General features: G+C 70.8%; 107 protein-coding genes and 2 pseudogenes (2 of these 109 running past the window's edge). 55 read left to right on the top strand and 54 right to left on the bottom strand.

What is annotated here, in order from left to right; translation table 11 throughout:
• From ACH4SP_RS01010 to ACH4SP_RS00990, 5 genes are all read right to left on the bottom strand, one after another.
• Window positions 1–1,155, bottom strand: partial view of an Hsp70 family protein gene (locus tag ACH4SP_RS01010; protein WP_398408055.1) — the 5' portion only. Its footprint begins 1,362 nt before the window's first position; 1,155 of the gene's 2,517 nt are visible here — the first part of the coding sequence; its start codon is at window positions 1,153–1,155; its stop codon lies beyond the left edge, outside the window.
• Window positions 1,156–1,232: 77 nt separating this feature from the next.
• Entirely contained in the window at window positions 1,233–1,847 is a 615-nt protein-coding gene (grpE, locus tag ACH4SP_RS01005) for a nucleotide exchange factor GrpE (protein WP_398408054.1), read from the bottom strand.
• Window positions 1,844–2,245: a hypothetical protein gene (locus ACH4SP_RS01000; RefSeq protein WP_398408053.1), complete on the bottom strand. Its 402-nt coding sequence runs from the start codon at window positions 2,243–2,245 to the stop codon at window positions 1,844–1,846. The genes grpE and ACH4SP_RS01000 overlap by 4 nt, the downstream gene beginning before the upstream one ends.
• Window positions 2,245–4,776, bottom strand: coding sequence for a hypothetical protein (locus ACH4SP_RS00995; RefSeq protein ID WP_398408052.1), 2,532 nt, complete (start codon window positions 4,774–4,776; stop codon window positions 2,245–2,247). Before ACH4SP_RS00995 ends, ACH4SP_RS01000 begins: the two co-directional genes overlap by 1 nt.
• A gap of 215 nt (window positions 4,777–4,991) precedes the next feature.
• Window positions 4,992–5,477 (bottom strand): hypothetical protein, encoded by a 486-nt coding sequence (locus tag ACH4SP_RS00990; protein WP_398408051.1) that lies wholly within the window; start codon window positions 5,475–5,477, stop codon window positions 4,992–4,994.
• Between the two features lie 247 nt (window positions 5,478–5,724).
• Between ACH4SP_RS00990 and ACH4SP_RS00985 the strand changes: the two genes are divergently transcribed.
• Window positions 5,725–6,930 carry a sensor histidine kinase gene (locus ACH4SP_RS00985; protein ID WP_398408050.1) on the top strand — a complete coding sequence of 402 codons (1,206 nt, stop codon included), beginning with the start codon at window positions 5,725–5,727 and terminating at the stop codon, window positions 6,928–6,930.
• Complete coding sequence (locus ACH4SP_RS00980) at window positions 6,915–7,574, top strand: LuxR C-terminal-related transcriptional regulator (protein WP_398408049.1); 660 nt, start codon at window positions 6,915–6,917, stop codon at window positions 7,572–7,574. The genes ACH4SP_RS00985 and ACH4SP_RS00980 overlap by 16 nt, the downstream gene beginning before the upstream one ends.
• A 48-nt stretch (window positions 7,575–7,622) precedes the next feature.
• Here the strand turns inward: ACH4SP_RS00980 and ACH4SP_RS00975 are convergent, their stop codons facing one another.
• Window positions 7,623–8,642: an Ig-like domain-containing protein gene (locus tag ACH4SP_RS00975; RefSeq protein ID WP_398408048.1), complete on the bottom strand. Its 1,020-nt coding sequence runs from the start codon at window positions 8,640–8,642 to the stop codon at window positions 7,623–7,625.
• Between the two features lie 300 nt (window positions 8,643–8,942).
• Between ACH4SP_RS00975 and ACH4SP_RS00970 the strand changes: the two genes are divergently transcribed.
• The 8 genes from ACH4SP_RS00970 to ACH4SP_RS00935 all read left to right on the top strand — a co-directional run bounded on the left by ACH4SP_RS00970 (window position 8,943) and on the right by ACH4SP_RS00935 (window position 16,867).
• Complete coding sequence (locus ACH4SP_RS00970) at window positions 8,943–10,136, top strand: hypothetical protein (RefSeq protein ID WP_398408047.1); 1,194 nt, start codon at window positions 8,943–8,945, stop codon at window positions 10,134–10,136.
• A gap of 26 nt (window positions 10,137–10,162) precedes the next feature.
• Window positions 10,163–10,516, top strand: a complete 354-nt coding sequence (locus ACH4SP_RS00965; RefSeq protein ID WP_398408046.1) for a cupin domain-containing protein — start codon at window positions 10,163–10,165, stop codon at window positions 10,514–10,516.
• A gap of 102 nt (window positions 10,517–10,618) precedes the next feature.
• Complete coding sequence (locus ACH4SP_RS00960; RefSeq protein ID WP_398408045.1) at window positions 10,619–12,307, top strand: methionine--tRNA ligase; 1,689 nt, start codon at window positions 10,619–10,621, stop codon at window positions 12,305–12,307.
• Window positions 12,304–13,371, top strand: a complete 1,068-nt coding sequence (locus ACH4SP_RS00955) for an FAD-dependent oxidoreductase (RefSeq protein WP_398408044.1) — start codon at window positions 12,304–12,306, stop codon at window positions 13,369–13,371. Before ACH4SP_RS00960 ends, ACH4SP_RS00955 begins: the two co-directional genes overlap by 4 nt.
• 46 nt (window positions 13,372–13,417) lie before the next feature.
• On the top strand, window positions 13,418–13,975 hold the full coding sequence (locus ACH4SP_RS00950; RefSeq protein WP_398408043.1) for a DUF4178 domain-containing protein: 558 nt from the start codon (window positions 13,418–13,420) through the stop codon (window positions 13,973–13,975).
• The gene (locus ACH4SP_RS00945) at window positions 13,972–14,817 is read left to right on the top strand and encodes a class I SAM-dependent methyltransferase (RefSeq protein WP_398408042.1); all 846 of its coding nucleotides are present in this window, start codon (window positions 13,972–13,974) and stop codon (window positions 14,815–14,817) included. Before ACH4SP_RS00950 ends, ACH4SP_RS00945 begins: the two co-directional genes overlap by 4 nt.
• A 38-nt stretch (window positions 14,818–14,855) precedes the next feature.
• Window positions 14,856–15,932, top strand: a complete 1,077-nt coding sequence (locus tag ACH4SP_RS00940; protein WP_398408041.1) for an SIS domain-containing protein — start codon at window positions 14,856–14,858, stop codon at window positions 15,930–15,932.
• On the top strand, window positions 15,929–16,867 hold the full coding sequence (locus ACH4SP_RS00935; RefSeq protein ID WP_398408040.1) for a DMT family transporter: 939 nt from the start codon (window positions 15,929–15,931) through the stop codon (window positions 16,865–16,867). The genes ACH4SP_RS00940 and ACH4SP_RS00935 overlap by 4 nt, the downstream gene beginning before the upstream one ends.
• A 3-nt stretch (window positions 16,868–16,870) precedes the next feature.
• Here ACH4SP_RS00935 and mmsB read toward each other — a convergent pair whose 3' ends face one another.
• The 6 genes from mmsB to ACH4SP_RS00905 all read right to left on the bottom strand — a co-directional run bounded on the left by mmsB (window position 16,871) and on the right by ACH4SP_RS00905 (window position 24,244).
• Window positions 16,871–18,103, bottom strand: a complete 1,233-nt coding sequence (gene mmsB, locus ACH4SP_RS00930) for a multiple monosaccharide ABC transporter permease (RefSeq protein WP_398408039.1) — start codon at window positions 18,101–18,103, stop codon at window positions 16,871–16,873.
• A 93-nt stretch (window positions 18,104–18,196) separates the two neighbouring features.
• Window positions 18,197–19,738: a multiple monosaccharide ABC transporter ATP-binding protein gene (mmsA, locus tag ACH4SP_RS00925; RefSeq protein ID WP_398409462.1), complete on the bottom strand. Its 1,542-nt coding sequence runs from the start codon at window positions 19,736–19,738 to the stop codon at window positions 18,197–18,199.
• A 32-nt stretch (window positions 19,739–19,770) separates the two neighbouring features.
• Complete coding sequence (gene chvE / locus ACH4SP_RS00920) at window positions 19,771–20,889, bottom strand: multiple monosaccharide ABC transporter substrate-binding protein (protein ID WP_398408038.1); 1,119 nt, start codon at window positions 20,887–20,889, stop codon at window positions 19,771–19,773.
• A gap of 4 nt (window positions 20,890–20,893) precedes the next feature.
• Window positions 20,894–21,922, bottom strand: a complete 1,029-nt coding sequence (locus ACH4SP_RS00915) for a hypothetical protein (protein WP_398408037.1) — start codon at window positions 21,920–21,922, stop codon at window positions 20,894–20,896.
• Window positions 21,923–22,022: 100 nt separating this feature from the next.
• Complete coding sequence (locus ACH4SP_RS00910) at window positions 22,023–23,081, bottom strand: zinc-binding dehydrogenase (protein ID WP_398408035.1); 1,059 nt, start codon at window positions 23,079–23,081, stop codon at window positions 22,023–22,025.
• Between the two features lie 8 nt (window positions 23,082–23,089).
• Entirely contained in the window at window positions 23,090–24,244 is a 1,155-nt protein-coding gene (locus ACH4SP_RS00905) for a mandelate racemase/muconate lactonizing enzyme family protein (RefSeq protein ID WP_398408034.1), read from the bottom strand.
• Between the two features lie 294 nt (window positions 24,245–24,538).
• On the opposite strand from ACH4SP_RS00905, the gene ACH4SP_RS00900 reads away from it, so the two are divergent.
• A complete protein-coding gene (locus ACH4SP_RS00900) occupies window positions 24,539–25,318 on the top strand; it encodes an IclR family transcriptional regulator (protein ID WP_398408033.1) in 780 nt (259 codons plus the stop codon).
• Window positions 25,315–26,187, top strand: coding sequence for an SMP-30/gluconolactonase/LRE family protein (locus tag ACH4SP_RS00895; RefSeq protein ID WP_398408032.1), 873 nt, complete (start codon window positions 25,315–25,317; stop codon window positions 26,185–26,187). Before ACH4SP_RS00900 ends, ACH4SP_RS00895 begins: the two co-directional genes overlap by 4 nt.
• A 35-nt stretch (window positions 26,188–26,222) precedes the next feature.
• On the opposite strand, the gene ACH4SP_RS00890 is transcribed toward ACH4SP_RS00895, so the two are convergent.
• The 3 genes from ACH4SP_RS00890 to ACH4SP_RS00880 form a co-directional block, all read right to left on the bottom strand.
• Window positions 26,223–27,800: an aldehyde dehydrogenase (NADP(+)) gene (locus ACH4SP_RS00890; protein ID WP_398408031.1), complete on the bottom strand. Its 1,578-nt coding sequence runs from the start codon at window positions 27,798–27,800 to the stop codon at window positions 26,223–26,225.
• A gap of 123 nt (window positions 27,801–27,923) precedes the next feature.
• Window positions 27,924–28,562 (bottom strand): response regulator, encoded by a 639-nt coding sequence (locus ACH4SP_RS00885; RefSeq protein ID WP_398408030.1) that lies wholly within the window; start codon window positions 28,560–28,562, stop codon window positions 27,924–27,926.
• On the bottom strand, window positions 28,555–29,853 hold the full coding sequence (locus ACH4SP_RS00880; RefSeq protein WP_398408029.1) for a sensor histidine kinase: 1,299 nt from the start codon (window positions 29,851–29,853) through the stop codon (window positions 28,555–28,557). The genes ACH4SP_RS00885 and ACH4SP_RS00880 overlap by 8 nt, the downstream gene beginning before the upstream one ends.
• Before the next feature lie 131 nt (window positions 29,854–29,984).
• Here ACH4SP_RS00880 and ACH4SP_RS00875 point away from each other — a divergent pair, with 131 nt between their 5' ends.
• The 5 genes from ACH4SP_RS00875 (at window position 29,985) to ACH4SP_RS00855 (ending at window position 34,776) form a co-directional block, all read left to right on the top strand.
• The gene (locus ACH4SP_RS00875; protein ID WP_398408028.1) at window positions 29,985–30,509 is read left to right on the top strand and encodes a PH domain-containing protein; all 525 of its coding nucleotides are present in this window, start codon (window positions 29,985–29,987) and stop codon (window positions 30,507–30,509) included.
• Window positions 30,506–32,071, top strand: a complete 1,566-nt coding sequence (locus tag ACH4SP_RS00870) for a PH domain-containing protein (RefSeq protein WP_398408027.1) — start codon at window positions 30,506–30,508, stop codon at window positions 32,069–32,071. Before ACH4SP_RS00875 ends, ACH4SP_RS00870 begins: the two co-directional genes overlap by 4 nt.
• A 43-nt stretch (window positions 32,072–32,114) precedes the next feature.
• Window positions 32,115–32,732: a TetR/AcrR family transcriptional regulator gene (locus ACH4SP_RS00865; RefSeq protein WP_398409459.1), complete on the top strand. Its 618-nt coding sequence runs from the start codon at window positions 32,115–32,117 to the stop codon at window positions 32,730–32,732.
• 104 nt (window positions 32,733–32,836) lie between these two features.
• Entirely contained in the window at window positions 32,837–34,225 is a 1,389-nt protein-coding gene (locus ACH4SP_RS00860; protein ID WP_398409457.1) for an MFS transporter, read from the top strand.
• 2 nt (window positions 34,226–34,227) lie between these two features.
• Window positions 34,228–34,776 carry a DinB family protein gene (locus tag ACH4SP_RS00855; RefSeq protein WP_398408026.1) on the top strand — a complete coding sequence of 183 codons (549 nt, stop codon included), beginning with the start codon at window positions 34,228–34,230 and terminating at the stop codon, window positions 34,774–34,776.
• Window positions 34,777–34,796: 20 nt separating this feature from the next.
• On the opposite strand, the gene ACH4SP_RS00850 is transcribed toward ACH4SP_RS00855, so the two are convergent.
• The 3 genes from ACH4SP_RS00850 to ACH4SP_RS00840 are packed head-to-tail and all read right to left on the bottom strand — an operon-like array spanning window position 34,797 to window position 36,727.
• Window positions 34,797–35,534 carry an NUDIX domain-containing protein gene (locus tag ACH4SP_RS00850; RefSeq protein WP_398408025.1) on the bottom strand — a complete coding sequence of 246 codons (738 nt, stop codon included), beginning with the start codon at window positions 35,532–35,534 and terminating at the stop codon, window positions 34,797–34,799.
• The gene (locus tag ACH4SP_RS00845; protein ID WP_398408024.1) at window positions 35,531–35,911 is read right to left on the bottom strand and encodes a DUF4406 domain-containing protein; all 381 of its coding nucleotides are present in this window, start codon (window positions 35,909–35,911) and stop codon (window positions 35,531–35,533) included. Before ACH4SP_RS00845 ends, ACH4SP_RS00850 begins: the two co-directional genes overlap by 4 nt.
• A gap of 30 nt (window positions 35,912–35,941) precedes the next feature.
• On the bottom strand, window positions 35,942–36,727 hold the full coding sequence (locus tag ACH4SP_RS00840; RefSeq protein ID WP_398408023.1) for a DeoR/GlpR family DNA-binding transcription regulator: 786 nt from the start codon (window positions 36,725–36,727) through the stop codon (window positions 35,942–35,944).
• A gap of 209 nt (window positions 36,728–36,936) precedes the next feature.
• On the opposite strand from ACH4SP_RS00840, the gene ACH4SP_RS00835 reads away from it, so the two are divergent.
• Both ACH4SP_RS00835 and ACH4SP_RS00830 read left to right on the top strand, forming a co-directional pair.
• Complete coding sequence (locus ACH4SP_RS00835; RefSeq protein ID WP_398408022.1) at window positions 36,937–40,194, top strand: RHS repeat-associated core domain-containing protein; 3,258 nt, start codon at window positions 36,937–36,939, stop codon at window positions 40,192–40,194.
• 199 nt (window positions 40,195–40,393) lie between these two features.
• A complete protein-coding gene (locus ACH4SP_RS00830; RefSeq protein ID WP_398408021.1) occupies window positions 40,394–41,017 on the top strand; it encodes a DinB family protein in 624 nt (207 codons plus the stop codon).
• A gap of 17 nt (window positions 41,018–41,034) precedes the next feature.
• On the opposite strand, the gene ACH4SP_RS00825 is transcribed toward ACH4SP_RS00830, so the two are convergent.
• Window positions 41,035–41,928, bottom strand: a complete 894-nt coding sequence (locus ACH4SP_RS00825) for a LysR family transcriptional regulator (RefSeq protein WP_398408020.1) — start codon at window positions 41,926–41,928, stop codon at window positions 41,035–41,037.
• Window positions 41,929–42,130: 202 nt separating this feature from the next.
• On the opposite strand from ACH4SP_RS00825, the gene ACH4SP_RS00820 reads away from it, so the two are divergent.
• Window positions 42,131–43,687 (top strand): MFS transporter, encoded by a 1,557-nt coding sequence (locus tag ACH4SP_RS00820; RefSeq protein WP_398409455.1) that lies wholly within the window; start codon window positions 42,131–42,133, stop codon window positions 43,685–43,687.
• A gap of 156 nt (window positions 43,688–43,843) precedes the next feature.
• On the opposite strand, the gene ACH4SP_RS00815 is transcribed toward ACH4SP_RS00820, so the two are convergent.
• Complete coding sequence (locus ACH4SP_RS00815; protein ID WP_398408019.1) at window positions 43,844–44,980, bottom strand: TIGR03086 family metal-binding protein; 1,137 nt, start codon at window positions 44,978–44,980, stop codon at window positions 43,844–43,846.
• 192 nt (window positions 44,981–45,172) lie between these two features.
• Here ACH4SP_RS00815 and ACH4SP_RS00810 point away from each other — a divergent pair, with 192 nt between their 5' ends.
• The 4 genes from ACH4SP_RS00810 to ACH4SP_RS00795 all read left to right on the top strand — a co-directional run bounded on the left by ACH4SP_RS00810 (window position 45,173) and on the right by ACH4SP_RS00795 (window position 47,937).
• Entirely contained in the window at window positions 45,173–46,039 is an 867-nt protein-coding gene (locus ACH4SP_RS00810; protein WP_398408018.1) for a SigB/SigF/SigG family RNA polymerase sigma factor, read from the top strand.
• 239 nt (window positions 46,040–46,278) lie between these two features.
• Window positions 46,279–46,614: a DUF5133 domain-containing protein gene (locus ACH4SP_RS00805; RefSeq protein ID WP_398408017.1), complete on the top strand. Its 336-nt coding sequence runs from the start codon at window positions 46,279–46,281 to the stop codon at window positions 46,612–46,614.
• Window positions 46,615–46,771: 157 nt separating this feature from the next.
• Complete coding sequence (locus tag ACH4SP_RS00800) at window positions 46,772–47,377, top strand: hypothetical protein (RefSeq protein WP_398408016.1); 606 nt, start codon at window positions 46,772–46,774, stop codon at window positions 47,375–47,377.
• Window positions 47,378–47,460: 83 nt separating this feature from the next.
• On the top strand, window positions 47,461–47,937 hold the full coding sequence (locus ACH4SP_RS00795) for an Appr-1-p processing protein (RefSeq protein WP_398408015.1): 477 nt from the start codon (window positions 47,461–47,463) through the stop codon (window positions 47,935–47,937).
• 115 nt (window positions 47,938–48,052) lie between these two features.
• On the opposite strand, the gene ACH4SP_RS00790 is transcribed toward ACH4SP_RS00795, so the two are convergent.
• Window positions 48,053–49,630: a bifunctional 3-(3-hydroxy-phenyl)propionate/3-hydroxycinnamic acid hydroxylase gene (locus ACH4SP_RS00790; RefSeq protein ID WP_398408014.1), complete on the bottom strand. Its 1,578-nt coding sequence runs from the start codon at window positions 49,628–49,630 to the stop codon at window positions 48,053–48,055.
• Window positions 49,631–49,760: 130 nt separating this feature from the next.
• Between ACH4SP_RS00790 and ACH4SP_RS00785 the strand changes: the two genes are divergently transcribed.
• Together ACH4SP_RS00785 and ACH4SP_RS00780 are read left to right on the top strand one after the other, a co-directional pair.
• Window positions 49,761–50,687, top strand: a complete 927-nt coding sequence (locus ACH4SP_RS00785) for a LysR family transcriptional regulator (protein ID WP_398408013.1) — start codon at window positions 49,761–49,763, stop codon at window positions 50,685–50,687.
• 195 nt (window positions 50,688–50,882) lie between these two features.
• On the top strand, window positions 50,883–51,590 hold the full coding sequence (locus ACH4SP_RS00780) for a hypothetical protein (protein ID WP_398408012.1): 708 nt from the start codon (window positions 50,883–50,885) through the stop codon (window positions 51,588–51,590).
• A 45-nt stretch (window positions 51,591–51,635) separates the two neighbouring features.
• Here the strand turns inward: ACH4SP_RS00780 and ACH4SP_RS00775 are convergent, their stop codons facing one another.
• Window positions 51,636–52,580: an alpha/beta fold hydrolase gene (locus ACH4SP_RS00775; protein WP_398408011.1), complete on the bottom strand. Its 945-nt coding sequence runs from the start codon at window positions 52,578–52,580 to the stop codon at window positions 51,636–51,638.
• A gap of 115 nt (window positions 52,581–52,695) precedes the next feature.
• Window positions 52,696–53,460 (bottom strand): hypothetical protein, encoded by a 765-nt coding sequence (locus tag ACH4SP_RS00770; protein ID WP_398408010.1) that lies wholly within the window; start codon window positions 53,458–53,460, stop codon window positions 52,696–52,698.
• Between the two features lie 151 nt (window positions 53,461–53,611).
• Here ACH4SP_RS00770 and ACH4SP_RS00765 point away from each other — a divergent pair, with 151 nt between their 5' ends.
• Entirely contained in the window at window positions 53,612–54,571 is a 960-nt protein-coding gene (locus tag ACH4SP_RS00765) for a DUF389 domain-containing protein (RefSeq protein ID WP_398408009.1), read from the top strand.
• Between the two features lie 75 nt (window positions 54,572–54,646).
• Here ACH4SP_RS00765 and ACH4SP_RS00760 read toward each other — a convergent pair whose 3' ends face one another.
• Both ACH4SP_RS00760 and ACH4SP_RS00755 read right to left on the bottom strand, forming a co-directional pair.
• A complete protein-coding gene (locus tag ACH4SP_RS00760; RefSeq protein WP_398408008.1) occupies window positions 54,647–54,955 on the bottom strand; it encodes a hypothetical protein in 309 nt (102 codons plus the stop codon).
• Window positions 54,956–55,026: 71 nt separating this feature from the next.
• A complete protein-coding gene (locus tag ACH4SP_RS00755) occupies window positions 55,027–56,535 on the bottom strand; it encodes an MFS transporter (RefSeq protein ID WP_398408007.1) in 1,509 nt (502 codons plus the stop codon).
• Between the two features lie 131 nt (window positions 56,536–56,666).
• Here ACH4SP_RS00755 and ACH4SP_RS00750 point away from each other — a divergent pair, with 131 nt between their 5' ends.
• From ACH4SP_RS00750 to ACH4SP_RS00740, 3 genes are all read left to right on the top strand, one after another.
• Window positions 56,667–57,299: a TetR/AcrR family transcriptional regulator gene (locus ACH4SP_RS00750; protein WP_398408006.1), complete on the top strand. Its 633-nt coding sequence runs from the start codon at window positions 56,667–56,669 to the stop codon at window positions 57,297–57,299.
• Window positions 57,300–57,409: 110 nt separating this feature from the next.
• Window positions 57,410–57,898: a hypothetical protein gene (locus ACH4SP_RS00745; protein WP_398408005.1), complete on the top strand. Its 489-nt coding sequence runs from the start codon at window positions 57,410–57,412 to the stop codon at window positions 57,896–57,898.
• A gap of 183 nt (window positions 57,899–58,081) precedes the next feature.
• A complete protein-coding gene (locus ACH4SP_RS00740) occupies window positions 58,082–58,555 on the top strand; it encodes a carboxymuconolactone decarboxylase family protein (RefSeq protein WP_398408004.1) in 474 nt (157 codons plus the stop codon).
• 115 nt (window positions 58,556–58,670) lie between these two features.
• Here ACH4SP_RS00740 and ACH4SP_RS00735 read toward each other — a convergent pair whose 3' ends face one another.
• Window positions 58,671–59,141: an SRPBCC family protein gene (locus tag ACH4SP_RS00735; RefSeq protein ID WP_398408003.1), complete on the bottom strand. Its 471-nt coding sequence runs from the start codon at window positions 59,139–59,141 to the stop codon at window positions 58,671–58,673.
• 154 nt (window positions 59,142–59,295) lie between these two features.
• On the opposite strand from ACH4SP_RS00735, the gene ACH4SP_RS00730 reads away from it, so the two are divergent.
• Both ACH4SP_RS00730 and ACH4SP_RS00725 read left to right on the top strand, forming a co-directional pair.
• Window positions 59,296–59,838 (top strand): HIT family protein, encoded by a 543-nt coding sequence (locus tag ACH4SP_RS00730; RefSeq protein ID WP_398408002.1) that lies wholly within the window; start codon window positions 59,296–59,298, stop codon window positions 59,836–59,838.
• 114 nt (window positions 59,839–59,952) lie between these two features.
• Entirely contained in the window at window positions 59,953–60,732 is a 780-nt protein-coding gene (locus ACH4SP_RS00725) for a VOC family protein (RefSeq protein ID WP_398409453.1), read from the top strand.
• 23 nt (window positions 60,733–60,755) lie between these two features.
• Here the strand turns inward: ACH4SP_RS00725 and ACH4SP_RS00720 are convergent, their stop codons facing one another.
• Window positions 60,756–61,340: a MarR family winged helix-turn-helix transcriptional regulator gene (locus ACH4SP_RS00720; RefSeq protein WP_398408001.1), complete on the bottom strand. Its 585-nt coding sequence runs from the start codon at window positions 61,338–61,340 to the stop codon at window positions 60,756–60,758.
• A 70-nt stretch (window positions 61,341–61,410) separates the two neighbouring features.
• On the opposite strand from ACH4SP_RS00720, the gene ACH4SP_RS00715 reads away from it, so the two are divergent.
• Together ACH4SP_RS00715 and ACH4SP_RS00710 are read left to right on the top strand one after the other, a co-directional pair.
• Complete coding sequence (locus ACH4SP_RS00715) at window positions 61,411–62,316, top strand: EamA family transporter (protein ID WP_398408000.1); 906 nt, start codon at window positions 61,411–61,413, stop codon at window positions 62,314–62,316.
• Between the two features lie 117 nt (window positions 62,317–62,433).
• The gene (locus ACH4SP_RS00710; RefSeq protein ID WP_398407999.1) at window positions 62,434–63,072 is read left to right on the top strand and encodes an NAD(P)-dependent oxidoreductase; all 639 of its coding nucleotides are present in this window, start codon (window positions 62,434–62,436) and stop codon (window positions 63,070–63,072) included.
• Between the two features lie 53 nt (window positions 63,073–63,125).
• On the opposite strand, the gene ACH4SP_RS00705 is transcribed toward ACH4SP_RS00710, so the two are convergent.
• The 6 genes from ACH4SP_RS00705 to ACH4SP_RS00680 all read right to left on the bottom strand — a co-directional run bounded on the left by ACH4SP_RS00705 (window position 63,126) and on the right by ACH4SP_RS00680 (window position 67,172).
• Entirely contained in the window at window positions 63,126–63,356 is a 231-nt protein-coding gene (locus tag ACH4SP_RS00705) for a hypothetical protein (RefSeq protein ID WP_398407998.1), read from the bottom strand.
• Between the two features lie 69 nt (window positions 63,357–63,425).
• Window positions 63,426–64,007, bottom strand: a complete 582-nt coding sequence (locus tag ACH4SP_RS00700) for a group III truncated hemoglobin (protein WP_398407997.1) — start codon at window positions 64,005–64,007, stop codon at window positions 63,426–63,428.
• 15 nt (window positions 64,008–64,022) lie between these two features.
• Entirely contained in the window at window positions 64,023–64,724 is a 702-nt protein-coding gene (locus ACH4SP_RS00695) for a formylglycine-generating enzyme family protein (RefSeq protein ID WP_398407996.1), read from the bottom strand.
• On the bottom strand, window positions 64,717–65,241 hold the full coding sequence (locus tag ACH4SP_RS00690) for a helix-turn-helix domain-containing protein (protein WP_398407995.1): 525 nt from the start codon (window positions 65,239–65,241) through the stop codon (window positions 64,717–64,719). The genes ACH4SP_RS00695 and ACH4SP_RS00690 overlap by 8 nt, the downstream gene beginning before the upstream one ends.
• Before the next feature lie 131 nt (window positions 65,242–65,372).
• Entirely contained in the window at window positions 65,373–65,846 is a 474-nt protein-coding gene (locus tag ACH4SP_RS00685) for a hypothetical protein (RefSeq protein ID WP_398407994.1), read from the bottom strand.
• 156 nt (window positions 65,847–66,002) lie between these two features.
• Window positions 66,003–67,172: an MFS transporter gene (locus ACH4SP_RS00680; RefSeq protein WP_398407993.1), complete on the bottom strand. Its 1,170-nt coding sequence runs from the start codon at window positions 67,170–67,172 to the stop codon at window positions 66,003–66,005.
• Between the two features lie 216 nt (window positions 67,173–67,388).
• On the opposite strand from ACH4SP_RS00680, the gene ACH4SP_RS00675 reads away from it, so the two are divergent.
• A complete protein-coding gene (locus tag ACH4SP_RS00675) occupies window positions 67,389–68,132 on the top strand; it encodes an AraC family transcriptional regulator (protein WP_398409452.1) in 744 nt (247 codons plus the stop codon).
• On the opposite strand, the gene ACH4SP_RS00670 is transcribed toward ACH4SP_RS00675, so the two are convergent.
• Window positions 68,133–68,879 (bottom strand): DUF1838 family protein, encoded by a 747-nt coding sequence (locus ACH4SP_RS00670; protein WP_398407992.1) that lies wholly within the window; start codon window positions 68,877–68,879, stop codon window positions 68,133–68,135.
• A gap of 143 nt (window positions 68,880–69,022) precedes the next feature.
• Here ACH4SP_RS00670 and ACH4SP_RS00665 point away from each other — a divergent pair, with 143 nt between their 5' ends.
• The 5 genes and pseudogenes from ACH4SP_RS00665 (at window position 69,023) to ACH4SP_RS00645 (ending at window position 72,857) form a co-directional block, all read left to right on the top strand.
• Complete coding sequence (locus ACH4SP_RS00665) at window positions 69,023–69,286, top strand: hypothetical protein (RefSeq protein ID WP_398407991.1); 264 nt, start codon at window positions 69,023–69,025, stop codon at window positions 69,284–69,286.
• 114 nt (window positions 69,287–69,400) lie between these two features.
• A complete protein-coding gene (locus ACH4SP_RS00660) occupies window positions 69,401–69,838 on the top strand; it encodes an NfeD family protein (RefSeq protein ID WP_398407990.1) in 438 nt (145 codons plus the stop codon).
• Between the two features lie 37 nt (window positions 69,839–69,875).
• Entirely contained in the window at window positions 69,876–70,907 is a 1,032-nt protein-coding gene (locus ACH4SP_RS00655) for an SPFH domain-containing protein (RefSeq protein ID WP_398407989.1), read from the top strand.
• Between the two features lie 306 nt (window positions 70,908–71,213).
• Window positions 71,214–71,882, top strand: a pseudogene (locus ACH4SP_RS00650) (SPFH domain-containing protein); the annotation flags it as partial.
• Between the two features lie 207 nt (window positions 71,883–72,089).
• The gene (locus ACH4SP_RS00645) at window positions 72,090–72,857 is read left to right on the top strand and encodes a serine/threonine-protein kinase (RefSeq protein WP_398409450.1); all 768 of its coding nucleotides are present in this window, start codon (window positions 72,090–72,092) and stop codon (window positions 72,855–72,857) included.
• 74 nt (window positions 72,858–72,931) lie between these two features.
• On the opposite strand, the gene ACH4SP_RS00640 is transcribed toward ACH4SP_RS00645, so the two are convergent.
• The 3 genes from ACH4SP_RS00640 to ACH4SP_RS00630 form a co-directional block, all read right to left on the bottom strand.
• Window positions 72,932–73,366, bottom strand: a complete 435-nt coding sequence (locus tag ACH4SP_RS00640; RefSeq protein ID WP_398407988.1) for a hypothetical protein — start codon at window positions 73,364–73,366, stop codon at window positions 72,932–72,934.
• Between the two features lie 679 nt (window positions 73,367–74,045).
• Window positions 74,046–74,705, bottom strand: coding sequence for an RNA polymerase sigma factor (locus ACH4SP_RS00635; protein WP_398407987.1), 660 nt, complete (start codon window positions 74,703–74,705; stop codon window positions 74,046–74,048).
• Window positions 74,706–74,820: 115 nt separating this feature from the next.
• On the bottom strand, window positions 74,821–75,927 hold the full coding sequence (locus ACH4SP_RS00630) for an ArsR/SmtB family transcription factor (protein ID WP_398407986.1): 1,107 nt from the start codon (window positions 75,925–75,927) through the stop codon (window positions 74,821–74,823).
• Window positions 75,928–76,145: 218 nt separating this feature from the next.
• On the opposite strand from ACH4SP_RS00630, the gene ACH4SP_RS00625 reads away from it, so the two are divergent.
• Entirely contained in the window at window positions 76,146–78,053 is a 1,908-nt protein-coding gene (locus tag ACH4SP_RS00625) for a helix-turn-helix domain-containing protein (RefSeq protein WP_398407985.1), read from the top strand.
• Between the two features lie 109 nt (window positions 78,054–78,162).
• Here ACH4SP_RS00625 and ACH4SP_RS00620 read toward each other — a convergent pair whose 3' ends face one another.
• Complete coding sequence (locus ACH4SP_RS00620; protein ID WP_398407984.1) at window positions 78,163–79,077, bottom strand: hypothetical protein; 915 nt, start codon at window positions 79,075–79,077, stop codon at window positions 78,163–78,165.
• Window positions 79,078–79,224: 147 nt separating this feature from the next.
• Between ACH4SP_RS00620 and ACH4SP_RS00615 the strand changes: the two genes are divergently transcribed.
• The 4 genes from ACH4SP_RS00615 (at window position 79,225) to ACH4SP_RS00600 (ending at window position 85,092) form a co-directional block, all read left to right on the top strand.
• Complete coding sequence (locus tag ACH4SP_RS00615; RefSeq protein ID WP_398407983.1) at window positions 79,225–80,037, top strand: MerR family transcriptional regulator; 813 nt, start codon at window positions 79,225–79,227, stop codon at window positions 80,035–80,037.
• A 629-nt stretch (window positions 80,038–80,666) separates the two neighbouring features.
• Complete coding sequence (locus tag ACH4SP_RS00610; RefSeq protein ID WP_398407982.1) at window positions 80,667–80,855, top strand: hypothetical protein; 189 nt, start codon at window positions 80,667–80,669, stop codon at window positions 80,853–80,855.
• 354 nt (window positions 80,856–81,209) lie between these two features.
• Complete coding sequence (locus tag ACH4SP_RS00605) at window positions 81,210–81,620, top strand: hypothetical protein (RefSeq protein ID WP_398407981.1); 411 nt, start codon at window positions 81,210–81,212, stop codon at window positions 81,618–81,620.
• Window positions 81,621–82,122: 502 nt separating this feature from the next.
• Window positions 82,123–85,092, top strand: a complete 2,970-nt coding sequence (locus ACH4SP_RS00600) for an AAA family ATPase (RefSeq protein ID WP_398407980.1) — start codon at window positions 82,123–82,125, stop codon at window positions 85,090–85,092.
• Window positions 85,093–85,581: 489 nt separating this feature from the next.
• Here the strand turns inward: ACH4SP_RS00600 and ACH4SP_RS00595 are convergent, their stop codons facing one another.
• The 5 genes from ACH4SP_RS00595 to ACH4SP_RS00575 all read right to left on the bottom strand — a co-directional run bounded on the left by ACH4SP_RS00595 (window position 85,582) and on the right by ACH4SP_RS00575 (window position 88,427).
• Window positions 85,582–85,920: a VOC family protein gene (locus tag ACH4SP_RS00595; protein WP_398407979.1), complete on the bottom strand. Its 339-nt coding sequence runs from the start codon at window positions 85,918–85,920 to the stop codon at window positions 85,582–85,584.
• 72 nt (window positions 85,921–85,992) lie between these two features.
• Window positions 85,993–86,466, bottom strand: coding sequence for a hypothetical protein (locus tag ACH4SP_RS00590; protein WP_398407978.1), 474 nt, complete (start codon window positions 86,464–86,466; stop codon window positions 85,993–85,995).
• Between the two features lie 208 nt (window positions 86,467–86,674).
• A complete protein-coding gene (locus ACH4SP_RS00585; protein WP_398407977.1) occupies window positions 86,675–87,211 on the bottom strand; it encodes a hypothetical protein in 537 nt (178 codons plus the stop codon).
• Window positions 87,212–87,691: 480 nt separating this feature from the next.
• Complete coding sequence (locus ACH4SP_RS00580) at window positions 87,692–88,012, bottom strand: hypothetical protein (RefSeq protein WP_398407976.1); 321 nt, start codon at window positions 88,010–88,012, stop codon at window positions 87,692–87,694.
• Between the two features lie 193 nt (window positions 88,013–88,205).
• On the bottom strand, window positions 88,206–88,427 hold the full coding sequence (locus ACH4SP_RS00575) for a hypothetical protein (RefSeq protein WP_398407975.1): 222 nt from the start codon (window positions 88,425–88,427) through the stop codon (window positions 88,206–88,208).
• Between the two features lie 124 nt (window positions 88,428–88,551).
• On the opposite strand from ACH4SP_RS00575, the gene ACH4SP_RS00570 reads away from it, so the two are divergent.
• Window positions 88,552–90,102, top strand: coding sequence for a hypothetical protein (locus ACH4SP_RS00570; RefSeq protein ID WP_398407974.1), 1,551 nt, complete (start codon window positions 88,552–88,554; stop codon window positions 90,100–90,102).
• Between the two features lie 951 nt (window positions 90,103–91,053).
• A complete protein-coding gene (locus ACH4SP_RS00565) occupies window positions 91,054–91,590 on the top strand; it encodes a hypothetical protein (RefSeq protein ID WP_398407973.1) in 537 nt (178 codons plus the stop codon).
• A gap of 618 nt (window positions 91,591–92,208) precedes the next feature.
• On the opposite strand, the gene ACH4SP_RS00560 is transcribed toward ACH4SP_RS00565, so the two are convergent.
• Window positions 92,209–93,387: a hypothetical protein gene (locus tag ACH4SP_RS00560; RefSeq protein WP_398407972.1), complete on the bottom strand. Its 1,179-nt coding sequence runs from the start codon at window positions 93,385–93,387 to the stop codon at window positions 92,209–92,211.
• 238 nt (window positions 93,388–93,625) lie between these two features.
• Between ACH4SP_RS00560 and ACH4SP_RS00555 the strand changes: the two genes are divergently transcribed.
• Window positions 93,626–93,952 (top strand): hypothetical protein, encoded by a 327-nt coding sequence (locus ACH4SP_RS00555; RefSeq protein ID WP_398407971.1) that lies wholly within the window; start codon window positions 93,626–93,628, stop codon window positions 93,950–93,952.
• 339 nt (window positions 93,953–94,291) lie between these two features.
• Complete coding sequence (locus tag ACH4SP_RS00550) at window positions 94,292–94,498, top strand: hypothetical protein (RefSeq protein WP_398407970.1); 207 nt, start codon at window positions 94,292–94,294, stop codon at window positions 94,496–94,498.
• 658 nt (window positions 94,499–95,156) lie between these two features.
• On the opposite strand, the gene ACH4SP_RS00545 is transcribed toward ACH4SP_RS00550, so the two are convergent.
• The 4 genes and pseudogenes from ACH4SP_RS00545 to ACH4SP_RS00530 form a co-directional block, all read right to left on the bottom strand.
• The gene (locus ACH4SP_RS00545; RefSeq protein ID WP_398407969.1) at window positions 95,157–96,254 is read right to left on the bottom strand and encodes a chitinase; all 1,098 of its coding nucleotides are present in this window, start codon (window positions 96,252–96,254) and stop codon (window positions 95,157–95,159) included.
• A gap of 239 nt (window positions 96,255–96,493) precedes the next feature.
• Window positions 96,494–97,390, bottom strand: coding sequence for a hypothetical protein (locus ACH4SP_RS00540; RefSeq protein ID WP_398407968.1), 897 nt, complete (start codon window positions 97,388–97,390; stop codon window positions 96,494–96,496).
• 67 nt (window positions 97,391–97,457) lie between these two features.
• On the bottom strand, window positions 97,458–100,004 hold the full coding sequence (locus ACH4SP_RS00535) for an ATP-binding protein (protein WP_398409448.1): 2,547 nt from the start codon (window positions 100,002–100,004) through the stop codon (window positions 97,458–97,460).
• A 1,269-nt stretch (window positions 100,005–101,273) separates the two neighbouring features.
• A pseudogene (locus tag ACH4SP_RS00530) lies at window positions 101,274–101,939 on the bottom strand (BTAD domain-containing putative transcriptional regulator); the annotation flags it as partial.
• Window positions 101,940–102,137: 198 nt separating this feature from the next.
• On the opposite strand from ACH4SP_RS00530, the gene ACH4SP_RS00525 reads away from it, so the two are divergent.
• Window positions 102,138–102,656 carry an RICIN domain-containing protein gene (locus ACH4SP_RS00525; protein WP_398407967.1) on the top strand — a complete coding sequence of 173 codons (519 nt, stop codon included), beginning with the start codon at window positions 102,138–102,140 and terminating at the stop codon, window positions 102,654–102,656.
• Here the strand turns inward: ACH4SP_RS00525 and ACH4SP_RS00520 are convergent.
• On the bottom strand, window positions 102,641–103,375 hold the full coding sequence (locus ACH4SP_RS00520) for a MerR family transcriptional regulator (protein WP_398407966.1): 735 nt from the start codon (window positions 103,373–103,375) through the stop codon (window positions 102,641–102,643). The two genes, ACH4SP_RS00525 and ACH4SP_RS00520, sit on opposite strands and share 16 nt — an antisense overlap.
• Window positions 103,376–103,522: 147 nt before the next feature.
• Between ACH4SP_RS00520 and ACH4SP_RS00515 the strand changes: the two genes are divergently transcribed.
• A complete protein-coding gene (locus tag ACH4SP_RS00515; RefSeq protein ID WP_398407965.1) occupies window positions 103,523–104,761 on the top strand; it encodes an erythromycin esterase family protein in 1,239 nt (412 codons plus the stop codon).
• 7 nt (window positions 104,762–104,768) lie between these two features.
• Complete coding sequence (locus ACH4SP_RS00510) at window positions 104,769–105,140, top strand: DUF427 domain-containing protein (RefSeq protein ID WP_398407964.1); 372 nt, start codon at window positions 104,769–104,771, stop codon at window positions 105,138–105,140.
• A 91-nt stretch (window positions 105,141–105,231) separates the two neighbouring features.
• Here ACH4SP_RS00510 and ACH4SP_RS00505 read toward each other — a convergent pair whose 3' ends face one another.
• Together ACH4SP_RS00505 and ACH4SP_RS00500 are read right to left on the bottom strand one after the other, a co-directional pair.
• Window positions 105,232–105,477, bottom strand: a complete 246-nt coding sequence (locus ACH4SP_RS00505; protein ID WP_398407963.1) for a chaplin — start codon at window positions 105,475–105,477, stop codon at window positions 105,232–105,234.
• 84 nt (window positions 105,478–105,561) lie between these two features.
• Entirely contained in the window at window positions 105,562–106,173 is a 612-nt protein-coding gene (locus ACH4SP_RS00500; RefSeq protein ID WP_398407962.1) for a TetR/AcrR family transcriptional regulator, read from the bottom strand.
• Between the two features lie 73 nt (window positions 106,174–106,246).
• Between ACH4SP_RS00500 and ACH4SP_RS00495 the strand changes: the two genes are divergently transcribed.
• Both ACH4SP_RS00495 and ACH4SP_RS00490 read left to right on the top strand, forming a co-directional pair.
• On the top strand, window positions 106,247–107,137 hold the full coding sequence (locus tag ACH4SP_RS00495; RefSeq protein ID WP_398407961.1) for a class I SAM-dependent methyltransferase: 891 nt from the start codon (window positions 106,247–106,249) through the stop codon (window positions 107,135–107,137).
• A gap of 82 nt (window positions 107,138–107,219) precedes the next feature.
• On the top strand, window positions 107,220–108,245 hold the full coding sequence (locus ACH4SP_RS00490; RefSeq protein WP_398407960.1) for a D-alanyl-D-alanine carboxypeptidase family protein: 1,026 nt from the start codon (window positions 107,220–107,222) through the stop codon (window positions 108,243–108,245).
• Window positions 108,246–108,270: 25 nt separating this feature from the next.
• Here the strand turns inward: ACH4SP_RS00490 and ACH4SP_RS00485 are convergent, their stop codons facing one another.
• The 3 genes from ACH4SP_RS00485 to ACH4SP_RS00475 form a co-directional block, all read right to left on the bottom strand.
• Entirely contained in the window at window positions 108,271–109,239 is a 969-nt protein-coding gene (locus tag ACH4SP_RS00485) for an SDR family oxidoreductase (RefSeq protein ID WP_398407959.1), read from the bottom strand.
• Complete coding sequence (locus ACH4SP_RS00480; RefSeq protein ID WP_398407958.1) at window positions 109,236–110,504, bottom strand: MFS transporter; 1,269 nt, start codon at window positions 110,502–110,504, stop codon at window positions 109,236–109,238. The genes ACH4SP_RS00485 and ACH4SP_RS00480 overlap by 4 nt, the downstream gene beginning before the upstream one ends.
• A 157-nt stretch (window positions 110,505–110,661) precedes the next feature.
• Window positions 110,662–111,123, bottom strand: coding sequence for a hypothetical protein (locus ACH4SP_RS00475; protein ID WP_398407957.1), 462 nt, complete (start codon window positions 111,121–111,123; stop codon window positions 110,662–110,664).
• Window positions 111,124–111,232: 109 nt separating this feature from the next.
• Here ACH4SP_RS00475 and ACH4SP_RS00470 point away from each other — a divergent pair, with 109 nt between their 5' ends.
• Window positions 111,233–111,399 carry the 5' portion of an HAD family hydrolase gene (locus ACH4SP_RS00470; protein WP_398407956.1) on the top strand. It continues 625 nt past the right edge of the window, so only the first 167 of its 792 coding nucleotides appear in the window; it begins with the start codon at window positions 111,233–111,235; the stop codon falls past the right edge of the window.

The following is a 111,399-nucleotide window of genomic DNA, read 5'->3' as shown; positions in this document are numbered from 1 at the left end:
GGCCGACTGCACCGCGGCGCCGAGTGCCACGCAGAACATCGGGTCGATGTCGGTGCGCAGCCGGTCCTCCCCGAAGAGTTCCGAGAGTTTCCCCCGCACCAGGGGAATGGAGCTCGAACCACCGACGAGCAGCACCTGGGACACGTCCTCCGGCAGGTGGTCGATGCGCGAGAGCGCGTCACTGGTGTGCCCCACGGTCTTCGCGATGTGGTCCGCGATCAGCTCCTCGAAGGACTTGCGGTCCACCTGCTGTTCCAGGGTCGCGCCGTCCATGCCCAGGGGGGAGACGGTGACGTCCGTGGTCGCCTCGCCCGAGAGCCGGATCTTCGCCTGCTCGGCGGCCCGGCGCAGCCTGATGTCGTCGCTGGGGGCGGGCACGTAGTCCTGGGGCGCTTGCGGGTGCCGGCCGCCGCCGGTGCGCCAGCGCTCCTTGAGGCTGCCGGCCAGCAGGTCGTCGAAGTCCGTGCCGCCCAGCAGGTTGTCGCCGCCGAGGGCCATGACGTCCAGATAGCCGGGTGCGGTGTTCAGTACGGACACGTCGAAGGTGCCGCCGCCGAGGTCGTAGACGACGAAGGTCGCGGGAGCGGCGTCCTGGGGGCGGGTCAGACCGTGCGCGAGTGCGGCGGAGGTCGGCTCGACGAGGACCCGTACGACATGCAGGCCTGCCAGCTCACCGGCCGCCCGGGTGGCGGCCAGCTGGCGCTCGCCGAAGTACGCGGGCGCGGTGATGACCGCGCGGTCGAAGACGACGCCCAGGCGGGCCTCGACGTCCGTCTTCAGACGCCGGAGGATGATCGCGGAGATCTGGACGGGCGTGTAGTGGTGCGGGCCGAGCCGGACGAGGATCCCGCCGTCCCCGCCCTCGCTGAGATGGGCGGCGGCATCGCCCATGCGCCCGAGCGCCTCCTGGACCGCGGCCTCGCCGAACTTCCTGCCCATGAAGCGCTTCACCGACGTGACGACCCGGGCGGAGTCCCGGTCCAGCCAGCGGAGCGCCTCCTGCCCCACCAGGAGACCGCCGTCCTCGGTGACCCCGACAGCGGACGGCATGCTGAACCGGTCGTTCGCGACGGGGAGCACCTCCGGGGCGCCGTCCTTCATCCAGGCGACCACGGAGTTCGTGGTGCCGAGGTCGATTCCGAGGGTTCGGTGCACGGTGCGTGACTCCAGTTCTGCGGGTGGGGGTTGGCGGGGCGCAGGCGGGTGCGGTCAGGTGCGGCGGCCGGTGCCGGTCAGGAACGGCGGCGGGTGCGGCGGGTGCGGCGCTTGTGCCGGGGGAGACGGCGGGGCTGATTCCGCTCCGGTGCGGCGGCCGAAGGCGCGGGGGGTGCGGGAGCCGGGTCCGGGACCGGGTCGGGGTCGGGGTCGGGGTCGGGTCCTGGAACGGCGACCACCACGACGGCTTCGCGCAGCACTTCACGGTCCGCGTAGAAGCCGGTCACCCGCTCTTCGAGGACGGTGTCGGCCGGAACCGACGCCCGGGGCTCCTTGGCCACCACGCGGGAGATGCTCGGCACCGCCTTGCTGCCCACCAGATCCATCGGCTCCACCCCCGCCGCGAGGAGCTGCTGGCGCAGCACCCGGTGCGCGGCACCGATCTGCTCCTCGAAGAGGGCGGGTACGGCCCGGGGCGGCTCCGTGCCGTTGCCGGCGGCGCGCTGCACCGCGTCGGTCAGGATGTCGTCCACCGTCAGGAGCCCTTCCAGGAGGCTCCGGAGAGTGCGCTCCGTCGCGGCCTTCCGGTTTTCGAGCGCCTGGGCACGGAAGGTCAACTGCTTGATGCGGCGGGCCTGTTCGGAGGTCGGCTCCGAGGACGGGTGCTCGGAAGGGGAAACGGGTGTGGTCACGCATCGCTCCTGGGGAACGGGCCGAAACGGTCGGCTTCGGGCAGCAACGGGGGCAGGCCGGCCAGGAGTTCACGAGCCGCGTCGGACACCCGGCACTTCAGCTCCTCCTCCGAGAGCGAGCCCAGCAACGGGGTGAGCAGTGCGGCACCCAGCCTGCCGCTCGGCCGGGTGAGGGAGTTCGCCGCCCGGGAGACACCGCTGCGCGTCTTCGGGTCGGCCATCCCCTTCAGCCGCGCCGCTCTGACGGCCTTGGCGTCGGCGCCGATCTCCAGGCCGAGTACGTCGTAGGCCGTGGGGCCGAAAGCAGGGGACCGGTTCTCGCCGGACGGGTTCCTGCCGGAGGGGTTCTCGCCAGGTCGAGGGGGCCGGTTCTCGTCGGGTCGATTCGTCTGCGCCATCACGAGCCTTCGGGAAAGTCGAGGTCGAAGAGTTTCTCCTGGACGGAGATCCGCAGCCTTCGGGCCGTCCGCGAATCCTGGTGGGCCCCCGCCCTGTCCCCCGCTCTCCTGCGCTGCTCCGCCCGCCGGTCGTGGGCGTCCGCCAGCACCGTACGGAAGCGCTCCAGGCTTCCCTCCGCGCCCGTGCAGCGTTCCGCGAGCGCGATGACGTCCTCGTACGCGTCCCGCCGCAGCAGATGCCCGGCGAGGACGGCCAGCGCCTCGGCCAGACCGGAGCTCCCCGGGGCCCGGGAGATCTCCTCGATGGGCTGGTACGAGATCGACAGCCACAGCGCCTCCACGTACGCACGCACGCCGGCCTCGTCCGATGCGTCGTACGGCGCCAGGGCACGCCACAGTCCACGGGCCACGTCGGTGGCCGCGTACCCCCCGGAGAACCGCTCGTCCGGGAGTCCCTTCATGCATGCGGCGGCATCCCTCATGAGGGAGAGCGCCTTGGCGCGTGAGCCTTCGCGGGCGTTGCGGAGGGAGTCCGCGTACAGGATGTCGGCGAGGAGCCGCCCGGACCTCCGCTGAACCCTGGCGAGCCCGTCGGCCGCCTGTCGGTCCTTCGGGGACAGCTCGCAGGCGCGCCGGTAGCGCCGTTCGGCCTCTTCCCGACGGCCGGCCTTCTCGGCCTGGTCGGCGAGGCGGAGCGAGACCGCGGTCAGATTGCGGATCAGGTCGGGGTGGCCCGGGGCCAGTTGGAGTGCGCGCTCCAGCAGGCCTGCCTGGGTGTTCGCCACCTTGACCTGCCCCCGTACGGTCGCCCCGGCCCCCACGGCTGCGCGGCAGATGACGTCGGCGTACGGGGAGACGTCCTGTCCGGCCTCCTGTGCCTGCTCGAAGTCCCGGAGCGCCTCGGTCCACCGCTTGCCCTTCGCGTACTCCTGGGCCCGGCGGACGAGGGCGGTGGAAAGTATCTCCAGGGCGGCGGGCCGTCCTTCGCCGGGCCCCGTGGCCCGACCCGTGGCCCGACCTGTGACCTGACCCGTGGCCGCCCCCGCGTCCGGCCCCGCGTGGGTGCGGGTGCGCCAGTCGGGACGAGACTCCTCGACGGTGTTGATCACCTCCTGCCACCTGCCCTCCCTCAGGAGGGTCGCCAACGCCGCCTCGGGGGCGAAGAGTTCAGCCAGCGAAGGTGTCTCCGGAGGCGTCTCCAGTGCGGCGAACGGGCCGTCGAGCGGGATGTTCTCCCGTACCTCCCTCATGCGTCGGGCCCAGTCCGCACTGATCGACGCGACCTCGTCGAGATACAGCGGCCCGCAGAAGAACTCCGGCGCGGGAGTGGCGGGGGCGCTCGCGGGCCGGAGCCCCGCCCAGCGGCTCGCGGCCTCGCACTCCACCCGCCACTTCAACTCCAGGGACAGGGCGGGGGAATGTCCCGCCGTACGGTCCTCGTCCTGGAGCAGCTGGGTGACGTGCGTACGGAGGGACTCGACGGCCGTCGCCCACACCCCGTCGTCGAACTCCTCCCGGCCGGCCTCCTGGAGGGACTTCCGGTGGCCGGGCGAGTGCAGTACGGCCGACCAGCAGGCCGTGGCCTGACGGGTGGTTGCCGCGCGCACGCCCGTCGTGAGGGATTCCCCGCAGGCCAGCAGGCGGAGGGCGGCCACCCCGAGCCCGTGTGCCACGTCGAGGTCGAACGGCCGGGACTGCCACAGACGGAGCCAGGCACCCCAGGCGAGCAGATGCTCCCCACGGGCCGTGAGCCGGCGTGCCGCGCGCGCGGCGGCCTGGCGGTACAGCTCGGACACGCGTCCCGTGCCGTCCCTGGCGGTGAGGCGGCCGATCCGCTCCCACTCCGCGAGCCCGCCCCGCCCGAGCGCCTGGCGGAGGGCGAAGGCGAGCGCGTGCTGCCGGGAGAGGAACTGCGGGACGGTCCGCCGCACATCTTTCGTATCTGCTCCTGTGCCTGCTCTTGTGCCTGCTCTTGTGCCTGCGGTTCCTTCGGCGTCCTCGGTGGCTCGGGTGTCGTCGGGTCCGTCGGCGTCGTCCTCCGGCGCGAGGCTCCTCAGCAGGTCGCTCGCTGCCGAAGGGTCACCGTCGCGCGACCAGGAGCGCAGCACGCGTACGGCTTCTTCGGTCCGCCCGGCGAGCACGGCGGCGTGCGCGAGGTTGGTCAGCGCCCCGTTCAGGCAGGGGACGCAGCGGTGCACCCGGTGGCTGTCGCGCACGCCGTGGGCGGGACAGGCCCCCCGGCCGCACTGGCCGCAGAGCGCTTCGGCGGAGCTGCCGCAGCCGTCCGTGGCACACGACTCCCCGGCGGAAACGGCTGTGTGCACGTCTCTCGGGGCGAGCGAGCCGAGGTACCAGTCGCAGCAGCGGTCCCAGTTCCTCGCCCGCGCGGCGAGCGTCGCGTGGAGGGCGGCGTGCGCGGCGGCGAGGTGCTCGGGTACCGGAACGCCCCGATCCAGCAGGCGCAAGTAGCCGACAGCCGCGGCGAAGTCCCCCTGCGTGTAAGCGGCGACGGCTCTCCCGAAGGCGTGCACGGCCGGACCGTGGTCCGGGCCGCCGCCCTGTCCAGCAGGATCACCGGAGTGCTGTGACGTCACTGTGCCCCCCAACACAGGCAACAAAAAGTGCAGTTGAAGCACGCGAAGCATACGGCCTGACGTGGCGCGGAGTAAGGCCGATCTTTCATTCGTCCGGCATCTCGAACGCCGGTCGGTATCTCGGCGGTGCCGACGGACCGGTCGGCGCCCGGTCAGCGCGACTTGGGGAAGACGGCGCGCAGCGCGGCGCCACGGGTGAGGAACGCGACCCGGACGACGGGCGCCATGCAGACGGCCTGCAGTACGGCGTACCACGGCGGGCAGACGCCCGGGACCAGATCGACGCCGACGATGGCGATCGGCATGACGACGGCGAGGGTGCTCACGCGCTCGAAGGCCCGCCGGGATCCCCGGGAGGCGGAGACGGTCAGTCGGTGGAGCAGCACGGCGACCACCGGCAGCAGGGCCGCCCTGACCCACATGAACGTGTTCACCGTATGACCGTTGCCGGTACGACCGCTGCCCGTGTGACCACTGCCCGTGTGACCACTGACCGCCACCGCTGCGACCGTCAGGAGGGCGGCGGCGCTGAGCGCGCCGTAGATCTTGACGCTGTTCTTCGCCGCGCCGAAGGCCTGCTGGCTGCGGGGGCTGTCGAGGAGTGCGGGACCGGTCGTGGTGTGCTGGTTGGTTTCCATGCTCACCGACGCTACGAAGCGCCCGGTCGACGCGGTATCCGTCTGGACCCACGGAGGGGTGGGTCCAGCCCCACTCTCCGGCTGACCAGGGCGGTTTCGGGCTCCGGCCGGTGCACAGTGGGGACACCGGACGGAGAAGCGGACGGAGAAGGCGGAGAGCGGAGGAGGAGCTTTGAAACGGCTGGGTTCGTGGGCGGCGGGCGTCTGTACGGGATTTGTGCGGTCGTGCGCCGTGGCGGGGGTCAGCATGCTGGTGCCGGCCGTGTGGGCCGCCGCCGTGCTGCTGGCGATCCGGTGGGGGGCGGGCAACCCGTGGACCTGGGTGCCGGTGCTCCTGCTGGCGGGTGGGGGCGCGCTCGGTCTTTCGCGGCCGGTCTGCCGGATGTTCCGCCACCTGGTGGCGCGGTGGACGGGCACGAAGGTCCCCGCCGGGTACCGGCAGGCCGCACCGGTGGTGCGCCTGTCCACCGGCCACTGGTGGAACGGCTTCTCCTACGAGCGCACCCGCCGGGACGCCCTCCTCGACCAACGGTGGCGGCTCCGCCTCCGTGACCCGGCCAACTGGCGCGACCTGCGCTTCACGGCGATCGCCCCGGTCACCGCCGGACCGGTCGCGGCCGTCCCGCCGGCCGGGCTCGCGGTCGCGGTCCTCGGGTTCGGACTCGGGTTCGCCCGGCCCTCGCCCGCGCTGCTCGCCATCGGAGCGCTCGGCCTGGTCGTGGCCGTGGCCGGCGCCCCGTACGCCTGGCGCGTCGCCGAACCGGTGGCCGTCCGCTTCCTGCGCCCCTCGCCCGCGATGGCGCTGGCCGACCGGGTGGACGAGCTGACGGCCCAGCGCGCGGACACCACGGTCGCGCAGGCCGCCGAGATCCGACGGATCGAACGGGACCTGCACGACGGGGCGCAGGCCCGGCTGGTCGGCCTCGGGCTCTCCCTGGCAACCGCCGAGAAACTGATGGAAACCGACCCCGAGCGGGCCAGGGCGCTGATGCGGGAGGCACGGGCGGCCGCCGCCGGCTCACTGTCCGAACTCCGCGAACTCGTCCAGGGGATCAACCCGCCGGTACTGAACGACCGGGGCCTCGTCGACGCCGTACGCGCGCTGGCCCTGGACAGCGCGCTCGAAGCGGAGGTGAGCGCGGCAGGCGTACCGCCGCACCTGGACCCGCCGATCGAGTCCGCCCTGTACTTCTCGATCGCCGAGCTGGTGACCAACGCGGTCAAGCACGCCCGTGCGACCCGGGCGCGCATCTTCATCGGTCGGGCCATTGAGGGCTCCGACCTGGTGGTCGACGTCGAGGACGACGGTCGCGGCGGAGCCGGAGTACGCCCCGGCGGCGGACTCGACGGCCTGCGCCGCCGCCTCGCGGTCTTCGACGGCACCCTGGAGATCACCAGCCCGGCAGGCGGCCCGACCCGTGTGAGGATGGTGGTCCCATGCGAATTGTCGTAGCAGAAGACCTGTACCTCCTGCGGGACGGAATGGTCCGTCTCATCGAGGCGTACGGCCATGAGGTGGTGGCGACTGCGGCCACCGGCCCCGAGACGCTCGACGCGCTGCTGACCTGGCGGCCCGACGTGGCCGTCATCGACGTCCGCATGCCACCGTCCCAGTCGGACGAGGGCCTGCGCGCCGCCCTCGCCGCGCGTGCGGAACTGCCAGGACTGCCGGTCCTGATCCTCTCCCAGTACGTCGAACAGCTCTACGCCCGCGAGCTCCTGGCCGACGGCGCTGGCGGCACCGGCTACTTCCTCAAGGAGAGCGTGTTCGACGCCGACCAGTTCATCGGCGCCCTGGAACGCGTGGCCGAAGGCGGAACCGCCATGGATCCCGCCGTCATCGCCAAACTCCTGTCCAGCGGCGCCTCGAACCGACGCCTCGACCAACTCGCCGACCGGCTCACCGCACGCGAACACTCCGTGCTCGGCCTCATGGCCGAAGGCCTGTCCAACCAGGCCATCGCCCGGCGCCTCTTCCTCAGCGACAGCGCCATCAGCAAATACACCACGTCGCTGTTCGGCAAACTCGGCATCACCGACGACGACAACAGCAACCGCCGAGTCCTGGCCGTCCTCACGTACTTGAACAGCCCCTGAGCAGCCCCTGACGGGAGCCGACGTGGGAACCGCTTCCGGGACGGGCCGCTAGTTGAGAACCGTGACGTTCACCTGAGGTGACCAGGCGGACCCGGCCGAACCGATGGCCAGGGCCCACACCGTGTGCTTTCCGTTGAGGGACTGGGTCGTGTCCCAGTTCGCCTTCCAGTTGGGCCCGGTGTTGTCGGTGCCGATGAGCGTATTCCCGTCGACGTAGAACGACACCGTGAGGGCGTCCTCGGCCGAAGCGGTCACGCGGGTCGACCCGCCGACCGTGACCCCTGCCGACGGGCTGGTGATCTTTGCCGTGATCCCGGTCGAGCAGGCGTCCAGCCAGGAGCAGATGTTGTCCACGACGATGAACGCCGTGGCACCCGCCCCCGCCATCAGGGACTGCAGGATGACCACGGCCGTCGCGGCTTTGACGACGATACCGATCGAGGCCAGCAACCCGACCAGGGCCGCGACAGGAGCGCACGTCGCCGTCAGCATCCCGGCAGCGAACACGAGCAGCATGGTGACGACGACGGCGAGGGACCAGCAGCCGATCTGACAGACCCAGCAGGCCGCCGAGCCCTTCGCGGCCCCCGACGCTCCGGGGTCGATGTGAGGGGCCAGCGTGTCGATGATGGTGGTGTACTGCGCCTCCGTCGGCATGGTGGCGAAGAACACGTAGGAGGCGCTGTCGGCGTTCGTCACCGTGACCGTCCATTGGCCCACCGCGGGGTTCTGGATCATGCACGACTGCATCTTCGTGGGGTCGTTGTCGACGCACTCGATCAAGCGGGTTTCGGTCTGGCTGGGCCCGACCTGATTGCCGTCGGGGTCCGTCATGGAGACGGTGACCCCGGCGGGGTAGGCGCCCCCTTCCGTTGTCGCACTGCCGATGAGGAAGGGCACGCCCTCGGCGACATCGACCTGGAAGACTTGAACGGACTCCTCGGTCGGAGTTCCTCCCAGGGCTTGCAGCGGGTGGACCCGTCCGGACTCCGGTGACTGCGCCGGAACCACGTATCCCGCGCAGTAGGAATACGGACCGTCGATTTCATTCCGCACCAGCATGGCCATCTGGCCGCTCCTTTCGTGGTGATTTCTGACCCTTGGCAGCATTCACCCGATAATCTGTTAAGCCCAGACTTGTACGGCAATGTCAGCCATTCGGAGGAATGCGCCACTCGCTCGGCAGCTGACGGTGCGGGAGGTGTGGTGTGGCGAAGCGATTGTCGCCCGTAGGGTAATTCGCGGGGATATTCGGCTACAACTGTCCATCAGGACAACGAAATCCGAAGATCCAAAAAGCCTTGACAGTGGAATCCGTAACTTCGCAGAATCATCGGGCAGTTGATGCGGTGTGCCGCGACGTGCTGCGTGCCGCATGCCAACCGTGCGACGGGGGAGTGGAGTTCACTGAACGGCAAGGCGAACGACAGAGCGAGTGACGAGACGAGTGAAAGGGCGAGCGGCAGGGCGAGCGGCAGGGCGAAAGGCGACGCGTTCGACCGGCTCACCGAGCTGCTCAAGGAGCTGCCGCAGGACCGGCAGGCCGCCGACCGGGGCTTCGGCGCCGACATCGACGAGGCGCACGGCGTGCTGCTCGACCCGACGGCCGGACCCGAAGCACGGGTCCGGGCCCTCACCGACTGGCTGCGCCGGCACCAGCCCTGCCTCTTCGGCCGGCTCGCCGCCCGCCAGGACCAGGGAGTCGCCGCGGCCAAGGGCCTCGGCATGGACTTCTGCTGGATCGGCGATGCGGACCTCGCCTACGGAACCGAGCACATCACCGCGCTCGTACAACAGGAGCGGCGCCGCTGGAAGGAACGTGCGGCGCGCGGCGAATCCAGTGCGTTCCTCGTCGTGTTCAACAGCAGGGCCCTCGCCCACGCCGCCCCCAGCCCCCAACTCGCCGAGATCTGCGGACTGCTGGCCGACACCTACCTCGTCGAACAGGCCCCCGTCGTCGCCGACACCGTCTACACGGAAGCCGTTCCGCTGCGCTACCCCGACGGCCGGACACGGCTCTTCAAGGCCAGCACCCAGCTCTTCTACACCGGCGCGCACGAACGCCGGAACCACGACCGGCGGGTACCCGGCGGTGTCGTCATATCCGTCAACGCACCGGGCCACTACGGCAATTCGCTGGTCACCCGGGGCCTGGCGGCCGACCTCGAAGAGGCCATGGCGTTCGTACGCACCAACGCGCAGCTCACCGTCGGCAACGGCGGCATCGGCCACCCCCGCTCCCTGAGCAGCAGTTGGCACAACGGGAACTGCCCGGTCCGGGGCAAGGGGGACGCGGTCGGCGACACCTTCTCCGCCACGTACCAGATCGACGTACTCATCCAGCAGGACGTCGTCACCGATCCGGAGCGCCGCCTCGGCGAGACGCACAGGGCCGAGGACATCTGGCCGTCGCTGCGGCTGGACTACCTGACCGCCGAAGCCTTCCCCGAGAGCGACCCGGATCACGGCTGGGCCACCGGGCAGGCCGTCACCGAGGACGGCCTGCACGACAACCCGTGGGAACCGGTACGCGCCGAGAACACCGCCGACTTCAACTACTAGTACTCGTACGGGAGAGGCAACACACCGTGCTCATACGCGACTTGGGTGACGACCGGCTCACCGACGCCTACGGCATCCGCTACCAGCAGATCTACCCGCACGGCGGCGAGGACCTCGCCGACTGGGGACTCGGCCGCGCGGTCATCGCCCCCGGCGGCGCCACCGAACCGCACGGACACCACGAAGAACACGAGGTCTTCGTCATCCTCGCCGGGCGCGGCGTCATGGTCATCGGCGACGAGGAGCGGGAAGTGGCCGCCCGCCAGGCGGTGCTCATTCCCAACGGGGCCGACCACTTCCTGCGCAACTCCAGCGACACCGAGCCTCTGGAGTTCCTCTCCCTCTACTGGCCGCCGGCCATGGGCGCACTCGACCTGTAGTCGCCACGTCGAGACATCGGGGCGGGGCCGTGCCTGTGCCCGTGACCGTGCCCGCATCCGTATCCGTACGACCTCCACCGGAATCCCCGAGGACCCCCTCCCATGACGCAGCAGCCCACCCTCGTCACCGCGGCCCCGCCCACCCCCAACGGTGACCTGCACCTCGGCCACCTCGCGGGGCCCTACTCCGGCGCCGACATGTACACCCGCGCCCGCCGCCTGGACGCCACCCCGACCCGCTTCCTCACCGGCTCCGACGTCCACCAGAGCTACGTCCCGCTCAAAGCCCGCGCGCTCGGCCGCGACCCCCTGGAGATGGCCGACGAGTACGCCGACGTCGTCGCCGCCATCTTCTCGGGCGCCGCCTTCGCCAGCGACGTGTATGTACGCCCGCAGCACTCGGTCCTGCATCAGGAAGCCGTCCGCGACTTCTTCCAACTGCTGCACAGGACAGGGCAGTTGGTCATCGCAACCGACGAGTGCCTGTACTGCGAAGGCTGTGACCGCTACCTCTTCGAGGGGCACGTCACCGGCAAGTGCCCCGAGTGCGGCGCCGAGAGCGACGGCAACTCCTGCGAGGAGTGCGCCTGGCCCAACGCATGCACCGACCTCGGCGACCCCGTCTGCAACGGCTGCTCCCGCACCCCCGGCCGCCGCACGTACCAGCGCCTCGTGCTGCCGCTGAGCCGGTACGCCGACCGGCTGCGCGCCCTGTACGCCACCGTCACCGCCGGCCCCCACCTCGAACAGCTCTGCACCGCGATGCTCGAACGCGGCCTGCCCGACATCCCGGTCAGCCACCCCACCGACTGGGGTCTGCCCTTCCCCGTGCCGGGCTTCGAGGACCAGAAGGTGTACGTCTGGGCCGAGATGGTGCCCGGCTACTTCGCCGAGCTGATGGAGGCGCTGCGCGCCGAGGGCGCGGACCCCGGCAGCTGGCGCGAGGTGTGGAACGCGTCCCGCGTCGTGCAGTTCTTCGGCTTCGACAACGGCTACTTCCACACCGTCCTGCACCCGGCGCTGATGATGGCGTACGAGGACGCACTGCGCGCCGAGGGCGACGAGGACGCTCAACTGCACCTCCCCGACGTCTGGTTGACGAACGAGTTCTTCCAGCTCGACGACTCCAAGTTCTCCAAGAGCCGGGGCCACGCCATCTGGGCCGACGCCCTCCTCGCCCACGTCCCCGGCGACCTCGTCCGCTACGCCCTCGCCCACGACAGGCCCGAGACCGCCCCCACCTCCTTCACCTGGGACCGGTTCCGCCGCCTCGTCGACGAGGAACTGGCGGGACAGTGGCAGGGCTGGCTCCAGGAGCTGCTGCACCGCGTCGACACGGTGGGCAACGGCAGGACCCCCGCCCCCGGCGTCCCGACCGCGACGCAGCAGCGGTACGCCGAAACCCTCGACGCCCGCGCCGACGACGTCGTACGGGCGCTGACCGCCGAGCACTTCTCGCCGCAGCGGGTCGTCCGCTGCCTGGGTGAACTCGTGCGTGAGGCAAGGGCGTTCGCGGCCGGGCAGTCCCGGCTGCTCGCCACCCGGCCCACCTCCGCCGAGGCACGGTCCGCCCTCGCCCTGGAGGCCCGCGCCGCGCGCACCCTCGCCGTATTGGCCGGCCCCCTGATGCCCGGCTTCGCCCAGCGGCTGTGGACCGCGCTCGGACTTCCCGGTGCGCCGGTCTGGACGGGCCGCCCCGAGCCGATTCCCGCGGGGCTGTCCGTCGCCGCCCGCCCGCCGGTCTTCTTCGCGCCCCTCGCCCACGACGTGGACGCCAGGGTCATGGCATGAGCCGCGCCCCCGGGGGTCGGGCACTCGTCGTCGGCGCGGGCGTCTTCGGCCTGAGCGTCGCCCGCGAGCTGGCTGCCCGGGGCAAGTCCGTCGACGTCGTCGACCGCAATGCTCCTGGTACGGCGGGGCCCTCCAGCGCGGAGACCCGGATCCTGCGCTGCGCCCACGGCGACGACGAGTGGTACACCCGCTCGGCGGCCCGTGCCCGCACCCTGTGGCGCGAGCTGGAGGCCGAGACGGGTGAACAACTCCTCCTCGACATCGGGGTGTTGTGCCTCGCGAGCGCGGGCGCCGACCAGAGCTGGGAGCGTGCGAGCCTGCGCGTTCTCGCCCGCCTCGGCATTCGCGCCCAGCTCCTCTCCGGCAGGGCCGTCGCCGCCCGCTTCCCCGGCCTGAGCGGCGAGGGCCTCGACTTCGCCGTCCACGAACCGGAGGCCGGAGTGCTGCTCGCCCGCCGCGCGGTGCGGGCCCTCGCCCGCTCGGCCGAGGACCGGGGCGTACGCATCCACCGGGGCGAGGCGAAACCCGACGGTGACTCCGTACTCGTCGACGGCGCACACCACGGTGCGGACCTGGTGGTCTGGGCGCCGGGACCGGAACTCCCGGCCCTGTTCCCCGGCCTCTCCAGCACCGTCACCGAGCGTCAACGGGCGTACTACGTAAACCCCGTGGGCCCCTGGGCCACCGGCGGCCGGCCCGCCTGGATCGACCGTGCGCACGACTGGTACGGCATCCCGGCGGTGGGGGAGCGCGGCGTCAAACTGGTCCCGGACGAGGAGCCGGGCGACAGCGCGGCAACCGAACTGCCCTCCCGGCTGCGCGACCTGGTCCGGCAGCGCCTTCCGGACCTCGCCGACGCACCCGTCACCGCCCACGAGGAGTGCGCCTACGCCTGGTCGCCCGACGGCCACTTCCTCCTCGACCGCCTCCCTGGCACCCGCCGCACCTGGCTGGTCGGCGGGGACTCGGGCCACGGGTTCAAACACGGCCCGGCCTGGGGTGCGTACGTCTGCGACGTCATGGAAGGCGTGGCCGAACCGCCGCCGCGCTTCCGCCTCCGCTGACCCCAACACCCCTGCAATGCAAGCGACTTCGGAACGAGAGCCCGCCATGCCCGCACCGCCCCACCGCCCCTGGACCCCTGCCTGCGAGGCCGCCGCCGCACGTCTCACCGTGGGCTCGACCGTCGACGTACAGGGCGAGGCGTGGACCGTCACCGGTCGGATCCTGGCGACCGACCACGAGGAGACCTGGGTGGAGTGCCTCCTCACCCGGCAACGACCGCCGCACCCTACGGCCGATCCCGAGCCGTACACCCACTGGCTGGCACTGGAAACCCTCACGGGCCACCCCCTCCTCTCCCGCTGGCACCGCAGCGAGGCCTCGGCGGACTTCTTCGACCTCCCCGAAGCCGACTTCCCCGAAGCCGACCTCCCCGAAGCCGACCTCCCCGAAGTCCAGCGCGGCGAGGCCCACTTCACCGCCGAGGGCGACTTCGGTCCGTACGCCAAGGACATCCCGGCGTCCGGCCTGCTCGTGCACCGCGAGTACGCCACCGCCGAAGGCCGCCGCATCGCCGCCACCCGCTTCGCCCCCGATCCCGCTGCCTGGCTCATCGGCCGGAACGCACCCCTCACCACGTCCCGTACGGAGGAACTCTCCCAGTGACCACCCAGGAAGCCACGCAGGCAGCGACCCAGGAAGCCACCCAGCCCACCCCCTGGTACGCGGAGTTCTTCGGCGCGAACGACCTCTACACCGACTCCGACATCGAGTACCAGGACCCCGGTCTCACCCGCGAGATGGTCGACTGCGTCACCGCCCTCGTGCCGCCGGACAGCCACCCCCGGCTGCTCGACCTGGCCTGCGGCACCGGGCGGCACTCCGTTCCGCTGGCCGCCGCCGGGTACCGGGTCACCGGCGTCGACCAGTCCCCGCACTACCTGGCCCAGGCCGCCCGCCGCGCCGACCACGCGCACAGCACGGGGGCCGTCTTCACCCGCGCCGACATGCGCGACCTCTCCGCCTTCGCCGACGGCGGCTTCGACACGGTCGTCAACCTGCACACCAGCTTCGGCTTCTTCGCCACCGAGGAGGAAGAGCTCCAGGTGCTGCGCGAGGTACGGCGGGTACTCGCCCCCGGCGGCCGCTTCGTCATCGACGTCATCAACCGGGACGCCTTCCTCCGGCAGACCAGCGAAGTCTTCGGCGCGCACCCGCGGGACCGGTTCGTGATCCGTACGTACGACGACTCGACCGGCCGCACCTTCCTCCACGAGGAGATCTTCGACCCGCTGACCAGCCGCATCAGCTGGACGGTGACCGAACCCGCGGCGCCCGGCGCCCCGGTCCGCACCTCCACCGCCGACTACCGCGTCTTCAGCGCCCACGAACTCACCGGACTGCTCCGCAGGGCCGGTTTCACCTGCGAAGCGGTGTACGGCGACTACGCGCGCACGCCCTTCACGATCCACGCGCCGAGCATCGTCGTCGTCGCCACCACGGCCTGATCCCGAACACCCCTCAAGAGCTGACGAAGGAGCCCACCATGACCACACCTCCCACCGCCCTGCTGCGTATGATCCACGCCCAGGCCGACGCCCTCGACCTCGTCGCCGACCAGGACGTGTCGGCCGCCGCCGAACGCCTCGGCGCCGCCCGCCGCGTCATCGTCGTCGGTACGGGAACCAGCCAGCACGCCGCCGAGCTCGGTGCGCTCCTCCTCGAACAGGCCGGGCTCGACGCCCGCTGGCACTCCGGCGCGCACGCCGCCCGCTGGGCCGCCGCACCCCGCGAGGGCGACGTCCTCCTGGTCATCACGCACACCGCCGAGACCGCCTACGCCGTACGCGCCAGGGCCGCGGCCCTCGCCCTGGGCGTCCCGGTGGTGTCCATCACGGGCCAGGACAAGGGCTGGCCGGAGGCGGTGGAGACCGTCACCGCGGAGGAGTCCGAGACGTACACCGTCAGCTACACCTCGGCGCTGGGTGTGCTCGCCCGCATGGCCCACCACCTGGGCGCCCCCGAAGGCTCGCCCGACCAGCTGCGGCAGACCGCCGAAGCGGTACGCGCCGTGTGCGCGGCCCCGGGCCTCGAAGAGGTCCCCGTACCCACCCGCATCCTCACCCTGATCGGCTGCGGCCCCTGGGGCGTCACCGCCCGCGAGGGCGCCCTGAAGATCCGCGAGGCCGCCCGGATGCTCGCCGAGGGCTTCGAGTCCGACCGCTTCCTGCACGGTGCGGCCGTTCCCCTCACGGCGGCCGACGGCCTCCTCGTACTCGAACCCGCCGCCGACGTGGACGGTCTGACCGCCGCTCTCGGCGAGGCCGCCGCCCAGGAATCCATCCCGGTCACCACGCTCGCCACAGACCCCGGCGCGCCCGCCCTCCCCCCGGTCCTCGCCCAGATCCCGCTGACCGTACGGCTCCAGCTCCTGGCCGAACGCTTCGCGGTGCTGCGCCACCAGGACCCGGACGTCGCGATCGTCGGCGCCTGGGCCGAGTCGGACCTGTGGGCCACGGGCCTGCCGGACGAGGCGGAGCGCGCGGCGGCCGCGAAGGCCGCGGAAGCAGCCGTGGCCGCGGAGGCAGCAGTGGCCGGGGAAGCCGCGGTGGCGGCCCGGTGAAGAGCCTCGGCTGGCGTGGCGCCCTCGTCCTGGCCGCACTGTGCTGGGGCGGCTCGGCGACCTTCACCAAGACGGCGCTCGGCTCCATGCAGCCGATGACCCTGCTGGCGGTCCAACTGGCCGCATCGGCAGTGGTGTTGTGGGCGGTTCTCCTCATCAGGGGAGGGCCGCTGCCCCGGCCCACCGTTCCACTGGTCCTGCTCGGCGTCCTCGAACCCGCCCTCTCCTACGCCTTCTTCACCTTCGGCCTGCTCCGTACGACGGCTTCCAACGCCTCCCTCCTCACCGCGCTGGAGTCCTTCTTCGCCATCGGCCTGGCCTGCCTCTTCCTGCGCGAACGCCTCACCGGCGGCCGGGTGGCCGCGCTGGTCCTGGCCCTCGCGGGGGTTCTCGCCCTGGAAGGGGGCGGGGGAGGATCCTTCGCACCCCGGCTGGGCGACGCGCTCGTCCTCATCGGGGTGCTCTGCGCGGCCACGTACGTCCTGCTGGCGTCCCGGGTGGCGGAAGAGGTCGACGCGCTCACCCTCACGGCGTACCAGTTCGGCTTCGCCCTGCTGTGTGTCCTCCCGATCGCGGTGACCCTCTGGATCACCGGCGTCGAAACCCCGCCGACCAGTGCGTCCCCGTCCGACTGGGGAGCAGCGGCACTCTCCGGCGTCGGCGGCTACGCGCTGAGCTTCCTGCTCTACCACTACGCGATCGCCTCGGTCACCCCCACCACGGCGGCCATGGTCCTCAACCTCATCCCGGTCTTCGGCCTGGCCTGCGCCGTGCTCTTCCTGGGCGAGGAGCTGACGGCCCCCCGTCTGATCGGCGCCGCGCTGATCCTGGCCGCGGTCGTCGCCTTCTCCCGCGAACCGGAACCGAAACAGGAGGAACACGAAGTGCCTCAGCACCCCGACCGGAACCGTCCGGTCGGGGCGGAGCGAGGCTGAGCGTCAGCGACCGGCCTTGCGCTTGTTCCAGATGTCGAAGCCGACGGCGGCCAGCAGGACCAGGCCCTTGATGACCTGCTGGTAGTCGGTGCCGATGCCGACCAGGGACATGCCGTTGTTGAGGACGCCGAGGACGAGGCCGCCGATCACGGCGCCCATGACCGTGCCGACGCCGCCGCTCATCGACGCACCGCCGATGAACGAGGCGGCGATCGCTTCGAGTTCGAAGTTGAGGCCGGCCTGCGGGGTGCCCGCGTTGAGGCGGGCCGCGTAGACGCAGCCCGCGAGGGCGGCCAGGACGCCCATGTTCACGAAGACCAGGAAGATGACCCGCTTGTCCTTGACGCCGGACAGCTTCGCCGCCGCCTTGTTGCCGCCGAGCGCGTACACATGGCGGCCGACGACCGCGTTGCGCATCACGTAACCCAGCCCGATCAGCAGCGCGCACATGATCAGCATCACCACGGGGACGCCGTGGAAGCTGGCGAGGGTGAGGGTGAACGCGATGACGGCCGCGGAGATCGCCACGCACTTGGTGACCCAGAGGCCGGTCGGCACGACTTCGAGCTCGTACGCCAACTGGCGCTTGCGGTCCCGGACTTCGCGCAGGATCAGCACGACCAGGGCGAGCAGCCCGAGCAGCAGGGTCGGGTTGTGGTACTGGGTGTACGGGCCCATCTCCGGGATGAAGCCCTTGGCGATGTTCTGGAAGCCCTCGGGGAAGGGGGCGAGGGACTGGCCTTCGAGGACGATCTGGGTCAGGCCGCGGAAGAGCAGCATTCCGGCGAGCGTGACGATGAAGGACGGGATGCCCACGTACGCGATGAAGAAGCCCTGCCAGGCGCCCGCGACCGCACCGATGAGGAGGGAGAGGACCAGGGCGAGCACCCAGGGCATGTCGTGCTTGACCATCATCACGGCGGACATCGCGCCGACGAAGGCGACCAGCGAACCGACCGAGAGGTCGATGTGGCCGGCGATGATGACGATCATCATGCCGATGGCCAGTATGAGGATGTAGCCGTTCTGCTGGATCAGGTTGGAGACGTTGTTGGGGAGCAGCAGCGTGCCGTCGGTCCAGATCTGGAAGAGGACGACGATGAAGAGCAGGGCGACGAGCATGCCGTACTGGCGCATGTTCGACCGCATGCTGTCGAGGAGCGCGGTGAGGGCCGCGGGGCGCGCGGGTGGCGGCTCGGCGGGCGAGTCCTTGTGGAGTGTGGTGGAGGTGGTCATGGGGGCCTCAGCTTCGGGTCATGGTCGTCGTCATCGGCTTGCGCGCGGCTGCTGCCGTCATGGGGCGGGGCGTTGTCATGGGGCGGGTCGCCGTCATGAGCGGGTCGCCGTCATGTGGCGCATCAGGGATTCCTGGGTGGCGTCCGCGCGGGCGACCTCACCGGTCAGCCGGCCTTCGGCCATCGTGTAGATCCGGTCGCACATGCCGAGGAGTTCGGGCAGCTCGGAGGAGATGAAGAGCACCGCCTTGCCCGCGGCGGCGAGCTTGTCGATCACCGTGTAGATCTCGAACTTCGCGCCGACGTCGATCCCGCGCGTCGGCTCGTCGAGGATCAGGACGTCGGGGTCGGCGTGGATCCACCGGCTCAGTACGACCTTCTGCTGGTTGCCGCCGGAGAGCCGCCCGACCTGCTCGAAGACCGTGGGGGTCTTGATGTTCATCGAGGTGCGGTAGCGCTCGGCGACCTGGCGTTCGTGGTGCTCGTCGACCACGCCGCGGCGCCGCATCCCGGGCAGGGAGGCGAGGGAGATGTTGCGGTTGATGTTGTCGATGAGGTTGAGGCCGTACTGCTTGCGGTCCTCGGTGACGTACGCCAGGCCCGCCGCGATCGCCGCCGGAACGGTGGCGACGTCCGCCTCCCGGCCGCCGACCTCGACCGTACCGGCGACGTACCGGCCGTAACTGCGCCCGAAGACGGACATCGCGAGCTCCGTGCGGCCGGCGCCCATCAGCCCCGCGATGCCGACGATCTCGCCCCGCCGGACGGTGAGGGAAACGTTGTCGACGACCTTGCGCTGCTGGTCCACCGGGTGGCGGACGGTCCAGCCGGAGACGGTGAGCGCGGTCGTGCCCGCGTCCTCGCCCGCGTACGGACTGCGCTCCGGGAAGCGGTGGTCCAGGTCGCGGCCGACCATGGAGCGGATGATCTGCTCCTCGGACAACTCGGGTGCCGCCTCCGGGGACTGACGTACCGTCAGGGACTCGATGGTGCGGCCGTCGCGGAGCACCGTCACCGTGTCCGCGACGGCCCGGATCTCGCCGAGCTTGTGCGAGATGATGATGCAGGCGATGCCCTGCTCGCGCAGTTCCAGGATCAGGTCGAGGAGCTTCGCGCTGTCGTCGTCGTTGAGGGCCGCCGTCGGCTCGTCGAGGATGAGGAGCTTCACCTCCTTGGCGAGGGCCTTGGCGATCTCCACGAGCTGCTGCTTGCCCACGCCGATGTCGGCGACCGGGGTCTGCGGCTTCTCGCGCAGGCCGACCCGCTTGAGGAGGCCGCTCGCCCGGCGCAGGGTGTCGTTCCAGTCGATGAACCCCCGCCTGCCGCCGGTCTGTTCATTGCCGAGGAAGATGTTCTCGGCGATGGAGAGATAGGGGACGAGCGCCAGTTCCTGGTGGATGATCACGATGCCGTGCTGCTCGCTGGCCCGGATGTCCCTGAACGCCACCGGCTCGTCCTCGAAGCGGATCTCGCCTTCGTACGAGCCGTGCGGGTGGACCCCGCTCAGTACCTTCATCAGCGTCGACTTCCCGGCGCCGTTCTCACCGCAGATCGCGTGGATCTCGGCGGCACGGACGGTCAGATTGACGTCGGAGAGTGCTTTGACGCCCGGGAAGGTCTTGGTGATGCCGCGCATCTCCAGTACGGCGCTCGCTGCCGCCGGGGCCGTCACTTGAGCTGTCCTGCTGTGAAGTACCCCTCGTCGACGAGGAGTTGGGTGTTCGACTTGTCGATGTTCACCGGCTTCAGCAGGTACGAAGGCACGGTCTTCCTGCCGTTGTTGTAGTCGGTGACGTTGTTGACCTGCGGCTTCTTGCCGTTCAGTGCGGCGTCCCCCATCGCCACCGCCTGCGCGGCCAGCTTCCGGGTGTCCTTGAAGACGGTCTGCGTCTGCTCGCCGCCGATGATGGACTTCACCGACGCCAGTTCCGCGTCCTGCCCGGTGATGACCGGCAGCGGTTGTGCCTTGGAGCCGTAACCAGCGCTCTTCAGCGCGGAGATGATGCCGATCGAGATGCCGTCGTACGGGGAGAGCACCGCGTCCACCCGCTGCTCGCCGTAGTTCTTGCTGATCAGGTCGTCCATCCGCTTCTGCGCGGTGCCGCCGTCCCATCCCAGGGTGGTTGCCTGGTTCATCTTGTTCTGCCCGCTGCGCACGACGAGTTGACCACTCGTCAGATACGGCTGGAGGACCTTGAGGGCGCCGCCCCAGAAGTACTTTGTGTTGTTGTCGTCGGGGGAGCCCGCGAACAGCTCGATCGAGTGCTTCTCGCGCTTCGCCGCCTCCTTCGACGGCTCGCCCAGCTTCAGTTTGTCGACGATGTACTGGCCTTGGAGCTCGCCGACCCGCGCGTTGTCGAAGGACGCGTAGTAGTCGACGTACGGGGAGCCCAGGATCAGCCGGTCGTAGCTGATCACCGGGATGCCCGCGTCGTGCGCGCGCTGGAGGACATCGGTGAGCGCCGAGCCGTCGACCGCGGCGACGACCAGGAGCCTGCGTCCCTTGGTGATCATGTTCTCGATCTGGGCGATCTGGCTCTCGGCCTTGTTGTCGCCGTACTGCAGATCGGTCTGGTACCCGGCATTCTCGAACTGTTTGGCCATGTTCTGACCGTCGGCGATCCAGCGCTCGGACGCCTTGGTCGGCATGGAGAGCCCGATCGTGCCGCCCTTGCCGGTGTCGGGCTTGTAGCGGCTGCCGCCCCTGGCCTCCTGGCCGCAGGCGGTGAGCGAGACGACGAGCAGGGCTGCCAGGGCGGCGCTGCTCAGGATGCGGGTGTGGCGCATGGGGTCAGTTCCCTTCCGGTACGTCGACTGCGTCTGTGGGGGCCTTGAGGGGTGCCTCTACGGGTACGGCGGCCGGTACGGCGAACCGCCGCAGCGCGCCCGGCAGCCGCGAGCCCAGCGGCGACATCCCGCCGCAGGCCCCGTGCCGGGCCAGCAGATCAAGCACCAGCCGCCCACGCCGTACCCGCTCACGGGCCGAGGCAAGCGCGGTGTCGCGCAATTGGGCGCCGTACGGGTAGATGCCGGGGGAGCGGCTCAGCCCGAACTTCAGGTACAGGGGCGCGCCGCGCCGGATCAGTTCGGCAGCCTCGTACATCCGGACGTAGCCGCCGAGGTCGTCCGGCGCCTCCACGTACATGTCCATCGGGGCGCGGCTGACCCGGCGGATCTCGGTGAGGTGGGCGAGGGTCAGGTCGGACGGTACGTTGAGGGAGTCAGCGCCGAGCTGCTCGTACACGGCGTACGAGGCCGGGTTGACCGGTCCGGTGAGCGCGGACAGCTTGAAGGTCACGTCGGCGGGGAGCACCCCGGCGGCGCGCATCCGGTGCAGGGTCCACAGCACGCCCTCGTCGGCGACGAGCAGACAGCGCACCCCCAACTCCGTTGCCCGCAGGGCGTCCTCGACGCACCCGGCGAGCGCGTCGTGGCCCCGGGCGCGCAGTCCGCCGCCGCCGGAATCCGTCCGGGTGGAGCCGCCGGTGTCCCAGGTGCCGCGCGGCCCGGTGAACAGGCACAGCTCGATGTCGCGCGCCGCGCACGCCCCGGCCATCTCGGTGATTTCGGCGTCCCTGAGCATCCAGACTCCGGAGCCCTGGCTGATCCGGTGCACGGGCACGTCGAGCCGCGCGCTCTCCTCCAGTACGACGGCGAGCGCCTCCGGGCCCTCGACCGACGGGACCTCGGTGCGCCAGGTGCCGCCGTCGGGGAAGGCGTGCGGAGAGGTGTCGGAGGGGTCGACGGCGGGGGAGGAGTGGCCGACCCGGGCGAGGGCTTCGGCGCCGGGGCGGCGGGGGGCGCTTGCGGTGAGGGGCATGGTGCTCCGTAGGTCATGTTCGATATTTCGGACGTTGTACGGGGGTGTTGGCGCGGAAGGAGCCGCGGTGCCCGACGCGTACGACCGGCCTACGACCGGCTTACGGCCGCAGCAGCACCTTCCCCGTCTGCGGATCTCCCGCGCCCACCAGCGCGATCGCCTCGGCGAACCGCTCCAGCGGGAACTCGTGCGTGATCAGCGGCGCCGGGTCGAGCAGTCCGGTGCCGAACGCCCGGACCGCGTCCGACCAGGCGGCGGACGGCGCCCCGAACACGCTGCGGATCTCCAGCTGACTGAGCGAGAGGTGCACCGGATCGATGCCGACCGCGCCCGGCGCGAACATCCCGGTGAGCACCACCCGCCCGCCCCGCCGGGCCAGCAGGCACGACGAGGCGGCGGTGGTCGGTGCGCCGGCCGTCTCCACCACCAGGTCGAAGTGCCCGTACGCCGACTCGGCCTCGTCCGGCGTCAGCGTCCGCACCGCACCGAACGCGCGCGCCTGCGCGCCGCGCGCCGTCCGGGGATCGATCACCGTCAGCCCGTCCGGCGACGACGCGGCGAGGAGCTGTACGGCGAGCAGTCCGAGGGTGCCCGCGCCGACCACCGCGACCCGCTCGCCGGGGCTCGGGCGCCCGGCCCGTACCGCGGCGGCGATCACGGCCGCGGGCTCCAGGAGGGCCGCCGCGCGCAGGTCCGCGCCGTCGTCCAGCAGGTGCAACAGCCGTACGGGAAGGGTGAGATGGTTCGCGAAGGCGCCGGGCTCGGTGAACCCGGTCTCCGCGTAGCCGCCCGTGCACAGGCTCGTCTCCCCGCACCGGCAGCGCGTGCAGGTGCCGCACGCCCTGAACCCCTCGGCGACGGTCTTCCGGCCGACCAGCGCCGGGTCCACGCCCGTACCGACCGCCTCGACGGTGCCGGACCACTCGTGGCCGGGGACCAGGGGGTAGCGGACGAAGCCCGGGTCGCGGTGGCCGTCGTACACCTCGCGGTCGCTCCTGCAGATCCCGGCGGCGGCCACCCTGACCAGGACCTCGCCGGGGCCGGGGTCGCTCGGCTCGACCTCTGCCAGCCGGTGCTGCCCCGGTGCGTCGACGACGAGCGTGCGGCTCGCTCGGGCACTCGCTCGGGCACTCGCTCGGGCACTCAGTCGGGCATTCACTCGGGCGCTCACTTGGGTGCCCTCTTCTCCCAGCCTTCGGCCCACAGGTCGAACCTGGCCCGCTGCTGCGGGAATTCGGCCGCCGCGTCCACGTCCAGCTCCACGCCGAGCCCCGGCGCGTGCGAGATCTCGAAGCAGCCGGTCTCCGGATCGACCTGCGGGGCGCCCTTGACGACCTTCTTGATGTCGGCGTCGGCGAAGTCGTTGAAGTGTTCCAGGATCTTGAAGTTCGGTGTGCAGGCGGCGAGTTGGAGGGAAGCGGCGGTGAGGACCGAGCCGCCGACGTTGTGCGGGGCGACCATGACGTAGTGCGTCTCGGCGGTCGCGGCGAGCTTGCGGGTCTCCAGGATGCCGCCGATGTGGCCGAGGTCGGGCTGGATGACGTCGGCGGCCTGCGACTCGAAGAGTTCCCGGAACTCGACGCGGTCGTGGATCCGCTCGCCCGTCGCGATCGGTACGTCCACCTTGCCCGCGACCTTCGCCAGGGCCTTCAGGTTCTCCGGCGGCACCGGCTCCTCCAGCCAGGCGGGGCGGAAGGGGGCCAGGTCCCTGGCGAGCCGCACCGCAGTGGACGGGCTGAACCGGCCGTGCATCTCCAGCATCAGTTCGGCGTCCGGGCCGATCGCGTCCCGCACCGCCTCGATCAGCGACACCGCGTACCGGCTCTGCCCGGCGTCCAGCTCGAAGTGCCCGGTCCCGAACGGGTCGATCTTCAGAGCCCGGTAGCCGCGCTGCAGCACCGCCCGCGCGGCCTCGTGGTAGGCCTCGGGGGTGCGCTCGGTGGTGTACCAGCCGTTGGCGTACGCCTTGACGCGGTCGGTGACCTTTCCGCCGAGCAGCTGCCAGACCGGGACGCCGAGCGCCTTGCCCTTGATGTCCCAGCAGGCCATTTCGACGACCGCGATGCCGGACATGACGATCTCGCCGGCCCGCCCGTAGTCGCCGTACTTCATCCGCCGGACGAGGTCCTCGACGTGGAACGGGTCGGAGCCGACGATGTGGTTCGCGGCGGCCTCGCCGAGGTAACCGGTCAGCGCGTCGGTGCGGCCGAGCATGCGGGTCTCGCCGACGCCGGTCAGGCCCTCGTCGGTGTGCACGAGGACGTATGTGAGGTTCCGCCAGGGGGTCCCGACGACATGGGTGGTGATTCCCGTGATGCGCACGGCAGTTGCTCCTCCTGAGCTGCTTGTCGCTCTTCGCGCTCGTTCGGTATTTCGGCACACGTTCGAAATCGTGGCGCGACGTTAGCCAGCGGGTCTGTGGGGTGTCAATGGTTATTGCGCGAACCTGTTGGATTCACGGCGTTGCCCGGTGAACGGGCCGACGGATAGCCTGCGTTCGCGATACCGGTCACTGACCGGAATCTCGAACAAGCAGCTCGCGGGTCTCTCGCGCGCATCCCGCACAGCGCATCCCGCACAGCGCACAGCGCATCCGGAGAAAGAGGGTGGAGGGCCATGGGGCGCCACGTTCCCGCAGTGACCAGGGCACTGGACATACTCGAACTGTTCCTGGAGGGCGACTCCACGCTGACCGCCCCCGACATCACCCGCAGGCTCGGGCTGCCCCGCACCACCGTGCACGAACTCGTCACCACGCTCGCCGCCCGCAACTACCTGGTGGCCGTGGCCGAACAGCCAGGGCGCTACCGACTGGGCGTCCGCAACCACCAGTTGGGCAGCCGGTACGCCGAACAGCTCGACCTCGCGGCCGAGGGACAGCGGGTCGCCCGCGAGGTCGCCGAGACCTGCGACGAGACCGTCCACGTCGCCGTCCTCGAAGACGCCGACGTCATCTACATCGCCAAGGTCGACTCCACGCACGCCGTCCGCATGGTCTCCGCGGCCGGCCGCAGACTCCCCGCGCACTGCACCTCCGTGGGCAAGATGCTGCTCGCCTCCCTGCCGGAGGGCGAACTCCGCGCCCGTATCGACGGCCGCGAACTCGCCGCCATGACCCCGCACAGCATCACCGACCCCAAGGCCCTGCACCGGGCCCTGACAGGCATCAGGGCGCGCGGTCTCGCCGCCGAGCACCGTGAGTCCAACCCCGACGTCAGCTGTGTCGCCGCCCCCGTGCGCGACCACACCGGCCGGGTCGTCGCCGCGCTGTCAGTGTCGGTCCCGATGATCCGCTGGACCGAGGAACGGGAAGCGGAACTGGGCGAGTTGGCCACCAAGGGCGCGGCGGACCTGTCGCTGCGGCTGGGGCACCGGGGCGGCGGGCGGCACGCATGAGGGCCGAGAGCGCCGGGCGGGCGGAAATAGCGGTACGGGAGCGGGCCGCGCTCGGCGAGGGCCCCACCTGGGACCCGGCGGCGGGGCGCCTGATCTGGGTGGACATCCGCGGCTCCCGCGTCCACACGTACGCACCCGGAACCGGCCGCCGCACCGTCATGGCCACCGAACAGCACGTCGGCGCCGCGAAGCCGCGGCACGGCGGCGGCCTGGTGGTCAACCTCCGGGACGGCGTGGGCAGTTACGACCCGGACGGCACGTTCCGCTGGCTGCACCACGACCCGGTGCCCGGCCGTCGCGGCAACGACGCGGCGGTGGCCCCCGACGGCTCGCTCTGGGCGGGCACCATGCGTGACGACGAGGCGCCCGGCGGCGGCCACCTCGTCCGGATCGGCCCCGGCGCGGCCGAACCCACCGTGCTCTTCGACGCCGTGACCGTCAGCAACGGCATCGGCTGGAGCCCGGAAGGACACCGCGTGTACTACGTCGACAGCCCCACCCGCCGCATCGACGTCTGCGACCTTGTCGACCAACTACCGGTGCACAGACGTCCGTTCGCGGAGATCGAAAACGGCGCGGGCTTCCCCGACGGCCTCACCGTCGACGCCGAAGGCTGCGTCTGGGTCGCCCTCTGGGACGGCGGCCGGATCCGCCGCTACACCCCGGACGGCCGCCTCGACCGTACGATCCGCCTCCCCGTCCCGCGTCCCACCGCCTGCGCGTTCGGCGGCCGGGACCTGCGCGACCTCTACGTCACCACGGCCCGTACCCGCCGACCAGGCCAGCACCCGTACGAGGGCTCCCTGCTGGTGGTGCCGGACGCGGGACAGGGACTGCCGGCCCCGGCCTTCGGACGGCCGGCCGCCTGACCCTGCTGGCCAGTCCTCCCGCCTAGCCCTCCCGCCTAGCCCTCCCGGCGGCCGTCGACCGTGCGCGGGAGGCCCAGCGGGTTGTTCTCGCGGAGTTCGGGCGGGAGGAGGGCTTCGGGGGTGTTCTGGTACGCGACCGGGCGCAGCCAGCGCTCGGCGGCGGTGGAGCCGACCGAGGTGGAGGTGGAGGTGGTGGCCGGGTAGGGGCCGCCGTGGTGCTGGGCCGGGGCGACCGCGACGCCGGTGGGCCAGGCGTTGACCAGGATGCGGCCGGCCAGGGGGGTGAGGCGGGCGACGAGGTCCGTACCGCCGTCCGCACCCGACGTCTCTCCGGACGCTTCAGCGGTGGAGACGTGCAGGGTGGCGGTGAGGTTGCCGGGGAGACGGGCCAGCAGGGCCTCCGCCTCGGACGCGTCCGCGTACCGGGCGACGACGGTGACCGGGCCGAAGCACTCCTCCAGGAGGAGTGCGTACGGGCCGTCCTCCTGGAGGAGCGGGGCGACGGGGACGGTCAGGAACCCGGGCGCGACAGTGTGCTCGCTGCCGGGTCCCGGCGCCAACGGGGCCTCCACATAGGGGAGTTGGGTGCGGGCGGCGACGCCTGCGAGGAAGCTGTCACGCATGCGGTGGTCGAGCATGACGCCCGCGTCGACGTCCGCGAGGGACTGGCCGAGCGCCTTGACGAGCTGGTCGCCCGCCGCGCCCGCCGGGGCCAGTACGAGTCCCGGCTTCACGCAGAACTGGCCCACGCCCATCGTCATCGACGCGGCAAGACCGGAACCGATCTCCTCCGGCCGCTCGGCCGCGGCCGCCTCCGTCACCCACACCGGGTTGAGGGAGCCGAGTTCACCGTGGAAGGGGATGGGCACGGGGCGGGCCGCCGCAGCGTCGAAGAGCGCGCGCCCGCCCCGTACCGAACCCGTGAAACCGGCGGCGGCGACCAGCGGGTGCTCGACCAGTGCGACACCGGCGTCGAAGCCGTGGACGAGACCGACGACGCCCTCCGGGATGCCGTGCTCGGCCGCTGCCCTGCGCAGGGCGGCCGCGGCCAGTTCCGAGGTGGCCGGGTGGTCGGGGTGGGCCTTGACCACGACCGGGCAGCCCGCGGCGAGCGCGCTCGCGGTGTCGCCGCCGGCCACCGAGAAGGCGAAGGGGAAGTTGGAGGCGGAGTAGACGGCGACGACGCCGAGGGGGATCTTGTAGCGGCGTAGGTCCGGGACGGGCGGGGTGGCGGAGGCGTCCGGGTGGCTGATGATGACGTCGAGGAAGGCGCCGTCGTCGACGGTGTCGGCGAAGGACCTCAACTGGTAGCAGGTACGGGCGAGTTCGCCGGTCAGCCGGGTTGCGCCGAGGGCGGTCTCGGCGTCGGCGGTCGCGATGAACTCGTCCCGCCCCCGCTCCAGTTGGTCGGCCGCGGAGCGGAGGAAGGCGGCGCGCAGGGTCCGGTCCGCGAGCGCACCGCGTGCGGCGTGCGCGGCCCGGACGGCCGCGTCGACGACCTCGGGAGCGGCCTCCACCCCGACCTGCTCGCGCTGTTCGCCGGTCCGGGGATCGATGCTCCACACGGGGCTCGACGCGGGGCTCGACGCGGGCACTGCGGGTATGGCTGACACCGTGGCCTCTCCTGCTTCCTCTGCGATGCGTGTCCGAAATATCGAACTACGTTCACCATTTCGGATCTTGAGATGGTGGCGGCAGATTAGGCACGCGTGAGAAGGCCGGTCAAGGGCGTGGCACTACAGCAGGCCCCGCTCCATCGCCCGCAGGACCGCCGCCGTGCGGTCCGAGACCGACAGCTTCTTGAACGTGCGCAGCAGGTGCGTCTTCACCGTCGCCTCCCCGATGAACAGCCGTCGCCCGACGTCCGCATTGGTCAGTCCCTCGCCGACCAGGCGCAGCACCTCGCGTTCGCGCTCCGAGAGGAGAGGGGCCTCCACCGCCCGTGCGCGGAAGAGCTTCGGGGCGAGGGAGGGGGTCAGAACCGTTTCGCCGCGGGCCGCCGCGAGGACCGCCCGCACCAGGTCGGCCCTGGAGGTTCCCTTGAGGAGGTAGCCCGCCGCACCCGCCTCCACCGCGCGCAGGATGTCCGCGTCGTCCTCGTACGTGGTGACGATGACGACCTTGGTGCGGGGCGACTCCCGCAGGATCAGGCCGGTCGCGGCGACCCCGTCCATGCCGCCCATCCGCAGGTCGAGCAGGACGACGTCCGGCACGAGGCGGGCGGCCAGCAGCACCGCCTCCTCGCCGGAGCCCGCCTGGCCGACGACGCGGATGCCGTCGGCCGATTCGAGGATGGCGGACAGGCCCTCCCGTACGACGGGGTGATCGTCGGCGAGCAGGACCTCGACCGTGGAATCCGTACGGTCCTCAGGCACTGGCGGTCTCCGTGTTCGGTACTGCCGCCGGTTCCAGCGGCAGCGTCACTGTGATGGTGGTGCCCCGACCGGGGCGGCTGTCGACCGTCGCCGTGCCGCCGACCTGCTCGGCGCGGGCCCGCATTCCGGGCAGGCCGTGGCCGTCCTGCGGGTGGTGGGCGGCGAATCCCCTGCCGTCGTCGCGGACGGTGAGGCGGACGGAGTCCTCGGCGTACGACACGAGCACGTCCACCCGGTGGGCCGGATCCGCGTGCTTGCGTACGTTCGCGAGTGCCTCCTGCGCCGTGCGCAGCAGCACCACACTGGTGGCGGTGGGAAGCGGCCGGTCCGCCCCTTCGGACGTGCACCGCACGTCCAACCCGGTCTCGGCGGCGAGGAGTTGGGCCTGTCGGCGTACCGCCTGGAGCAGCGAGCTCTCCCGCAGGGACGGGGGAGCGAGGGCGGTGACGAAGTGCCGGGCCTCGGCCAGGCTCTCGCGGGCCACCCGGGCGGTCAGGTCGAGGTGCTCGCGGGCGAGTTCGGGGTGCTCCACGACCTCCGCGTCGGCTGCCTGGACGAGGCTGACGATGCTCGTCAGGCTCTGCGCCACGGTGTCGTGGATCTCCCTGGCCAGCCGTTCGCGCTCGGCGGCGACCCCGGCTTCGTGCGAGAGCCGGGAGACCTGCTCGCGGCTGCGCCGCAGTTCGCCGATCAACTCGGCCCGTTCGGCGCTCTGCTGGACGACCCGGGTGATCCACAGGGTGAGCAGTACGGAGAGGGTGAGGCCGAGCAGGGAGATCGGCAGCATCGCCAGTACGTCCGGGTCGAACGCGCCCCCGTGCAGCCGGACCACGGCGCACGGCCACAGGTTGGCGAGCGTGCTGAGCGCGACGGCCGGGCGCAGCGGCAGGCTCATCATCAGCATGGGGACCACCGCGAACAGGGCGAAGGAACTCGTCAGGTCGAAGAGGCCGGCCACGGCGAAGAGGAGGGTGAGGACGAGGGAGAAGGCGGCGGGGCGCCACCCCTGGGTCCGAGGGGGCCGATGGGTCCGGTAGGTCATCAGTGGTCGGCCGAGGAACGCGTACCAGGGGACGATCGCCGTCAGCGCCCCGAGTGCGGCGAAGCGGTGTGCGGCCGGTCCGCCGGACGCGAGGAGGAGCAGGGCCGCGGTGACGAGGTAGGAGACGGCGAAGAGCCCGTCCCAGAGGGTGAGCCAGCCGGTCCCGGTCTCCTCGGGGCGCGGGGTGTGGGCGTCGCGAGCTGCTGTTCGGCCTGGTGGCGGCTGGTCCGCCGGAACGTGAGAGTGCACGGTTCATTCTCACTGTCCGTCCACCGGTCGGTGGACAGCCCGTTCCACCGGCCGGTGGGACCGCGTGCCCGCCCCCGTACCTACGTTGGTGGGAGAAGGCTGATGGTTCGAGCGGCGGGGGAACAGAAGTGGTGAGCCGGGACGTGCGGGACGGGCATGCGGGGCAGGGTGAGTGGAGACTGCGGGCGCCCCGGCACCGTGTCGAAAGCCGGGCGGTCGGCTGGTGGACGCTCCAGGCGGCGGTCATCGCGCTGCCGACCCCGCTCGTCCTCGGCCTGCTCCATCTCCTCATTCCGCCCGCGCGGTTCGTCCTCGGCTGGGTCTTCCTCGGCACGCTCGTCCCCGCCCTCGCCTACGTGGTGGTGATGCCCAACTGGCGCTACCGCGTGCACCGTTGGGAGACCACGGATGCTGCCGTCTACGCGGCGTCGGGGTGGTTCTGGCAGCGCTGGCGGGTGGTGCCGCTGTCCCGGATCCAGACCGTCGACACCGTACGGGGACCGCTCCAGCAGCTGTTCCGGCTGTCCGGGGTCACCGTGACCAGTGCCTCCGCCTCCGGCGCCGTGAAGATCAACGGTCTTGACCGCAGGACCGCAGTCGACCTGGTCGAGCAGCTGACCCGCGCCACCCAGGCCGTACCGGGGGACGCCACGTGAGTACGGCACAGGGGCGACTGCGCTCCGACACGGGCTGGCAACGGCTCAACCCCCGGCTGCTGCTGGTGAACCTGAGCGTGCTGGCCGCCCCGGCGGCCACCTGCGCCGCGACCTTCCTGCTCACCGGCGGCGACCCCGGCCTGCAGGTCCTCATCGCCCTCGGCTCGTTCCTCCTCACCGGGCTGGTCGTCGCCACCCTCAGCGTGCTGCGGCTGCTCACCACCCGCTACCGGCTCACCGGCGACGACCGGCTGGAGGTCCGCACCGGTCTGCTCCTGCGCGGTCGCCGTTCCGTGCCTGTCGACCGCATCCGCTCCATCGACCTGACCGCGAACCCGTTGCACCGTCTCTTCGGCCTCACCTCCCTGGTGATCGGCACCGGCGGCGCGACGGGCGCGGGCAGCCTCTCCCTCGACGGCCTCAGCACGGCGGACGCCGCGTACGTACGCACCGAACTCGTCGAACGGCGCCGCCGGGCGGCGAACGGACCGCACCGCGCAGGGCACCCCGACGACGGCCCCCTCGCCGCACTCGACTGGGCCTGGCTGCGCTACGCGCCCCTCACCGTCTGGGGCGTCGGCGGAGTGTTCGCCGCCGTCGGCACCGCCTACCGGACCCTCCACGAGATGAAGGTCGACCCCCTCCAACTCGGTCCGGTGAAGGACCTGTTCGCGTACGTCGAAGCCCGCTTCGGCTCCCTTCCTCTCTGGTTCGGAATCCTGCTCGCTGTGCTGGCCGTCGTCGCGATCGGCGTCGTCGGATCGACCGCCACCTTCATTGAGGGGTGGGGCGGATACCGGCTGGAACGCGCGGAAGGCGGCCTGCTCCGGGTCCGGCGCGGGCTGCTGATCACGAGGTCCGTCAGCCTGGAGGAGAGCCGGCTGCGCGGCGTCGAACTCGCCGAGCCGATGCTGCTGCGCCTCGCGGGCGGCGCACGCCTCAACGCGGTGGCGAGCGGCCTCGGCGACGCGGAGGAGAACCGCAGCCGCAGCCGTCTCACTCCGCCCGTCCCCCTCGCGGAGGCGCACCGGGTCGCCGTCGAGGTCCTGCCCGGTCGGGTGCCGCCGCTCACCCGTGCCCTCGTTCCGCACCCAAGGGCCGCCCTGCCCCGCCGGGTCCGCCGCGCCCTCGCCGTCGTGGTGCTGACGGCGCTGCTCCTGATCGTTCCCGGCCTCTGGCTCTCGTCGGCCCTCGTCCACGCGGGGTGGATCACCGGCCTCGTACTGCTGCCGTTCGCTCTCGCCCACGCGTACGACGCCTGGCGCAGCCTCGGCCATGCCGTCGACAGCCGGTACCTGATCAGCCGCTCCGGCACCTTCGTCCGCCGTACGGTCGCGCTCCAGCGGGACGGGATCATCGGCTGGTCCGTCTCCCGCTCACCCGCCCAGCGCCGGGCGGGGCTCCTCACGCTGGCGGCCACCACGGCGGCGGGCACCGGCTCGTACAGGGTCCGGGATGTGGGCGTCTCCACGGGTCTGGCCCTTGCCGAGGAGGCCGTGCCCGAACTCCTCGCTCCGTTCCTCGAACGGGTGCCGGTCGAATCTCGAACGGGTGCCAGGTGAGTAGACAGTGTCTACGCCCGGCTGGTAGACACTGTCCATGCCTATGCCACCACCTCCCTCCCTGCGGGAGCGCTTGATCGACGCCGGCGCGGAACTCGTGGCGACCGGCGGCACCGCCTCGCTCGGCCTGCGGGAGATCGCCCGCCGTGCGGGCGTGTCGCACGGGGCGCCGCGCCGGTACTTCCCCACGCACCACGCACTCCTCTCGGCGATCGCCCAGCGGGGGTTCGAGGAGCTCGGAGCCCGGTTCGACGAGGCGGTGGCCTCGACGGACCCGCCGCGGGCCCGACTGGGCGCGCTGGGGCGGGCGTACGTCGGCTACGCGCTGGAGCACCGCGGCATGTTCGAGCTGATGTTCCGGCACGACCTGCTCGACAGCGAGGTGCACGCGGCGGCGGAGCGGCAGCCGCGGCTCCGGGAGTCCACCCTGCCGCTGATGGCGACCGTCGTGGACCTCGTCACCGAGTGCCGCGCGGACGAAAAGGGCCGGCCGGAGCCGGCGGTGACGGCTGCCGCCCTCTGGGCCAACCTGCACGGGACCGCTCAGCTCTGGACCTGGGGGAGCCTCCAACTGGCCCTCGACGACACCTCCTCGACCCGGCTCGACGAGCTCGTCGCGGCAGTCCTGGACGCCCACCTCGGACCGGCGGGCACCGCATGACGACCACTGCTACGACGACTACAGCTACGACCGCCACTGCCACGACGGTGCCCGGCAGCCGTACGACCCGTCGCCTCGCCCTCCTCGTCAGCGTGGTCGGCGCCATGGTCGTCGCGCTCGACGGCACCGTTCTGCTCGTCGCCCAGCCCGCCCTGCAGCGCGACTTCGGTGCGAGCACCGCGCAGATCCAGTGGACCAGTACCGCCTACCTGCTCGCCGTGGCCGCCCTGCTCGTCGTCGCGGGACGTCTCGGCGACCGGTACGGGCACACGCGGCTGATCCTGGTCGGCGTACTCGGCTTCGCCGCCGCCTCCGCCGGCATCGCACTGGCGCCGGACATCCAGTGGGTGATCGGACTGCGCGCCCTGCAAGGGGTGTTCGGCGCACTGCTGCAGCCCGCGACCCTCGCCCTGCTGCGGCTGGTGTACCCGGCGGACCGGCTCGGCGGGCCGGTGGCCCTGCGTACCAGCGCGATCGGGGCGGCGGCCGCGGCGGGCCCGCTCCTCGGAGGGGTCCTGGTCTCGCACTTCGGCTGGCAGGCCGTGTTCTGGATCAACGTTCCGGTGGCGCTCGCCCTCGCGGCCCTCGCCTGCGCGGTACGGGTCCCGGCCCTGCCGCCCGCCGGGCCGCAGCGGCTCGACCTCACCGGTGCGGCGCTGCTCGCGACCGCGCTCGCGGTCCTGGTGCACACCCTGTCCGGGGTGCCGGAGCACGGCTGGGCCGCGCCGCCGACCTGGCTCGGGCTCGCGGCCGCTGTCGCGGTCGCGGCCGGGTTCGCCGTTCACGAACGCCGTGCCGCGTACCCGATCGTGCCCTCTGCGGTGGCGCGTTCGGTGCCGGTGACCGCGTCGATGGTGATGCTGCTGGTGACGGGCGGAGCCATGTTCGGGGCGCTGTTCGCGACCACGTTCTACCTCCAGGACGTACGGGGCCTGGATCCGCTCGCCAGCGGGCTGCGCGTCATGCCGCTGACCGTGTTCATGGTGCTCGGCGCACCCGTGGCGGGCGGGGCGCTGCGCCGGTACGGGCCGCGCCGCACGGCGGTCGTCGGTGTCGTACTCGTCGCCCTCGCGCTGGCGGCCCTGGCCGGGCTCGACCCGATCGGGGCGTGGGCGGCGGCCGGAGCGGCCTTCGCGGCGCTGGGCGCGGGGTTCGCGACCGTGATGGTCACCGCCACCGGGACCGTCGTCGGCGACGCCCCGCCCGGGTACGCCGGGGTCGTCGGCGGCCTGAAGCAGACCGCCATGAACATCGGCCCGACCTTCGGCATCGCCGTCGCCGCGGGCCTGATGCCGCCGAGGCTCTCGCCCGTGTGGGACCCGTCGGCACCGGCCCCTTCGGCACCCACCCTGCTGGTCCTCGCCGGACTCGCCGCCCTCGGTCTGGTCCCGGCGCTCCTGCTGCCGGGCCGCCTACCCGACCGCTCGCCCGGTCGCCGCCCGGCGGAGGAGGTCGCGGGTGCGCCCAAGTCAGCCGGTGTGCAAGGGTGTTGAGCATGACCAAGACACCCGACGGACGTACCATGCCGCCCCTGCACACCGACGAACGCACCATGCTGGAAGCCTGGTTGGACTTCCACCGCGACACCCTCGCCCTGAAGTGCGAGGGCCTGGACGACACGCAGGCGCGGCTGGCTTCGGTGCCGCCGTCGGCGATGACGATGCTGGGACTGGTCCGGCATCTGGCGAGGGTCGAACGCAACTGGTTCCAGGGGGTGTTCGCGGACCTGGGTGTACCCGTGGAGGAGGTGACGGGACAGGACGCCGGCTTCGCCATCGAAGACGTTCCGGAGGGCGACGCCAAGTCCGGTGCTCTGGCTGCGGCGCTGTCCGAGTGGCGGGAGGCCGTCGCCCTCGGCCGTTCGCTGATCGCCGACGCGGCCCTCGAAGACTCCGGCACCTTCTCGCGGGAGGACGCCGAGGCCGTCGGGAGCGACACCGTGTCCCTCCGCTGGATCCTGGTCCACATGATCGAGGAGTACGCCCGCCACAACGGCCACGCGGACCTCATCAGGGAAGTCATCGACGGCACGACGGGCCCCTGATCCCGCTCGGCGGTCAGGTCCTAACGCGCGAACGGGCCGTCCAGCGCTGCCCATTGCAGCAGCATGATGGTCTTCGCGTCCGCGATCCCGCCGGTGCGGACGTGGTGCAGGGCCTCCCGGAAGGGGAGCTCGACGACCGTGATGTCCTCGCCCTCGGCTGCCACTCCGCCGCCCGCCGAGGTGGCGGTGGAGGGGCCGTAGGGGGCGGCGAAGAAGTGCAGGCGTTCGGTGACCGAGCCCGGACTCATGAAGGCCTCGAAGACGCGCTCCGGGGTGCCGACCGTGTGGCCGGTCTCCTCCGCGGCCTCGCGGCGGATCGCCTCCTCGGGGCTGTGGCCGTCGAGCAGCCCCGCGGCCGCCTCGACGAGCATGCCGTCCGGGTGCCCGTTGACGTACGCGGGCAGCCGGAACTGGCGGGTGAGGAGCACCGTCGCGCGTGCGGGGTCGTACAGGAGGATCGTCGCGCCGTCGCCGCGGTCGTACGTCTCGCGCTGCTCGCGGCTCCAACTGCCGTCGCTGCGGCGGTGGTCGAAGGTCGTCTTGCGCAGGACGTACCAGTCGCAGGCGAGTACTTCGACGTCGCGGATCCGGATGTCCGGATTGCCGGTGAGGTCGCGGCCGTGCGTGTCGAGGGCGGTGCGGCCGCGGCGGTCGGGGACGTCGATACCGGGCGTGCCGGGCGTGCCGGAGGCGAGGGGGGTGCCGGAGGTGCGGGGAGTGCCGGGGGAGCCGGAGGTGCCGGGCGCGGGTGTGCTCATCGGTGGGCCGCCGGAATCTCGTCGAGGGCGGTGTAGATCGCCGCACCCTGTGACCGCGCCTGCGCCACCATGCGGTCCGCGCCCTCGGACGGGCCGCCGATCCGCAGTACCGCGTCGCAGCGGGCCAGCAGGCGCTCCGCCACCGGGTGGAAGATCTCGTCGTACAGGGCGTCGCCGGGTCCGGAACTGCCCGCCGTCTCCAGCAGTGGCAGCGCCAACGCCTCGCCGGTGACCGGGAGATGACCGGCGCGGAAGAGGGTGAGCGCGGTCTCGTTCATCGCGGTGACGTTCGCGTGGAGTTTGGCGGGGTCGTCCCCCGTGCCGGATCTGTACGGTCCTGCGACCAGAATCATGAGTGGCCGGGAGGTCTGGTTCATGTGGTCAATTCCTTTTGTCCGTAGGGGAGTTCAGGCCAGATGAATATGCACGCCCGCGTCCCGCAGCGCCGACAGGGTCTGCGGGCCGTGCGGATGCGTGGCGGGGTCCTCGGCGGCGGTGTCGGTGACGAAGGTGTGCACCGCGTCCGGCGGGGCGACCCGGCTGAACGAACGCACCCCGAGCTTCGTCGCGTCCGCGACCGCCACGGTGCGCGCCGACTGGGCGAGAGCGGCCTGTTTGACCGCCGCGTCGTCGAGTGAGAACTCCGACCAGCCGTGCTCGCCGTGCACCCCGCCGATGGACATCACGAAGCAGTCGAAGGCGAGGGATTCGAGGGTACGGAGCGCCAGCGGGCCCACCAGCGACCGCTCGCCGGGGCGTGAGCGCCCGCCGACCACCAGCAGGTCGATGCCCGGCCGGTCGGCGAGCCGTACCGCCGTCTGGAGGCTGAGCACCGCGACCGTCAGCGGCGCCCGCGCCGCCAGGTGCTCGGCGACGTGGACGGTGGTCGTCCCCGCGTCGAGCAGCACCCGCGAACCCGGTTCGACCAGCTCGGCGACCGCCCTGCCCAGCCGGTCCTTGGTCGCCGACTGCCACGGCTCCCGCGCCACGAACCCGGCACCCTCCTCGCGCGAGCGCGTGGCGACCGCGCCGCCGTGCACCCGCTTCACCAGTCCCTGGCGTTCCAGCTCGGCCAGGTCGCGGCGCACGGTCATGTCGGAGACCCCGAGGCGGTGTGCGAGCTCGGACACGGAGACCCGGTCGGAGCCCTGCACGAGGCGCAGGGTCAGGTCGAGACGATTGGCTACTCCCATGCCTCCATATTCACACAGATCTGTTCGAATGAACATCACGGTGTGAGTTTGAGGCATCGGAAGTGGCCAAGGGGAGGGGCTTATTCCTGCGCGTTTGTGTGCGGGGATCGCGGGTAAGGCCGCCACTTCTGTGGAGTTCCTGTGTCAACGTGTGGGCTTCCGGTGGCCAATGGGGCTGCCGTGAAACGACGTTCCCTGGGGGGAAGTTGATGCAGCACCAGCAGCAGGAGCCGAGGCATGCCCGGATACGGGCGAGACGCACACTGGGCGTGGCCCTCGCGGTACTCGCCCTCGGCGCGGGCGCGGTCCCCGCGATGGCGGCCGACCGGGCCGACCGGGCGGGCAAGCCCGTACCCCCGCCCGTGCCGAAGTCCTCGGTGTGGGGGAAGAAGGACGCGCCGAAGCTGGCGCTCCCGCCGGTGCGGGTCGGCAAGAACAAGCGCGTCGCGCCCCAGGCCGAGGCCGCCCCCTCGAAGGCCAGGGCCGCCTGGCGCGCCGAGCAGAAGCAGCGCGCGCACTCCTCGCAGAAGGCCCGCGCGGCAGCCCTCGCCGCCGACCCGGTGCCCGCCGACCCCGCGCCCGCCCCCTTCGTTCCCGAGGGCCAGGGCGCCGTCCCGTGGCACCGGACCTCCGACTTCCGGATCACCGACTCGCTCGCGGGAACCGTCGACCACTCCTCCGGCAACCTGCTGCTGACCGGCACGGACTTCGACCTCGCGGGCGTCGGCCAGCGGCTCAAGGTCACCCGGACCTACAACTCCCTCGACGCCCCCTGGGGCAAGGTCTCGCAGCGCTGGTGGCAGGGCTGGGAGCGGTACGCGCAGATCACCGACACCGAGGTCGTCGTGTACGACGCCACGGGCGCGGCGGTGCGCTTCGCGAAGCAGCCGGACGGCGCGTACACCACCCCCGCCGGTTACTCCCGCGACCTGGTGAAGAACGCCGACAACACGTACACCGTCACCGACCGCGCGACCGGGTCCAAGGACACGTACAGCGAGTACGGCACCCTCACCAAGGTCACCGACCGCAACAACGGCACCGTCACCGTCGCCCAGCACGACGAGGGCCCCGAGCACAAGGGCTTCAAGCTGACCGAGACCCGCACCGGGCGCTCCGTCGACCTCGTCAAGGTCAGCGCCGTGCAGTGGACGGCCAAGGACCACACGGGACGCACCGCCACCTTCGACCTGAACGCGGCGGGCGACCTCCTCAAGACCACGGACACCGCGGGCAACGCGACGGAGTTCGAGTACGACGCCGCGCACCGCGTCACCCGGATCACCACCCCCGAGGGCCGCGTCACCAACTTCACGTACGACGAGAAGAACCGCGTCACCTCGATGCAGCGGGCGACCTCCTTCAACGGCACGGGCCACGTCGGCCCGACGTACACCTACGCGTACGCGGCCGGGAAGACGACGGTCACCGACCCCGAACTCCACACCACCGTCTACGAGTTGGACGCCGCGGGTGCGGTGCTCAAGACCACCGACGGGCTCGGTCACACCCGTACGACGGCGTACGACGCCAACCGCAACGTCAAGACGGCGACGGACGCACTGGGCACCGCCACCACGCCCGGCAACGTCACGACGTACGGCTGGGACGCCCGCAACAACCCCACCTCCTCCAGGCTTCCCACCGGCGCGACCGCGCTGACCGGCGACTGGGCGACGAAGGCGGGCATGGACGTGCCCGGCACGCGGCAGACACCCGACGGCGAGAAGGCCACGTACACCTACGACGCGGCGGGCAACACCGAGTCGGTGACCGTGGCGGGCGCGGGCGGCGGCACCCAGAAGTTCGGCCGCAACAAGACCGCCCCCGCCTGCGGCGGCTTCGAGGGCCAGCTGTGCGAGGTCACCGACGCGCGCGGCAAGGTCACCAAGTACACGTACGACGCGCAGGGCAACCTCACCGAGGTCGCACCGCCCGCCCCGCTCGGCAAGACCGTCTACACGTACGACGAGGCGGGCCGCGTCGAGACCGTCGTCGACGGCCGCGGGGTCAAGAGCGTCTACTCCTACGACGGCCGCGACCGCGTCACCGAGGTCTCCTCCACCAGCACCACCGTCACCTACCACTACGACTGGGACGGCAACCTCAGCCGCCGCACCGACGACGGCGGCGACATCCGCTACCGCTTCGACGCGCTGTCGCGGGAGACGATCCGCACCCTCCAGGACGGCTCCCAGACCGAGTTGACGTACACGGCCGCGGGCAACGTCGACACGTACAAGGACCCGGCCGGACTGACGGACTACAGCTACGACGCGGCCAACCGCCTCGTCGCCCTCAAGGACCCGTCGGGCAAGTCGACTTCGTACGACTACAACGCCAACGACCTTCGTACGAAGACCACTTACCCCGGCGGTACGGTCCAGGAGGTCGTGCCGGACGCCTCGGGGCGCCCCGTCCAGGTCAAGGCGGCGTCGCCGACGGGCGCCCAGACCGGCTTCACGTACACCTACGACCACCTGGTGGGGCAGGTGAAGACGGACGGCACCAGGATCCGCACGGCGGTGGACGCGGTGACGGGCATCAAGTCGGCCTACGAGTACGACAGCGCGGGCCGCTTCTCCTACTCCACCGAGACCAAGGGCGCCGCGGTCGCCGCGACCTACCAGTACTGCTACGACGCGGCCGGCAACCTCACCTCGCAGGGCAGCGTCAAGGGCTGCCCTTCGGGCATCGCCCTGACCTACAACGACGCCTCGCAGCTGATCTCCCGCGCCGGTTCGACGACCGGGTGGGGCTACGACAAGGCGGGCAACGAGACGGCCGGCGCGAGCGGCGCGGAGCGCGCCCGTACGGCCGGAGTCTGGTCGGACCACTCGCAGCAGACGGCGGTGACGGTGGCCGGCAAGACGTACAACGGCCTCTACGGCTCCACCGACCAGTCCGAGCGGCTCTTCCTCGGTGACACCACCTTCCACAACGGGCCGCTGGGCCTCGCGGGGAAGACCGACCCGACCGGCGACACCGGCTTCCACCGGGAGCCCGGCGGCGCGCTCAACTCCTTCACGGCGGGCGGCAAGACGTACTACTACCTGTACGACGCGCTCGGCTCGGTGACGGCAGTCGTCGACGGGGCGGGCACGAAGGTCAACCAGTACCGCTACAGCCCGCGCGGGGTGGACGGCGTCTTCACCGAGAAGGTCCCCCAGCCGTACCGCTTCGCGGGCGGCTACCAGGACCCGACCGGCCTCTACCACCTGGGCACCCGCTACTACGACCCGCGCATCGGCCGCTTCACGTCGCCGGACGTGTCGGGGCAGGCGAAGAACCCGTACCTGTACGCGGAGGGCGACCCGGTGAACCGGATCGACCCGGCGGGGACGGGGACCGGTGAGACGCCGATCGGCGGGATCGGCGGAGCCGACGGGACCAGCGGGATCAGTGGGATCGGCGGGACCGGTGGGACCGGCGGGATCAACGGGGGGTCGATTCCGCGGATCGGCTGATCCTGGGCGGGCCCCGCTGACACGGGGCCGCCGCTGAACGGGACCGTGGTTCCGGGCACGCCGTATGGTGCGCCCGGAACCACGGTCATATTCGGTTCCCCGTACCCATGGTCATATTCGGTTCCCCGTACCCACGGAAGATGACACCCTGGCCGCCGCATTCACTTCGCCCCGCCCTACTTCGCTTTGGGAGCAATCAGTGACCGGACCCCGTCTCGCCCCGCTGCTGGAGCAGTTCGACTTCGCCCGCGAGCGGCTGACCGCCCGCATGACGGGGCCGGTGATGGACAGCGGCGACGGCTCGGAGACCAAGGTCGTGCCCCTGACCGACGAGGAGTACTTCTGGGAGCCGGTGCCGGACTGCTGGTCGGTCCGGCGGCGCACGGAGGGCCCGGGGCCGCGCGCGACCCTCCTGGCCGGTGCCGCCACCGGCGAGTGGGGGCTGGACAGTTCGACCTACCCGCGCCCCTGGCCGGCGCCCTTCACCACGCTCGCCTGGCGGCTGAACCACCTGAGCGAGATGCTTACCCTCCGCGCCGACCACACGGCCGGCACCCGCACCCTCACCAGGGACGACTACCGCTTCAGCGGGGACGCGGCGAGTGCGGTCGCCGCCTTCGACGCGGGAGCGGAGGCCTGGCGGCAGGCGCTGCTGAGCGCCGACGACGCGGCGCTCGACACGGTCGGCCACTGCACCTACCCGCACGGGGGCGACGCGGAAGAGCTGTTCGTCGACATCGTGTGGTGGGTCAACCAGGAACTCCTGCACCACGGGGCCGAGATCGCGCTCCTCCGCGACCTCTACGGCGCCCAGCAGCGCTGACAGCGCCGACCTCACCTTCAGGTCGCTTCCGGCAGCAGCGCGCGGGCATGGGCGGTGAACGCGGCCCCGGCCGGGCTGGTCGGTCCTTCCGTGCGCCAGGCGAGGGCGAGCCGGCAGTGGACGCGCGGCCGGACGATGTCGACGAGGTGGACCTCCGTGGCGTTGGCTCGGGCCACGGAGGCCGGGATGACGGCCACGCCGAGCCCGCGCCCCGCGAGTTGGGCCAGCATGTGCGGGTCGGCGGCCTCGAACGCGGCGTGGGGCCGGAAGCCCGCCGCGTCGCACGCCGTCTCGACGGCGGTGCGCAGCCCCGTGCCCGTGGTCAGCAGGATCAGGGCGCGGTCGGCCAGCTCTTCGAGCCCGATCTGTGCCCGGCCGGCCAGCGGGTCCTGGTGGCCGACGGCGGCGACCAGCGGCTCGTTGACGATGTCGTGGAGGGTGATGCCGGGCGGTCTGGCACCGGTGCGGCCGATGATCGCGAGATCGACGCGGCCCGAGTACAGGGCCTCCACGAGGCTCTCCGAACCGTCCTCGGTCAGACCGATCTCCACGCCCGGGTGCGCCTCGTGGAAGGAGGCGAGCAGGCCCGGCAGGTCGATGTCCTTGTCCAGGGACGTGATGGTGCCGATGGTGACCCGGCCGCGCACCAGACCGCTGAGCTCGTCGACCGCCGCACGGATCGAGGAGACGGTGGCGAGGGCGGCCCGCGCGTACGGCAGGACGGTGTCGCCGGCCGGGGTCAGCCGCACCGTACGACTGGAGCGGTCGAGCAGGTCCTGACCCAACTCCCGTTCCAGTTTGCGTACTTGGGAGCTGACTCCGGGCTGGCTCACATGCAGGACCTCGGAGGCCTTTGTGAAGCTCGCCAGCTCGGCGACGGTGACGAAGTATTCCAGCTGACGCAGTTCCATAACCGCTGATTATATTCCGCAGAAATTCTAGATCTTGGACTTCTGCACACGGGTGGCCGCAGAGTCGACGCGTGCCCGGAACGCAGGGCGATCCCCCATGCCCTGACCCAGGGTCACGAAGGAGTACTCAGTGAATGCCACGACGACGGACGCCACGTCCGCGACGAGGGGCGGACGCGACAGCCGCACCGCCACCCTCGTCATGGCCTGCGTGGGCGTGTTCGTCGCCTACCTGCCGGTGACCACGGTCTCGGTCGGCCTGCCGAAGATCCAGCGCAGCCTCGACGCGTCGACGGCCGACCTCGCCTGGGTGACCGACGCCTTCGTCCTGCCGATGGCCGCGCTCATCCTCACCGCCGGAGTCGTCGGCGACGTGTACGGCCGCCGCAAGGTGTTCCAGACCGGGCTCGCCTTCTGCGCGGCGGGCGCGGCCATCGCGCTGAGCGCCGGCAGCGTGCAAGTCCTCTGGGTGGGACAGGCGTTCGCGGGAGTCGGCGCGGCGGCCCTGCTGCCCGCGACGCTCGGCCTGATCAGTCACGCGGTGCCCGACCCGCGCGAGCGTGCCAAGTACGTCAGCCTGTGGACCGCGTCCCTCATGGGCGCGCTGGCTGTCGGCCCCCTGATCTCCGGTGCGATCCCGGAAGGCGCCTCCTGGCGCTGGATCTACCTGCTCCCGGTCCCGGCCTCGCTGCTCGCCATGGGCGCGGCCGCCCGGTTCCTGGCCGACTCCCGCGCCGCCGGATCCCGACGGCTCGACTGGCCGGGGCAGATCACGGCCGCTGTCGCCGTCACCTCGCTCGTGTACGCGGTGATCGAGGGCGGCGGCGCGTCCTTCGGCGAGACGCGCGTGACGGTGGCGCTGGTGCTGTCGGCGGTCTCGTTCGCGGCCTTCGTCGTCGTCGAACTGCGCAGCGGCAGCCCGATGCTGGACCCGAAGCTGTTCCGCAGCCCCGCGTTCAGTGCCACCGCCTTGGTCGCCATGATCAGCTTCCTGGGGCTGATCGGCTTCGTCTTCGTCCTCAGCCTGTACCTGGGCCAGGTCCAGCGGCTCGGCACGCTGGAAGCGGGCTGCCGCATGCTGATGCTCACGCTGCCCGCGATGCTCGCAGGACCGGTCTTCGGCCGGCTCATGCACCGCGTACCGGCGCGGGTGCTGATCACCACGGGCCTGCTGGTGGCCACCGGCGCGCTGCTCGCGCTCACCTCCATCGACGCGCACACCTCGTTCGCGGCCCTCGCCTGGCGGCTGGTCCTCCTCGGCATCGGCTTCGGTGCGGTCTTCGCCCCGATGACCGCCACGGCGATCAACGCGGTGCCGCACCACCTCGCGGGGATGGCGGCGGCGGGCAGCAACGCGTTCCGCCAGCTCGGTGCGGCGCTGGGCCCCGCCCTGATGGGCGCACTGCTCACCACCAGGGTCGGCAGCGCCCTGCCCGGCCACCTGGCCGACACCCCCCTCGACGCGGAGGCGCGGCACCGGGTGGCCGACGCGGTCGACAGCGCGGGGTTCGGTGCCGTCCACGCGATCGACCTCGGCGCGGACACCTCCCGGATGCTGGACGCCTTCGGCCTCGCGTTCCTCGACGGCATCCGGCTGTGCCTCACCGTCGCGGCGGGGATCATGCTGCTCGCGGCGGTGGCCGGTGTGATCCTGCTGCGCCGCCCGCGCGGCAGCGCCCCGAGCGCAGGGCCGAGCGCAGAGCCGACCGCCGGGCCGACCGCCGCGCAGCGGACCGGGGAACCGGTCCTGAGCCGCTGAGGGATCGCCGCTGCTGGACTGCGTGCTGCTGGACTGCGTGCTGCCGGACCGTGCGCCTGCCGGACCGTGCGCCTGCCGGACTGTGCGCCTGCCGGACTGTGGGCCTGCCGGACTGTGGGCCTGCCGGACGGGCAGGCGCCGCAGTCCGTGCCGGGTCTACGGCTTGCGTCCCATGGCGCGCAGGAGAGCGTCCTGTTCGGAGGCGCCCGACGCCGGTGCCCCGGTGGGCGGCCCGTAGTAGCGGTTGCTGTCCGTCAGGGGGCTTTCGTCGACGCCGTGATAGATCCACTGGAAGTTGTCGAGGATCCAGCGCACCGTGTGCGCGTCGAGCCGTTCGTCGAGCCGTAGCGCTCGGGCGAGATCCCAGGTGTGGGTGATCGCGTCCACGACGTACAGGCCGAGCAGCTGCCGGCCAGGAACGGGACCGAACGGGTAGTCGACGATCCGGTCGAGCGCGCCGGCGGCACGGAACGCCGCCCGGCACTCGGCCACCGCGGTCCGGTAGGCGCTCACCAGGTCGCCGGTGAGCGCCTCCTGGCCCAGGTTCGCCATGAACTCGGCGCTGCTGCCGCCCCGTAGGAGCGAGGTGTAGATGCGGCTTCCCTGGATCATGTGGTTGACCAGTTGACGCACGTTCCATTCGGTGCACGGCGTGGGGCTCTCCCAGCCCGCGTCGGGTACGGCCCGCAACCGATCGCCGAAGCCCTCCGCCGCGGTGTCGAAGCGGCTGAGCAGGGTGCTGTCCGCCGGATCGAGGAAGTGCACGTCGTAGCGGACCTGTTCGGGCAGCAGGCTGTCGAAGGAGTCCAGGCCGTGCTGGACGCGGCCCAGCGCCCGGAAGTATCCGAAGCGGTCGACGCCCGGCGTCAGGACCGCCAGGAGCTCGGCGGTGCGGCCGGCAGCGGCACCGAAGGCGTGCGGCACCTTCGGCGGTACGACGACCGTGCCGCCGCGCCCCACCGACACCCTCTCGTCGCCGACGAGGAACTCCACCGTCCCGTCGAGTACGTGGAAGAACTCCGTGGACAGTGCGTGGTGGTGCAGCCGTGCGCCGTCGGCGCCCTCGCCGAGAGCGAGGCGGTTGGCGCCCAGCGCCCCGCCGGTGTCGCGGGCGTCGACCAGCAGCCGGAAGCCTCCGCCGTGCGGCAGCGCCACGTACTCGGCGTCCTCGGGCTGCACGATCAGCCCGGTCCCGTTCTGGCTCGCGGTCGCGGTCGCGGTCGCGGTCGCGGTTGCGGTGGCGGTGGCGGTCTGGGTCTGGGTCTGGGTCTGGGGCTCGTTCCAGGTCTCCATGAAGAACTCCTCGGTCAGCGGGTGCGGGTTCGATGGGTGCTGGTTCGATGAAACGAGACGGTGATCGTCGGCACTGGCGGCAATCCGACCTCGCGTTTGCCCGGCAGAAGAAAGGTGGCGTCCGCGGAGAGTGAACACGCGTTCGTGGGCAAGGCTCGAACGGGAGACGACCGCGACCGAGGAGGAACCGCGATGCTGACAGCCCCCGCAAGCGCGACCGTGGTGGAACCGGCCGACGCCGGGGAACTGCCCCGCATCTCGCGCCCCGCGGCCGTCGCCCCCAGGGACGCCCGCCGGCTCTCCAAACTCTTCCTCGACCGGCTCCGGGAGCTGGAGGAGGGCACGCACGAGTACAGCTACGTGCGCAACACCCTGATCGAGATGAACCTTTCCCTGGTGAAGTTCGCCGCGCGCCGCTTCCGCAACCGGGGCAGCGGCGACCTGGAGGACATCGTCCAGGTCGGCACGATCGGCCTGATCAAGGCGATCGACCGGTTCGACCTCACCCGCGAGGTGGAGTTCACCTCCTTCGCCATCCCGTACATCACCGGCGAGATCAAGCGCTTCTTCCGGGACACGACATGGGCGGTGCACGTACCGCGCAGGCTCCAGGAGCTCCGTACCGAACTGGCCAAGGCCAAGGAGCAGCTCGCCGCCGTCCTGGACCGCGACCCCACGGTCCCCGAGCTCGCCGAACTCCTCGAACTCACCGAGGCCGAGGTCACCGACGGCCTGGTTGCCGCGAACGGCTACACCGCGGGCTCCCTCGACCTGCCCGCCGAGACCGGCGCCGACAACAGCGCCAAGTCCCCCGTCTCGTACGCCGACTACTTCGGTGCCTGCGACCCGGGCATGGAACTCTTCGAGGACCTGCACACCCTGGCCCCGCTCCTCGCCTCCCTCTCCGACCGGGACCGCCGCATCCTCTCCATGCGCTTCGGCCAGGAACTCACCCAGGCGGAGATAGGCGAAGTCCTCGGCATCTCGCAGATGCAGGTCTCCCGCCTCCTGACCCGCATCCTCGGCCGACTCAGGACCGGAATGCTTACGACCGACTGACAGGTTCTCCGCGTACTCTGCACATGCTTCTCACTCTGAGTGTCGCTGTCGGCACACTCTGGCCGGAAAGAGCCGGTGTAGGGACCGCGTCAGAGGGGAACTCGCACCAAGAGCACGCGTAACAGGTGTAGGTGTGCCACCACATGACGCACACGGCACATACGGCGTACGCGAAGTACACGACGCAAGAGACACGAGAAAACAAAACTCAACAAGACGAGAAGAAGGGGAACCCCTACATGCTGGTGCCCGATCCCAAGGTGCTGCGCACACTCCTCACGCGCTACGCGGAGACCCGGTTCGCCCACGCCCAGAATCCGTCGCCTGAAACGCAGCGCGCCCTGGACGACGTCACGTACACGCTGTGCGTGACCACGTCGACCTCCGGAATCGAGGCGGCCCTCGGCGCGGCGGACAGCCTGCTCGCCCGGACGTGCTGCGCGCACGCGGCGGAAGCGGCGGAGGCGTCGGACCCGGCGTCCGCAGCGGACTCAGGACGGTCGGCGCAGTCGGCCCGGACCGCACAGTCGGCGCAGGAAGTGCAGGTGCGGTCCCGGGCGGACCTGGCGGCCTGAGTCCCGGCCGCGTGTGCCCGCCGGGACCGGGGATTCCCCGCCCCGGCGGGCCGCGCGATCCGCCGACGACCACCGGACCAACTCCCGTTCCCGGGCGAGTGCTTGGCGGAGGCCGTTACCCTTTCCGCGTGAGGGCCGACACAGGGACAACGCGAGGGTGAACGTGCAGAACGACGTGCGGGAGGAAGCGCGGGAGGACGTGGGGCAGGACGTGAGGCAGGACCGCTCCCGCGGCCACTCGCCCGACCGGAGGATCCGGCAGATCGCGGTCGGGCTCGGCCTGCCGTCCCCGCTGGTGCGGAGTCCGGCCGACGAGGTCGAGGAGGAGGACGACCGGTCGCGCGTCGAGCGGACCCTGCGCGCCCTGGTCTGCCCGGAGGAATTCCACTCAGGGCCGTGCCCCCTCGCCTGGGAGTCCGGCTACGGACATCCGCGCGAGGCGGTGGAGCACCTGGCCGGGACCGCCGAGGAGGACTACGACCCGGCTTCCCTCCCGGTCGAAGCCACCCTCACCGTCTACGCCACCGAGGCCGAGGCGGGCGCCCTGTGGGCCAGGGCCCGTACGGAACTCCGGATCGACGACTCCACCGGCCACTGCGACCTCACCGGCACGACGGCCACCCTGGAACTGCGCGACGTCCTCGCGCGCGACCCGGAGGCGTGGGAGGCGTACGAGCACCTGGTCGAGCAGTACGAGATCGAGCACGGCGGCGGGTCGGGGCAGGGACCGACCGAGGGACCGACCGAGGGACCGAGGGACTGAAGGACCGGGAAACCGAATTGTGTTCGGGCGGAGCCGCGGCAACCCGCTGGACCGCCGTCCCACGGCCGGGCCATCATGCGTGCATGGAGCCATTGAAGATCATCGCGGGCGATGCCACCGACCCCCAGGCCAAGGGTCCGAAGATCATCGCGCATATCTGCAACGACCTCGGCGGCTGGGGCAAGGGCTTCGTGGTGGCGGTCTCGCGGCGCTGGCCAGGACCGGAGAAGGAGTACCGCCGCTGGCACCGCGAGCGCGCCGGTAATGACTTCGGCCTGGGAGCGGTGCAGTTGGTGCAGGTCAGGACCGATATCTGGGTCGCCAACATGGTTGCTCAGCGCGGCATCAGGTCCGGCAGCGGCGGCCCGCCCATCCGTTACGACGCGGTTGAACGCAGCCTGACGGCCCTCGCCGCACATGCCCTCGCCCACCAGGCATCGGTCCACATGCCGCGCATCGGCTGCGGGCTCGCGGGCGGCAAGTGGGAACGCATCGAGCCGCTCATCACCCAGTCCCTGAGCGCGCGGGACGTGGCCGTGACGGTGTACGACCACGCCTGAGGCGGGCGTACGAGAGGGAAGGTGGTGCCGAGCGCCGGACGGAGTCGATGTGGCTGGTACCCGCGGCTGACGTACCCGGACCAACCCCTCAGCGGCGACAGCGGCGTTGCCGGACTCAGGCGGCGCCGGGGGTGAGTGCCGTCCGCAGTTGGCTCGCCACCTCGCCCGCGTCCGGTCCGGCCGCGTAGACGTAGTTGTCGGGGCGCACGGCAGCGGCGGTGGCTCCGATGCCGGACAGCCAACGCCGGTGAGTGCCGTCCGGGTCGGCGACGACGGCTCCTCCTGCGGAGGGACCGAAGCCGACGACCGTGACGCCCAGGTCACTGAGCGAGGCCGGATCCAGCAGGGGAAGGGCCTGCTCGGCGACCAGCAGCCGGAAGCCTCCGCCGACGATCTCGTCGAGCAGCCCCGTCCTCCGGCCGTCGCTCACCCGCCCTTGGACCGACAGTTTGCCGCCACCGGAGGCGAACAGGCCGGGGCCGAGGTCGGGCAGCCGAATCCGGTCCGGCTCTCGGAGCGCACTTCGGCGGGCCCTCAGCGTGTTGTCGCGCTCCCGGGCGAGCACGGGGTCCCGCAAGGTGTGCTGGCGGCCGAGCTCCATGCTCGCGGCCGTCACACCACGCACATGCGGTTCCCGCTCGCTCTGGTAGGTGTCGAGGACCTCGGCGCCCCGGACCCCCCTCAGTACGAGATCCAGTTTGAAGGCGATGTTGAGCACGTCCCGTATCCCCGAGCACATTCCTTGCCCCAGAAAGGGCGGCATCTGGTGTGCGGCGTCCCCCGCGAGCAGGACCCGGCCGTCCCGCCACCGCCTCGCGACCAGCGACTGGAAGGTGTAGGCGGCGGTACGGACGATGTCGGCGTCGTCGCGGGAGAGGTGGCGCTCCACGCGGGACCACACCTTTTCCGCCGCGCGTTCCCGTGCGAAGCCGTCGCCGTTGTCGCCGTCGTCGTCTTTGTCGAGCAGGAAGCAGAATCGCTGGTGTCCGGCAGTGGTGGTGACGATGGTGGTCGGCTCCTCGGGGTCGCCGATCTGCAGCATCGACGGCAGTCCCAGTTCGGCCGCCGGGCGCCGGAGGGCGAAGTCGCAGACCAGCCAGGGCTCGGAGAAGCCGAGATCGTCCTGCTCGACACCGAGGGCGTCCCGCACGAAGCTGTTGCCGCCGTCGCAGCCGACCACGTAGCGCGCTGCGAGGGTCGCGCCGTCCGCCGTGCTCAGGGTGACCCGGTCCTGCTCTTGGGTCAGGTCGGTGACCGTCGTGCCGAAACGTATGTCGACGTTCGGCAGCGACGTGCACAGTGCGTGCAGCGCCTTCTCCAGGTACGGCTGGTGGAACAGGTAGAGATCGGCCCAACCGCTGGCGCCGACGGGCCGGCACTCCTGCCGGATGAGAAGCTCACCCGCCCCGTTGCGCCACTCGTACGCGTCCTGCACGCGCAGGGTGGGCACCAACTCGTTGGCGAGTCCGAGCCCTTGCAGCGCGCGCATGGTCTCACCGTCGAAACTGGCGGCACGGGGCAGGCCGTACAGGCCGGGGTAGCGTTCGAGCACCACGACCGAGTGCCCGGCCTTCCCCAGCAGGGCAGCGAGCGTCATCCCGACCGGCCCGCACCCCACCACGGCGACATCGGCGGGCGACGAGTTCTGCTTCTTGTTCTGCTTCTTGGCGTTCTCCGGGTATTCGTCGGTCATCGTTTCCACATCTCCTTGTGCAGGGACGGCGGTTGGCCGATCACCACTTCAGTGTTGAACGCGCCTGACATGATGTCTAATGCACGCTTTGCACAGATGTTTTGCGTCGGACGCAACTGAAGGGACCGCCGTGGACGTGCAGTTGGACCTCAATCTGTTACGGGTGTTCGACGCCTTGATGGACACCGGCAGCGTGTCCGCGGCCGCGACACGCCTTCATCTCTCCATACCGGCCACCAGCAGGGCCCTGGGCCGGCTGCGACGGGCGATGAACGACCAGATCATGGTGCGTGCCGGCCGGGGCCTCGTGCCCACCCCGTTCGCCCAGCGGTCGGCAGCCAAGGTCAAAACGCTGCTGGATGCCGCGGCCGAACTCCAGGCGGACCCTGCCGCGAGCGATCCGAGTGCGTGGCGGCGCACCTTCGCCATCCGTGTCAACGACGGACTCAGCCCCGTTCTCGCGCCCCGCCTCACCCACCGGATCGCCGCCGAAGCACCCCACGTCCGCCTGCGGTTCGTCGCCCAGGACTCCAAGGAACCCGATCAGCTGCGCGACGGCTCGCTCGACCTCGACATCGGCGTCGCCGACCCGCCCCCTCCGGACGTGCACACACGAACGCTGTTCTCCGACCGCTTTGTCGCAGTGGTGGGGGCGCACTCCGACCTGGGCAGGGCCGCACGACTGACGGTGGACGACCTGTGCGCCCATCCGCACATCTCCGCGTCCCGCCGGGGCCTCGCGCACGGGCCACTGGACGAGGTGCTGCGCCGCCTGGGCCGCTCCCGCCGCGTCGTCGCCGTCGTCCCCAACTTCGCCGTGGCGGCGTTGATGGCCCTGGAGGGAGACGTCGTCTGCCTCGGCCCCCAACTCGTGGCGGAGCACCTCGTCGAACGCCAGGTTCCCCTCCGGTGGCACAAGGTGCCCCTGGAACTGCCCTCGGCCGACGTCGAACTGCGCTGGCACCGCCGACTCGATGACGACCCCGCGTCCCGATGGCTCCGCCGCCACGTACTGGAAGCCGTCCAGCCGCTCGTCGCCACGCTGAACCGCACTTGAAAGCAGCGCCGCACGTGAGCATTTGAGATCGGTCAGCACGTCAGCACGTCAGCACGTGAGTATTTGAGTACCTGTCGCCTGAGTACGACAGCTCATGCCGGCCGGAACGCCTGCGCCTAGCGTTCCGTACATGATCCTGAATCGCTTGCACGAGGGCACGGCCGCACGACGGCCGGAAGCGAACCGGAGCGCGCGGTGAAGCCCGCACGGTCCCCACGGCGGCGGCTGATCATGGCGGCGGCACTCGGGCTCGGAGCGGTGGTGCTCGTCGCGGGCGTGCAGGGGGTACGGAGCCTCTGGTACGGGTCGCCCTACCCGGCTGTCGACCCCGATGCCGTCTCCCGGCGGCTGGACCAGCGCTCCCAGGACGTGTACGAACACTTCGGCCTCCCTCCTGCGAAAGCCGCCACGGTGCGCCAGGAACGCAGGGACACCGGCTCCTGCTACTACCGCGGCCTCCAGTCCCTCGCCCACATCGACCGTCCGCGGAGGGACGTCGTGACCTTCGGCCTCGACTGGAACGTGCCGGACGTCTCCGAGGACGAGGCGCGCGCCGCGGTGGAGCGGCTGCGGAGCCACCTGGTGGCCGACGGCTGGCAGCTCGGTCACGACAGGGGCGGCGGCCGGAGCACCCGCCTCACCGAACTCGGCTTCGTCTTCCACGAGTTCGCCGCGGAGAACGACCCGGTCAAGCGCGGCGACGGAATCAGCGTCATGTGGAACTCCCGCGGCCACACCCTGGTCGTCAAGGTCTACTCCCCCTGCGGCAAGGTCCCCGACTCCTTCGACAGGTCCTCCTTCGACACCTCCTTCCTGGACCGGCGCCCCGACTGGCAACCGGCCGGCACCGGTACGACCGGCACCACCGACGGCAGGGAGAGCGCGAGGGGCGGGAACGGCTGAGAGGGAGAGGCCGAGAGGGCGCGGCAGGCAGGCGCGCAGCGCGGCTCAGCCCAGGAAGCGCGCCGTCGCCGTCACGAACGCCTCCGGATCGTCGACCCACGGCGAGTGCCCCGCCCCCGGCTGTACGACGACGGTGGCGTCGGGGAACAGGGCCGCGAACTCCACCGTCGACTGCGGCGGGCTGTTCAGATCGACCTCCCCGGCCAGCAGGAACACCGGCGCCGCACGCTCCGCCAGCGCCGCACGCGTGGCCTCCGGGTCGTACGCGCCCTCGGAACCGTAGAGACGCACGGCCTCCGGGTTGGCCGGTGCACTCGCCGCCGCGTGCTGCTCCTGCGCCGCCGCGTCCCAGCGCCCCCAGAAGAACGGAGCGATCGCCTCCACGTCGCCGGGCTTCGGCGCACCCGAGTTGAGGGACTCCAGCGCGGCGTACGCCTCCGGGAACCACGGCTCGTCCTTGCGGAGCTGCGCGAGCGCGAGCCGCGTTCCGGCCGTGATCGGGATGCCCACGGCCGCGGTGCTCGGGGTGATCAGCGCGAGTCTGCCGACGCGTTCCGGGTACCGGGCGAGGTACAGCACCGCGAGATTCACGCCCGCGCAGTGCGCGAGGAGGTCGATCCGGTCGAGCCCGAGGTGCGCGCGCAGCGCTTCGATGTCGTCCACGAGACGGTCGCAACGGTACGAGGAGGGATCCGCCGGAATCTCGGAGCGGCCGGTTCCGCGCAGGTCGAGGAAGAGCAGCCGACGGTGCCGGTCCAGCCCGCCGAGGTCACCCAGGTAGCGGGGGTCCTGCATGGGGCCGCCGGGGAGGCAGAGGACGGGGGAGTCCTCGACGTCCGTACCCGCGCCCTTGCCGGGTCCGGTGATGCGGTAGGCGAGCCGGGTGCCGTCGGGGGCGGAGAAGGTGAAGGCACCGGCGGAGGCGGCGGGCGAGGGGGCTGGCGAGGACGAGGACGAGGGCGATGGCGAGGGCGATGGGGTGGCAGACATGACCGGGAGCTTGTCAGCGAAGGCCCGGCCTGACAACCAGGTTCTGACAGGGCCGACGGGGCCGACGGGGCTGGCAGGGCTGACGGGGCTGGCAGAGCTGACGGGGGCCGACAGGCTACGGGCGGGTCGGTGCCCGTACCGCCTCCTCCCACGCCCCCGGACTGCGGTAGTGGTTGGCGTGCCCGGCGGCCAGTACGGTACGCAGCTCCGCGGCGTGCTCGGTGTCGGCCGGGAGGTCCAGTTCGCCGAGGAGAGCGAGCGCGGCATCGGGCAGCAGCTGTCCGTACACGTCGTGGTATCCGGTCAACAGGCCCTTGAAGAGCGGGAGATGGAGGGAGGGGACCCGTGTAGCGGCCCGGAAGACCGGCAGCTTTGCCTCCCAGGGAACCGGACCCGAGCACTCCAGTACCCGCCCTGCCCGGCGGAGCAGCGTCGCCGGGGCGTCCGCGGTCAACCGCCCGGCATCGCGGCCGATCACCTCCTCGAACGCGGCCGTCGACGTCTTCCCGTCCTCGAACCAGTCGACCCACAGGGAGTACGTGACGGCCTCGGACACCCGGGGCGCCTCCAGTCGCTGCCGGTAGCAGTCCCAGAGGGGCTCGGCGGGCAGGGGGCCAGCGGCTCCCCGGTCGGCGAACCGGATCTCGACCGTCACCCAGTACTGGTCGAGCACATCGAGCAGCCCGAACGCGAGGCGGACCTGCCCTGCCACGTCCAGCCGTTCGTCGCTGAACACCAACCCGGCCTGCTCATGGGCGACTTGACCGGAGTCGAGCCGCCCGTCAGGGGTCTCGCCGTCGGTCCACTCGTCGGGCCCGACCTGTGTGATGCCGTCCTCGGCGAGCCAGCGGCGGGCCTCGTCCGCAGCGGAGATGTCCATCCGGACAGTTTCCATGACCGCACGCGCACGGGATCAGACGGGTCAGACAGGTCAGACGGATCAAGCGGATCAGGCGGCGCGCACGGTGCGCCCGAGCGCCGCACGTCCCGCGGCTCCCCAGGCGGGCTTCCCGCCGGGCACAATGCCCGTCATGCTGCATGTACGAGTGATCAGCCCCGCCGGCCAGACGGACGAGGTGCTGCGGATCGCGACCGACTGCCCCGCCGTCGTCAACGTCCTCAAGCTGCCCGGCGCCGCGCACGCCCCCGCAGGTGACCTCGTCGAGTTCGACGTGGCCAGAGAAGCGGCCAACGGCGTCCTCGGCGCACTGCGCGACCTCGGTCTGAAAGACACCGGCGGCATCACCGTCGAGCAGCTCGACCTGTCCATCTCCTCAGCCGCCGAGAAGGCGGAAGCAGATGCTCCGGGCGACCCGGACGACGCCGTGGTGTGGGACGAGCTGGTCGCCCGCACTTCTGCGGAGACCCGCTTGACCTGGGCGTTCCTCGCCTTCCTTGCGCTGGCCACGCAGATCGCGGCGATCGGTGCGCTGCTCGACCAGCCCATCCTGATAGTCGGTGCGATGGTGCTGGGCCCTGAGTTCGGGCCGGTGGCGGCGATCTGCTTCGGGGTGATGAGCCGGAAGGCGGACCTGGTCGGCAGGGCGGTCCGCACCCTCGTCGTCGGCTTCACGACGGCCGTGCTGATCACCATGGCGTGCGCGGCGGCGGGCCGCCTGCTGGGCTGGATCGAACCGGCCATGCTCGACGACCGGCCGCTGACCGACTTCATCATCCACCCAGACCGGTGGTCCTTCATCGTGGCGCTGCTGGCCGGCATCGCGGGCATCCTGTCGATGACCGCGGGCAAGTCCTCCACCCTGGTGGGCGTCTTCATCTCCGTCACCACCGTCCCCGCCGCAGGAAACCTCGCGGTGGCCGTCCCGCTCGGCCACTGGAGCGAGGTGAGCGCCTCCCTGATCCAGCTCGGTGTGAACCTCGCCGGAATGCTCATCGCGGGCACCCTGACGCTCTTCGTACAGCGCGCCCTGTGGTCCAGGTACGGGCTCCGGGTCGGACCGGACAACAACCGGAAGAAGCAGCTGGGATGACGTGAAGGAGAGGAGCGAAGGGGAGGGGCGAAAGGGAGGAGCGAAAGGGGGAGCGGGCGGGGGGCCCTAAGCCACCTACGCCGCCCCCGCCCCCCGCCCGCCGTCACTCTCGCCACCCACGACCCGCAGCCCCCGCCGGGCGTGGTTCACCCGGCCGTCGCCCACCGCGGTCCAGTACGGATGCTCGTTGACCGCCATGGTCAGCTCGCGTATCCGCTCCCACAGCTCCTCGACCTGATCCACCTCCTCCTCGGTGAAGACGGGCGCGGAATCGGCACCCCAGGGGGGAGCGGTGGCAAGGGCGTGGAAGTCGGCCTGTGCCTGGTGGAGCTGCTGCTGGAGGTCGAGGAGGTCCTCGGGGAAGGGGGCGGAGTGGGAAGACATACCGGAAGCGTACGTCTGTTCGATTTACGTTTTCCAGTGCACCACGATCCGATGCCGGGCCCCCGACCCGGTCAGGCGACCTTCACGGGCAGCGGGGCGCCGTCGGGGGCCGGGGTCGTCCCGGTGGCGTCCCGGCGCGGTGGGGCCAGTGCGGCGGCGATGGCCACCGCGCCGACCGCGCACACGGCGGCCGTTCCGTACAGCGCGACGTGCAGGGCATGGGTGAAGCCGGCGGCCAGTGCCTCGGAGCCGGCGCCCGACAGGTCTCCCGCGGCGACCTTCGCGGCCAGTTCGGGGGAGCCGACGCGGGTGCCGATCAGGCTGACCAGGACCGCGCCGAACACGGCGATGACGATGGCCTCGCTGCCGATGCGCATCGTGTTGAGGAACCCGGCGGCCATTCCTGCGCGCTCGGCCTCGACGAGGCTCATCGCCGTCCCGTCGCCCACGCCGAACGACAGCCCGCCGCCCAGCCCGATCAGGAGCAGCGGTCCGGCGATGACGGCGACGGGGGTGGTGGGACCGATGACCGTGAGCCACGCGTTCCCGCCGGCGAACATGGCCAACGACACCGTGATCAGCAGGCGGGCCGACACGCCCCGGTTGACCAGCCACCCGGCCAGCGGCGGGGCCAGCAGTACTGGTGCGGTCATCATCAGCAGCACCGTTCCGGCGCGCTGGGCCGAGAGGCCGCCGGCCCCCACCAGATAGGTGGGCAGGTACGTCAGCAGCGTCACGAAGCCGAACGTCGTCACCACGGGCACCATGCACAGCGCCAGGAACCGGCGGTTCTTCACCAGCGTCAGGTCCAGCAGCGGGGCGGCGGAACGCGACTGCATGACGGCGAAGAGTACGAGCAGCCCCACGCCCACGGCCAGCAACGCCAGCACGCCGAGGCTGGACCAGCCCCACTCCGGACCCTGGACGACGCCCAGGACCAGAGCGCCGAGACCGGCGACGAACACCACCGCACCCGCCACGTTCAGCCGGGGGCGCTGCTCGGCGCGGGACTCGGCGATGAATCCGACACCGGCCAGTGCCGCCACCACCAGGACGGCGTGCAGCCCGAAGGAGGCGCGCCAGCCCAGCCCGCTGACCAGCCACCCCGACAGGGTCGGCCCGACCGCGAGACCGAGCCCGGCGGCGCTGCCGAGGGCCGCGAACGCGCGGGTGCGCGCGGCGCCTTCGAAGGTGGTGGCCAGGATCGCGCCGCCACTGGCGAACACCCCCGCCGCGCCGATGCCGGACAGGGCGCGGGCGATGTCCAGCAGGACGATGCCGGGGGCGGCCGCTGCCGCGACCGAGCCGACGGCGAACAGCGCCGCACCTGCCGCGAAGACTCTGCGGCGGCCCATCAGGTCGGCCGCCGACCCGGCGACCAGCATGAACGAGGCGAACGTCAGGTTGTAGGCGTTCATGACCCATTGCAGCGGTGCGCCTGCGGTGTGCAGGTCCGCACCGATGCCGGGGAGCGCGACGGCCGCTCCGGATATGGACATCGGCACGGCGGCGAAGGCCAGCAACACCACCACCAGCGCGATCGCCGGCCGGGAGCGGCCCGGGGGGACGGGAGCAGTCACGAGTTCGGACTCCTTCGAGGAGGTTCAGCTTCGGGGAGGTTCGACGGCCACAATTGGCCACCGGGGCGACAGTGCCACTCGGTGGCATAAGCCGTCAAGGCGCAATGGCTCCCGGGTGGTAGCCTCATGGGGTGAGTGATGATCTGCGCGACCTGCCGCTGCGCGAACGAAAGAAGCTGCGCACTCGTCGAGCCCTGTCCGAGACCGCACTCCGCCTGTTCACCGAACGCGGATACGACGCCACCACGCTGGACGATCTGTGCGACGCCGTGGAGGTCTCCAAGCGCACGTTCTTCCGGAACTACCGTTCCAAGGAGGACGTCGCGCTCGCCGCGGACAGTGACCTGTGGTCGGCCTATCTGGAGTACGTCACCGCCCAGGAAATGACCGGCCCGCTGCTTGAGGCCCTGCGCGCGGCTCTGAACACCACCCTGGGCGCCATGGACTCCGACTGGGACCGCCGCTTCCTGGCCACCCGCGAGCTGTCGGAGACCGTCCCCGCGCTGCAGGCGCACAGCCTGGGTTACTGCCAGGACACCACCCGGGCCCTCGGAGAAGCGGTGAGCGGCCGCGCCGGTGACCGGGCCGGTGACCGCACCGACGAGGTGCGCCGCCGTCTCACCGTGGAGATCTTCGTGGCAGCCTGGCGCACGGCATCCCTGGGCTGGACCGAACAGGGCGGCCGCGGCGGCCGCGACGCCCTGGTGAAACTGGTCGAAGAAGCCTTCGCCGAGCTCCCCGCCGCACTCACGCACCCCGCCTGAGACGGGCTGCCCGCGCCCGGCCCGAGGGGGTCATCGGCCGGCCCCAGGGGGTCATCGGCCGGTGGAAAACGGGGTGCGGGGGCGCGGGTCAGGCGCTTAGCCTGCCGTCCATGCGAGTCGTCTTCAGCAAGGGCCCCGGTACGAGCTACGGCATCGCGGTGCACCGCGAGACCGGTGCGGCGCTGGCCCCGCGCAACGGCCCCGGCGGACATCCGTACCTGCCGCACGACCTGGTGCACTTCCTGGTCGAGGCGGAGGCGGGGATCCGGCTCGGGGTGTACGGGCGGCTGGCCGCCGGTGACAACGGCCTGTTCTGGCCCGCCGACCCCGCCGAGCGGAACAAGGCGGCCCGCCGCCGCAAGTCGAAGCCGGAACAGCCGTCCGCACAGGCGCGGGCGGACATGGCGCGCTCGGAGGAGCTGGCGGGAATCGCGGTGCCCGTCTGGGAAGTGCGCCGCGGCCATGCGAAGACACTCCCGGCGTACGTGCCTGTCGACGGGATGCCCCCGGTCGTCGACCGCATCGTGACCCGCCTCGACGCCTACGCGGACCGCTGGCACGCACTGCCGGTGGGCGGCTCACTCGAACTCACCTGGTAGACACGCCGCCCCCGGTCCGGTGGAGAAGCTTCGAGGTCCGGGGGAGGAGCTTCGAGGTCCGGGGGAGGAGCTTCGAGGTCCGGGGGAGACGCGGGTCACATCCGGCCGTGTCACAGCGCGCGGGGGCTGTCTCGTCCTAGAGACGTAACCAGCAACCCAGCAGCAATGACACGGGAGTTCACCATGGAAGCTCGACTGAACGTCATGGCAAGTCCGGTGGCGGTCAAGGCCATGAAGCACCTCGTCGCGGCGGGCAAGGCGCTCGCGGAGTCGACGTTGCCCGCCTCGACGCGCGAACTGGTGATGCTCCGCGCCAGCCAGATCAACGGCTGCGCCGGATGCATCGACATGCACACCAAGGACGCCGCCGCGGCAGGGGAGACCGCGGTGCGCCTCCACCTGGTCGCGGCCTGGCGCGAGGCCAAGGTTTTCACCGGCGCCGAGCGCGCCGCGCTGGAGCTGGCCGAGCAGGGCACCCGCATCGCGGACGCGGCCGGCGGTGTCACGGACGAGGCGTGGGCCGACGCCGTCAAGTACTACGACGAGGATCAGCTCGCCGCCCTGGTGACCCAGATCGCCGTCATCAACGCCTTCAACCGCGGGAACGTCATCACCCAGCAGCCCGCCGGCGACTACCAGGCCGGCCAGCTGCACTGAGGAGACGCACAGGAGACGCACGGGAGACGTACGGGAGACGCGCCCGGGGAGGCGCCCAGGGAGGGCGCCTCGTCGGAAGCGCTCAGCGGCGGGCGTGGGTGCTCCCGGCCGCCGGTCAGACCCCTGGCCGGCTGCCGGAGCGGCCCGAGGTGAGAGCCGTGTCGGCGGCTTCGAGGATCTTGCCGAAGGCGAGGCCGACGACGGGCCTGCCGACCGCGCGGGTCAGGGCCGCACCGAAGAAGGGGAAGCTGACCTGGAAGGTGGTCGTCCAGACGACTTCGGTGCCCCCGTCGACCTCGGTGAAGGTCATCCGGCCGAGCTCGTGCCGGGCCGGCGGGAAGCTGCGTTCCACGGTGTAGTCGAAGCTGTACGGCGCCCGGTAGGCGGTGATCCGCTCGCGGAACCAGCCGATCGACCAGGTGTGGAGGCGGACGGCGCCCACTCCGTACGGTGCGTCCGCACCCGGCCGTGCCAGCCGGGCCCGGAGGATCCACGGGGAACGGGTGTAGTTGGTGGTCGTGGCGCACCAGTCGAAGACCTCGGCGATCGGCGCTGCGATGACTCGTCGTACGGTCAGGGTTTCCACGGCTTCTCCTCTGCGGGTTCTTCGGTCCGGCTGCGGCGCGGCACGAGCGCCGCATCCACCCGGTAGACGACACAGGTCCCTGAACTGTGAGACCGCCCGCCCGTGACCCACGTCACCCCTGCCTGCCCTCACGGGTCGCCCCTACATTCGGGGCATGACACCGGAGCGGCGGTACCAGCCCCACGACCTGGCCGCGTACGAGGCCGGGGTGCGCGCAGGCCCGTGCTTCGTGTGCGCATTCGTGGCGGGTGCGCCGGGGGCCGCGCACGTCACCGTGTACGAGGACGACCAGCACATCGCCTTCCTCGACCGGTACCCGACGGTGCCGGGGAAGGTGCTCGTCGCCCCGAAGGCACACATCGAGCACGCGGTACGGGACCTGGACGAGCCCGCCTACCTGCGGCTCATGGCGGTGGTCCGCAAGGTGGCCCTGGCGGTGGAGGCGGTGCTGCGGCCGGAGCGTACCTACCTGCTCTCCCTCGGGAGCCAGCAGGGGAACGCGCACCTCCACTGGCACATCGCCGGGCTCCCTGCGGGCACCCCGTACCGGCAGCAGCAGTTCCACGCGCTGATGACCGAGAACGGCGTGCTTGCCTCCACCGACGAAGAGGCCGCCGCTACGGGCGAGCGGCTGCGTGCCGCACTCTCCGCACTCTCCGGATTCTCCGGGGCTTCTGGGTTCACCGATTCGACCTGAATGTCCGTAGCATCGCCGATACGATCCGTAAGAGGACATTCAGTAGTCATCGGTCAGCAGTCACCCAGCAGTCATCCAGCAGCCATGCACAGCGGAGAAAGGCAGGGCATCGCGATGCTCACCACCGACTTCGTCACCGGCGCGCCCAACTGGCTCGACCTCGGCAGTCCCGACACCGCCGCGTCGGCCTCGTTCTACGGCGCCGTCTTCGGCTGGGACTTCCAGTCGGCGGGCCCCGATGCGGGCGGGTACGGCTTCTTCCAGAAGGACGGCCGTACGGTTGCCGCCGTGGGGCCCCTCACCGAGGAGGGGGCCGACCCGGCCTGGACCCTCTACTTCAAGACACCGGACGCGGACGCCACCGCCAAGGCCGTGGAACAGGCCGGCGGGACGGTCAGGGTCGCGCCCTTCGACGTCATGGACGCGGGCCGGATGGCATGTCTCACCGACCCGGCGGGCGCCGACTTCTCCGTCTGGCAGCCCGCGCGGGTCACCGGTCTGGAAGCGACGTCGGAGGACAACACGCTGCTCTGGGCCGAGCTCCACACCCCCGACTCCTCGGCCGCGCTGTCCTTCTACCGCGGTCTGTTCGGCTGGCGCGGGCAGCAGATGGACATGCCCGGCATGCCCTACACCGTGCTCTCCACCGCCGAGGGCGACCAGGAGGACGCCTCCTTCGGCGGGATCGCCCCGGCCCAGGAGGGCGAGGAGACGCGCTGGACCGCCTACTTCTGCGTCTCCGACGCCGACGCACTGGTCGCCACCGTGCAGGAGAACGGCGGCTCCGTCGTCTTCCCCGCCACGGACATCCCGGAGGTCGGCCGGATGGCTCTGCTCGCCGATCCGTTCGGCGCCCCGTTCGCCGTGCTCAAGCCCGCCCCGCGCATGGCCTGACCTTCAGGTGCCCGCGCGGGTGGTCACCGGCCGTCCCCCAGGCCCAGCAGCAATGCCTTCAGCGAATCCGCCAGCTGGGCCAGCTCGGCGGGGGAGAGTGCCGAAAGCAGTCCCACCTCGGTGGCCAGGTGGTCCGGCAGCGCCCCGTCGATCAGTGCCAACCCCTCTTCTGTCAGGGCGACTTGGACCACCCGGCCGTCGGTGGGGCTCGGCCTGCGGGTGATCAGGCCGCGCTCCTGGAGCCGGTCCAGGCGCTGGGTGACCGCGCCTGAGGTGACCATGGCCGAGCGCATCAGCTCGGCGGGGGTGAGATGGCGGTCCGGGCCGTTGCGGCGCAGGGTCGCCAGGACGTCGAAGGATGCCGCGTCCAGGCCGTGCGAGGCGAAGGTGCGCTTCATCGCCGGTTCCATCAGCAGGGCCAGCCGCTTCAGCCGCCCGATCACCGCCATCGGTGAAACGTCCAGGTCGGGGCGCTGTCCGTGCCACTGCTCCAGTACGAGGTCCACGTGATCCGTGCCCGCGGCCGTGGCCGCGCTCACGGCCGCGTCCGCACCCGCGTCCGCACCTGCGTCCCTGCTGGCTTTTCTGCCCGCTGCTGCATCCGTCATGGGATTCACCCTAGCCGATCTCTTAGCGGTGAGATATGTTGTCTTAGTGCTAAGGAATCGAACAGGGCTTGTGCTGCTCACCGCCTCCGCCCCCGCCGTCTGGGGCTCCACCTACCTCGTCACCACCGAACTCCTGCCCCCCGACCGCCCGTTGCTCGCCGCCGTCCTGCGCGCGCTCCCGGCGGGCATCCTGCTCCTGCTCCTCACCAGACGCCTGCCGAAGGGGAGTTGGTGGTGGAAGTCCTTCGTGCTCGGGGCGCTCAACATAGGTATCTTCCTCGCGCTCCTCTTCGTCGCCGCCTACCGGCTCCCGGGCGGAGTCGCCGCCACCGTCGGTTCCGTACAGCCCCTGCTGGTGGCCGGCCTGTCAGCGGCGCTGCTCGGCCAGCGCCTCGCGCTGCGTACGCTCCTCGCGGCGGTGATCGGCATCACCGGGGTCGCCCTTCTCGTCCTGCGCGCCGACGCCCGGCTGGACGCGGTCGGTGTGGCCGCCGCGCTCGGCGGTGCGGTCGTCATGGCGACCGGCGTCGTCCTCAGCAAGCGCTGGACCTCCCCGGCGCCGCTGCTCGCCACCACCGGATGGCAACTCGTCGCGGGCGGGCTGCTGTTGGTGCCCGTCGCGCTGTTCGTGGAGGGCCCGCCGCCGTCCTCCCTCACCGGTGAGAACCTCATCGGGTTCGGCTATCTGACGCTGATCGGCGCCGCACTCTCGTACGCCCTGTGGTTCCGCGGCATCAAGGCGCTCTCGCCGACCGAGGTCACCTTCCTCGGCCTGCTCAGCCCCCTGGTCGCCACCCTCCTCGGCTGGATCGTCCTCGGCCAGCAGCTCACCGCGCTCCAACTGCTGGGCGCGCTGCTCGCCCTGGCGGCGGTCGCACTCGCGCAACTGCGCCCGCGCCGCAAGGCCGCCGCACCCCTCGCGCCCGTACCCCTCGCGCCCGAATCGCAGGTGCGCACTCCCACCCAAGCGAACTGACGCCCACCCGTCCCAAGCGAACTGACGCCCACCCGTCCCAAGCGAACTGACGCCCACCCGTCCCACTCGCACGTCGCCCGCCGACCCACCCCACTCGCACAGGAGTCACGAGCCATCATGCGCATCACCGTCTTCGGAGCCACCGGTGCCGCCGGAAGCCGTATCGTCACCGAGGCCGTCGACCGGGGCCACGACATCACCGCGGTCACCCGCGACCCGGCCCGCTTCGGCGCCCTGCACCCCGCGGCACGGCACCGTACCGGCAATGCCCTCGACCCCGACAGCGTGGCCGAACTCAGCGCAGGACAGGACCTGTTGATCAGTGCGACCCGCCCGGTGCCCGGCCAGGAGGCGCAGCTCGCGGACACCGCCAGAGCCCTGCTCGCGGGCCTCTCCCGCACCGGCGTACGGCTCCTCCTGCTCGGCGGCGCGGGCAGCCTCCGCCTTCCCGGCAGCGACCTCACCGTCGTCGAAGGACCGGACTTCCCGCCCTCCTGGCGCCCCATAGCCCTCGCCTGCGACGAGCAGCTCGCGGTGTGCCGCGCCGCCGGCCCCGCCGTCGACTGGGCCTATCTGAGCCCGGCCGCCGTCTTCGAACCCGGCGTGCGCACCGGAACGTACCGCCTCGGCACCGACGAACTGCTCGTCGATGCCGACGGCAACTCCGGTGTGTCGATGGAGGACTTCGCGATCGCCGTGCTCGACGAGGCGGAGCACCCCAAGCACCACCGGACCCGGTTCACGATCGGACGCTGAGGAAGCCACCGTGGAGGCGGAACGGGCCGGGTCCCCCGGTCCCCCGGCCCGTCTCAGTCCTCCGGGTCCTCGGCGAGGTGGTAGTAGACCGTCGCCGAGAACTGGAGCTCGCCGTCGTCGGCGAACTCCGAGAACACGACCACGTCCTGGACCTCGACCGCTCCGAGATCGTCGATGCTGTCGGCGACCCGGCGCAGGAGGGCCGGTACATTGTCGCTGCCCGGGCCCTCGGGGTTGGCCTGGGAGAAGTGATAGACGCTGAAGTGCTCTTTTACGGTGGTCACGACGGCTGAGCGTAGCTTTGAAATGCCCTGGTGGGAAAGGGTTTTCGAAGCCGATCTACGGACGTGGGGCTAGATCACGGGCGGCCCGGCTTCGGACCGCCCCTGCTCGGACTGCCCAGGTTCGGACCGCGCCGGTTCGGACTGCCCAGGTTCGGACCGCCCCGGTTCGGACTGCTCGGGTTCGGACCGCCCCTGTGCGGACCGCGAGCGCAGCTCGACGGCCGCCAGCGGTACGAAGCCGATGCCGAAGGTCTCGCCCGCGTCGTCCGGTGCCGTGGCCCCGCCGTCGTCCAGCCGCCTCGGCATCACCCGGGCCACGCGCTCGCCCTGCGCCTTGGCGCGCTCGGCGACCGGGCCCTCGTACAGCCCGTCGACGGCGGCCCGCCACAGCTGGAGCCAGCGCCCGAAGTGCTCGGTGCTCAACGGCCGTGCCCGGTGCAGACGCTGGTGCGGGGCGAGGGCATCGCGACGGTACGAGCCGGTGCGCAGCAGGGCGCTCTCCCAGAAGTCACCGATGTGCGGCAGGTGCGCCTCCAGGTCGACACCGGCGATCTCCGTGAAGTACGGGCCGATCAGCCGGTCCTCGAAGGCCGACGCGTAGAACCCGCGCAGGAGGACGTCGATGTCGGCACGGCTGCTGATGTCGTTCACACTTCCACTGTGCGCCTACGGGGCACCGCGGGCGACGCGGAATCCCACATCGTCGAGGAGCAGGGTGGGATGGCTGCGGCGCCGCACCGAGGCCCGGCAGCTCCACCGCTCGTCGAACCAGCCGCCGCCGCGCAGCACCCGGTAGGTGCCGTAGACCTCGGCGTCGTACATGTCCCAGCACCACTCCCAGACGTTGCCGAGGGTGTCGTGCAGGCCCCAGGAGTTGGGCCGCAGGACGCCGACCTCGTGCGGGAGCCCGTCGGAGTTGCCGCGGTGCCAGGCGATCTCGTCGAGCGGTCCGTACCGAGGACCGTCCGAGCCGGCGCGGCAGGCGTACTCCCACTCGGCCTCGGTCGGCAGCCGGTACCCGTCGGCGGACCGGTCCCACTCGATGCTCTCGACGCCGTCGGTACCGATCCGGTACGCGGCCGGCAGTCCCTCGAACGAGGACAGCGCATTGCAGTAACGGACCGCGTCCCACCACGAGATCCCCTCCACGGGCCGCCGGTCGTGGGGCGGGGCACTGCTGGGCCGCTCCCCGGTGATCCGTGCGTACTCGGCCTGGGTGACGGGGTGTGCGGCGAGCCGGTACGGAGCCACCTCGACCGGCCAGCTGCGCTGCGTGCGCCGGTCGGACAACGTCACGAGGCCGGGCGGCAGTCGGACCATCCCGGTGGCGTCCGGGGCGCGGTGCTGTCCTCGTCCTCCGTCAGACATGGGTGGGGGTCCCTTCCGACGCTTCGGCCCCTTCGACTGCCCCGGCTGCTTCGGCCACTCCCGAGGCGAGGGCGTCGATGATCTTCAACAGGTCCGCGGTGACGGCCGGGCCGCCCAGCACGATGACCTTGAGGGAGGCCCGCTCCTCGTCGTGGACGGTCTCCACCCGCACCCGATCCTCGTACGGCCCCTCGCCCCGACTGCCGTGCCGGCCGCCGACGGTGGCCATGAGCGCATTGCTCAGCCGGGACACCTCGTCGGGGCCGATCGAGTCGATCTGCACGATGCTGGACACCTCGACGTGCCGTGCGCGGTGTACGGGAGCAGGGGCGGAGACGGGAGCGGCGGGCGAGACGGGCCCGCCGCTGAACGCCTCCAGATCCTCGCGTGCGATCCGGTACTGCTTGCCGATCCGGGTCGCCCTGAGCCGGCCCTCGCGGATGTACGCCCGGACCGTCTTGACATGCAGACCGAGCAGGCCCGCCACCTGATCCACCGAATAGAACTGCTGCGTCACGACGCGGCCCCCCGCTTCTCGCCTCTTCTTGCTTCAAGTACAGAAAGGCACCCTATCGCGCCTTGATCGGAACGAAGAACAGGGAAGGATGGGGAGTGATGAGACCGCAAGATGGGTTGGAGGGTGTTTGCCTATACCGGCGGATCCGTCAGGTTGATGATCTTCAGGTCGGAGCGGCGGACCGTGTACCAGACCTCCGTGTCCGGGCTACCGCCCCAGATCTGGGTCACGATCACCGTGGCGGTGGTGGCCGTCGTGGAGTGGTTGCGCACCTTCCAGTCCTTGGGGACGTTCTGCGCGCGCAGCACCGGGTCGGCGTGGTTCTGCTCGGCCCACTCGGTGAGTTGGGCGTCCAGCTCGGCGGTGAGGTGGGCCTTGCGGACCTCTTCGGGGGTGCGGGGGCCGGTGCCTTGGACGGCCTTGCGGTAGGTCTTGAAGAAGTGGTTGACCTCAAGGGCGGGCGTCCGGGTCTCGCACCGGCCGTCGGCGGAGGCGGCGACGCCGGGGGAGGGCGCGGCGCTGGCCGGCCCAGCGGCGAGAGGGGCGGCGAGGGTGAGGGTGGCGACCAGGGCCGCACGGGCAAGAAGCTTGCGCTGAGTGTTCATGCGAACAAGAAAAGCAGGAAAAGTGTGTTCGTGTCATCACTCACAGTGATGAATCTTGGTGGGGCTGGCGAAACTCCGCCCGTGGGGTCGGCAGACCGTAACGGACCGGCCGTCGACCAGGGCGCCCGTCGCCCCGGGTGCCCGATGCGTCAGGCCCTACCCCTTCGGCTCGTACAGCTTCCGCACCAGCAGCCACCCCACGCCGGGCAGCACGATCAGCGGCGCCAACGCGGCCTGGAGCGACACCGTGTCGGCCACCGCCCCGATCAGCGGGCTCGCGAGGCCGCCGACGCTCACGGTCAGGCCGAGCGTGACCCCGCTCGCCGTGCCGACCCGGCGCGGCAGATAGTCCTGGCCGAGCGTGACGTGCAGCGAGAACGGGACGTACAGCCCGGCCGAGGTGAGCGCCACGAAGACGTACAGTGCCGGGCCCGGGACCAGGACCGTGCCGGCGACCGCGGGCACGGTCAGCGCGTACGACCACCGCACGACCTTCACCCGCCCGTACCGGGTGGCCAGCCTGCCCCCGACGACGGTGCCGAACGCGCCGCCCAGGTAGAGGGTGAACAGGGCGGCGGTGCCCGCGAGTTGACTGCCACCCGCACCGCCGCCGACGCGCTCACGGGCGTACAGCGCGATGAAGCTGCTCAGCCCGACGAAGACCACCGACCGGCAGATCACGGCCGCGGACATCTTCAGGAACGCGGGCCAGTCGTCCTCGCCGACGGGCGCGGACGACTCGCGCGTTCCGTCACCGGCCGGGGTGCGGAGCGCACGCATCGCCACCACGCACAGCGCGGCCCCCGCCAGCGCCGGCACCACCAGCAGCGGCGAGGCGCGCAGCCCGCCCGTGGCGACGACGGCGGACACCAGCAGCGGGGCGGTCGCGAAGCCGAGGTTGCCGCCGAGCGAGAACCAGCCCATCGCGGTGTGACTGCCCCGGCTCGCGAGCCGGGCGATCCGCGCGGACTCCGGGTGGTACGCCGCCACCCCCACCCCGGAGAGCGCGATCACGGCGAGCGTCAGCGGGTACGAACCACCGATGCCGCCGACCCCGCTGAGCGCGACACCCGCACCACCGACGAGGGTGCTCGTCGGGAGCAGCCACGGCAGCGCCCACTTGTCGGTCAGCGCGCCGAACAGGGGCTGCGCCACGGACGACAGCAGCGAAGCGGCGAGAACGACGCCGGAGGCGGCGGCGTAGCCGTACGCGTGCTCGGCGATGAAGAACGGCACGAGCGCGGCGACGGCGCCCTGGTAGACGTCGACGCAGGCGTGCGAGAGAGCGAGGAGGGTGAGAGGAGCGCGAGAATGCTTGTGCAGCAAGGGAGTTGACGGACTGTCAGTAGTTTTCGTGGACACCTTTCGATCTTCTGCCGTGCCCCTGCTGTCGCGCTTCCGATAAAATGCCAAGCAATGCCGGAAACCCGCCAGCGCCTGCCAGCGCCTGCCAGTGCCCGCCGGCGCCAGCCGACGCCAGTACCGCGAGTACCGCCAGTACCCGCCAGTGAGGAGAAGCACCGAGTGGAACAGGCCGACCACATGCCCGTGGCCCCCACCCACACCCGGCCCCTCGCCTCGGGGGAGTGCGTCGATCCGCACCGGCACGACGACCACCAGATCGTCTACGCGGGATCCGGCTTCCTCGCCGTCACCACCGACGCCGGTACGTGGTTCGCACCCGGCACCCGAGCCCTGTGGGTACCGGCCGGCACGGTCCACTCGCACCGCGCCCACGGCCACCTCGACATGCACACCCTCGGCCTGCCCGTGGACGAGAACCCCCTCGGCCTGACCGCCCCCACCGTCCTGACCGTCAGCCCCCTGCTGCGCGAACTGATCCTGGAGTACACGCGCACGCCCCGGCACGGTCGGCAGCCCACCCCCGAAGTCCTGCGGCTGCGCGCCGTACTCCTCGACCAGCTCCGCGCCTCGCCCCAGCGCCCCGTCCACCTCCCCACCCCCACCGACCCCCGGCTCCGCGCCGTCTGCGACCTCCTGCACGCGGACCCGGCGGACCCCGGCACCCTCGCCGAGCTCGGCGCCCGCACCCACACCGGCGAGCGGACCCTCAGCCGGCTCTTCCGCGGCGAACTCGGCATGACGTTCCCGCAGTGGCGCACCCAGCTCCGCCTCTTCCACGCGCTGCGGATGCTGGCCGACGACACCCCGGTCACGGCCGTGGCGCACCGCTGCGGCTGGGCGTCGGCGAGCGCGTTCATCGACGTCTTCCGACGTGCGTACGGCTATACGCCCGGTGCGTACCACCGGCGCGGACCGGACTGACTACCGAGGCGGGTGGAGCTTGCGGAAGTACGTCCAACTCGTCTCGTTCGGCTCGCTCCACTTCTCCGGGGCGCGGGCGAACTCCGGGTGGTGGGCGGCGATGTGGGCACGGGTGCGCTCGGGGACCTCGGCGTACGAACCGAGCTTGCGGCCCCGGCAGTGATAGGTGAGGCCGCCGGGCCGCTGGCCGCGGGCCATCCACGGGAGCCACGGCGACATCCGGGTCCACGACATGGTCGCCGGGACGCTGGGTGCGGGGCCGTCCAAGTCCGTGCGGTCGGCGAAGAACTGGAAGAGCTCCAGGGCCTTGTACGTGTCGCCCGCCGAGTGGACGGGGTACTCGGCCACCGGCAGCGGCGAGGGGTAGGCGAGCGGGATCTCCAGGCTGAAGCAGACCTGTCCGCCGAGGTCGGTCGTCGGGATCGGGAAGGGGCGCCACTTCTGGTTCGCCGGGTCGTTCCAGACGTGGATCACCGGGAGGTCCTGCCAGGTCTCCAGGATCTCCCGGGTGCCGGGGTCCAGGTAGAAGGCGGCCTCCCTGGTGAGGAGTTGATAGGCGTCCGGGCCGTTCTCGACGTCCTCGACGAGGCGGGAGACATTGAGCCCTTCGAAGCCGAAGAGACGCTGGTAGGGCTCGTCGGGAGCCCAGGAGTACACGTCTCCGGACCACCAGTACGTGACCTCCTCGCCGTCGAGCGAGGCCCGGGTGCGGGCGAAGGAACGGAGCAGCTCTGCGGGTGTCGTCATGCGCAACACTCTGCGCGACCGCCGCCCCGGCCGGGCGGGAAACGCGGGGGCCGGTCCCGGAAGCGGCCGGAAAGGGCCGGTCGGGCCCGGACCGGCCCGTCACGCCCGGGGCCGATCCGGCAACAAACGACTATTATTAAAGAATGGGCAAAAAGGAGCGTGAGGCCGGGCCGCGAGGCTCGTTGCTGTGCCCGGTCTGCAAGAACAGCGTGGACACGATCGTCCGAGGACGGCGCAAGTCGCTGGGGGCCTACGTGCCGGTATGGGGTCCGGGCCCCTGCGGCAACCCCGACTGCCCCGAGCACGTGGCGGACTCCGAGCGCGTGGCGGACCCCGAGGATGCGGCGGACCCCGAACACGCGGCGGGCCCCGAACCCACCAGGACCCGGCGGGACTCGGGCGGCTGAGCCCCCACTGCCCGCGACGTCGACCGCGCACGCCGGTGCGGCCGGACAAGTCTGTTCTGTCCGGGTGCGCGGGGGTAGCTTGGAGGACAAGTCCCCTGAGGGAGGCTGATTCCGATGCCGTGGTTCGTATGGCTGCTCGCCGCTACGACGCTCGGTGTCGCGGAGTTCTTCACCCTGACCCTGGTCTTCGGCCTGATGGCGGGCGCCGCACTGGTCGCCGCCGTGGTCGCCGGCATGGGCTTCGGCCTCCTCGGGCAGCTCGTGGCGCTCGGAGTGGCGGCGACGGCAGGCCTCCTCGTCGTGCGTCCCGTCGTGCTGCGGCACATGGCGCAGGCGCCGCTCGTGCGGGACGGCAGCGACGCGCTGATCGGCAAGCGGGCCGAGGTGACGCAGGAGGTCACCGCGACCCGCGGCCTGGTCAGGATCCTCGGCGAAGAGTGGTCAGCCCGTGCCCTCGACGAGGGTCATGTGATCCCCGTGGGTGCGCTGGTGGACGTCATGGAGATCGACGGCGCCACGGCTGTCGTCTACCCCCGAGAGCTCCTTCCCTGAACGGCTGAAGGCATCCCGACGGAGGAATCGAGGAATCATGGATCCGGTGGTCATTCCGATTCTCGTGGCGGCGATCGTCGTGGTCTTCCTCGTGGCCTCCACGGTGCGGATCGTCCCGCAGGCACGCCGCTACAACGTGGAGCGATTCGGCAGATACCGCCGGACGCTGCAGCCCGGTCTGAACCTCGTCCTGCCGGTGGCGGACCGCATCAACACCAAACTCGACGTGCGCGAGCAGGTGTACTCGTCGGACCCCAAGCCGGTGATCACCGCGGACAACCTCGTGGTGAACATCGACACCGTGCTCTACTACCAGATCACCGACCCGCGGGCCGCGGCCTACGAGGTCGCCGACTATCTGCAGGCGATCGATCAGCTCACCGTGACGACGCTGCGGAATGTCATCGGCAGCATGGACCTGGAAGGCACGCTCACCTCGCGCGAGGAGATCAACGCACGGTTGCGCAGCGTCCTCGACGACGCCACCGGCAAGTGGGGAATCCGGGTCAACCGCGTCGAGATCAAGGCCATTGACCCGCCGAACACCATCAAAGAGGCGATGGAGAAGCAGATGCGGGCCGAGCGCGACAAGCGCGCGGCCATCCTGCACGCCGAAGGCGAGCGGCAGGCCAAGATCCTCACCGCGGAGGGTACGAAGCAGAAGGACATCCTGGAGGCGCAGGGCACGCAACAGGCCATGATCCTGCGGGCGGACGGCGAGGCGAAGGCGGTGGAGCGGGTCTTCCAGGCCGTCCACCGCAACAACGCCGACCCCAAGATCCTGGCGTACAAGTACCTGGAGACGCTCCCGCACTTGGCGAAGAGCGACAACAACACCTTCTGGGTGATCCCGGGGGAGCTGACGGAGGCGGTCCGCGCCGTCACCAGCGCGTTCAGCGATCAGTCGGTGATGGGCCTGCCGCCCTCCGCACCGCCGGCGGAAGCAGCCGCCACGGCCGCAGCCGAGGTCGCGGAGCAGGCCGCCGCCGTGGTGAGCGACGCGAAGGCCGAGGCCGAAGCCGCAGGGGCACCCCAGGTGCTGGGCCGGGGACAGCCGCCCGGAGACTGAGTGCCGGGCCGAAGCACCGAACCAAGGTGCCGAAACCAAGGTGCCGAAACCAAGGTGCCGAACCAAGGTGCCGAACCAAGGTGCCGAACCAGGGGACGCGTTACGAGACCGCCCGGCGTGCCGCCCAGGCCCGGACGGCGAGGGCCACCACCCACCGCGGATGCCTCCTTGGCCTCGCGTAGGGGAAAGAGGGACCCGGGAAAGGGGACCCGGGAAAGGGGGACCCTCCTGGAGGGAAGTCTGGAAGACTCCGGCGCGGGCTGTCCGGTACAGGCGCCGGCGTGACCGGGAGGGGAAGGGGACGCTGTGTCACCCGTGCTCATTGTGACGATCGTGCTGGGGCTTCTCGTAGTGGCCGCTCTGGTCAAGGCGGTGCGCGTGGTCCCGGAGATGCACGTGGAAATCGTCGAGCGGTTCGGCCGCTACTCCCGCACCCTGACCGCCGGGGTGAACACCGTCGTCCCGTTCGCCGACTCGGTCCGCCATCGGATCGACCTCCGGGAACAGGTCGTTCCGTTCCCGCCCCAGCCGGTGTTCACCCGGGACAACGTGGTGGTCAACATCGACACCGTCATCTACTACCAGGTGACCGACCCCCGCGCCGCGACGTACGAGGTCGCCAGCTACATCCAGGCCATCGAGCAGCGAGTCATCACCACGCTCCGCATCCTCGTCGGAAGCATGGACCTGGAGCGGACCATGACCTCTCGTGCGCAGACCAACGCGGACCTGGACCGGGCGCTCGACGAGGTGTCGGGCCAGTGGGGCATCCGCGTCAACCGCGTCGAGCTCAAGGCGATCGAGCCACCGACCTCCATCCAGGACTCGATGGAGAAGCAGATGCGCGCCGACCGCGACAAGCGCGCCGCGATCCTCCACGCCGAGGGCGTCCGGCAGTCCGCCATCCTCGTCGCGGAGGGCGAGCGAAGAGCGGCGCTGACGAAGGCGGAGACCGACCGGGACGTGGCCGCGATCCTCGGGCAGCGGACCGGACCGGCTCCTGAGAACGGATCGGCGCCCGGCACACCGACGCCGTCCGCGTCGACGCCGTCCAGGCTGACGCCGTCCGTGCCGGCGCAGTCCACGCCGGTGGCCCCGCGGCTGAGGCACGAGGCCCTGCGGGCGGGCGACCCCCGCCGTATCGGCCGGTACAACCTGACGGCGAGGCTCGGGCAGGGCGGGATGGGCACCGTGTTCCTCGGACGCTCGCCCGGCGAGCGCATGGTCGCGGTCAAGGTCATCCATGCGGCGTTCGCGGCAGACTCCACCTTCCGGCAGCGGTTCGCCCGTGAGATCGAGGCCGCCCGCCGCGTCGGCGGCTTTCACACCGCGGCCGTGGTGGACGCCGATGCCGACGCCGAGCACCCGTGGTTCGTGACCGAGTACATCCCGGGCCCCTCGCTGCACGAGGTTCTGGGGCTGCACGGAGCGATGCCACCAAGAACCCTGTACGCACTGGCACTTGGCGTCGCAGAGGCGCTCGAAGGCATCCACACCTGCGGCATCGTCCATCGGGACCTGAAGCCCAGCAACATCATCGTCTCCACCACGGGCCCGCGAGTCATCGACTTCGGTATCGCGCGCGCCTTTGACAGCACATCGCTGACCAGTACCAACGTCGTGGTCGGCACACAGGGATTCCTCGCTCCGGAGCAGCTCGCCGGCGCGGCGTGCACCTCTGCCGCCGACCTCTACGCCTACGGGATGGTCCTGTGCCACGCGGCGGGAGCCGTGCCCCTCCCGGAAGGCGAGAGCCTGGAGTCGGCCCTCGCCCTGCTGCCCGCGAACCTCGTCCACGTCATCACCCGGTGCCTCACCCACGACCCCGCCCGGCGGCCGACCTGTTCGGAGGTGCTGGAGCAGCTGACCGAGACACATCGGCCGTCCGGCGACTGGCTGCCGCCCCCGGTCCGCACCATGGTCGATCTGCACAGCGCGCCCACCGTCTAGAGGCGGGTGCCGGACCGCCGCCGGGGCGCGAGCGGAACCGCGACCGGAACCGTGACCGGAACGCCCCCGGAGTGCTACCGGGGTGCGCGGAGCATCACGGCGAGGGCCCAGAACGCCCCGGCGGCGCTGAGCATGTCGGCCGCCTGCGGGTGGTCCTGGGTGAGCATCACGATGCCGGTGAGGAAGGCCAGGGTCCCGAGCACGGCACAGCCGATCCGGAACGGCACCTGAGTGTTCCGTACGACGCGGCGGTACGTCTCGGCCCGGCGGGCCCGGCGCAGTCGGCGGAGCTCGCGGCGGGCGGTCCGCAACTCCGCGTCGCGGCGGCCGAGTTCGTGCCGCGCCTCGGCGAGAAGGGCGTCGATCTCGACGGCCTCGTCGGCCCGGACGGTGTCGGCCCGGACGGTGTCGGCCCGGACGGTGTCGGCCTGGGTGGCGCCTGCCTGGGCGGTGTCGCCCTCGACGATGTCGGCCTGGCGGTTCGCGGACGGCTCGGGCGGGGTGTTCATGGGACTCCTCCAGGGGGACTGCCGGGATGCGGCGAAGCCGGGCCGCACTCGAACTTCGCGGCGACAGCGCGGTGTTGCGCCGTCCCCTAAGAAGAGGAGCCGGGCGCCCCCTTTGCATCGGAGACGCCCGGCTCTCTCAATGACCCCCGTCACACGCCTGTCATCCCCCCGTAAGGGCAGGCCCATGATGTGTCTCTCACCTCATTCGCACCCCTGCCGCTGATCGGAAGGCAGCGGTGCTGCGCGGTTCACCCGTACCTGCTCGGCCCCTGACAGGCGGGCCGAGCCGATCGGACGTCCGCGATCCGCTCATGCTTCCCGTGGGTCGAGCGACCGTGCCCCGCTGTGCGCGGACCGGGCGGCGGCGCTCTCCCCCTGTGAGCGCCGCCGCCCTGTGAGGTCCCGGTCCGCCCGAACGGGCATCCAGGACAGCACGGCAATCAGTGTCCGGTCGTACAACCGGTAGACCGCCCCCCAAAACGCGGCCAGAAATGCGATTACCCACCGCCCCGTGTGGTGCATGACCCCCCCAGACTCGTCGTTCATGTGGAACCAGCTTCCTTCTTTTCGGGAGTGCGCAGTGCTCTGCGCACAGGGCCTGTTGTCGGACGGCCCACTCGGGGCCGCGTCCGTACGCGGCGGGTCGTACGGACACGGACCGTAGAAGGCATTCCGGGCGTCAGTCCGTCATCCCGAGCCGCGTGTGCAACTGCTTCTCCACGAGCGGCTTCCGCAGCTCCTTCCGTGCCCTGCTGGCGCGGTTGCGCACCACCGTGTGAGAGGTGTTCGTCATCTCGGCCACGAGCTTGGAGTCGAGGCGGTACGCGTCGGTGAGGATCAGGGCCTCCGCCTGCTCGGGCGGTACGAGTCCGTCCAGGTCCTTCGCGAGTTCGAGGGCGCGGTGGTGCAGGTCGGCCAGGTTGTCCGGGACGTGCGAGTCGTCCGTGGCCTCGAACTCGGGGACCTGACCCACGAGGGTCTGCGTGTTCGCGCGCATCTTCCCGATGTACCGCACGGTCTCGTTCCTGACGGACGTGGCCACGAATCCGCCGATGGACTCCACCGGCCCGTGGCTCAACAGGTGCCGCCACACGCCGAGGAGCACGGTCTGCCAGATGTCCTCGGCGTGCTCCTTGGTCAGCCGCTGCTTCAGCGCGTAGTACCCGGGGCCGCTCGCATCGAGTGCGTAGTGCCACTGCCTGACGGCCCGGGGGAGCATTCCCTCCTCTCCGGTGCCGCCGATCGCGTTGAGTACCCCGCGGCGGGGGGTGAACAGTTCTGGTCGGAAGTACTTGAGCAACCCCGGGGTTTTGGCGGGTTTGCCATCCTGCTGAGCCATCGTGCTCCTCGATCGCACGCGAGCCTGTTCCTGACCCGGCGGGCTCGCTCCGCTCTGCCAACGCCCTGAAAGAGTGTCCGGGCCGCCGGATCGCATCCGGGGCGGGGAATCTCTTTCATGATTCTTTTGGACGGAGGGAAGTCCGACCTGTGGGTCGACTTCTGCGGGTTCCGCGGGTTCCGCGGGTTCCGCGGGTTCCGCGGGTTCCGCCGGTTCCGCCGTCGAGGAGGGCGAGGCCCATGGGGGTGAGCGAGTGGCGTACGGCGTTGCGCTGCCGGGTGCTGGAGACCAGGCCGGCGTCGCGCAGGACGGCGGCGTGTTCGCTGGCGGAGGAGAGGGAAACCCCGGCGCGCAGGGCCAGTTCACTGGTGGTGCAGTCGCCGCCGAGGGTCTGGAGGACCGCGGCCCTGGTGTGCCCGAGGAGGCGCGCGAGGTGAGGGCCCGGATGGCTGGGACGGCCCGCATGACCCGCATGACCCGCATGGCCCGGAGGGACGGGACAGCCGGCAGCGGCGGGATAGACGAGTGTCGGCGGCAGGGACGGGTCCGCCAGCGCGACCGGCTTCTCGCGGCAGAAGTACGACGGGATCAGCAGCAGCCCGCGCCCGTCCAGGTGGATGTCCTTGTCCACCGGGTAGTCGGCCTCCAGCACGGGCGGACACCAGCGGATGCCGGGGCCGAAGGTGCGGAGCATGGCGTCCGTACCGCTGTACCACTGGGTGCGGGCGCGCCAGGTGCGGTCGGACTCGGTCCGTGCGCGGACGCGCTGCCACGACGGGCCGAACGCGATGCGCTGGTAGTCGCGCAGCGCTTCACCGAGCTGCTGGAGCGCGGGTGCCGTGCCCTCGGCGACAGAGCGCGCCCATCCGCCGGGAGGGGCGCCGTTCGTCGCCAACCGGCCGATCTGGGCGCGCAGTTCGCACCGGGGCGTGGACAACAGGGCGTCCAGGCCCGCTTCGAAGCCCTCGGCGCTCGCGGCGGGTGTGAGGAAGTCAGGGAAGTAGCCGCGGGCGGGAACGAGCGGCAGCAGCAGGCGCAGCGGCGCCTGCGCGTTCCGGGTGACGTGCTTCCGCCAGTCGGCCAGGTCGGGCTCAGGGTGCCTCTCCCACACCTGGTGCAGACTGAGTACGGACTCCCAGAAGGGGTCGGGCCCGTCGGCGACCCGCGTACGGGCGATGTCGCCCGCGGTGAAGTGAATGCGCAGCATGTTGCCGTCTTGCATGGTGCTGTCTCCCGATGTGCCAAGCATGGGGACACCGCTCCCCCCGTTATATGAACGGTGTCCCTGTGACCCTGTTCTCCTGGCTGGTTCCAAAGCAAGAAGAAACGGGGAAATGGGACAGTGGGACGGCGGTACGGGCACCAACTGCGGCTTTTCGCAGTGGTGGGACGGTCGGTACGCCCGTCCCAGGGACCGGAGGCGATGAATCGGGGGATGCGATGCCGTCCGACGACAGGACGACGGGACAGCAGGGTCAGCCGGGGCAGCCGGCGCCGTCGGAATTGGCGGAACTGCTGGAGGAACTGAAGCGGCGCAGTGGGCGCAGCTATTCGGCGCTGGCCCATCGCACGGGACTCAGCCGGTCCACCCTCCACCGCTACTGCCAGGGCACCACCGTCCCGGGGACGTTCGGCGCGGTCGAACGGGTGGCCCGCGTGAGCGGCGCGAGCCCGGCGGAGCTGGACCGGCTCTACCGCGCGTGGTGGCGGGAGACCGCCGGGGACGCGGGGGAGCCGGCAGCGGTGGTGGAGGCGACCGAACCGCCGCCGCACACACCCCCGCCGCACACACCGCCCCCGCCCGCACCCCCTCCGCTCGCACCCCCTCCGCCCGCATCCCCTCCGCCCGCACCCCCGCCGGAAGCCCGCCGCGACGACGCCGGCACGGGCGGCAGGCGCGAGCTCGGCGCCCGGCTGCCGCTACGCCTGTACATGTGGCTGCGCCCGGCCGCCCTGCTGGTCGCCCTCTTCCTCACCGCGGCCGCGAGCACCACCTCGTACGAAGGCGATCGGGGCCGCGACGAGGCCGGAACGGTCCCCGGCACCAGCACGGCGAACACCGGGGGAGACGGGACCGACAACGACAACGACACCGACGCCGATAGCGATGCCGACGGCGCGCAGCGCCCCGAGGGGCCGGAGTGGAGCGAGGCCCCGCGCAGGATCGAACCCGAGTTCATCGGCATGACGATCAACAGCGACACGGGCCTCATGCCCGACTTCCGTACCGGATCCGCACGGCTGTGGAACAGCAACACCCGCTGGGGCACCATCGAAACCGCCCCGAACACATTCGACTGGACGATCCTTGAACGCCTGGTCCGGGCCGCCGAACGGGACCGGGTGCCGGTCCTTTACACCCTCGGCGGCACGCCCCGGTGGGCCGCCCCGGACGGCCGGAGGTCCGCCTACGCCGATTCGACGGCCTCACCCCCGGACGACCTGAGGGTCTGGGACCGCTTCGTGCGAAAGCTCGTCACGCGCTACCGCGACCGCATCGAGTCGTACGAGCTGTGGGACTACCCCAGCCACCCGCTGATCTACACGGGGAGCCTCGAAACACTCGCCGAGATGGTCGAGCGCGCCTCGCGGATCATCCGCAGCATCGCCCCGAAGGCGCGGTTGGCCTGCCCGTCCTTCGGTTATCTGTGGACGGCCGAAGGCCGGGAGAGGCTGCGGAAGTTCGCCCGGACGGGCGCGTACGAGCACTGCGACGCGGCCGCGCTGAAGATGCCCCCGCGCAAGGGGGACGGCCGGCCGGAGGAGATCATCGAGCTCTCCCGGAGCGTGCGCAACCTCCTCCACGAGGAGAACGTGAGCGACATCGACCTGTGGAACACGGGCCCGGACTGGGACATCGGCTCGACGCCGCCGCTCGACGCCCGTCACGCCCGCGACTACGCGGTGCGCTTCTATCTCGCCGGGCTCTACAGCGGGCACTCCGGCATGCGGCGGATGTACTTCTACAACTGGGGCAACACCGGTGTGCCGATCGTCGTCCAGCCGGTGGGCGGCCCGCCGGCGGAGCCAGGAAAGCGCGTCGGACGGCTCGCGGCGTGGCTGGAGGGAGCCAGGATCACCGCCTGCGGGAGGGGCCCGAGGATGGGCCTGCCGCCGGGAATGTACTCCTGCCGCTTTGAACGGGACGGGCGGGACGGGCAGGATGGGGAGGGGCGGGACGGCGAGGTGTTCACCGTGCGCTGGTCGGAACTGGGCCGGGCCGAGGTGCCACTGGACAAGGACGCGTACCGCCTGCGCCACATGGACGGCAGTACGGTACGCGCCCGGCCCGGCGAGCGGATCAGCATCGGCGAGGAACCGGTGCTGATCGAGCACCGCGCGGAGTGAACACCCCGGGAGAGCCCGGGAGACCCCGGAGATCAGCAGCTCTTGACCCACTCCTCGCAGTTCTTGCCCAGCAGGTTGACCTCGCGCACGTCGCCGCGCTCCGCCATGGTCAGTTGCCGGTGATCTCCCGGGCACGTGTCAGCGCCGCCAGTTGCATCCGGCGCTTGGCGTCGATGTCGCTGCCGTACTTCTCGCGTACGGCTCTGTCGTGGTTCCGGGTCAGCGAACGCACCGTGGCCGCCAGCGGCGTGCTGCGGGCGCAAGAGGCTTCCGCGGTCGCCAACAGCACCTCTGTCCGGTGTGCCTCGTCCCGGCTCCGGCCGCCGGTGAGCTTCGCCAGCTCCTTCTGCAGGTGGGACGGGCTCTTGTACGGGTGACCCTGTTTCGCCATGCACGCGGACCACTCCTCGACAGCTCTCCGGAAGCGTGCGTCCCGCCGGACGTCGACGCTGTGGTCGGGAAGGTTGTCGGTGATCACGCTGACGCGGAACCATGCGCGGAAGTCGCCGTAGAGCGTCCCTTCGGCCTCCGCGATGCAGCCCGTACTGTCCTGGCCGACGTCCTGTCCGTTCGGAGCGGTCACCTCCAGGCTCCTGCTGCCGTCACCGGTCCTGGCGACGGAGTAGGCCTGTTGCCGTGCGGCCGAGAACCCTTGCACATAGGCCACGTTGGGATCGTTCCTCCTCTCCTTCTCCGCCCGCTGCTGAAGGTCGCCGCCGTAGCCGTGTCTGCGGGCCCACGCCATGTCGTCGACGACGAGGGGGAAGTCCTTCAACTCGTCCGGCTCCGAGGGAGGCGCGGGCCAGTAGCGGAACCCCAGCTTCTTCATGCACCGCCGGACCAGTTCCTCCTGAGCCCGGTCCAGGAGCGCCGTCTCGGCGGCCGTCGGTTCACGGGGCCTGTCCGCCGGGCCGTCACCCGTGCCCGCCCCGCATGCCGTCGCCGTCATGGCGAGGAGCAGGCTCCCCCACGCGGCGGCCGTCGCCCTGCGCCCGACGGCCTTCCTCTCGAAACCCCCGTGCACGGCGTCCTCCGTTCCTCCCGTGCACAGCAGCGTGCCGGAGGCGGACAGTCGCCGGAAAGGTGTTCCGGGCGGGGCCGAAACACCGGGGCATGGTGAAATCGGGGGCTTGACCCTGACACGGTGTGAGGCACTCAACTCGGAGCCATCATGTTCACCATCGGAGACTTCGCCCGGCTCGGCCGCGTATCGGTCCGCATGCTGCGTCACTACGACGCCACCGGACTGCTGCGCCCCGCCCGGGTCGACCCCAGCACCGGCTACCGCCACTACACCGCGGCCCAGCTCGCCCGCCTCAACCGCGTCATCGCGCTCAAGGACCTCGGCTTCACCCTCTCGCAGGTCCAGCAGATCCTGGACGAGAAGGTCGGCACCGAGGAACTGCGCGCCATGCTGCGGCTGCGCCAGGCCGAACTGGAAACGGCCATGACGGCGGCGGCGACCCGGCTGGCCCAGGTCGAGGCGAGGCTCCGGTCGATCGAGAGCGAGGGGCACATGCCCGCGAATGACGTCGTGATGAAGAGCCTGCCGAGCGTCCGGGTCGCCGAACTCACCGGTGTCGCACCGGACTTCGACACCATCGGACCGACCATCCAGCCGCTGTACGTCGAACTGCTCAAGCGTCTCGAAGAGGCGGGCATCGTGCCGAGCGGCCCCGGCATCGCCTACTACGAGGACACCCCCGAGGGCGGCATCCTCGTCCACGCCGGGGTGCAGGTCGCGGCTCCGGTACGGGACGACGGCACGCTGCGCGTCCTGGACCTGCCGCCGGTCGAGTCGGCGGCGACGATCGTGCACCGCGGCTCGATGGAGACGATCCTGCCGGCGGTCCAGACCCTGGGCCAGTGGATCGACACCAACAACTACCGCTCGACCGGCTACCCCCGGGAGATCAACCTGGAGTGCCCGGAGGACCGGAACGACTGGGTGACGGAACTCCAGGAACCGATCACCCCGGCCTGATCCACGAGCCGGTCACCCCGGCCTGATCCACGAGCCGGTCACCCCGGCCTGATCCACGAGCCGGTCACTCCGGCCTGATCCACGAGCCGGTCACCCCAGCCTGATCCACGAGCCGGTCACCCCGGCCTGATCCCGAGCCGGTCACCCCGGCCTGATGCACCCGCGCGGCCCGCACCCCTGTCGAGCAGGGGCGCGGGCCGCCGTCATGAGCCGGTCGGTGGCGCGGGCGGTTACGGGGCCGCCGTTCCGCTCACGTACGTTCCGCCGGGTGCTCCGCACCTCGCCCCATGCGGGCTGCCGCGATCAGAGCCAGCACGAGGCCCGCGCCGCAGGCGGCGCCCTGAACGAACCCGGAAGGAAGCACAAAGCTCAGTACCAGGAGTGCGAGGCCGATGGTCAGAAGGCCGACTGCGTTGTTAAGTTTCAAAAGTCCCCGATGCATGCCTTCAGGGTAAAGGCCTGCAAAAGGTGCCTGATCAGCGGGTATGGGAAGAGCGCTGAAGGGAGCCGAAGCAGGGAGTTGATGAAGGTACTGGCCCCATGCTTGAGTTCGTTCTCCCTAGGGCCACGGCATGGTGCCGGACACGGCACGCCCCCCTTCCAGCGCGCACAACATAGGAACCTTCTTCATGGGCTTTCTGTACGTCTTCTTCTGCGCGGGGTTCCTCTACCTGGTGCCTGCGATCCTGCTCTGCAGGAAGGTCGCGAAGAAGACGACGGCGAGGACGGGCTGGGCGATGGCCTTCCTGCTCCTGGCTCTCCCAGCCGTGCTGCTGACCGTCGGCGCAATGATCGACGCCCACAGAGCTGCGGCATGACCATCACGAACACCTTCAACTACCCCTAGAGGCAACCCTTTTACAGGGTGCGGGCAGACCGGGGACGGGGCAGTGGCCACGCGGCGAGGTCAAGCACGTGCCGGGTCTGCCGTGCGTCCATCGGGGCGAATGCTGCACGGTGATGTGCTGGTGGCGGGTTGTGAGGGACATGGGTGTAGGGCACGGGGCCCGCTCGGGGCCTCCTACCGAAACGAGACCACCGTGCGTTCCCACAGTTCAACTCCCCGGCGCGTGCTGCTACTTGTTCTGGCTTCGGCTGCCGCCGTTCCCTGTGGCGCGTTCGCCCTCCCGGCCTCGGCCGCGCCCCTGTCTCCGGTGCCTTCGGCGGTGATCATGTCCGGTAGCGAGTCCCATGCCGTGGCCCTGGGCGCCCCGGACGAGGTCCGCGCGTCCTCGTTCCGCGAGTTCCGGGCGGAGTGGCAGGTACTGGACGGGCGGGTCGACCTCACCGGATTCCTCAAGGCGGGCAGCGGGGCGGCCTCGCCCGGCATCGAGGGCGTGGCGGTGTCCGTCAAGGTGCAGTTCAGCGACCGGACCACCCGTACCTGCACTTCGCGCACCCGCGTGGGAGACGGGGCCTTCGCCTGCGAGGTGGCCGTGGACGACTCCGCGGATGCGCCCACTCCGGTGCGGGCCACGGCATCCTGGCCCGGCTCCCGGCAGTTCTCCGCCGCCACCGTGACCGAGGACGTGAAGGCGGTCGTCCCGGATGCCATCGAGGACGGCGGTGCCGACGCAACGTAGGGACGGCGCCGCCCGGAGCGGACAACGCGCCGTCACGGGGCGGGGCAGGCAGGGCCCGTACGGGCCCTGCTGACGTTGGCCTCTCCCACCCGACGGGTCGAAGGAGGTGACGTCCGTACCGGCGTCGATGCCCGGGTCACGCGCCCACACGCTCACGCCCGCTGGTTCAAGTGACCGGCACCACAGGCCCGTTGGTGTCCGTTCGCGGACGGTGGCGTGGAACGGTGCCTGCGCCCGCAGCCACGACACTCGTCACGAACCCGGCCACGAGTGCGAGCCGGGTGACCAGGCGGCCGAGAACGCCCTGGCCGACGCGTGGCGCGTCAGGCCGCTCGACCTGCTGACCGTGCTGCCGGCATGGGTTGATGCTCGCGGTGTGCCTCGGCATGGTGGGCTGTCTCGTACCCGGTGGGGCTGATCACGCCCAGACCGAGTGCCGCCAGCGGTTTTTGCCCCATTTTGCCGAGAAGGGGGCACCGGTACGGCGTGCTTGGATGGACCTGTGGTCCAGATAATCGATACACCGTTCGTCGGCCGGGCAAACGAACTCACCCGTCTCACTGGCGTGCTGGAGCGGGCCGTGGCCGGCGACCCGCGCGTCGTCCTCGTGGCCGGGGACGCCGGCGTCGGCAAGACCCGCACGTTGACCGTGGTGGCGGCGCGCGCCGCCACCACGGGCATGACCGTACTGACCGGCCACTGCGTGGACCTCGGGGACGTCGGCCTGCCCTACCTCCCGTTCACGGAGATCCTCGGCGCAGCAGCCGCCGACGAACGGCTCGCCCCGGCCTTCGCCGCGTACCCCGCGGTGGAACGCCTGGTGGGCACCGCAGCGGGGGCAGGTCCCGTACCCGACGCCGGTGGCCGCCTCCAGCTCTTCGAGGGGATCGCCGGACTCCTCGCCGACCTGGCGGTCCTGACTCCGCTCCTCCTCGTCATCGAGGATCTCCACTGGGCGGACCAGTCGTCCCGCGACCTGCTCCGCTTTCTCCTCAGCCGGGGTGTCCTGCAACGGCCCACGCCGGGCGGCCCGCCCCACCGGCTCGCGGTCTTCGCCTCGTACCGCGCGGACGACCTGCACCGCCGTCACCCGCTGCGGCCCCTGCTCGCCGAGCTGGTCAGGCTGCCCGCCGTCGACCGCCTGGAACTGCGCCCGCTGGCCGACGCCGACGTGGCCCGGCTCGTGTACGCGCAACGCACGGGCCCCGTCTCCGACAGTGCGGTCCGCCGCATCGTCGAGCGCGCCGAGGGAAACGCCTTCTACGCGGAGGAGCTGCTCGCCGCGCTGCCCGAGGACGACGAGGAAGCGGACTCGGCCATGCCCAGCGGCCTGGCCGACGTCCTGCTCATCCGGATCGAGCAGCTGACCGAGACTGCCCAGCAGGTCCTGCGCACGGCGGCTGTGGCGGGGCGGCGGGTCGGGCACGACCTGCTGCGCGACGCCGTGCAACTGCCGCAGGAGGAGCTGGAATCGGCGCTGCGCGAGGCAGTCGGTCACCAACTGCTGGTGACCGACGACGCGGCGACGTACTCCTTCCGGCACGCCCTCACCCGAGAGGCCGTGTACGCGGATCTGTTGCCCGGCGAACGGGCCAGACTGCACGGAGTGTTCGCTGCGATCCTCGCCGGCGATGGCCGTTCGGCGAGCAGCGCGGCGGAACGGGCCCATCACTCGCGCGCGAGCCACGACCTGGTCGACGCGCTGGCAGCCTCCCTCGAAGCCGCCGACCACGCCCAGCACCTGCGCGCACCCGCCGAGGAACTGCGCCATCTGGAGGCCGCACTCGAACTTCTGGCCGTGGTGGACGCGTCCGCGCACCCCGAGCACAGCGACCCGGTCACGCTCACCCTGCGCGCCTCGGCCGCCGCCGCACACGCCGGGGACCCCCACCGCGCGGTCCAGCTCACCCGCTCCGCGCTCGCGCGGGCGGGCTCGGACGCCGACTCCGAACTCGCCGCCCGGGTGCGCTACACCCTCGCGGGCAACCTGATCCGGATCGACAATCTGGAGGCCGCGTTCGCGTACAGCAGCGAGGCACTCGGGCTGATCCCGGCCGAGCCGCCGTCGCACACCTGGGTGTGGGCGGCCGCGACCCACGTCGTGGCCGCCCGTTCCGTGGGCCGCGACGAGGACGCCGAACGCGTCGCCCGGCAGGCCCTGGACATCGCCGAGCGGCTCGGGCTGGCTGACGCCCGGGCCGATCTGGTGATCTCGCTGATCGCTCTCGAAGCGCACAACCGCCGTACCCCGCAAGGTCAGGAACGCCTCCGCGAAGCCCGTGAGCTGGCCCGCACCGCCGGGAACCTCCAGGTGGAGATGCGGGCGCTGTACAACCTGGCGCTCGGTTGCTACGAATTCGGCGAAATGGACCAGTGCCTGTCCTGGGTCGGCGAGGGACTCGACCGCGCCCGCCGGGCCGGGCTCCTCTCCTCGCCGTACGCCGTGGAGTTGCACTACCTGCAGTGCGTGCTGCTCTACACGCTGGGCCGCTGGGACGAGTGCGTGCGAACGGCCGCCGCCGACGTCGCCCTGCTCACGGCCACGTCCCGGTTCGCGACCGCACCCGCGCTGTACGTCGCCCTGGCGCGCGGCGAGTTCGGCGCGGCGGTCGACGGCTCCCGCGCACTGCTCGACGGCCCCCCTGACTGGATGGCCTCGCTCGTCGCGAGCATCGTGCTCATCGACGCCGCGGCGCTGCGTGGTGACGCCGAGGACTGCGTACGGCAGTTGCGTTCGGCGGTCGACGTACTCACGGAGGGCGTGCCCGACGGGCCCGACGCCTTGGTCCGGCTGGCCGCGCTCGGCCTGTCGGCCGTCGCGGACGCGGCGGAGGAGTCCCGCCTGGCCGGTGACGTGCCGAGCACCGGCCGCTGGACGGACACCGCGGCCGAGCTCGTGGAGCTGGCCCGGACCACGGCGGCCCACGTGGACGGCTCCGAGCTGGGACCCGAGGGCCTGGCCTGGCTGGCCCGCGCCGAGGCCGAGGGGGTGCGCGCCGCCACCGGCCCGGACGTCGCCGCCTGGGAGCGGGCCGTGACCGCGTTCGGCTACGGCGAGCCCTACGAACTCGCCCGGTGCCGAAGGCGCCTTGCGGAGGCCCTGCTCGCCGCCGGCCGCCGGAACGAGGCGGCTAAGCAGGCATACGCGGCCCGGGACACGGCCGTGCGGCTCGGCGCCGTACCGCTGCGGGAGGCGCTCGACGCCTTGGTACGCCGCGGCCGTCTCGCCGACGCACCGGCCGCCGGGGAACGGATCGCCGACCTGACCGCCCGGGAGAGCGAGGTACTGCGGCTGCTCGGCCGGGGGCGCACCAACCGTCAGATCGGCGAAGAGCTGTACATCAGCGGCAAGACGGCAAGCGTCCACGTCTCCAACATCCTCGCCAAGCTGGGTGCCGCGAGCCGCACAGAGGCTGTCGGCATCGCATACCGAGAGGGCCTGATCGAGCCGGAGACCAGCGCGTCGGGCTGAGCAGCCACTGCGTGATGCCCGTTACAGGTATGACCGTGTACGGCTCGGTCTTCGACGGAACCGCTGAAGCATGGCGCACGCGGGGGCGCCCCTGTCTCTCTGGTCAAGGCCGTGGGTCAGGAGGGCGGCATGACGACGTGGTTCCGCACCTATGACGAGGACGAGGGGCTGTTGCTGCACTTGCGTGATCTTGCGTGATCATGCCGATCTCGCCGCGATGGGCCGCTGTGAACGGCAGTACGGCATTCTCACCGAAGGCCCCATGGACGGCTGGCAGGACCCAGCCCGAGGCGGCCAGGATCTCCGCAGCGGAGTTCGAGCGGCTGTGGACCGAAGCACGGCGGGAGCTCGGCGATCCATCCTGACCTGGCGGGGTGGCGTTCGTAGAAGGTGCCGTCGCGAAGCAGCGCGAGGAGCACGTCGGCTCGGCGTCCGGCGAGGCAGAGCAGGGCCCGCGCTCGCGCAAGTCGCTGTCCTGCCCCGGAAGGGTCAGCCAGAGATGCAGAACTCGTTGCCGACAGGGTCCTGCAGGGTGGTCCACGCAAGGCCCCCCGGCGCAGCGTGCTCGCCGACGACCCTCGCCCCCATCTCCACGAGCCGGTCTGCATCGCCCCTACGGTCCGGAGAGGAGAAGTCGACATGGACACGGTTCTTGCCCAGCTTCTCCTCGGGCACACGCTGGAACCCCAAGGCGATGGGCCGGGCCGCGAGGACGACGAACTCGCCGAAGTCCTGGGCGACTTCCGCCCCCAGGGCCACCGCCCACCAGTCGGCGAGCTCCCGGGGTTCCGCACAGTCAATCGTGATCATCTTCGCTGTCAGCTCCATGGGCCTCACAGTAGGGCCAGAGGGACGACCGACCCTTTCACCACTACCTGGCAACCCGGTGAACCAACGCGGTCAGAGCACCAGCGATGCCTGGGCCGTGGTCGCCGTCAGCCAGGGAGTGCCTGCTCGAAGTCGGTCAGCAGTTCGGCGGACGATACTGCCCTGTTCGTCACTGCCCTGTTCGTCCTCATGGACCTCGTCGAGTCCGCGCTCCGCACGGGACGGACCGCGGAGGCGGTCGCTCACGTCGCGGCGGCACGCGGCGTCGGCGTCGGTGTCGCTGCGATCTCGGACAGGCTCGCCACGGCCGTGCAGGCGTCCGCGGCGATGACCGCGGACGACAACAGTGCGATCGATCTGTTCGAAGAGGTGTTCTTCGTCTCCGGCACTGATCGCTGGCCGTTCGAGCGGGCCCGGGTCCCACTCGCCTACGGCGAACGCCTGCGGCGTATGAAATCCACCATGGCGGCGCGTGGACACCTCGGCGCCGCGCTCGACGTTTTCGAGCGGCTCCGGGCCGGCCCCGGGGGAAGTCCGGGTCAGCAACGAACCACGGGCGACCGGGCTTTCCGTCGGGCACGGCACAGGCCTGGACCCGGCCTCGCTCACACCACAACAACGGGAGATCGCCCTTCTCGCGTCCCCCAAATTGGGGGTGACCTCCTGAGAGTCGCACTGCGTGACGAATTGGCGGAAGCCCCTCCGGCTCAAGGACTCGCAGACGAGTGAGTCTGCGGCGTGGCCCCGGCACCACTCAATGGCTTGTCTCCCAGGTCCGCCAACCTTCACCAAAGGGGACTCGCGCCGTCCCGGTGGCTACCACCTTGTTGGGACAGTTGTCATAAGCGAGCTCTTTACTCACGGAGAGCTTGTTGACCCAAACCACATACTGCATATGCCCATATCTGCCGGGTCGAACTTTCAGCGTGACACTCAGCTGAATTTCGGACGTGTAGCTTCGGCTTGAAGTGGACTCATATTTCGCCTTGGCTTCGGCGACGACCGACTTCACCGCAAGTTCTCCGCCGAGGGTTGTACTTGCGCTGACTGTGATTGCCTTCTTCGCGCTGCCCGTCACACTCCCTCCGCCAGGGCCGGCGGGACCAGCTCGATAGACCGTGGACACCGGGGTGTAGCCGCGTCCAGTTCGCTTGACGTAGAACTTCGTTCCCAGACTGATGCAGGCACGCGGTTCGTCCATGGACTTTTCGCTCGCAGTGGCCGCAGGGCCCGTTGCGACCATGCCGAGAATCGCGGCGAACGCAAGGGGGAGTCGGTGTGGGCGCTTCATTTGCAGTACTCCTGACTCAAGGTGTCTACTTCACGCTTACCCCTTCCGAAATCATCATTCGGCCACACTCTTCGACTTCAAGATTCACCCGGGCGGGCAAAATTGAGATACTCAGGTCTTCTCATGGCCATATCGACTTCGCCGGCCCAGTTGTCTGCGCGCCGTCTCCTTAATCGTCATGCAGGCCACCCCCCCCGCCACTCTCGTGGACCGTCAACTGGCCTGCCAATGGCTACAGTCACGTCGGTGGGACAGCGCTGCTCGCGCGTGCCGTTGTCGATCGAGAGCACCGTTTGCGCAGCACCCCCCAAGAACGGAACGCCGACAGACACGGAGTGAAGCATCGGGCCCCAACCGGGTGTTACGCCCGGACTTCGCGGAAGGCATCCAGCAGGAGCACCCCACCGGCCTGCGCGACCACCGCGCCGCCGTCGCCCTGGAAGCAGAAGCGAAAAAGCCCTTCCCGGAGAGGGTGCGGGGTCAGCCGTTCTCCCGGCCCGGCAGAGGCGCCCCCTCCAGGAAAGCGTGATAGATCTCGACGGCGTCCGGTTCGATTTCAGAGTGGGAGGGGCCGTAGCGGGTGTCGGTGCGGTCCCGCTTCGGCCCGGATACCCAGAACTCCTCGTCGGTCTGCACGTCGTAGAAGTTCGCATCGGGCATTCCCTCTGCACGGCGCAGCGTCCTGCCGTGAAAGTACGCAGTGCTCCAGGTTTTCGAGAAGTCCACCCACCCGATCCACGAGGGTCCGCGGTCGGTGTCGTAACCAGTCTTCAACTGCACGAACATCAGACGTCGAGGCATACGCTCAGGGTCCTGCACAGGCCGCACCCGTGACCAGCAATTTTTACGGGCGCTACGAGCTTGTCGGCGAGGGCACGCAGCGCGGCCCGGCCGCCCTGGTCCTTGGGCTCGTCCTCATCGCAGCATCGTGGTTCGGCGACTTCGAGCCGGGAGCCCCCATCCCTGACCCTCCGCCGCTTGTGGGCAAGAAGGCTCATCGCTCCCGGCTGGTGACCAGCAGCCCCCGAGTCCAGGCGATCAGCTGTCGCACGATGGCGGTGGCCTGTGCGTTGCGGCGCTGGGAGAACGGCAGCACCAGCAGTGCGGGCACGGAGGCGAGCGTCACGATGACAACGGGCATGAGCGCGAGCCCGACGATGAGCACCCGCGCGGCCCACCGGGCGCCGATAAGAGCAGAGGTCCAGACAGTGGCCATGGATCGGATTCCTTCCAGGAGCGGCTGATTGACGACTTCAGCGTGGGCAGCGCCGGATAGGCTGCGACAGCCGCAAGGCTTGCCAGTACGGATGCAAGGCACGGGGGAGGTCGGGATGCCGGAGATGGCCCGCTCAGCTGCGAGTTCGTCCGCGGCCGAGCGGGGCGAGGTGCCGGAGGTTGCGGCCCTCGGCAACACGTTGACAGGCCTGTTCAAGACACTGGGTGTCTCACAGGAGGCGTACGCGGTTCGCGTCACTCTGGACGCCTCCACCGTCTCCCGCTTCCTGCGCGGGCGCCGGGTCGCCACCGAGGACTTCATCAGCCGCCTCGTCCGCGAGGCGGAGCACAAGCTCGGGGCCCCGCTCAAGCAGGAGGCGAAGGCCGAGGTTCACCGCCAACGCCTGGCGGCCCTCCGGGCCACCGACCCTGCCGGGTACGAACTGGAGTGCCTCCGACAGGAGATGCTGCGCTCCCAGCGCACGATTGTCCGTCTGACCCGTCAGGAGGAGGCGTTGCACGACCTGCTGGCGAAGCGCGAGTCCGAGGTCCTGACCGTACGGGCCGAACTCGACTCCCTCCACCGCGACTGGTCGGCGGACCTGACCGCCGCAACCCACCGCGAGGTCGAGCTCCGCACCGCGCTCGACGACCACACCACCGCCCGTGACACCCTCCTGGCCGAGATCACGAAGCTTCGCGCCGACCTGGCCGATACGTCCGCACTGCGGGCGGACGCGGAGACTCGCTGCCGGGACCTGGAGGACCGAGTACTGGCCATGGAAGAGGAGTTGGCCGAGCTGCGCCGGGACGGCGGAGGGCCGATCAGGGTGCTGCTGGAGCGCCTTGAGGAGTTCAGGTCCAGCGGTGACGTACGCACGCTGGGCCGCGAACTGGCCGACGTGGCGTGGGCACGTCCGGCCGAGGAGATCGTGGTGGTGCTGCAATGGCTCGGGGACGCGCATGAGCGTTCCAGGGGGGAGTCCTTGCTCAGAGACGTCGCTCAGGCCCGATCCCTCAGCGTTGTCATGGAGATCGGTGACGCGATGGTGCAGGAGTCGTTCTGGACTTCCTTCAGATCTCACCTCGTCCGGTGCGCCGCCCGGTTCCGGTCCGTACCCGAGCTGGCCGTGCTGGATCGGCACTGGCACGGCGGGCCTTGGCCCGCATCGGACGACGTCCTGGTGTGCCTCGTGCAGGCGGACCGACCTGCCGCTGAGGTGTTGGAGGTGATCGCGCTCCTGTCCGACGAAGGGGCACCGGTCGTGCCGAGCCTGTCGGCGGCCGCAGGCGACTACCGTCCTCCCGATCTCGTCGTGGCCGTCCTCGCGGAGCTCGCGCACCGCGGTGACGAGCGCCTCGTCCGAGTCCCGCTGGGCCGCCTGATGAGGAACATCCACGCCAGAGGTCTGGGGCAGTCCTTTGCCGCCGATCTGATGGCGCTCCCTGACCATCAACGGCGCGCGCTGACGGAACACATGGCCGCGGCACCGATGAGGACCCTGCTGGACTTCCTCGACACTCTCCACGCCTCGCCCAAGACGGTTCAGGCAGCCGCGGAGCTGCTCGAACAGATCGCGGCAACAGGTCGCGGGGCCGACGTGCGTTCGTACCAAGGAAAACGCGCCCGTGCGTACCCGCAGCACGCAGTGGAGGATCTGACGGAAGGCATGTGACCCCTCACCGGGTCTCGCCGCGCGGCTGCCGTCCGAGACCTTCTCCTCGTAGAACCCGAGGGACGAGTCGTCGGCCTGATCAGTTCCGGGGATCTTCGACTCGAAGGTGCTGCCGAGGTCCGGGGTCTCGATCGCCTGGTTCGACAGGGACCAGCCGTCGATCGCCGCGATCGCGTTCGTCAGATCTGTGCCGGCGGTCAGCTCCGGCCGGGTCGGCACATGACCCTCAATGACCACTGTCCTGAGCCACAGGACGCGGGTAACACCGCGCCTCGAATACTTCTTGACCTGCAAGGTCGTCATCCGATTCCGGGACGGCGGCCCGCACGCAAGGGTGGCCCCACCCCTCGACGTCGTGTCGGGGAACCGGCCCACCTCAAGGGAGGAGGGCGTCCGCGCGGGGCCTTCGCGGTAAGGGCATGCGCCGGGCTGCTGAACGCTCTATCGGCTGACCTGGCGCACGTGTTCAAGTAGTCCTTCCCTCGGCTCTGAATGGCTGCACCTGAAAGGCGGTAGTGACGCTCAAGCGGTATCTCTGGCTGAATTCCAGGAGTTCGTCGTGGCGGAAATGAGATGGCCAATGGTGGGTCGACGTTCTCTGGCTGTCCAACTGGTAGGAGTGGAGCACTGCATTCCGTTGCCTTCGCCCGTTTTTGCGTCCTGTGATCCTCAGATGTTGCTCAAGAACGCTCTGATCACCTGAAGTTCCCGAGGGATTACGCATAGTCTCTGCGTCGTGGCCTCAGCCAGGGGTCCAAGGGGAGGGTGATTCATATGGGAACGTCTTTCAGACGGAACTCGCAAGTGGCGGCGGTGATGTTTGCCGTACTGGCGGGGGGAATCGCAGTGCCAGCAGCCGCTTTCGCTGCTCCTGCTTCGGTGGCTGCCTCGACGGAGGACCCGGCAGGGGAGCCGACGCAAGAGCCGACGGATGTCCACACAGCTCCGCCTGTGGAGCCTGAGGAGACCGACCTGGAAGACCCGGCACCCGACCCTGTGGAGCCGACGCCCGCCCCGGGGACCGGGAAGCCGCCTGTAGAAGATCGGCCGGACGGCCCGTACTGCGGGCCGGACTATCGCGTGTACACCCCGACCAGCAAGGGCGGGGAGTACATCAAGTACTTCGGCGCGACACATTCGGTCACCAACAGGACTTCGCGCACCGCCAGAAGTACATTCACCGCCGAGGCCAGCGGTGAGGCGGGCGTGAGTGTCACGGGCGGGTTGGCGACCAGCATCGACGTAATGATCGGCAAGATCGAAGCCAAGTACGACGTGAACCTGTCGGCGAAGTTGAGCGCGAAGCTGGGCGTTTCCGTTGCTGTGGACACTCCGGCGAAGATGACCACATTCGGCAGGTACGGCGTCTTCCGCCTCAAGAACACCGGCGTTAGCTACATCATCAAGAGCAACTGCACTGCCACGCCGAAGAAGACCGTCACCAGCTACACGCCGAAGCGGGTGGGCTGGTACATATGGGAAAGCTGAGCCCAGTTCGCGTGCAATGCGCGCGGCGTGGCGGGCTCAACCTGCTGACTGTGGTCCTACTGGTAAGCCTCAGCGGGTGCAGCGGTGATGACCCACCGTCCAAGCCAGTCCCTTCTTCGGCATCGCCGAAGCCGTCGGGGAGTCCCACGAGCACCCGAGCCGAGCACGTCGACGGTGAGACTGTCACAAAGGCGCCTAAGGTGAGCAGTGGGAAGTCTCTGCTGAGCGTGGCTTCCCAGAAAGGTACCGTCGTCTTGCCTCTGAGTAAGAAGGTTGGTGCTGGACGGCTGGGGGTTCAGGTCAACTGCTTGGGCAAGGGAACCTTGACCGTTTCCCTTGAGCCCATTGGCCTCAGCTTTCCTCTGGAATGTGTAGGGCACGAGGTAAGTAGCACGTACAACGAAATCCGGTTGAAGCGTCCGCGTAGCGAGGCATCCGTGCGAATTACAGCGCCGCCTACAGTTCGCTGGGCTCTCACGGTCGAGCAGTAAACAGTATTTTCTCGCCCCTCAAGGGCAGTGTGGCTCCGGTGCATTCCCTCTTCCTGGTGGGAATGCACCGGAGTCGTCGTTCGTGAAGAGCCGATCAGCCTCGGTCTTTCGCCCTGGAGTGCTGGTCTCAGTGAGGTGAAACCAGGGTGTGCTCGGTACCGATCCGTGTGGTCGCCGAGTCGACGTACAAGCTGGTTTCGCCGTCCTTCCAGCGGACCAGCACGTCGTCCGTCAGGCCGTGGTCGACTTGGCCGCTGTCCCAGCAGACCATGAGCTCCCATGTGGACTGTCCGGAGAATTCGCCGCTGGTGAGCAGCCGGGCTTGTTCCCATTCGGGACTGGCTGCGCGGAGCATGTGTTCCTGCCCGAGAGTGCCAGAGCTGGTGTTGGTGTAGAGGCTCAGTTCACCGTCCTTCCCGCGGACGATCAGGTCGGTGACGAACGTGGTCGCGTTGAAGCGCCCAGCGGTGATTTGAACCGACGCGCCCCAGATGGACCCTTGTCGTTCGGGGCGGAAATCTCCCTGGCCGTCACCAGGGAAGAGGGTGACTTCTCCGTCGGACCAGACGACGATGAGATCGCTGTGCCCGGTCTGGGAGAAGTCGCCCGAGATCAGGTGGTGGGCGTGAGTCCAGAGTTCACCGTTCCCGGGCAGCACGCCCTTGTCCGCCGGGGGTTGGTAGGGCGAGGTACGTATGACCTTGCGACCGGCTACGGCATCGTTGTACAGGTCCTGGGCGTCCTGTCCGTATATGGGTGCGTAGGGCTGCCAGTCGGAGGAGCCGCCTCCGCCGTTGCCGCCGAGGTTCCCGATCACCCTGCCGGTGCGGGCAACCGGGTCGTAGTTCTGAATCCAGGGGCTGCCTGAGACACCGGGGGTGAACCCGTCGCATTCCATGGTCATTTGGCGGCGTTGTGTCAGGTGCTTGGTGCGGACGTCGCACCGGATGGCTTTGCGCTGTGGGTTGACCGCGGGTTTGGAGTATCCCGTGACCGTTACGTTGTGTTCGTAGCTGGTCGTGCGGGTGAAGGTGAGCGCCCCCGCACCGAGCACGATGATCTGCTGGGACTGGCTCAGCAGGTGCGCGAGGGCCGTATCCACGAATGCTGCCGGGACACCGAACTCCCGACCCTCGGACGTTGTCTCGTTGCCGGTGAGGGCAGCCGGCTCGCCGGCTTGGTTGGAGCCGTAAGCGGCCAACAGCTTGTACGCAGCGAGGCGGCGTACCGCATCGTCGGGAACCCACGACGCGTAGGCCTCGGGGGAAAGAGCCAGGTGAGGGCGGCGATCGGTGGCGGTCGCCATGGAGGGCTTGTAGTTCGGCCGAAGACGGAACCCAACGTGATCGGCAGCATCTGCGTCTCTGCGGCTGCTCAGCTTTCCGCAGTCGTGGCCGCTCGCCAGGGGCGTGAGGGCTCACGAGGGCGAGGTGGTGTGAAGGTGATATCCGTCATCTCGGTTGCTCGTAGACTCAGTTCGCAGCAGAAGCGTCAAAGTAATTGCCTGAATGAGGGCGTCGCTTAGGCGGGGGAAACGGGGAGTTGTGGCGGACAGTCAGAACGAAAATGCGATTCTTGTCTGGATGGGCTTGGGTGCTGGTGCAGGATTGGTCCTGCTCGGCAAGATGAAGTTCGCTGGGGTAGTGCCCCACGACGATCCGCTCAAGAGTGCGGTGATCATCGGCGTGGGGGGCGGTGCCGTGGTCCTGTTTGGGAAGATCGGCGAGCACTTGCACACAGAGGTTGCCCGAGAAAAGATCTCCTGGGCAACCTATTGGACAACGGTATTCGGCATCGCCGTAGCAGCTTTCACGCTACTGGGAATCACGGGTGTGGATGATCTTTTCGCTTTGTTCCGAAAGGCCGGCTAGTGCTCCAGCGGAATTTCGCTGTCTGACCTGCGAGTACGGCGAAGGAGCAGGACCTGTTGGGCATGGCTCTGGGGTGTGTTCTATGGGTTGCGAGTCGGGTCTCGACGCACCGGGTGATCCACGCGGATGTGGGGGGCTACGTCTCTGGTCTTCCGTGGGCGTCCGTCAGGGCGCGTATGAATGACCTGTCCCGTCGCGGGCCGGGCAATCAGCGTCCCTGCCAGCCGCTTCCGGGCAGTGGGCCGCTTGGCGGTACTCGCTTCTTCGCCGGTCCATGCGCCGCATGCCGTCGGGTTCCAGGGTTCGTGCGTGACTGCGGCCGGTAGAACGGAGTCCTCCGTGTCTTCCACGTCCCCGCACCGCCGTTCCTGGAAGGGGTTGCGCCGCAAGCTGGCCGTGCTCGTCTCCGCGCTTGTGCTCTCCACCGGAGGAGTGCCGGCCACGGCCGGTACGGCCCAGGCCGTCCCGGTGATCACTACGGTCGGTCCGACCTCAGGGCCGGCCACGGGCGGTAACGACGACCTCGTACAGGCCCCGCTCCCGTAGTTCTCGTTCGACGGCGCGGATCTGGGCCGACGATCGTGCGGATGTCGAGGGAGTACTTGCCCTTCAGGGTGCGGTACGGCTCGTAGTCCTGAACCTTGTAGCCCTCGCCACGCAGGTGCCGGGCGTAGTCCCCGTGGCCGGCGCCGAAGTCCACGACCTGGGTCGACGTGGTGATCCTCGGCAGCACGAGCCGTTCCCACACCTCGGACTTGTAGCGGACCTGGTTGGCCTTCGCCTTCGAGGAGTGCTCCCGCAGCCGGTTGGGCTTGATGCCTCAGTTCGCCCAGGCCGAAGCGGATGCGCCCGTCGCCCTTGTTCCGCGACAAACGCCCACCGTGGAGGTTCAGCAGGAGGGGGCACGCCTCACTCTCGTCCCCCGGGAAGCTGCCCCAGGACAAGACGCTGAGGTCGCGTAACGCGCTGTCCCCCGCTTGTCCCCCGGAGACATGAAGGCCTACCCAAAACGGGCATGCCGGAGACTCTCGGGGAGGCGGGGAACTGGCGGTCTGCGCACAGAGCTGTGGTTGCCCGTCCGTTCCCTGAACGTGTTCGTGGGCCGTTCCTGTTGGGGCAGGAACGGCCCACGTGCGGGGTGCATGCCAGTGCGACTCCGCGGGGGAAGAGGTCTGGGTCCGGTGGGTCAGCGGCCTCTGGTGGGTCAGCGGCCTTGGAGTTGCTTGACGTTGTTGCCGAAGGTCCAGTTCTTGGAGCCGTCCCAGTTGAGGGACCAGGTCATGAGGCCTTTGAGCTGGTTGTTGTAGGTGTTCCAGGCTTGGGAGACGAGGCTGGGGTTCATGTAGCCGCCGCCGGCGCCGGGTTGGGCGGGGAGGCCGGGGACCTGTTTGTCGTAGGGGACCTTGATGGTGGTGCCCTGGATGACGAGGCCCTTGTTGAGGCAGTCGGTCTGTTTGGTGAAGCCCTGGACGGTGCCGGCGGAGTAGGAGTCGCCGGAGCAGCCGTACATGCTGCCGTTGTAGTACTGCATGTTGAGCCACCAGAGGCGGCCGTTGTCGGCGTACTTCTTGATGATGGGCAGGTACGCGCCCCAGATCGAGCCGTACGTGACGCTGCCGCCGGTGACGTAGGCGGTTTCGGGGGCCATGGTGAGGCCGAAGTTCGAGGGCATCTGGGCGAGGACGCCGTCGATGATGCGGATGAGGTTGGTCTGGGAGGCGGAGGGGGTGGTGATGGAGCCGCTGCCGACCAGGCCGGTCTCTATGTCGATGTCGATCCCGTCGAAGTTGTACTTCTTCAGGATCGGGACGATCGTCGCGACGAACTTGTCCGCCACCGCGGAGGAGTTGAGGTCGATGCCCGCCGCCGCGCCGCCGATCGACATCAGGGTGGTGAGGCCGCTCGCCTTGGCCTGGCACATCTCGGCAGGTGTGGCGACCTTTACGGTCGCGTCCATGCCGTCCTCCCAGAGGGCGGTGCCGTCGTTGAGGATCACGGGGAACGCGGCGTTGATGACGTTGTAGCCGTGCTGGGGTATGCGGGGATCGGTGATCGGTGTCCAACCGAACGGCGGGTGGACGCCGTTGGCGGCGCCGTCCCAGTTCTCCCAGTAACCCTGGAGGACCTTTCCCGTCGGTTTGGACTTCACCGGACAGGTGTCGGCTGCGGGTGGTGCGGCCGGGGCTGCGGAGGCGGAAGTCGCCGCGGCCGTGAGGGGGATGAGGCAGGCCGCGGTCAGGGCGGCCGTCAGCAGGCGGGGGAGAGCGGTGGGGAGAGTGGCGGTGCGGGCGCGTGGGGACATGCTGGACCTCCTGGGTGGGGGAACCGGGAGACGCAAGGGGTGCGACGCAGGTGAGATGCGCCCACACGCTAGGTAGGTCCAGACCAATCGTCAAGAGGTCTGGACCAGGTTGGTACATGGGATTGTGCGGCCGGTCGTGCGGCCTGTCGTGCCGTTGGTCGCGCGGTGGTTGTCGGGCCGGTTGTGCAGGGGGTGGGCGGGGCCCCGGTGGAGCCCGCGTACCCCCTGCACCCGGTGGATCAGCGGCGTACGGTCGTCTCCGCACCCGGCAGGCCGGGGATGCTGGGGACGCCGGGAACAGCAGGGGCAGCAGGGGCAGCAGGGGCGGCGGGGACGCCCGGTACGGCGGGGACAGCGGGTACGGCAGGGACGCCGGGTACTGCGGGTACGGCAGGAGCAGCAGGGACGCCGGGTACAGCGGGTACGGCAGGTACGGCAGGTACGGCAGGTGCGGCGGGGACGCCGGGCACAGCGGGTACTGCGGGTACTGCGGGTACGGCAGGAGCGGCGGGGAGGGCCGGCAACTGGTCCAGGCCCGGCAGCTTCGGCAGTACGTCCTTCACCGAGCTGACCCCGATCTCCATGAAGATGGTCGTGGCCAGTTGACCCAAGTGGAGCATCAGCGTCCCGGCGGACGTCATGACCGCACCGAGGTCCGCCTTCAGCGCGGCATCCACCAGCGCCTTCGTGTCGGCCTTGATCAGTGCGACCGAGCCCTTGAGGTCGGCCCTCGCGGCGGTGGGCGCGGCGGCGCGGCCGTCCGTGGCGGCGGGGGAGCCGCCCGGGATGATGGCCATCAGGTTGTCGAGCCGCTTGTCGGAGTCCTTGCGGGTCTTCTCCAGCTTCTCCTTGTCCTTCTCGCCGTTGAGGGCGAGCCCGGCGACCTCGCTCGTCTTCTGCGACGCCGCACCGAACTTGCTGACGGTGCGGAAGGACGTCGCGAGTTTCTCGGGGCCCTTGTCCTTGGGTTCGGGCTCGATTCTCCCGTTGTCGGACCCGACGGGCGAAGCGGTGGCGGGGAGCGATACGGACGGTGCCGTCCGTGCCTCCGGTGACGCGACTGCTGCGGGACCCAGCGTCAGTACGCCGCAGAGGGCGACGGTGACGGAGGCGGAGAGGGCGGCGGTGTGGCCCATGGGGCTTGTTCCTTCCGGTGGTGCGGCTGAATGGCTGTCTCACCGATCACACTCAGCCACACCCCGGTCACCCGCAATCGCAGCAGGGCGCGGCATCATCGTCCGTCAGTTCGAGGGCCAGCGCCACGAGGTCCTCCGCCGCAGTGCCCCGCTCCCAGGCCTCCTCGTACCCCTGCGGGCCGAGTGCCGTCCGTACCAGTTCCACCGTTTCCAGGTGTACGTCGTGGAGGGGGCGCAGCCCGATCAGTGCGATCCCGGTGATCTCCCGCAGCCGGTGCGCCGCGCCCAGCAGGCGGGCCGCCCGGTGGTGATGGTGCCCGGTCGCCGCGACCGCCCAGGCGAGGGACTCCACGTTCCACACCGGACCCCACCGGTCCCCGAGGCCGTGCTGCCGGACGAGTGCCCCGCGCATCGGGGCGATCGCGCGGGCCGGGTCACCGTGCCGGAGTTCGGCCACCCCCGCGGACCAGTGGGCCCAGGTCTGCGCCCAGTAGGCACCGGAGCGTTCCGCCTCCGCCACGTACACCTCACGGGACCGGAAGGCGGTCTCCCGGTCCCCGAGGAAGGCGGCGGCCATCGCCCAGAGCATCGTGCACATGTGCGCGTCGCCGGTCTGGCCCGCCGCCAGGAACCCGGCGCGGGCGCGCACGAGGATGTCGATCGAGGCGGGTTCGGCGCGTACGAGCATCGAGTGCGCCCCCTCGATGAAGAGCGCTGGGGCGGCGGGAGCGGCGGGACCGGTGTGATCGGGGAGACTGGCAGGCCCGGTGGGAGCGGTGGGCCTGGGTGGGCCGAGGAGCTCGGGCGGGCCGGACTGCTCGCCGGTCAGCGTGCGGGGAGCTCCGTCGTCCCCCTGGCAGAGCGCGATCCAGGCCTGCATGGCGGCCACCGCCAGCTCCAACTCCTGTGGTACGTCGTCGACTTGACCGCGCAGCCGTTCCAGCCAGTGGCGCCCCTCGCCCAAGGTGCTGCTGAAGAACCAGGAGCGGGTCCGCGTGAGGTTCACGGCGATCTCAAGGCCGACGACGGCCCGTCCCGGCTGCGTACCGCAGAAGTCCAGGGCGGCGCGGAGGTTGGGCAGGTCGTGGTCGAGCCGGGACAGCCAGTCCGCCTCGTCGGGGCCGCACCACTCGGCGGCGGCGCGGGCGGTCAGGGAACGGTAGTGCGCGCAGTGCCGGAGGCGGAGGGCGGTCGTGGCGTCCTGGCTCGGGCCCTGCTGCTCGGTGGAGCGCAGCCGGTGCCGGCCGTACTGGCGGATGGTCTCCAGGAGCCGGTACCTGGCCCTGGGTGACCTTCCGTCCGCATCGGTCTCGACCATCACGATCGACTTGTCGACCAGCCCGGTCAGCAGGTCGAGCACGCTCTCGTGGGCGATGCCGTGCTTGTCGTGCGTGCTGTGCGTGCCGTGCGTGCCGTGCGTGCCGATGTTGCCGTCCTGGTACTCGTCCCCCTCCGCGTCCCCTTCTCCGCCCGTGCAGACCGCCTCGACGGCCTCCAGGTCGAAGCTGCCCGAGAAGATCGACAGCCTTGCCCACAGCAGCCGTTCGTCCTCCGTGCACAGGTCGTGGCTCCAGTCGACGACCCCGCGCAGGGTCTGCTGGTAGCGGGTGGGCGCGGTGCGGGTGTGTGGAACGGACAGCAGCCGGAAACGGTCGTCGAGCCGGTCCAGAATCTCCTCGGGAGCCATGGTGCCCAGGCGTACTGCGGCGAGTTCGACGGCCAGCGGAATGCCGTCCAGTCGGTGGCAGAGCTGGGCGAGAGCGCCGCTGTTGCGGTCGGTGACGCGGAAGGCGGGCGCGGCGGCCCGAGCCCGCTCGACCAGCAGCCGGAAGGCCTCCGATGAGTCGGCGCAGGCGTTCCGGCCGGAACCGCATGATCCGTGTGGCCCGTACGGTCCGTGTGACCCGTGGGGCTTGTGGGATGCGTAGGGTCCGTGGAGCCTGTGGAGCCCCTGAGGGTGGGGCAGCGTCAGCGACGGTACGAGCAGGACGTGCTCGCCCGGCACGCCGAGCCGCTCCCTGCTGGTGGCCAGAACCCGCAGTCCGGGCGCCGCCCGCAGCAGGCGCAGCACGAGCGTGGCGACTGCTTCGACGAGGTGCTCGCAGTTGTCCAGTACGAGGAGGAGCCGCCGGTCGCGCAGATGGTCGGCCACCGCGTCGGCGGCGGGCCTGGCGGACTGGTCCCGCAGGTCGAGGGAGGCGGCCACGGCCCGGTCGAGCAGGGCCGGTTCGGCGAGGGGCGCGAGGTCGGCCAGCCAGACGCCGTCGGGGAAGAGGTCGGAGGGGCGGGCGGACCGGCTGCCTGCCGCCCCGCCGGCCGCCTCCGCGGCGACCCGCAGGGCAAGCCGGGTCTTGCCGACACCGCCGACGCCGGTGAGGGAAACCAGGCGCGAGGTCGCCAGGAGGGCGCGGGCATGGGCGAGTTGGGGCTCACGGCCGACGAAGGTGGTCGTCTCGGCAGGCAGGTTGCACGGGGTGCACGGGATGGGTGGGGTAGGGGGGACGGGCAGGACGGGTGGGGTGCTGGTGTACGGGGCGGGCGGGAGGCCGCTTTGCGAGGCGGGCGGGTTCCCGGTGTGTGAGGTGTGCGGGAGGCCGGTGTGCGGGGCGGGCAAGCTCTCGGTGTGCGGGGCGGGCGGGGTTTCGGTGTGCGGGGCCGGCCGGGTTTCGGAGTGTGGAGCGGGTCGGGTTTCGACGCGTGGAGCGGGCATGTTGCCGGTGTACGGAGCGGGCGGATCTGCGGCGTGCGGAGAGGTGGAGGGCCCTGTCGAGTGGGCGGCGGTCGTGCCCGAGCGTCGGGCGGCGGTACTGGTACGGATCGTGGAGGCGGAGGGTCCTGCGGGGTGGGCGGCGGTCGCGCCCGGGGCTGCGGGGCCCGCGTCTGCTGCCGCTTCCGCGGGCTTCGACGTCTCGGGCGGGTCCTGTGGCTCGGTGGACCCGTGCGGTCGCGGCAGTTCGGTGGTGCCGGGTGGGTTCTGTGGCTTGGTGGACCTGTGCGGTCCCGGCGGCTCGGTGGTGCTGGGTGGGTTCTGTGGCTTGGTGGACCTGTGCGGTCCCGGCGGTTCGGTGGTGCTGGGTGGGTTCTGTGGCTTGGTGGACCTGTGCGGATCCGGCGGCTCGGTGGCCCCGGGCGGTCCCGGAGCTTCCTCCGACGGGCTCGGTGTCCCGGTGGCCGCTGCTGTCCCTGCCGCCTCGGGATCCTCTGGCGGGCCCGGTGTCCCGGAGGTCCCTGCCAGGCCTGTCGCGCCTTCCGCCCCGGCCCCTGCTTTCGCCCTGAGCCCGGGGCTGAGCCCGGCCCCAGAACTGGTCTCGGCCCCAGAACCGGCTCCAGCTCCGACTTCGGCTCCAGCCCCAGCACCAGCTCCGACCCAGGCTCCAGCTCTGTCCCCGGCTCCAGAACGGGCCGCAGCCCCAACCCCAACCCCAGCTCCGGCCCCGGCCTCAGTTCCGGCTCCAGCTCCGGCCCCGGCCTCAGTTCCGGCTCCAGCTCCGGCCCCGGCCTCAGTTCCGGCTCCAGCTCCGGCCCCAGCCCCAGTTCCGGCTCCAGCTTCGGCCCCAGCCCCAGCTCCGGCCCCAGCCTCAGCTTCGGCTCCAACCCCGGCTCTGTCCCCGGCCCCAGAACGGGCCGCAGCACCAACCCCAGCTCCGGCTCCGGCCTCAGCTTCGGCCCCGACCCCAACCCCAGCTCCGGTCCCGACCCCAGCTCCGCCCCCGGCTTTCGCCCCGCCCCCGGCTTCCGCCCCGGCCCCGGCCCCGACCCCGACCCCAAGCCCAACCCCAGCCCCAACCCCACCCCCCGGCACCCCCAGCTCCGGTGCCGCGGCCAGTAGTTTTCCGTGCAGGGTGCGGAGTTCGGGGCATGGGTCGATGCCCAGTTCCTCCGCGAGGAGTGCGGTCACTTCCCGGTAGCACTCCAGGGCCTCGCCCTGCCGTCCGCACCGGTAGAGCGCGAGCATCCGCTGTGCCCAGAAGCGTTCGCGCAGCGGGTGGACGCAGACGAGTGTCCGCAGTTCCGGCAGTACGGCGGCGGAACGGCCCAGCGCGAGCTCCGCCTCGATCCACAACTCCTCGCCGTCCAGGCGCTGTTCGGCCAGGGCGGGGGCGATGTTCCGTACCAGCTCGGCCGGCAGGTCGGACAGTGGTTCGCCGCGCCACAGCCCCCGCGCCTCGCCCAGTAGCGCCGCCGCGTGTTCCACGGAGCCTGACGACAGCGCCGTACGCCCCTCCCGCACCAGGGCGTTGAACCGGAGGAGGTCCAGGCAGTCGGGCCCGGCCTCGATCAAGTACCCCTGGGGATGGGTGAGTACGACGCCGGGCCCCAGCGCACGGCGCAGTCGCAGGACGTAGTTCTGCAAGGTGTTGCGGGCCCGCCCGGGAGGTTCCTCACCCCACAGTCGTTCCGTCAGGGTGTCGACGGGGACCACCCGCCCCGCTTCCAGGAGCAGGGTGGCGAGCAACACCCGGAGTTTGGTGGCCCCGAGCGGCACCGGAAGCCCGTCCCGGCGCACTTCCAGCGGTCCCAACAGCTTGAATTCGTACCGTGCACGCATCGAGGCGATCGTACGACGGAGAGTGACGACTTGGGTACGGAATGCGAGAGGGGGAGGCCGGACGGGTGACCGGAGAGTGACCGCCGCGAGAGCGGGGGGAGAGCGGGGAGAGAGCGGGGAGAGAGTGGATGCCGCGACGGTGGAGGCGTACGAAGACACCGAACCACCTCGTGAACGAATCACCCGTAAGGAAGCACAGTGAATCAGCGTCAGAAGACCTCCCGGTTCGTCAGGCTCGCCACCGGGATGTGCGCGGTGACGGCCCTCACGCTCGCCGCCCTCCCCGCCGGCACGGCGTCGGCAGCCGGTGAACAGGGCGGGCAGGGCGAACGGTTGAAGATTCAGGCCAGCGTGCAGACGTTCAAGAACCGTGCCACCGGGGCCTGTCTGGACGACTCGCAGCACGGCCTGCGGCCCATGCCGTGCGGTCCGCCGGACAACCCCCACCAGCGGTGGACCGTCTACGACAAGGGCGGCAACGTCCGCGTCCTCAAGAACGTCGCCACGGGCGCCTGCCTGGACGACAGCAACGAGCAGGGGCTGCGCGCCTTCGCGTGCGGCAACGGCACGGAGAAGTACCAGCGTTGGCAGCGCAGGGCCTGGCCGGGCGGCATCGAGCTCCTGAACCAGGCGACCGGCAGGTGCCTGGACGACAGTCACGAAGGACTGCGCACCGTCGACTGCAACGGTGGTCAGCCCTATCAGCTCTGGTACTGATCGGGATCGAGCGGTACGAGTTCCAGATAGCCGTGGAGATGCCTCCCCGCCGCGAGCATCGCTCTGCTCCGGCGGGTGAGGCGGCTCTGCCATTCGGCCAGTACGTCGGCCAGCGCGGTGGTGGTGCCCGCGTCGTGCAGCCGGTCGGTGAAGTCCTTGATCCGGGCCAACGGGTAGCCGCCGCGCCGGAGTTGGCGTGCCACATACGCCTCGCGCACCGCTTCGGGCGGGTAGCGGCGGTGGCCGGTGGCGGGGTCGCGGCGGGGGTGCAGGATGCCGGCGGCCTCCCACTTGCGCAGTGAGGCGGGGTGCAGGCCGAGCTGGTGGGCGAGGGTGCCGACGGTGGGTTGCGCGCCGGGGCCCTCGTCGTACGGAACGGGTGCGGCGGTCAGCGTGCCGAGCGCGGCGGTGACCTCGTCGAGGGTGTCGCGCTCGCGCAGCAGGTCGGCGTGGGCGAGGTCGACGAGGCGGAAGAGCGTTCCGGTGTCGCCCCGGTGGGCGGCCCGCAGGATGTCCGCGGCCGTACGGTGCCCGAAACCGGGGCGCAGGGCGAGGAACGCGCGCAGGGCCTGCGCGTGCGCCACGGTGTAGCGCCGGTAGCCGGAGGGGCTGCGTCCGGCCGGCGGCAGGATGCCCTCGTCCTCGTAGTTGCGTACGGCCTGGGTGGAGAGGCCGTGCTCACGGGCCAGGTCGACGGGGCGAAGGGACCGGGGGGTCACATGCCTCCTTTGAGGGTTGAGTCGCAGGGAACAGCGGGATTTCCGTCAAAAGTCTCCATGGATTGTTCAAGGATACGGTTGAAGGGAAGGGGGAGCGCGCCCTCCTGCCTGTAGCCCTCTCCAGCGTCCTTCCCGAAGGGGTTTCCCATGTCCGGCCCTGGCTCCGTTCCTGGCTCCGTTCCTGCCACCGTTCCTGCCTCCGCTCCTGTCCCTGTTCCTCCCTCCGTTCACGACCTCGGCCTTCGGCCCGGCGACGGACCCGGCGAACTCGCCTCCGCCGTCGACCAGTTGCTGGACACCTTCCCGCAGCCGCCCCTCCTCCTCGGGCTCGGCGAACCGACCCACGGCGTGGAGGAGTTCCCGCGGCTGCGCAACGACATGCTGATGCACCTGGTGCACCACCACGGCTACCGCTCCCTCGCCGTCGAGAGCGACTGGCTGGCGGCGACGGCCATCGACGACCACATCACGGCCGGCACCGGGGACTTCGACCACGCCCTGACCACCGGGTTCAGCCACGGCTGGGGCACCTCGCCCGCCAACCGCGACCTCGTCGTCCGCCTCCGCGCGCACAATGCCGGACTCGACCCCGCCGACCAGGTCCGGTTCCACGGGTTCGACGCCCCGATCGAACAGGGCGACACCCCGAGCCCCCGCACCGCACTGCTGGCGGCCCACGCGTACCTGACCGAGCACCTGCCCGCGCACCGCGTCCCGTACGAAGCGGAAACCCTTCGCGCGCTCCTCGGCGACGACGAGCCCTGGACCGACCCGGCCGCCTTCATGGATCCCGCCCGCTCCGTCGGAGACTCGGAGCAGGCGCGCACGCTGCGGCTCGCCGCCGACGACGTCCTGGCGGTGTACGAGTCCGAGCTGCCGGGGCTGCGGCAGCGCGACCCCGCCTTCGGCCAGGCCTTCGACACCGCCTTCGACCGCGCGCACGCCCACGCACGTACCGCCAGGGGGCTCCTGCGCTATCACGCGGCGCTGGCCTCCACCGGGCCGGACCGCATGTCGGTCGTCATCGGGGTCAGGGGCGCCATGATGGCCGAGAACCTCCTGGCCCTGGCGGCGGCCGATGCCAGGCGCGGCCCGTGCCTGGTCTTCGCCCACAACATCCACCTCCAGCGCAACCGGTCCGTCATGGGCTTCGCGGGTACGGAACTGCGCTGGTGGAGTGCCGGCGCCCTCGTCTCGGCGTCCGCCGTCGGGGACCGCTACGCCTTCGTCGCGGCCCACCTGGAGCCGAGCGCCCTGCCTGACCCCGTACCCATGTCCCACCTCACGATGAACGAGGCCGACTGGGACGGGATGGACGCCATCGCCTTCCTCGGGAAGGAAACTCAAGGCCGGGGAGGGGAAGAAAATGGGAGGATTCGTCGCTGAATCCGATATGACTTCTCACAGCACGGGCCACGCAAGCACAGGCCATGCAAGCAAGGGCCACCGCATCACCGTCGAGCCGAGTACGACGCACGTACGCGTCGTACGGGACGGGCAGCTGCTCGCCGAGAGCCGTCGGCCGCTCCTGCTGCGCGAGACCGGGCTGCCGGTCCGCTACTACCTGCCGCCCGAGGACGTCCGTACCGAGCACCTGACCGCGTCGGACACCTCCACCCACTGCCCCTTCAAGGGCGACGCCTCGTACTGGTCGGTGCCCGGCGGAGCCGATCTGGTGTGGGCGTACCCGGACCCGAAGGCCGAAGTCGCCGCGATCAAGGGACACTTCTGCTTCCACGAGACCGAGGTCGTCGAGGACGAGTGAGGCGGCGGGCGCGCGCAGAGGGCCTCCCGGGTGGATTCCGGGAGGCCCGCTGGCGTCAGCTATGACTGAGGTATCGGCTATGCCGGACAAGTCAGACGTTCGACGACTCGTTGCCGAAGGCCGGGTTCAGGACGCCGATCACGTTGGCCGAGTTGCCGGTGGCGTTCACGGGCACGTGGACCGGGGCCTGGACCAGGTTGCCGGAGCCGACGCCGGGGGAGTTGGTGGCCTTGCCGTTGGCGTCGGCGCCGCTGGTGGCCGAGGCGGCGCCCGCACCGGCAGCGAGCAGTCCACCGGCGACCATGGCGACGGCAACGGCCTTGTTGAGCTTGTTCATTGGGGGTCCTCCTGGTTATTCCTGCGACCAGCCAGTCGCAGCACACAGGGAAGAACGCGCGGAGGGCCCCGGAGGACACGCGAATCATGAAGTCTGTTGATCGGTTGGATTGTTGACGGCCTCTCCCAGCACCCCGATCACGGCCCGCCGCACGGTTTCCGTTCCTGGTGCGGTGCCGGTCCGGTCGGCGAAGAGCAGGTGGCCGGTGCCGATGAGGGTGGGGGCGAGGGTGTCGGGGTCCGCTTCTGCCGCGATGCGGCCGCGGGCCTGCTCGGCGGTCAGGTAGGCGGCGAGTACCGCCGTGGCCTCGGTCAGCAGCGGGAGGCCTGCCGGGGTGGTTTCGCGGAGCCGGGCGCGCAGGCCGTCCCGGGAGGCCACGAGGCCGACGACCGCCACGGCGACCGGTCCGAACAGGTCCTTCAGGGTGCGGGTGAGGTTGTCGGCGACCGTCCCGCTTCCGGCGGAATCGGCCAATTCGGCGCTGTGTGCGTCGAGTTGGCTGATGTGCTCCCGCACCAGTGAGGCGAGGAAGTCGTCGAAGTCGGCGAAGTGCCGGTGCAGGACGCCCTTGGCGCAACCCGCCTCGTCGGTGACCGCGCGGCTGGTCAGCGCGCTCGGTCCGACCCTGAGCAGTACGCGCTCCGCCGCCGCGAAGAGCTGCTCACGTACATCCCGGATGGCCACACCTGTGGGCACCGCAACGCCTCCCCAACTTCCCTTCCGCACCCGCCGATTGACGAGTGGGCAGCTGCCCACTCATAGTGGGCGCATGCCCACTCTACCTTCGGGGCGTACGCCCTCTCCCGAGCCCGCTCCTCACCGACTCCGCGATGTGGCCGAGTCGTTCGGTGCGGACGCCGACCGCTACGACCGGTCCAGGCCCCGCTATCCCCAGGCCCTGGTCGACCGGGTGGCGGGCCTGTCGGTGGCGGAGGAGGGCAGCCGTGATGTGCCCGTCGTGCTCGACGTCGGCTGCGGTACGGGGATTGCGGCCCGGCAGTTCGAGGCGGCCGGGTGCCGGGTGCTGGGGGTCGACCCCGACGCACGGATGGCCGAGCTGGCGCGACACCGCGGACTCGCCGTCGAGGCGGCGACCTTCGAGACCTGGGACCCGGCAGGCCGGGAGTTCGACGCGGTCGTCTCCGGGCAGGCCTGGCACTGGGTGGACCCGGTGGCCGGTGCCGCGAAAGCGGCACGGGTGCTGCGCCCCGGCGGCCCGCTCTCCCTCTTCTGGAACGGAGGCACCCCCGACGCCGAACTGGCCCGTGCCTTCGTCGCCGTCTACCACCGGGTGCTGCCCGACTCGCCGGCCGCCCTCCAGTGGGAGAAGTCGGCCGTGGGGCCGTACGAGGCGATGTGCGAGGGGGCGGCCGACGCGATGCGCGCTACGGGCGCGTTCGACGAGCCGCAGCGGTGGTGCTTCGACTGGGAGCGGATCTACGCCCGGGACGAGTGGCTGGAGCAGGTGTCCACCACGGGGGTCCACACCACGCTCCCGGCCGACCTGCAGGCCGCGGTCATGTCGGGACTCGGAGCAGCCGTCGACGAGGCGGGCGGCGCTTTCACCATGCGGCACTGCACGCTCGCCGTCACCGCCGTGCGTGCCCGGGTCGTGCGTGCCCATGTCGCACGTGCCCATGTCGCACGTGCGGCCGACTGACCGTGTGCGACGGATGACCCGGGCCACCCAATTGGCTCAATTGAGGGCGGTTCTCTCCACAACCCTTCCTTACTGTGACTGAATGACCGTCACATCTGCCTCCGCCGCAGCATCCTGTCGAGTCGTCACGGGAGCGGTAGCCGTACTGCTCCTCCTGCCCGCGTCCCCCGCGTTACTCGCCACCCCCGCCGCCGCCTCTTCCTCCGCCACTTCTGAGGGCGCGTCAGAGGGCGCGTCAGAGGTGACCGCACCCCTGGCCGGTGCCGCTGGTCGGGCCGCCCTGACCAGGAAGGTGTCCGCCCGCGCCTGGATCGTCGCGGACGCGAGGACCGGCTCCGTGATCGCCGCACACAACCCGCACGCGAAACTGCCTCCTGCCAGCACCCTCAAGGCGCTGTTCGCGCTCACCGCGCTGCCCCGCGTTCCCGGCAAGTCCCTCCGCAAGGTCAGCAAGAAGGACCTGGCGGGCGTGGGCAGCGGCAGTAGCGTCGTCGGTGTGAAGGCCGGCCGGACCTACCGGGCGGCCGACCTGTGGCGCGGCACGTTCCTGCGCTCGGGCAACGACGCCGTGCACGTCCTGGCCGCCATGAACGGCGGCTGGAAGTCCAGCGTCACGCAGATGCAGGCCAAGGCCCGTGCGCTCGGCGCCCGCAACACCCGGGTCGTCACCGCGGACGGCTACGACGCTCCCGGGCAGTACTCCACCGCTTACGACCTGGCGCTCATCGGTCGGGCCGGGCTGAAGAACTCCCAGTTCGCGCAGTACGCCGCCACCGCGAACTCCCGCTTCCCCAGCAGCACCCGCGCGGACGGCAGCCACATCTCCTCGTACCCCATCCAGAACACCAACCGGCTGCTCACCGGAGCCAACGGCATCGGCCGCTACCGGGGCATGGTCGGCATCAAGAACGGCTACACCAGCAAGGCCGGCAACACCCTCATCGCCGCGGCCCGCCGGGGCAACAGGACCCTGATCGTCACCGTCCTCAACCCCCAGCAGGGCAACGGCCTCACCGTCTACCGCGAGGCCCGCGCCCTGCTCGACTGGGGCTTCAAGTCCGTCGGCCACGTCAAGTCGCTCGGCACCCTCAACCAGCCCGGGCGCTGACGGATTCCGGGGCCCGGCGTGGCGGTCACTCGCTCCAGCTGTCGGGGCGGGTGCCGTCCACGTCGGTGAAGCCGTACTCCCGGGCCAGCTCGGCGGCGGTGACGGAGCGCTGGTTCCAGCGGGAGCGCGTCGCGTCGGCGGCCAGCGCGGCCACGGCCCGGCCCACGTAGCGCGGCGATTCGGAGTGGGCGAACCCGGGCGGAGCGGTGGGACGGTCGGGGGACGGATCCAGTGCGGTGCGCCAATTGTCCTCCGTCACACCGTAGTTGCCGAGCATCATCTCCGAGCGCAGCCACCCGGGCGTGACGGCGACGGCAGTCGCGCCGTACGGGGCGAGCTCGTGGCCCTGGGAGAAGGCCAGCCGGTTCACCGCGGTCTTGGCCAGGTCGTAGAAGACGGAGATGCGGTAGCGCGAGGCGTTGTACTCGGTGGTGCCGTCGGTGACCTCGACGAGGAGCCCGCCGGGTTCGGCGACGAGCAGCGGCAGGAGGTGGTGCGAGGTGATCAGGTGGGTGTGCACGGCGAGTTGGACGATCCGCAGCCCGTCGTCGAGGTCGTGTTCCCAGACCGGGGTGTTCCAGTCGGCCGGTCCGCCCTTGAGGACTTCGCCGCCCCAGATGTCGTTGACGAGCACGTCGAGCCGGCCGTGCGCGGCACGGACGTACGCGGCGAGGTCCCGCACCTGTCCGCTGTCCAGGTGGTCGACGGGAACGGCGACGCCGGTGCCGCCGAGCCGGGTCACGAGCTCGGCGGTCTCCTCGATCGTCTCCGACGGCCGGTCGTAGTCCGAGCGGGTCGCGGCGGCGGGGGAGCGGCTCGTACGCCCCGTACAGATGACCGTCGCACCGGCCTCGCCGAGCGCGGCCGCGATGCCGCGCCCGGCTCCGCGGGTGGCGCCGGCGACGAGAGCGACACGGTTGTGGAGGGCGCGGGGATCGGGGGACCAGTCGGCGGGGCCGGGGGTGTGGTCCGGCGAGGGGCGCGCAGGGCTCATGGGACGAGTTTCAGGGTGGCGTCACCGCGTGACCAGTCGTGCCGCGGAAGCAGGAGCGGGGTTGCCAGAGCGAGGAGACCGGCGATCGCGATGGCGGTGCGGGGGCCGGTGACGCCCGCCAGCAGTCCCCACAGAGCGGTCAGCGCGGCGACGGTGGTCTTGCTGGTGACCGACCAGGCGGACAGGGTGCGGGCGACGCGCTCCGTGGGGGTCCGGTCGAGCCGGCAGGCGGCGAACACCGGGTTGAACACGCCCATGCAGGTGATCAGGCCGAGCTCGACGGCCATGACGAGGACGAGACCGGCGGTGCCTGGACCGACGAGGACCAGCCCGAGCAGCAAGCACGCCCGCAGCGTTCCGGCGGTGAACATGACCCGGTGCTGCCCGAACCGGGCGACGAGCCGGCCGGCCAGCCGCGACCCGATCAGGCCACCGAGGCAGGGCACCGCGAAGGCAAGACCGTACTGCCAGGGTGCGAACCCGAGGTGGCCGAGCATGAGGACGGCGAGAAGTGGCTGGATCGCCATGATCAGGCCGCTGACCAGGACAGTGTTGCCGAACATCAGACGCAGCACCGGGTCGGTCAGGATGTGCCGCCACCCTGCGAGCAGATCGCCGGCCCGCAGTCGGCGCGGTGCGGGGGCGGGCACGGGGTGTGGTTCTCGCTCACCCTGCTCGCTGCGCCTGCCCCGACCGCCGATCGCGAGGATGGCGAACGCGGACAGCAGATGGCTCACGGCATTGGCCAGCACGGTCAGCACTGGGCCGAACAGTCCCAGCGCGGCCCCGCCCAGCGGCGGTCCGAGCACGGAGGCGGTCCAGGCCGTCGACTCGAACCGCCCGTTCGCGACGACCAGGTCGTCCGGCCGTACGAGCGCCTTCAGACATGCGCCGCCGGCCGCGGTGAACGCGATGTCGGACGCACCGACCACGACCGACACGAGGAGGAGCTGGACGAAGCTGAGCGCACCGAGCGCGAACGCCGCGGGGACACTCAGCAGGGCCGCGAACCGGACCAGGTCCATCGTGATCATCACCGGCCGCTTGCGCCGGAACTCCACCCACGGCCCCAGCGGCACGGCGACCACCGCGCCGACCGCAAGACCGGCGGCGGCCAGCAGCGACACCTCGGTCGCACCGGCGTGCAGTACGAAGATCGCGATCAGGGAGAAGGAGTCGAAGGCGAGCCACGTACCGAGCGTGCTGAGCGCGTACGCCGTCCAGAGCCACCCGAACTGCCGCCCCAACGACCGTACGGCCACCATGCTCACCGCCCCTTGTCCCTTGCCCTCGCACCCCGCATCGACCAGCGGGATCAAACCGAGAAGCACGGCGACGGGTCAAACAACCGATCGTCCGGCACGCACAACCGGCTGTTGTCTCCGCTGTCCCGGCCGTGAGCCACGAGCCGTCAGCCGTGCCTCATGCCCCATGCCCCATGCCCCATGCCTCATGCGCGCGAGCAGGCGAGCGGGCGACGGCGTCCACACCCGAAGCCCGCAGCCGCCGGGCCAGGAGTTCTGTCTCGGGGAGGGTGCCGGTGTACTCCCCGAGACGGATCCGGTGCAGTGCGGCCTTGGCGGCTGTCAGGTCGAGGCCGAGCGAGGCCCGCAGCACCTGCATGACCGGGGCACTCCTGGCGGACGGGCTCACCTGCAGCGTGGCTCGGCCGTGCTCGGCGAGCAGCTGCTCGCGCAAGCCGTCCGGCAGTTCGTCGTCGCAGACGGCCGCGCTGGATCCGCAGGCCGGGCAGGCACATTCGGTGTCCCAGCGGAGGGAACCGGCCCCGGCCAGCAGGACCTGGACGCCGTGCCACTCGGCCCCGGCACCACAGCCCGGGCAGGCAGCGACGTACTGGGTGGACGCGATGACCGGCTGATCCATTTGAGCGCCTCTCAACTTGCTTGTTTCTACGGGTACTCGACGCATGGGTACGACCGCATGACCGCCCCCGCCGAAGGGGCGGGCGAGGCCGCCGTCTACCCTTCCGGACATGACTGCTCCGGCCGGTGTCGTAAGCCCCATCGAGAGCCCCATCGAGCTCGTGATCTTCGATTGTGACGGTGTCCTGGTCGACAGCGAGCGCATCTGTGTGAAGGTCGACGCGAGGATCACGGCCGAGCTGGGCTGTGCGTTCACCGAGGCCGAGATCATCGAGAA

The sequence above is a fragment of the Streptomyces sp. NPDC021093 genome, assembly GCF_044333135.1.
In the GTDB taxonomy this organism is placed as follows: Bacteria; Actinomycetota; Actinomycetes; order Streptomycetales; family Streptomycetaceae; genus Streptomyces.
The sequence above is the reverse complement of the archived record's forward strand: the minus strand, read 5'-3'. Positions and strand labels throughout refer to the sequence as shown.

Excerpts from the sequence above, each read along its gene's own strand:
- ACH4SP_RS01000 (WP_398408053.1), bottom strand. The coding sequence starts at position 2,245 with ATGGCGCAGACGAATCGACCCGACGAGAACCGGCCCCCTCGACCTGGC.
- ACH4SP_RS00990 (WP_398408051.1), bottom strand. The coding sequence starts at position 5,477 with ATGGAAACCAACCAGCACACCACGACCGGTCCCGCACTCCTCGACAGC.
- ACH4SP_RS00985 (WP_398408050.1), top strand. The coding sequence starts at position 5,725 with ATGCTGGTGCCGGCCGTGTGGGCCGCCGCCGTGCTGCTGGCGATCCGG.
- ACH4SP_RS00980 (WP_398408049.1), top strand. The coding sequence starts at position 6,915 with ATGCGAATTGTCGTAGCAGAAGACCTGTACCTCCTGCGGGACGGAATG.
- ACH4SP_RS00975 (WP_398408048.1), bottom strand. The coding sequence starts at position 8,642 with ATGGCCATGCTGGTGCGGAATGAAATCGACGGTCCGTATTCCTACTGC.
- ACH4SP_RS00960 (WP_398408045.1), top strand. The coding sequence starts at position 10,619 with ATGACGCAGCAGCCCACCCTCGTCACCGCGGCCCCGCCCACCCCCAAC.
- ACH4SP_RS00955 (WP_398408044.1), top strand. The coding sequence starts at position 12,304 with ATGAGCCGCGCCCCCGGGGGTCGGGCACTCGTCGTCGGCGCGGGCGTC.
- ACH4SP_RS00950 (WP_398408043.1), top strand. The coding sequence starts at position 13,418 with ATGCCCGCACCGCCCCACCGCCCCTGGACCCCTGCCTGCGAGGCCGCC.
- ACH4SP_RS00940 (WP_398408041.1), top strand. The coding sequence starts at position 14,856 with ATGACCACACCTCCCACCGCCCTGCTGCGTATGATCCACGCCCAGGCC.
- mmsB (WP_398408039.1), bottom strand. The coding sequence starts at position 18,103 with ATGACCACCTCCACCACACTCCACAAGGACTCGCCCGCCGAGCCGCCA.
- mmsA (WP_398409462.1), bottom strand. The coding sequence starts at position 19,738 with ATGCGCGGCATCACCAAGACCTTCCCGGGCGTCAAAGCACTCTCCGAC.
- chvE (WP_398408038.1), bottom strand. The coding sequence starts at position 20,889 with ATGCGCCACACCCGCATCCTGAGCAGCGCCGCCCTGGCAGCCCTGCTC.
- ACH4SP_RS00915 (WP_398408037.1), bottom strand. The coding sequence starts at position 21,922 with ATGCCCCTCACCGCAAGCGCCCCCCGCCGCCCCGGCGCCGAAGCCCTC.
- ACH4SP_RS00900 (WP_398408033.1), top strand. The coding sequence starts at position 24,539 with ATGGGGCGCCACGTTCCCGCAGTGACCAGGGCACTGGACATACTCGAA.
- ACH4SP_RS00895 (WP_398408032.1), top strand. The coding sequence starts at position 25,315 with ATGAGGGCCGAGAGCGCCGGGCGGGCGGAAATAGCGGTACGGGAGCGG.
- ACH4SP_RS00865 (WP_398409459.1), top strand. The coding sequence starts at position 32,115 with ATGCCACCACCTCCCTCCCTGCGGGAGCGCTTGATCGACGCCGGCGCG.
- ACH4SP_RS00860 (WP_398409457.1), top strand. The coding sequence starts at position 32,837 with ATGGTCGTCGCGCTCGACGGCACCGTTCTGCTCGTCGCCCAGCCCGCC.
- ACH4SP_RS00855 (WP_398408026.1), top strand. The coding sequence starts at position 34,228 with ATGACCAAGACACCCGACGGACGTACCATGCCGCCCCTGCACACCGAC.
- ACH4SP_RS00850 (WP_398408025.1), bottom strand. The coding sequence starts at position 35,534 with ATGAGCACACCCGCGCCCGGCACCTCCGGCTCCCCCGGCACTCCCCGC.
- ACH4SP_RS00845 (WP_398408024.1), bottom strand. The coding sequence starts at position 35,911 with ATGAACCAGACCTCCCGGCCACTCATGATTCTGGTCGCAGGACCGTAC.
- ACH4SP_RS00840 (WP_398408023.1), bottom strand. The coding sequence starts at position 36,727 with ATGGGAGTAGCCAATCGTCTCGACCTGACCCTGCGCCTCGTGCAGGGC.
- ACH4SP_RS00835 (WP_398408022.1), top strand. The coding sequence starts at position 36,937 with ATGCAGCACCAGCAGCAGGAGCCGAGGCATGCCCGGATACGGGCGAGA.
- ACH4SP_RS00825 (WP_398408020.1), bottom strand. The coding sequence starts at position 41,928 with ATGGAACTGCGTCAGCTGGAATACTTCGTCACCGTCGCCGAGCTGGCG.
- ACH4SP_RS00820 (WP_398409455.1), top strand. The coding sequence starts at position 42,131 with ATGGCCTGCGTGGGCGTGTTCGTCGCCTACCTGCCGGTGACCACGGTC.
- ACH4SP_RS00815 (WP_398408019.1), bottom strand. The coding sequence starts at position 44,980 with ATGGAGACCTGGAACGAGCCCCAGACCCAGACCCAGACCCAGACCGCC.
- ACH4SP_RS00810 (WP_398408018.1), top strand. The coding sequence starts at position 45,173 with ATGCTGACAGCCCCCGCAAGCGCGACCGTGGTGGAACCGGCCGACGCC.
- ACH4SP_RS00805 (WP_398408017.1), top strand. The coding sequence starts at position 46,279 with ATGCTGGTGCCCGATCCCAAGGTGCTGCGCACACTCCTCACGCGCTAC.
- ACH4SP_RS00795 (WP_398408015.1), top strand. The coding sequence starts at position 47,461 with ATGGAGCCATTGAAGATCATCGCGGGCGATGCCACCGACCCCCAGGCC.
- ACH4SP_RS00790 (WP_398408014.1), bottom strand. The coding sequence starts at position 49,630 with ATGACCGACGAATACCCGGAGAACGCCAAGAAGCAGAACAAGAAGCAG.
- ACH4SP_RS00775 (WP_398408011.1), bottom strand. The coding sequence starts at position 52,580 with ATGTCTGCCACCCCATCGCCCTCGCCATCGCCCTCGTCCTCGTCCTCG.
- ACH4SP_RS00770 (WP_398408010.1), bottom strand. The coding sequence starts at position 53,460 with ATGGACATCTCCGCTGCGGACGAGGCCCGCCGCTGGCTCGCCGAGGAC.
- ACH4SP_RS00765 (WP_398408009.1), top strand. The coding sequence starts at position 53,612 with ATGCTGCATGTACGAGTGATCAGCCCCGCCGGCCAGACGGACGAGGTG.
- ACH4SP_RS00760 (WP_398408008.1), bottom strand. The coding sequence starts at position 54,955 with ATGTCTTCCCACTCCGCCCCCTTCCCCGAGGACCTCCTCGACCTCCAG.
- ACH4SP_RS00745 (WP_398408005.1), top strand. The coding sequence starts at position 57,410 with ATGCGAGTCGTCTTCAGCAAGGGCCCCGGTACGAGCTACGGCATCGCG.
- ACH4SP_RS00740 (WP_398408004.1), top strand. The coding sequence starts at position 58,082 with ATGGAAGCTCGACTGAACGTCATGGCAAGTCCGGTGGCGGTCAAGGCC.
- ACH4SP_RS00730 (WP_398408002.1), top strand. The coding sequence starts at position 59,296 with ATGACACCGGAGCGGCGGTACCAGCCCCACGACCTGGCCGCGTACGAG.
- ACH4SP_RS00725 (WP_398409453.1), top strand. The coding sequence starts at position 59,953 with ATGCTCACCACCGACTTCGTCACCGGCGCGCCCAACTGGCTCGACCTC.
- ACH4SP_RS00720 (WP_398408001.1), bottom strand. The coding sequence starts at position 61,340 with ATGACGGATGCAGCAGCGGGCAGAAAAGCCAGCAGGGACGCAGGTGCG.
- ACH4SP_RS00710 (WP_398407999.1), top strand. The coding sequence starts at position 62,434 with ATGCGCATCACCGTCTTCGGAGCCACCGGTGCCGCCGGAAGCCGTATC.
- ACH4SP_RS00695 (WP_398407996.1), bottom strand. The coding sequence starts at position 64,724 with ATGTCTGACGGAGGACGAGGACAGCACCGCGCCCCGGACGCCACCGGG.
- ACH4SP_RS00685 (WP_398407994.1), bottom strand. The coding sequence starts at position 65,846 with ATGAACACTCAGCGCAAGCTTCTTGCCCGTGCGGCCCTGGTCGCCACC.
- ACH4SP_RS00675 (WP_398409452.1), top strand. The coding sequence starts at position 67,389 with ATGCCCGTGGCCCCCACCCACACCCGGCCCCTCGCCTCGGGGGAGTGC.
- ACH4SP_RS00670 (WP_398407992.1), bottom strand. The coding sequence starts at position 68,879 with ATGACGACACCCGCAGAGCTGCTCCGTTCCTTCGCCCGCACCCGGGCC.
- ACH4SP_RS00665 (WP_398407991.1), top strand. The coding sequence starts at position 69,023 with ATGGGCAAAAAGGAGCGTGAGGCCGGGCCGCGAGGCTCGTTGCTGTGC.
- ACH4SP_RS00660 (WP_398407990.1), top strand. The coding sequence starts at position 69,401 with ATGCCGTGGTTCGTATGGCTGCTCGCCGCTACGACGCTCGGTGTCGCG.
- ACH4SP_RS00655 (WP_398407989.1), top strand. The coding sequence starts at position 69,876 with ATGGATCCGGTGGTCATTCCGATTCTCGTGGCGGCGATCGTCGTGGTC.
- ACH4SP_RS00645 (WP_398409450.1), top strand. The coding sequence starts at position 72,090 with ATGGGCACCGTGTTCCTCGGACGCTCGCCCGGCGAGCGCATGGTCGCG.
- ACH4SP_RS00640 (WP_398407988.1), bottom strand. The coding sequence starts at position 73,366 with ATGAACACCCCGCCCGAGCCGTCCGCGAACCGCCAGGCCGACATCGTC.
- ACH4SP_RS00635 (WP_398407987.1), bottom strand. The coding sequence starts at position 74,705 with ATGGCTCAGCAGGATGGCAAACCCGCCAAAACCCCGGGGTTGCTCAAG.
- ACH4SP_RS00630 (WP_398407986.1), bottom strand. The coding sequence starts at position 75,927 with ATGCAAGACGGCAACATGCTGCGCATTCACTTCACCGCGGGCGACATC.
- ACH4SP_RS00625 (WP_398407985.1), top strand. The coding sequence starts at position 76,146 with ATGCCGTCCGACGACAGGACGACGGGACAGCAGGGTCAGCCGGGGCAG.
- ACH4SP_RS00615 (WP_398407983.1), top strand. The coding sequence starts at position 79,225 with ATGTTCACCATCGGAGACTTCGCCCGGCTCGGCCGCGTATCGGTCCGC.
- ACH4SP_RS00610 (WP_398407982.1), top strand. The coding sequence starts at position 80,667 with ATGGGCTTTCTGTACGTCTTCTTCTGCGCGGGGTTCCTCTACCTGGTG.
- ACH4SP_RS00605 (WP_398407981.1), top strand. The coding sequence starts at position 81,210 with ATGTCCGGTAGCGAGTCCCATGCCGTGGCCCTGGGCGCCCCGGACGAG.
- ACH4SP_RS00595 (WP_398407979.1), bottom strand. The coding sequence starts at position 85,920 with ATGGAGCTGACAGCGAAGATGATCACGATTGACTGTGCGGAACCCCGG.
- ACH4SP_RS00585 (WP_398407977.1), bottom strand. The coding sequence starts at position 87,211 with ATGAAGCGCCCACACCGACTCCCCCTTGCGTTCGCCGCGATTCTCGGC.
- ACH4SP_RS00580 (WP_398407976.1), bottom strand. The coding sequence starts at position 88,012 with ATGCCTCGACGTCTGATGTTCGTGCAGTTGAAGACTGGTTACGACACC.
- ACH4SP_RS00575 (WP_398407975.1), bottom strand. The coding sequence starts at position 88,427 with ATGGCCACTGTCTGGACCTCTGCTCTTATCGGCGCCCGGTGGGCCGCG.
- ACH4SP_RS00570 (WP_398407974.1), top strand. The coding sequence starts at position 88,552 with ATGGCCCGCTCAGCTGCGAGTTCGTCCGCGGCCGAGCGGGGCGAGGTG.
- ACH4SP_RS00560 (WP_398407972.1), bottom strand. The coding sequence starts at position 93,387 with ATGGCGACCGCCACCGATCGCCGCCCTCACCTGGCTCTTTCCCCCGAG.
- ACH4SP_RS00545 (WP_398407969.1), bottom strand. The coding sequence starts at position 96,254 with ATGTCCCCACGCGCCCGCACCGCCACTCTCCCCACCGCTCTCCCCCGC.
- ACH4SP_RS00540 (WP_398407968.1), bottom strand. The coding sequence starts at position 97,390 with ATGGGCCACACCGCCGCCCTCTCCGCCTCCGTCACCGTCGCCCTCTGC.
- ACH4SP_RS00515 (WP_398407965.1), top strand. The coding sequence starts at position 103,523 with ATGTCCGGCCCTGGCTCCGTTCCTGGCTCCGTTCCTGCCACCGTTCCT.
- ACH4SP_RS00510 (WP_398407964.1), top strand. The coding sequence starts at position 104,769 with ATGACTTCTCACAGCACGGGCCACGCAAGCACAGGCCATGCAAGCAAG.
- ACH4SP_RS00505 (WP_398407963.1), bottom strand. The coding sequence starts at position 105,477 with ATGAACAAGCTCAACAAGGCCGTTGCCGTCGCCATGGTCGCCGGTGGA.
- ACH4SP_RS00495 (WP_398407961.1), top strand. The coding sequence starts at position 106,247 with ATGCCCACTCTACCTTCGGGGCGTACGCCCTCTCCCGAGCCCGCTCCT.
- ACH4SP_RS00490 (WP_398407960.1), top strand. The coding sequence starts at position 107,220 with ATGACCGTCACATCTGCCTCCGCCGCAGCATCCTGTCGAGTCGTCACG.
- ACH4SP_RS00485 (WP_398407959.1), bottom strand. The coding sequence starts at position 109,239 with ATGAGCCCTGCGCGCCCCTCGCCGGACCACACCCCCGGCCCCGCCGAC.
- ACH4SP_RS00480 (WP_398407958.1), bottom strand. The coding sequence starts at position 110,504 with ATGGTGGCCGTACGGTCGTTGGGGCGGCAGTTCGGGTGGCTCTGGACG.
- ACH4SP_RS00475 (WP_398407957.1), bottom strand. The coding sequence starts at position 111,123 with ATGGATCAGCCGGTCATCGCGTCCACCCAGTACGTCGCTGCCTGCCCG.